General features: G+C 35.2%; 104 protein-coding genes and 2 pseudogenes (1 of these 106 running past the window's edge). 44 read left to right on the forward strand and 62 right to left on the reverse strand.

All coding sequences use genetic code 11. From position 1 onward, the window contains the following. Positions 1–213 (forward strand): hypothetical protein (locus NBX25_RS18775; protein ID WP_250254917.1); only part of this gene is annotated, 213 nt, incomplete at its 5' end. Positions 214–224: 11 nt separating this feature from the next. Here NBX25_RS18775 and NBX25_RS18780 read toward each other — a convergent pair. From NBX25_RS18780 to NBX25_RS18790, 3 genes are all read right to left on the reverse strand, one after another. Continuing rightward, positions 225–1151: a malate dehydrogenase gene (locus tag NBX25_RS18780; RefSeq protein ID WP_045500033.1), complete on the reverse strand. Its 927-nt coding sequence runs from the start codon at positions 1149–1151 to the stop codon at positions 225–227. A 119-nt stretch (positions 1152–1270) separates the two neighbouring features. Continuing rightward, complete coding sequence (locus NBX25_RS18785) at positions 1271–1822, reverse strand: biliverdin-producing heme oxygenase (protein ID WP_250254919.1); 552 nt, start codon at positions 1820–1822, stop codon at positions 1271–1273. Positions 1823–1842: 20 nt separating this feature from the next. Further along, positions 1843–4065 carry an ATP-binding protein gene (locus NBX25_RS18790; RefSeq protein WP_250254920.1) on the reverse strand — a complete coding sequence of 741 codons (2223 nt, stop codon included), beginning with the start codon at positions 4063–4065 and terminating at the stop codon, positions 1843–1845. Between the two features lie 348 nt (positions 4066–4413). Between NBX25_RS18790 and NBX25_RS18795 the strand changes: the two genes are divergently transcribed. From NBX25_RS18795 to NBX25_RS18820, 6 genes are all read left to right on the forward strand, one after another. Then, on the forward strand, positions 4414–5463 hold the full coding sequence (locus NBX25_RS18795; protein ID WP_250254921.1) for a linear amide C-N hydrolase: 1050 nt from the start codon (positions 4414–4416) through the stop codon (positions 5461–5463). 339 nt (positions 5464–5802) lie between these two features. Then, positions 5803–6921 carry a porin gene (locus NBX25_RS18800; RefSeq protein WP_502799786.1) on the forward strand — a complete coding sequence of 373 codons (1119 nt, stop codon included), beginning with the start codon at positions 5803–5805 and terminating at the stop codon, positions 6919–6921. Between the two features lie 20 nt (positions 6922–6941). Further along, a complete protein-coding gene (locus NBX25_RS18805) occupies positions 6942–8372 on the forward strand; it encodes an anion permease (protein WP_250254925.1) in 1431 nt (476 codons plus the stop codon). A gap of 16 nt (positions 8373–8388) precedes the next feature. Beyond that, the gene (locus NBX25_RS18810; protein ID WP_250254927.1) at positions 8389–9045 is read left to right on the forward strand and encodes a succinate dehydrogenase cytochrome b subunit; all 657 of its coding nucleotides are present in this window, start codon (positions 8389–8391) and stop codon (positions 9043–9045) included. Positions 9046–9057: 12 nt separating this feature from the next. After that, positions 9058–10974, forward strand: coding sequence for a fumarate reductase/succinate dehydrogenase flavoprotein subunit (locus NBX25_RS18815; RefSeq protein WP_250254929.1), 1917 nt, complete (start codon positions 9058–9060; stop codon positions 10972–10974). 12 nt (positions 10975–10986) lie between these two features. After that, on the forward strand, positions 10987–11739 hold the full coding sequence (locus NBX25_RS18820; RefSeq protein ID WP_250254937.1) for a succinate dehydrogenase/fumarate reductase iron-sulfur subunit: 753 nt from the start codon (positions 10987–10989) through the stop codon (positions 11737–11739). Positions 11740–12253: 514 nt separating this feature from the next. On the opposite strand, the gene NBX25_RS18825 is transcribed toward NBX25_RS18820, so the two are convergent. Both NBX25_RS18825 and NBX25_RS18830 read right to left on the reverse strand, forming a co-directional pair. Next, positions 12254–13216, reverse strand: a complete 963-nt coding sequence (locus NBX25_RS18825; protein WP_250254939.1) for a hypothetical protein — start codon at positions 13214–13216, stop codon at positions 12254–12256. A gap of 58 nt (positions 13217–13274) precedes the next feature. Further along, entirely contained in the window at positions 13275–14288 is a 1014-nt protein-coding gene (locus NBX25_RS18830) for a nucleoid-associated protein (RefSeq protein WP_123910557.1), read from the reverse strand. A 642-nt stretch (positions 14289–14930) separates the two neighbouring features. Here NBX25_RS18830 and NBX25_RS18835 point away from each other — a divergent pair. The 4 genes from NBX25_RS18835 (at position 14931) to NBX25_RS18845 (ending at position 16124) form a co-directional block, all read left to right on the forward strand. Further along, positions 14931–15095 (forward strand): hypothetical protein, encoded by a 165-nt coding sequence (locus NBX25_RS18835; RefSeq protein WP_164464455.1) that lies wholly within the window; start codon positions 14931–14933, stop codon positions 15093–15095. An 11-nt stretch (positions 15096–15106) separates the two neighbouring features. Continuing rightward, positions 15107–15463: a DUF7674 family protein gene (locus NBX25_RS18840; protein ID WP_250254941.1), complete on the forward strand. Its 357-nt coding sequence runs from the start codon at positions 15107–15109 to the stop codon at positions 15461–15463. A gap of 82 nt (positions 15464–15545) precedes the next feature. Then, entirely contained in the window at positions 15546–15677 is a 132-nt protein-coding gene (locus tag NBX25_RS24735; RefSeq protein ID WP_262484600.1) for a hypothetical protein, read from the forward strand. Positions 15678–15728: 51 nt separating this feature from the next. Next, on the forward strand, positions 15729–16124 hold the full coding sequence (locus NBX25_RS18845) for a DUF7674 family protein (protein ID WP_123857288.1): 396 nt from the start codon (positions 15729–15731) through the stop codon (positions 16122–16124). 158 nt (positions 16125–16282) lie between these two features. Here the strand turns inward: NBX25_RS18845 and NBX25_RS18850 are convergent, their stop codons facing one another. The 4 genes from NBX25_RS18850 to NBX25_RS18865 all read right to left on the reverse strand — a co-directional run bounded on the left by NBX25_RS18850 (position 16283) and on the right by NBX25_RS18865 (position 24892). Further along, positions 16283–16795, reverse strand: coding sequence for a thioredoxin family protein (locus NBX25_RS18850; protein ID WP_250254943.1), 513 nt, complete (start codon positions 16793–16795; stop codon positions 16283–16285). Between the two features lie 464 nt (positions 16796–17259). Beyond that, a complete protein-coding gene (locus tag NBX25_RS18855) occupies positions 17260–17787 on the reverse strand; it encodes a hypothetical protein (protein ID WP_250254945.1) in 528 nt (175 codons plus the stop codon). A 2-nt stretch (positions 17788–17789) separates the two neighbouring features. Beyond that, positions 17790–24401 carry an RHS repeat-associated core domain-containing protein gene (locus NBX25_RS18860; protein ID WP_250254947.1) on the reverse strand — a complete coding sequence of 2204 codons (6612 nt, stop codon included), beginning with the start codon at positions 24399–24401 and terminating at the stop codon, positions 17790–17792. Positions 24402–24421: 20 nt separating this feature from the next. Further along, entirely contained in the window at positions 24422–24892 is a 471-nt protein-coding gene (locus NBX25_RS18865; protein ID WP_250254949.1) for a T9SS type A sorting domain-containing protein, read from the reverse strand. 303 nt (positions 24893–25195) lie between these two features. Here NBX25_RS18865 and NBX25_RS18870 point away from each other — a divergent pair, with 303 nt between their 5' ends. Beyond that, complete coding sequence (locus NBX25_RS18870; RefSeq protein WP_250254951.1) at positions 25196–26224, forward strand: hypothetical protein; 1029 nt, start codon at positions 25196–25198, stop codon at positions 26222–26224. 101 nt (positions 26225–26325) lie between these two features. Here the strand turns inward: NBX25_RS18870 and NBX25_RS18875 are convergent, their stop codons facing one another. After that, positions 26326–26934, reverse strand: a complete 609-nt coding sequence (locus NBX25_RS18875; RefSeq protein ID WP_250254952.1) for a hypothetical protein — start codon at positions 26932–26934, stop codon at positions 26326–26328. Positions 26935–26959: 25 nt separating this feature from the next. Continuing rightward, positions 26960–27445 (reverse strand): hypothetical protein, encoded by a 486-nt coding sequence (locus NBX25_RS18880; RefSeq protein ID WP_250254954.1) that lies wholly within the window; start codon positions 27443–27445, stop codon positions 26960–26962. Positions 27446–27763: 318 nt separating this feature from the next. Between NBX25_RS18880 and NBX25_RS18885 the strand changes: the two genes are divergently transcribed. Continuing rightward, positions 27764–28258, forward strand: a complete 495-nt coding sequence (locus NBX25_RS18885) for an SRPBCC family protein (RefSeq protein WP_198418053.1) — start codon at positions 27764–27766, stop codon at positions 28256–28258. A gap of 141 nt (positions 28259–28399) precedes the next feature. On the opposite strand, the gene NBX25_RS18890 is transcribed toward NBX25_RS18885, so the two are convergent. Both NBX25_RS18890 and NBX25_RS18895 read right to left on the reverse strand, forming a co-directional pair. Beyond that, positions 28400–28906: a hypothetical protein gene (locus NBX25_RS18890; RefSeq protein ID WP_250254956.1), complete on the reverse strand. Its 507-nt coding sequence runs from the start codon at positions 28904–28906 to the stop codon at positions 28400–28402. Positions 28907–28979: 73 nt separating this feature from the next. After that, complete coding sequence (locus NBX25_RS18895) at positions 28980–29435, reverse strand: DUF3291 domain-containing protein (RefSeq protein WP_250254958.1); 456 nt, start codon at positions 29433–29435, stop codon at positions 28980–28982. Between the two features lie 93 nt (positions 29436–29528). Between NBX25_RS18895 and NBX25_RS18900 the strand changes: the two genes are divergently transcribed. Beyond that, complete coding sequence (locus NBX25_RS18900; RefSeq protein WP_123857308.1) at positions 29529–29891, forward strand: winged helix-turn-helix transcriptional regulator; 363 nt, start codon at positions 29529–29531, stop codon at positions 29889–29891. A gap of 39 nt (positions 29892–29930) precedes the next feature. Here the strand turns inward: NBX25_RS18900 and NBX25_RS18905 are convergent, their stop codons facing one another. From NBX25_RS18905 to NBX25_RS18950, 10 genes are all read right to left on the reverse strand, one after another. Next, positions 29931–30539 (reverse strand): membrane lipoprotein lipid attachment site-containing protein, encoded by a 609-nt coding sequence (locus tag NBX25_RS18905; RefSeq protein WP_250254959.1) that lies wholly within the window; start codon positions 30537–30539, stop codon positions 29931–29933. A gap of 8 nt (positions 30540–30547) precedes the next feature. Then, on the reverse strand, positions 30548–32269 hold the full coding sequence (locus NBX25_RS18910; RefSeq protein WP_250254961.1) for an RDD family protein: 1722 nt from the start codon (positions 32267–32269) through the stop codon (positions 30548–30550). A gap of 98 nt (positions 32270–32367) precedes the next feature. After that, positions 32368–32598, reverse strand: coding sequence for a hypothetical protein (locus NBX25_RS18915; protein ID WP_123910543.1), 231 nt, complete (start codon positions 32596–32598; stop codon positions 32368–32370). Between the two features lie 67 nt (positions 32599–32665). Then, positions 32666–33118: a DUF1569 domain-containing protein gene (locus NBX25_RS18920; RefSeq protein WP_250254962.1), complete on the reverse strand. Its 453-nt coding sequence runs from the start codon at positions 33116–33118 to the stop codon at positions 32666–32668. A 163-nt stretch (positions 33119–33281) separates the two neighbouring features. After that, the gene (locus NBX25_RS18925; protein WP_250254964.1) at positions 33282–33623 is read right to left on the reverse strand and encodes a hypothetical protein; all 342 of its coding nucleotides are present in this window, start codon (positions 33621–33623) and stop codon (positions 33282–33284) included. Positions 33624–33659: 36 nt separating this feature from the next. Next, on the reverse strand, positions 33660–34895 hold the full coding sequence (locus tag NBX25_RS18930; protein ID WP_250254965.1) for an erythromycin esterase family protein: 1236 nt from the start codon (positions 34893–34895) through the stop codon (positions 33660–33662). Positions 34896–35116: 221 nt separating this feature from the next. Further along, positions 35117–37012: a molecular chaperone DnaK gene (dnaK, locus tag NBX25_RS18935; RefSeq protein ID WP_123857315.1), complete on the reverse strand. Its 1896-nt coding sequence runs from the start codon at positions 37010–37012 to the stop codon at positions 35117–35119. Between the two features lie 225 nt (positions 37013–37237). Further along, the gene (locus tag NBX25_RS18940) at positions 37238–38248 is read right to left on the reverse strand and encodes a DUF2931 family protein (protein ID WP_250254967.1); all 1011 of its coding nucleotides are present in this window, start codon (positions 38246–38248) and stop codon (positions 37238–37240) included. Between the two features lie 79 nt (positions 38249–38327). Further along, positions 38328–39947: a phospholipase effector Tle1 domain-containing protein gene (locus tag NBX25_RS18945; RefSeq protein ID WP_250254969.1), complete on the reverse strand. Its 1620-nt coding sequence runs from the start codon at positions 39945–39947 to the stop codon at positions 38328–38330. Positions 39948–40025: 78 nt separating this feature from the next. Then, complete coding sequence (locus tag NBX25_RS18950) at positions 40026–41993, reverse strand: type VI secretion system Vgr family protein (protein ID WP_250254971.1); 1968 nt, start codon at positions 41991–41993, stop codon at positions 40026–40028. A gap of 376 nt (positions 41994–42369) precedes the next feature. Here NBX25_RS18950 and ppk1 point away from each other — a divergent pair, with 376 nt between their 5' ends. The 12 genes from ppk1 to NBX25_RS19010 all read left to right on the forward strand — a co-directional run bounded on the left by ppk1 (position 42370) and on the right by NBX25_RS19010 (position 57508). Further along, complete coding sequence (gene ppk1, locus NBX25_RS18955) at positions 42370–44442, forward strand: polyphosphate kinase 1 (protein ID WP_123910501.1); 2073 nt, start codon at positions 42370–42372, stop codon at positions 44440–44442. Positions 44443–44603: 161 nt separating this feature from the next. Continuing rightward, positions 44604–44771, forward strand: coding sequence for a hypothetical protein (locus NBX25_RS18960; RefSeq protein ID WP_164464454.1), 168 nt, complete (start codon positions 44604–44606; stop codon positions 44769–44771). Positions 44772–44775: 4 nt separating this feature from the next. Continuing rightward, on the forward strand, positions 44776–45660 hold the full coding sequence (locus NBX25_RS18965; protein WP_250254973.1) for a Ppx/GppA phosphatase family protein: 885 nt from the start codon (positions 44776–44778) through the stop codon (positions 45658–45660). Positions 45661–46131: 471 nt separating this feature from the next. Continuing rightward, entirely contained in the window at positions 46132–46785 is a 654-nt protein-coding gene (locus NBX25_RS18970) for an NAD-dependent epimerase/dehydratase family protein (RefSeq protein WP_250254975.1), read from the forward strand. Next, entirely contained in the window at positions 46782–46931 is a 150-nt protein-coding gene (locus tag NBX25_RS18975) for a hypothetical protein (protein ID WP_164466557.1), read from the forward strand. The genes NBX25_RS18970 and NBX25_RS18975 overlap by 4 nt, the downstream gene beginning before the upstream one ends. A 129-nt stretch (positions 46932–47060) precedes the next feature. Beyond that, a complete protein-coding gene (locus NBX25_RS18980) occupies positions 47061–50099 on the forward strand; it encodes a choice-of-anchor I family protein (RefSeq protein ID WP_250254977.1) in 3039 nt (1012 codons plus the stop codon). 316 nt (positions 50100–50415) lie between these two features. Continuing rightward, positions 50416–50805, forward strand: a complete 390-nt coding sequence (locus NBX25_RS18985; RefSeq protein ID WP_250254978.1) for a DUF3060 domain-containing protein — start codon at positions 50416–50418, stop codon at positions 50803–50805. 141 nt (positions 50806–50946) lie between these two features. Beyond that, positions 50947–51354, forward strand: a complete 408-nt coding sequence (locus NBX25_RS18990; RefSeq protein WP_250254979.1) for an HYC_CC_PP family protein — start codon at positions 50947–50949, stop codon at positions 51352–51354. 69 nt (positions 51355–51423) lie between these two features. After that, entirely contained in the window at positions 51424–52809 is a 1386-nt protein-coding gene (locus tag NBX25_RS18995) for a TolC family protein (RefSeq protein ID WP_250254986.1), read from the forward strand. Between the two features lie 15 nt (positions 52810–52824). Continuing rightward, positions 52825–55977 carry an efflux RND transporter permease subunit gene (locus NBX25_RS19000; protein WP_250254988.1) on the forward strand — a complete coding sequence of 1051 codons (3153 nt, stop codon included), beginning with the start codon at positions 52825–52827 and terminating at the stop codon, positions 55975–55977. 12 nt (positions 55978–55989) lie between these two features. Beyond that, complete coding sequence (locus tag NBX25_RS19005; RefSeq protein WP_250254990.1) at positions 55990–57072, forward strand: efflux RND transporter periplasmic adaptor subunit; 1083 nt, start codon at positions 55990–55992, stop codon at positions 57070–57072. 7 nt (positions 57073–57079) lie between these two features. Next, positions 57080–57508 (forward strand): hypothetical protein, encoded by a 429-nt coding sequence (locus NBX25_RS19010; RefSeq protein ID WP_123910481.1) that lies wholly within the window; start codon positions 57080–57082, stop codon positions 57506–57508. A 305-nt stretch (positions 57509–57813) separates the two neighbouring features. On the opposite strand, the gene NBX25_RS19015 is transcribed toward NBX25_RS19010, so the two are convergent. Together NBX25_RS19015 and NBX25_RS19020 are read right to left on the reverse strand one after the other, a co-directional pair. Then, positions 57814–58062: a NifU family protein gene (locus NBX25_RS19015; protein ID WP_045500144.1), complete on the reverse strand. Its 249-nt coding sequence runs from the start codon at positions 58060–58062 to the stop codon at positions 57814–57816. Positions 58063–58109: 47 nt separating this feature from the next. Beyond that, on the reverse strand, positions 58110–59216 hold the full coding sequence (locus NBX25_RS19020; protein ID WP_123910479.1) for an Mrp/NBP35 family ATP-binding protein: 1107 nt from the start codon (positions 59214–59216) through the stop codon (positions 58110–58112). A gap of 150 nt (positions 59217–59366) precedes the next feature. Here NBX25_RS19020 and NBX25_RS19025 point away from each other — a divergent pair, with 150 nt between their 5' ends. Further along, positions 59367–59822 carry a hypothetical protein gene (locus NBX25_RS19025; RefSeq protein ID WP_250254991.1) on the forward strand — a complete coding sequence of 152 codons (456 nt, stop codon included), beginning with the start codon at positions 59367–59369 and terminating at the stop codon, positions 59820–59822. 99 nt (positions 59823–59921) lie between these two features. On the opposite strand, the gene NBX25_RS19030 is transcribed toward NBX25_RS19025, so the two are convergent. Both NBX25_RS19030 and NBX25_RS19035 read right to left on the reverse strand, forming a co-directional pair. Beyond that, positions 59922–60098 (reverse strand): hypothetical protein, encoded by a 177-nt coding sequence (locus NBX25_RS19030; RefSeq protein ID WP_164466558.1) that lies wholly within the window; start codon positions 60096–60098, stop codon positions 59922–59924. 68 nt (positions 60099–60166) lie between these two features. Continuing rightward, positions 60167–62509, reverse strand: coding sequence for a TonB-dependent receptor domain-containing protein (locus NBX25_RS19035; RefSeq protein ID WP_250254993.1), 2343 nt, complete (start codon positions 62507–62509; stop codon positions 60167–60169). 297 nt (positions 62510–62806) lie between these two features. Here NBX25_RS19035 and NBX25_RS19040 point away from each other — a divergent pair, with 297 nt between their 5' ends. Continuing rightward, entirely contained in the window at positions 62807–63622 is an 816-nt protein-coding gene (locus tag NBX25_RS19040) for a discoidin/SUN/FTP domain-containing protein (RefSeq protein WP_250254995.1), read from the forward strand. Between the two features lie 100 nt (positions 63623–63722). On the opposite strand, the pseudogene NBX25_RS24930 reads toward NBX25_RS19040, so the two are convergent. Together NBX25_RS24930 and NBX25_RS19050 are read right to left on the reverse strand one after the other, a co-directional pair. After that, positions 63723–64445 (reverse strand): annotated as a pseudogene (locus tag NBX25_RS24930) (phytanoyl-CoA dioxygenase family protein). Between the two features lie 3 nt (positions 64446–64448). Beyond that, on the reverse strand, positions 64449–65699 hold the full coding sequence (locus tag NBX25_RS19050; RefSeq protein WP_123857330.1) for a dicarboxylate/amino acid:cation symporter: 1251 nt from the start codon (positions 65697–65699) through the stop codon (positions 64449–64451). Between the two features lie 220 nt (positions 65700–65919). Between NBX25_RS19050 and NBX25_RS19055 the strand changes: the two genes are divergently transcribed. The 4 genes from NBX25_RS19055 (at position 65920) to NBX25_RS19070 (ending at position 71867) form a co-directional block, all read left to right on the forward strand. Beyond that, on the forward strand, positions 65920–66402 hold the full coding sequence (locus NBX25_RS19055) for a BON domain-containing protein (protein WP_123910473.1): 483 nt from the start codon (positions 65920–65922) through the stop codon (positions 66400–66402). A gap of 10 nt (positions 66403–66412) precedes the next feature. Beyond that, entirely contained in the window at positions 66413–66832 is a 420-nt protein-coding gene (locus tag NBX25_RS19060; protein WP_123857332.1) for an SH3 domain-containing protein, read from the forward strand. Positions 66833–66909: 77 nt separating this feature from the next. Then, positions 66910–69615 (forward strand): TonB-dependent receptor, encoded by a 2706-nt coding sequence (locus NBX25_RS19065; protein ID WP_250255002.1) that lies wholly within the window; start codon positions 66910–66912, stop codon positions 69613–69615. A 392-nt stretch (positions 69616–70007) separates the two neighbouring features. Beyond that, the gene (locus tag NBX25_RS19070; protein WP_250255004.1) at positions 70008–71867 is read left to right on the forward strand and encodes a CocE/NonD family hydrolase; all 1860 of its coding nucleotides are present in this window, start codon (positions 70008–70010) and stop codon (positions 71865–71867) included. Positions 71868–72067: 200 nt separating this feature from the next. Here the strand turns inward: NBX25_RS19070 and NBX25_RS19075 are convergent, their stop codons facing one another. The 3 genes from NBX25_RS19075 to speB form a co-directional block, all read right to left on the reverse strand. Then, on the reverse strand, positions 72068–72679 hold the full coding sequence (locus NBX25_RS19075; RefSeq protein ID WP_123910467.1) for an alpha-ketoglutarate-dependent dioxygenase AlkB family protein: 612 nt from the start codon (positions 72677–72679) through the stop codon (positions 72068–72070). 230 nt (positions 72680–72909) lie between these two features. Next, complete coding sequence (locus tag NBX25_RS19080; RefSeq protein WP_250255006.1) at positions 72910–73752, reverse strand: bifunctional helix-turn-helix domain-containing protein/methylated-DNA--[protein]-cysteine S-methyltransferase; 843 nt, start codon at positions 73750–73752, stop codon at positions 72910–72912. A 69-nt stretch (positions 73753–73821) separates the two neighbouring features. Next, positions 73822–74682 (reverse strand): agmatinase, encoded by an 861-nt coding sequence (gene speB / locus NBX25_RS19085; protein ID WP_123857337.1) that lies wholly within the window; start codon positions 74680–74682, stop codon positions 73822–73824. A 262-nt stretch (positions 74683–74944) separates the two neighbouring features. Here speB and NBX25_RS19090 point away from each other — a divergent pair, with 262 nt between their 5' ends. Then, entirely contained in the window at positions 74945–75604 is a 660-nt protein-coding gene (locus NBX25_RS19090) for an HAD family hydrolase (protein WP_250255007.1), read from the forward strand. A gap of 115 nt (positions 75605–75719) precedes the next feature. Here NBX25_RS19090 and NBX25_RS19095 read toward each other — a convergent pair whose 3' ends face one another. The 5 genes from NBX25_RS19095 to NBX25_RS19115 form a co-directional block, all read right to left on the reverse strand. Then, the gene (locus NBX25_RS19095; protein ID WP_123857339.1) at positions 75720–77114 is read right to left on the reverse strand and encodes a type III PLP-dependent enzyme domain-containing protein; all 1395 of its coding nucleotides are present in this window, start codon (positions 77112–77114) and stop codon (positions 75720–75722) included. A 122-nt stretch (positions 77115–77236) separates the two neighbouring features. After that, a complete protein-coding gene (locus NBX25_RS19100) occupies positions 77237–78112 on the reverse strand; it encodes a tyrosine-protein phosphatase (protein ID WP_250255009.1) in 876 nt (291 codons plus the stop codon). Between the two features lie 214 nt (positions 78113–78326). Then, positions 78327–78956: a thiamine diphosphokinase gene (locus tag NBX25_RS19105; RefSeq protein WP_250255017.1), complete on the reverse strand. Its 630-nt coding sequence runs from the start codon at positions 78954–78956 to the stop codon at positions 78327–78329. After that, complete coding sequence (locus NBX25_RS19110; protein WP_115969229.1) at positions 78946–79515, reverse strand: cob(I)yrinic acid a,c-diamide adenosyltransferase; 570 nt, start codon at positions 79513–79515, stop codon at positions 78946–78948. The genes NBX25_RS19105 and NBX25_RS19110 overlap by 11 nt, the downstream gene beginning before the upstream one ends. 327 nt (positions 79516–79842) lie before the next feature. Then, on the reverse strand, positions 79843–80427 hold the full coding sequence (locus tag NBX25_RS19115) for a hypothetical protein (RefSeq protein ID WP_250255019.1): 585 nt from the start codon (positions 80425–80427) through the stop codon (positions 79843–79845). A gap of 176 nt (positions 80428–80603) precedes the next feature. Between NBX25_RS19115 and NBX25_RS19120 the strand changes: the two genes are divergently transcribed. Continuing rightward, entirely contained in the window at positions 80604–81095 is a 492-nt protein-coding gene (locus NBX25_RS19120; protein WP_123857343.1) for a DinB family protein, read from the forward strand. Positions 81096–81173: 78 nt separating this feature from the next. On the opposite strand, the gene NBX25_RS19125 is transcribed toward NBX25_RS19120, so the two are convergent. From NBX25_RS19125 to lptB, 3 genes and pseudogenes are all read right to left on the reverse strand, one after another. Further along, on the reverse strand, positions 81174–82130 hold the full coding sequence (locus NBX25_RS19125; protein WP_250255021.1) for a helix-turn-helix transcriptional regulator: 957 nt from the start codon (positions 82128–82130) through the stop codon (positions 81174–81176). Between the two features lie 40 nt (positions 82131–82170). Continuing rightward, a complete protein-coding gene (locus NBX25_RS19130) occupies positions 82171–83898 on the reverse strand; it encodes an ABC transporter ATP-binding protein (RefSeq protein ID WP_123911839.1) in 1728 nt (575 codons plus the stop codon). Between the two features lie 550 nt (positions 83899–84448). After that, positions 84449–85174: pseudogene (gene lptB, locus NBX25_RS19135) on the reverse strand (LPS export ABC transporter ATP-binding protein); the annotation flags it as partial. Positions 85175–85314: 140 nt separating this feature from the next. Between lptB and NBX25_RS19140 the strand changes: the two are divergent. The 3 genes from NBX25_RS19140 to NBX25_RS19150 all read left to right on the forward strand — a co-directional run bounded on the left by NBX25_RS19140 (position 85315) and on the right by NBX25_RS19150 (position 86303). Then, positions 85315–85611: a TM2 domain-containing protein gene (locus NBX25_RS19140; protein WP_123910451.1), complete on the forward strand. Its 297-nt coding sequence runs from the start codon at positions 85315–85317 to the stop codon at positions 85609–85611. A gap of 68 nt (positions 85612–85679) precedes the next feature. Then, positions 85680–85853, forward strand: coding sequence for a hypothetical protein (locus tag NBX25_RS19145; protein WP_164464452.1), 174 nt, complete (start codon positions 85680–85682; stop codon positions 85851–85853). Between the two features lie 267 nt (positions 85854–86120). Next, positions 86121–86303, forward strand: coding sequence for a bacteriocin (locus tag NBX25_RS19150; protein ID WP_123910449.1), 183 nt, complete (start codon positions 86121–86123; stop codon positions 86301–86303). A gap of 63 nt (positions 86304–86366) precedes the next feature. On the opposite strand, the gene NBX25_RS19155 is transcribed toward NBX25_RS19150, so the two are convergent. Together NBX25_RS19155 and hemB are read right to left on the reverse strand one after the other, a co-directional pair. Further along, on the reverse strand, positions 86367–86510 hold the full coding sequence (locus NBX25_RS19155) for a bacteriocin-like protein (protein ID WP_164464451.1): 144 nt from the start codon (positions 86508–86510) through the stop codon (positions 86367–86369). A gap of 139 nt (positions 86511–86649) precedes the next feature. Next, entirely contained in the window at positions 86650–87639 is a 990-nt protein-coding gene (gene hemB / locus NBX25_RS19160; RefSeq protein ID WP_250255025.1) for a porphobilinogen synthase, read from the reverse strand. A gap of 118 nt (positions 87640–87757) precedes the next feature. Here hemB and NBX25_RS19165 point away from each other — a divergent pair, with 118 nt between their 5' ends. From NBX25_RS19165 to NBX25_RS19175, 3 genes are all read left to right on the forward strand, one after another. Next, on the forward strand, positions 87758–88108 hold the full coding sequence (locus tag NBX25_RS19165) for a T9SS type A sorting domain-containing protein (RefSeq protein ID WP_123857350.1): 351 nt from the start codon (positions 87758–87760) through the stop codon (positions 88106–88108). Positions 88109–88213: 105 nt separating this feature from the next. Then, the gene (locus NBX25_RS19170) at positions 88214–89125 is read left to right on the forward strand and encodes an ABC transporter ATP-binding protein (RefSeq protein ID WP_123910446.1); all 912 of its coding nucleotides are present in this window, start codon (positions 88214–88216) and stop codon (positions 89123–89125) included. 4 nt (positions 89126–89129) lie between these two features. Beyond that, positions 89130–90440 (forward strand): ABC transporter permease, encoded by a 1311-nt coding sequence (locus NBX25_RS19175; RefSeq protein ID WP_123910444.1) that lies wholly within the window; start codon positions 89130–89132, stop codon positions 90438–90440. Between the two features lie 220 nt (positions 90441–90660). Here NBX25_RS19175 and NBX25_RS19180 read toward each other — a convergent pair whose 3' ends face one another. From NBX25_RS19180 to NBX25_RS19215, 8 genes are all read right to left on the reverse strand, one after another. Then, positions 90661–91332 (reverse strand): porin family protein, encoded by a 672-nt coding sequence (locus NBX25_RS19180; RefSeq protein WP_250255027.1) that lies wholly within the window; start codon positions 91330–91332, stop codon positions 90661–90663. Positions 91333–91349: 17 nt separating this feature from the next. Beyond that, on the reverse strand, positions 91350–92222 hold the full coding sequence (gene sucD, locus NBX25_RS19185) for a succinate--CoA ligase subunit alpha (RefSeq protein ID WP_123910440.1): 873 nt from the start codon (positions 92220–92222) through the stop codon (positions 91350–91352). A gap of 90 nt (positions 92223–92312) precedes the next feature. After that, positions 92313–93215, reverse strand: a complete 903-nt coding sequence (locus NBX25_RS19190; RefSeq protein WP_123910438.1) for a UDP-3-O-(3-hydroxymyristoyl)glucosamine N-acyltransferase — start codon at positions 93213–93215, stop codon at positions 92313–92315. A 67-nt stretch (positions 93216–93282) separates the two neighbouring features. Continuing rightward, positions 93283–93849, reverse strand: coding sequence for an elongation factor P (gene efp / locus NBX25_RS19195; protein WP_123910436.1), 567 nt, complete (start codon positions 93847–93849; stop codon positions 93283–93285). Positions 93850–93888: 39 nt separating this feature from the next. Next, positions 93889–94683, reverse strand: coding sequence for an acyl-ACP--UDP-N-acetylglucosamine O-acyltransferase (gene lpxA / locus NBX25_RS19200; RefSeq protein WP_068944369.1), 795 nt, complete (start codon positions 94681–94683; stop codon positions 93889–93891). Then, positions 94684–96081, reverse strand: coding sequence for a bifunctional UDP-3-O-[3-hydroxymyristoyl] N-acetylglucosamine deacetylase/3-hydroxyacyl-ACP dehydratase (locus NBX25_RS19205; RefSeq protein ID WP_045500260.1), 1398 nt, complete (start codon positions 96079–96081; stop codon positions 94684–94686). Next, a complete protein-coding gene (lpxD, locus tag NBX25_RS19210; protein ID WP_123910434.1) occupies positions 96074–97105 on the reverse strand; it encodes a UDP-3-O-(3-hydroxymyristoyl)glucosamine N-acyltransferase in 1032 nt (343 codons plus the stop codon). The genes NBX25_RS19205 and lpxD overlap by 8 nt, the downstream gene beginning before the upstream one ends. 71 nt (positions 97106–97176) lie before the next feature. After that, positions 97177–98403 (reverse strand): HD domain-containing protein, encoded by a 1227-nt coding sequence (locus tag NBX25_RS19215; protein WP_123911838.1) that lies wholly within the window; start codon positions 98401–98403, stop codon positions 97177–97179. Positions 98404–98687: 284 nt separating this feature from the next. Between NBX25_RS19215 and NBX25_RS19220 the strand changes: the two genes are divergently transcribed. From NBX25_RS19220 to NBX25_RS19235, 4 genes are all read left to right on the forward strand, one after another. Next, a complete protein-coding gene (locus NBX25_RS19220) occupies positions 98688–100328 on the forward strand; it encodes a S41 family peptidase (RefSeq protein ID WP_250255029.1) in 1641 nt (546 codons plus the stop codon). A gap of 132 nt (positions 100329–100460) precedes the next feature. After that, a complete protein-coding gene (porX, locus tag NBX25_RS19225; RefSeq protein ID WP_123910430.1) occupies positions 100461–102005 on the forward strand; it encodes a T9SS response regulator signal transducer PorX in 1545 nt (514 codons plus the stop codon). Between the two features lie 112 nt (positions 102006–102117). Next, positions 102118–102408: a YciI family protein gene (locus tag NBX25_RS19230; RefSeq protein ID WP_250255032.1), complete on the forward strand. Its 291-nt coding sequence runs from the start codon at positions 102118–102120 to the stop codon at positions 102406–102408. Beyond that, positions 102408–103172: an exodeoxyribonuclease III gene (locus tag NBX25_RS19235; RefSeq protein ID WP_250255034.1), complete on the forward strand. Its 765-nt coding sequence runs from the start codon at positions 102408–102410 to the stop codon at positions 103170–103172. Before NBX25_RS19230 ends, NBX25_RS19235 begins: the two co-directional genes overlap by 1 nt. A 70-nt stretch (positions 103173–103242) precedes the next feature. Here the strand turns inward: NBX25_RS19235 and NBX25_RS19240 are convergent, their stop codons facing one another. From NBX25_RS19240 to wecB, 12 genes are all read right to left on the reverse strand, one after another. Further along, positions 103243–103614, reverse strand: coding sequence for a septal ring lytic transglycosylase RlpA family protein (locus NBX25_RS19240; RefSeq protein ID WP_103293848.1), 372 nt, complete (start codon positions 103612–103614; stop codon positions 103243–103245). Between the two features lie 1065 nt (positions 103615–104679). After that, entirely contained in the window at positions 104680–105432 is a 753-nt protein-coding gene (locus tag NBX25_RS19245; protein ID WP_123910424.1) for a hypothetical protein, read from the reverse strand. A 1077-nt stretch (positions 105433–106509) separates the two neighbouring features. Further along, positions 106510–107811, reverse strand: coding sequence for a 30S ribosomal protein S12 methylthiotransferase RimO (rimO, locus tag NBX25_RS19250; RefSeq protein ID WP_250255036.1), 1302 nt, complete (start codon positions 107809–107811; stop codon positions 106510–106512). A gap of 96 nt (positions 107812–107907) precedes the next feature. Continuing rightward, positions 107908–108453 carry a dTDP-4-dehydrorhamnose 3,5-epimerase gene (rfbC, locus tag NBX25_RS19255; RefSeq protein WP_250255038.1) on the reverse strand — a complete coding sequence of 182 codons (546 nt, stop codon included), beginning with the start codon at positions 108451–108453 and terminating at the stop codon, positions 107908–107910. A gap of 15 nt (positions 108454–108468) precedes the next feature. Next, entirely contained in the window at positions 108469–109038 is a 570-nt protein-coding gene (locus NBX25_RS19260) for a sugar transferase (protein WP_123910420.1), read from the reverse strand. A 13-nt stretch (positions 109039–109051) separates the two neighbouring features. Further along, positions 109052–110188: a DegT/DnrJ/EryC1/StrS family aminotransferase gene (locus NBX25_RS19265; protein WP_250255040.1), complete on the reverse strand. Its 1137-nt coding sequence runs from the start codon at positions 110186–110188 to the stop codon at positions 109052–109054. A gap of 6 nt (positions 110189–110194) precedes the next feature. Further along, positions 110195–111220: a GNAT family N-acetyltransferase gene (locus NBX25_RS19270; protein WP_250255042.1), complete on the reverse strand. Its 1026-nt coding sequence runs from the start codon at positions 111218–111220 to the stop codon at positions 110195–110197. Beyond that, positions 111213–112241 (reverse strand): aspartate aminotransferase family protein, encoded by a 1029-nt coding sequence (locus NBX25_RS19275; RefSeq protein ID WP_250255045.1) that lies wholly within the window; start codon positions 112239–112241, stop codon positions 111213–111215. The genes NBX25_RS19270 and NBX25_RS19275 overlap by 8 nt, the downstream gene beginning before the upstream one ends. A gap of 3 nt (positions 112242–112244) precedes the next feature. Next, positions 112245–112790 carry a GNAT family N-acetyltransferase gene (locus tag NBX25_RS19280; protein WP_123857369.1) on the reverse strand — a complete coding sequence of 182 codons (546 nt, stop codon included), beginning with the start codon at positions 112788–112790 and terminating at the stop codon, positions 112245–112247. A 4-nt stretch (positions 112791–112794) separates the two neighbouring features. After that, positions 112795–113433: a sugar transferase gene (locus tag NBX25_RS19285; RefSeq protein ID WP_250255047.1), complete on the reverse strand. Its 639-nt coding sequence runs from the start codon at positions 113431–113433 to the stop codon at positions 112795–112797. Beyond that, positions 113433–114395 carry a glycosyltransferase family 4 protein gene (locus NBX25_RS19290; protein WP_250255048.1) on the reverse strand — a complete coding sequence of 321 codons (963 nt, stop codon included), beginning with the start codon at positions 114393–114395 and terminating at the stop codon, positions 113433–113435. The genes NBX25_RS19285 and NBX25_RS19290 overlap by 1 nt, the downstream gene beginning before the upstream one ends. A gap of 240 nt (positions 114396–114635) precedes the next feature. Then, positions 114636–115343, reverse strand: the 3' portion of a protein-coding gene (gene wecB / locus NBX25_RS19295; RefSeq protein ID WP_123910409.1) for a non-hydrolyzing UDP-N-acetylglucosamine 2-epimerase. The gene runs 432 nt beyond the window's last position; 708 of the gene's 1140 nt are visible here — the last part of the coding sequence; the start codon falls outside the window, past its right edge — the gene reads right to left on this strand; it ends in the stop codon at positions 114636–114638.

The following is a 115343-nucleotide window of genomic DNA, read 5'->3' on the forward strand; positions in this document are numbered from 1 at the left end:
GCTATGATTAAGCCAATTCATTTTTTATATTGTTTCATATTAGCAAAAATAATTGGACAAAAACTTTTATTGATCCTTATGTTTATGATAAAAAAGGAAGAGAAAGTTTCTTCAACAAATTCGGTACTAAAAACTGATGAAAATATAAATAAAAATGTATATAAATTTTCAAAACAAAACCCCGCGCCCTTCGGGCTCGGGGTTTATTTATAAAATTCAGTATATTAGAATTTAAGATCTCCGTTCACTTCTCTTACTGCATTAGCAGCTTCAGCGAATTTCAATTGCTCTTCAGCAGTCAATGTTACATTTACGATTGATTCTACTCCGTTTGCTCCAATGATTGCCGGAACTCCTAAGCAGATATCGTTTTGACCGTACTCTCCTTCAAGCATTAATGAACAAGGGATCATTTTCTTTTGGTCACATGCAATAGCCTGAACCATTACAGAAACAGCTGCACCTGGTGCATACCAAGCAGAAGTTCCTAATAATTTAGTAAGAGTAGCACCTCCTACTTTCGTTTCTTCGATTACATATTTTTGTTGATCTTCACTTAAGAACTCAGTTACTGGAACTCCATTTCTTGTAGCTTTGCTCAATAATGGTAGCATTCCTGTATCACTGTGAGCAGCGATTACCATACCGTCAACATCAGAAATTGGAGCTTCTAATGCTTCAGCTAATCTGTATTTGAATCTTGCAGAGTCTAATGCACCACCCATTCCGATGATTTTGTGCTTAGGAAGACCTGAAGTTTTGTGTACTAAATAAGCCATAGTATCCATTGGGTTAGAAACCACAATAATGATTACTTCCGGAGAATGTTTTACTAAGTTTTCAGTAACTTCTTTCACGATACCAGCATTGATACCGATCAATTCTTCTCTTGTCATTCCAGGTTTTCTTGGAATCCCTGAAGTGATTACTGCTACATGAGAACCTGCAGTTTTACTGTAATCTCCTGTTGTTCCGGTAATTTTTGTATCGAATCCGTTAAGCGATGCTGTTTGCATCAAATCCATTGCCTTACCTTCAGCAAATCCTTCTTTAATGTCTACCAAAACTACTTCTGAACAGAAGTTCTTCATCGCGATGTATTCCGCACAGCTTGCTCCTACAGCGCCTGCACCTACTACAGTTACTTTCATATTGTTACTTTTTTAATTATTTATTTGTTGAGTTACTATTTAGATTTGAAACTTCCCAAATTTAATAAATCCTGAAAAAATGCGCAATTTTTCAGGAAATTTATTAGAATTAAAAGGAATTAGTTGACGTTCAGTAAAAATGAGTACAGCTTTTTCGCGCCAGATAGCACTTCTCCATACTTTTCCTCTGTCACTTCAGTATCCAAAACCTCCTTAAAGTTCTTCCACATGGGTCCCGTATTTTCCTGATAGCATCCGAAGAAGTTAAAAGTCACCGCATCAAAACCTTCCGTTTTAGAAAGCTGCTTGGCGATTACATTTCCACCCAATGTAGAACCTTCAATCACATACATTGCTCCCAGAGCTTCATGTTCATTCTCAAATTCAAGAGGGTGAGATGCAAACTGATTTTCCAAAGAAAGACTTTCAAGGTCTTTTTCAATAAGAGGAAGCTTTTTTCTATCGGCAAGCTGAAGCTTATCAGCATACTTTTCAGAAAGGCTGTTGAATATTTTATCTTCACTGTGAAGAAGCATCAGGTAATTGGTATGAATGATCTTTTTATAATCTTCTAAAGTAAAGGTTTTATTAAAAATCTTTTCAGAATTAAAAAGTTTTTCGGCTGCGTCGTGATAATCTGCTGTATTTTGTTTAAGATATTCTGATACCATAATTACGTTTTAAAAGTTTCTCAAATGTAAGGCTTTTTAAACGTTAAAATGAATGAAGTTCCTTCTTTATTACTCTCATAATCTATATTTCCACCTATCCTTTTCATAATACGGTGTACAATGGATAACCCTATCCCATTTCCTTTGAATTTCTTGGCATTATCCATTCGATTGAAGATTTTAAACATCTTATGTTTCTCCTCCTCAGGAATACCAATCCCATTGTCTGAAATTCTGTAAACAATAGTTTGTCCGTCTTCCGTTCCTTCAATTTCTACTTTCGGCTGCTCTTTATGAGATGAATATTTGACCGCATTATTGATAATATTCAGAAATACCTGATGAAGTAAGGTTTTATCACCCAAAACATCTGGGCAATCTTTAATAATAATTTCACTTCTCGGACTTCCGTAAGTGATCTTGGCATTATCAGAGATTTTTTGAATTGTATTACCGGTTTTCAAGCTTTCCAGTTGTATTTCACTATGCTTGGCCCGGCTGAGTTGCAAGACATCCTGCATCATTTCAGCCATGCTGTCGATCTCGTCAATGATTGTATTAATCTTGGTTTTGCTTTTTTCAGAACCATCGGAAAGATTTCCCAAAAGCATTTGGGCATTCAGTTTCATAACAGTCAAAGGAGTTCCCAAATCGTGAGAAATAGTGTAGGAAAAACTATCGAGTTCTTCATTCACTTTTTTAAGCTCATCATTGAGCCTTTTGATGGCATTATAATTCTTATGAGAAGTTTCTAGAATAAGATCTCTTACAGCCTGTACCGCACTTACATTTCTGGAATTCCATCTTTTGGAATGCCCTTTAATATTTTCAGTAAAAATGCGGAATGAGGTTCTTGGAGAAATCATCTGTCTGTCTTCTCCATTTTGAGAAAACACGCCTATTTTCTTTTCCGGATTTCCTGCCCAGTCAATATGTTCATTAAATTCTTTACGGAACCAGATCAGCATCTCATTTTTATCTCTTTCAATAAAATAAATGATAATTCCGGCTGCATTTTCTGATAATCCCAATTTCTCACCATAGTTTTTAAGAAAGCTGCGGTTAACGTAAATTCTGTCACTCGTATTTTCCAATGCCCAGTGCACAATCCTGCTGATAGAATCCATTGCCGGAATAATCCCTTCAGTGATTATATTTTCATCAGATACAATCGCAAGACCATCTGCTTCCGGTAGATTCATGATCTCTGCTTTATTCTCCCACAGAGAATCAAATAAATGATTATGTTTTAAAAATTCCGTTTTAAGATCAGAAATTCTTTCATTCAGTTCAAGACGATAATTCAGTTCATTTTTTGATTTAAAAGAAGAATAAGCATTAGATGCCAAGGCCGTAAAAATCCCAGCCTGAACCCGGTCTTCAAGATCAATATGTTTAGGTTTTACATTCTGACAGGTTACCAGCCCCCAAAGGTGATTATCAATAATAATCGATATACTGAAACTGGAAGAAACCCCTGAATTTTTAAGGTATTGCCCATGAATAGGAGACATTGCCCGTGATGCAGAAAAACTAAGATCAATATTTTTACTCGTTGTACTCAAAATCGGGACTGTATCAGCATACACATTACTGAATATTCTTTTTCTTTTTTTAAGATAAAGCTCCCGTGCCTGTTTAGGAATATCTGATTCAGGATAATGAAGTCCGAGAAAACTTTCCATTTCTTCATTTTTCTTCTCTGCAATGACTTTTCCGGAGCCATCCATCATAAACTTATACACCATTGTCCGGTCATAATTCACTACTTTAGAAAGTGTTTCCAAAAGGTGATTCCAAAGTTCCTGTTCATTATCAATAACATAAAAGTTATCATATTTATTGGAAATCCTTTTATCAGGATTAATCAGAACTTCTTCAAATTCCAGGAAGATATGCCCGCCACTTCTGAAAACAGAAAAATGGTATTCTTTTTTATCTATAAAGATCTTATCAAAATAGGTTTCATTTTCCCGTCTGGTAAAACGATTCAATGAAGTGTAAATATCTGACTCTATAATATTCTGAAAACTTTCTGGGAAATCCGTAAGCTTTTTATCAAATAGCTCATTCAAGCTTCCGATTTTAAAAATATCCGATAGATTCTGGCTTAAAAAAGTAATGGAGTGAGATTCTGCATCAATGCCAATCAGATAACCAAAACTTTGTATAGAGCCTGGAATATGGATAGGTTCTTCATGACATTCTATAAAATTCATATCTCTTTTCAGTCTATCTATCAAAGATAGAGCTTTTTTTTAACTGGTTTTGGTGATGTGGTATTTAATTTTCACTTTGATCATGTGGTATCATACAGCAGAAAAACCAGCATTAATCTTCATTAAAAAATTATTGATTTTAACCTGATTTTACTACGATATCTCTAAAATATACGAAAATTTTTCCAATAATAGTGTTTTTAACTATTAAACCATGATTCATAACATGAATTGCTGTTTATCAGCTAAATTAATTATGTTATTTAAACAATTTTAACTAAATTTATATCACCAAATAATGATTACAACCACGAAATAATTGAATTATTCACAATAAATTCAATATAAATTTTAAATTCAAATAATACTATTATGAAAAAGTTCCCATTAATTTTATTTTCTCTTGTCCTTTCAATAGGATTATGGAATCCATCAGAAGCGTGTACCCGCGTGGTGTACAAAGGTCCGGAAAATACAATTCTTACAGCTCGCTCTATGGACTGGCGTGATGAGATTCCCGCTAATCTCTGGGTTTTTCCAAAAGGAATAGACCGCAATGGTCAAACCGGTCCTAAATCTGTAAAATGGACCTCCAAATATGGAAGCATCATTAGTTCTAGTTGGGATATTGCTTCTGCAGACGGAATGAACGAAAAAGGATTGGTAGCCAACATGTTATGGTTAGGGGAATCTCAATATCCAAAATTCGATCCTAAAGGAGGAAAAAAGGGACTTGCCATCTCTTTATGGGCACAATATTATCTTGATAACTTCTCAACGGTAAAAGAAGCCGTAGAGTTTTCAAAAAAAGAACCCTTCGTTGTAGTAAGTGATTATATTCCGGGAACCGAAAGATTTACAACCATTCACCTTTCTCTTTCTGATGCTACAGGAGATAACGCCGTATTTGAATATATTAATGGAAAACTGGTTATTCACCATGATCCTTCTTACACGGTAATGACCAACTCTCCTATTTTTGAAGAGCAGCTTGCACTTAACAATTACTGGAAAGGAATTCCGGGAACAGTAATGCTTCCGGGAACCAATCGCGCTGCCGATCGTTTTGTAAGAGCATCTTATTACATTAACGCAATTCCAAAAACGACTGATCCCCGTACTGCTGTAGCCAGCGTATTCGGTGTCATCAGAAACTGTTCTGTACCGTATGGGATCACTTCACCTACAGAGCCTAATATTTCTTCTACAAGATGGCGTTCTGTTTCGGACCAAAAGAACCTGGTGTATTATTTTGAAACCGTTTTTACCCCTAACACATTCTGGGTAGATCTTAAAGATTTTGACCTAAGCGCAAAAGGAAAAGTGATGAAACTGGACCTGAGCAGCTATCAGACCTACAACGGTAAATCAAATACCAATTTCAAAGAAACTCCATCTTTCAAATTCTTAGGCTTAGAATAACAATTCAGGTTTAAAAATAAAGATTTAGTCTTAAGTGTTTCTTTGAGGAGCAGCTTTTTAGAAACACTTAGGATTCTGTAAATTGTGAATGATTACATTCAGGATGAGATATAAAATCATTTCCTTCCTCTGAAGAAGTATACATCGGAGATGTAACGGAAGGAGTTAAGCAACAAAAGTTTTTATCATTTATGCGCACGCTCAGTGCATGACCTCAACTTTTCAAGGATAGAGACAGGAACTTTCATGCTTACATAAAATTTCAAAAAAGCAAAAATTAAACAAATAGATATGGCCTTTTTTTCATTAAAAAAGAGAAGCTTGATCCTGTGCATACTCATGGGCTGGTTTTCAGCAAATGCACAGATACAGGATTCTCTACAGACCACACCAAAACCACAAGAAGAAGATCATGTAAAATATCCTCAACTTCAGATCAAAGGGCTTTTTCAGGCACGCTATCTGGTAGGAATGAGCAAGGATGTTGATGTTAACGGGCTTCATCATTCTGACGGATCAGGAACCAGCAATAATTTCATGCTGAAATACATGCGAGTTCAGGTACGGGCACAGATCAGTAAACGTACCGAAGTTGTGGCATTGGCTAACCTTGCCGATTTTAAAAATGATCCTAAAAGCAGAGTTCTTGAAAATGCTTACCTGAAGTACACCTTCAGTCCCAAGTTGGCATTCACTGTTGGACAGTTCAGACCCTGGTTCGGTATTGAGGAAACCTATCCTATTGATATCATCAAATCCCTGGACTGGTCTAATCAGTATTCTGAATTTGGGAAACTGGGCTGGACGAGCTTCCAGATCGGGCTTTCTGCCACAGGACAAGTACAATTAGGAGAAATTCCACTCCAATATGCTGTGTCTGTAGTGAATGGAAACGGGAAAAACCAAATCAATGATAATGACAATGGGAAACAATATTCTACCCGTTTACTTTTCGGATTATCCAAGAAATACAATTTCAATGTGGGCTTAAATGGAGGAATTGGCGAAGTTTTCAGCAAAAAAGTATATGCTGTAGGCGTCGACCTCAGCTCAATGATTCATTTTGATCCCAAATGGAGCCTTGATATGCAACTGGAAGCTAAACAAGCGACCAACCATGTTCTGTACAATTCTATTGCTCCTGAAGTCAGACCAGATAATCCAGATCAATACCTTGTTCGAGGGGTTTATTTCCTTCCGAATCTGAGATACGAGATCAACCATAAAAACCTGAGCGCTTTTGAATTATCTTGCCGATACGAATACCTGGACACCAATTTCAGAATGGCATCCAACCCCAGACAGACCATTACACCAATGGTAGGACTGGAATTTCTGAAAAACTATGGTGCAAGAATTCAACTAGGCGTACAGTTCGATCGCTATAAATATCAGGTAGAAAATACCAGCCAATACAACAACAATCTATTCATAGTGCAAGTACAAAGTAGATTTTAACGGATTAAATAGTAAGTATCATGAAAGAAATTAATATTAAAAACGTTGCGATCACATTTGTCGTTGCGTTAATCATCTGGTTCATTCCAGCTCCTGAAGGGGTTGCCCAAAATGCCTGGCACCTGTTTGCCATCTTTGCCGCAACTATTTTAGGAATTATTTTAAAAGCAGCTCCTATGGGAACCATGTGTATGATGGCCATTGGATTTACAGCCCTTACACAAGTAGTAGCTCCCGGAGATGCCGGAAAATCTATTACCAAAGCACTCTCCGGATTTGGAGATAAAGTAATCTGGCTGATCGGGATTTCATTCTTTATTGCCAGAGGATTTATCAAAACAGGACTTGGAAACCGTATTGCCTTTTTATTCATCAGGGTTTTTGGTAAAAGTTCATTAGGCCTGGCTTATGGATTAGGACTTGCAGATGTTTGTCTGGCTCCTGCTATTCCTAGTAATACGGCAAGAGGAGGAGGAATTATCTACCCGATCATGAAATCTATGGCCATAAGCTTTGATTCCGTTCCTGAAAAACCGGAAACCCATAGAAAACTGGGTTCATTTTTAACATTAAACAGTTACTATATGAACCTCATCGCTTCTTCTATGTTCTTAACCGGAACTGCAAGTAACCCTATGTGCCAGAAATTTGCCGCCAACCTTGGAATTGATATCACATGGATGTCTTGGGCAGCAGCTGGTTTTCTACCCGGTTTAGTGGCGTTTTTCGTTGTTCCTTTGGTATTGTATAAATTGTATCCGCCTGAATTGAAAAAAACAGGTGATGCCCCGAAAATGGCCGCTCAGAAATTAAAAGAAATGGGACCTATTTCCAGAAATGAATGGTTGATGCTATTGGCTTTCTTTATCCTTTTATTCCTTTGGATCTTTGGTGGTGCGCTTTCTATTGATGCAACCACTACTGCCTTTATCGGATTAACTTTATTACTATTAACCTCAGTATTAACCTGGGAAGATGTAAAAGGTGAAAAAGGAGCATGGGATACCATCGTTTGGTTTGCTGTTTTGGTCATGATGGCAAGTTCTTTGAATGAATTGGGCTTCATTGGCTGGTTCAGTAACCTTATCAAAGTTCAAATCGGAGGTTTAAGCTGGCAGGTAGCCTTCCCGGTTATTATTGTAGTCTATTTCTTCAGTCATTATATTTTCGCAAGTGCTACAGCTCACGTAGCGGCTATGTATGCAGCCCTGCTGGGTGTAGGGGTTTCTTTAGGAATTCCTCCTATGTTGTTGGCAATGATGCTAGGATTCATGGGATCAATTTATGGAGTACTTACTCATTATGGGCACGGACCTGCTCCGGTATTCTTTGGGAGCGGGTATGTTGATCTGAAAGCCTGGTGGCTTCGCGGCCTTGAAATAGGAATCGTGCTTTTAATCATCTACATGGTTGTAGGAGGTTTATGGATGAAAGTTTTAGGATATTATTAATTATTAAATCAAATATATGTTATCAACATTGTCAAGAAAAATGCTGATGTGCCTTACAGGACTCTTTTTGGGATTCTTCCTGTTGATTCATTTCCTCGGAAATCTTCAGCTTTTTCTCCCCCAGGAACAAGCTCATCTGCAATTCAATGCCTATTCTCATTTTTTATCAGGAAATATCATTATCAAAATAGTTTCTTATGTTTTGTATGCCAGTATTATCCTGCATGCTGTAGATGGACTGATGATTACTCTGAAAAACAAAAAATCCGGTGGCGATTATCAGAACGACAGACGTGGAAGGGCCAGCAAATGGGCATCCAGAAATATGGGGATCCTGGGAACATTAATCCTGATCTTTCTGGTCATTCATTTCCAAAATTTCTGGTATGTCTATAAATTCGGAAATCCCCCATTGGATGAGAATGGAAATAAGGACTTATATATTTTGGTCGTAACAGTGTTTAAAGAGTGGTGGTACGTGGTGATTTATGTCCTTTCTATGATTGCCTTATGTTATCATCTGATCCACGGATTATACAGCTCCGTAAGAACTCTTGGATTGTACCATCCTAAATTTGTGAAATGGGTTAAAATCATTGGAACAGCCTACTCTGTTATTATAAGTTTAGGTTTTGCCCTTATGCCTGTTTATGTATTCTTTACTTATCATTAAAAAGACCTCATCATGATTTTAGATTCAAAAATACCACAAGGCCCATTGGAACAAAAATGGGCATATTATAAAAAGAAAGCCAAGCTTGTCAATCCGGCCAACCGTAAAAAGCTTGATGTGATTGTTGTAGGAACAGGTCTTGCCGGAAGCTCTATCGCTGCCTCTTTAGGAGAGATGGGATATAATGTGAAAGCATTCTGTTTTCAGGACAGTCCGAGAAGAGCGCACTCTGTAGCTGCTCAAGGTGGAGTAAATGCTGCTAAAAATTATAAAAACGATGGTGACAGTGTGTACAGAATGTTCGTTGATACTTTGAAAGGTGGAGACTTCAGGGCGCGTGAAGCCAATGTGTACCGAATGGCAGAATGTTCTTTAAACCTCATCGATCAGGCTGTAGCACAAGGGGTTCCTTTTGGACGTGAATATGGTGGGTATCTTAATAACCGTTCCTTTGGAGGGGTTCAGGTAAGCCGAACTTTCTATGCCAGAGGACAGACCGGACAACAATTGCTTCTGGGAGCGTATCAGGCTTTGATGAGACAGGTTGGAAAAGGTTCTGTACAATTGTTTTCAAGACATGAAATGCTTGATTTGGTTACGATTGATGGGAAAGCAAGAGGAATTATCGTAAGAAATTTAGATACCGGAGAAATTGAAAGACATGCAGCCCATGCTGTAATATTAGCAACCGGAGGCTATGGAAAGATTTATTACCTGTCTACATTAGCTATGGGATGTAATGGATCAGCGATCTGGAGAGCACATAAAAAAGGAGCTTTAATGGCTTCCCCGAGCTGGATTCAGGTACACCCTACTTCCCTTCCGCAATCCGGAGATTATCAGTCTAAATTAACATTAATGTCTGAATCATTGCGTAATGACGGAAGAATCTGGGTTCCTTTAAAACAGGATGAAAACAGAGCACCCAATGATATTCCTGAAAATGAAAGGGATTACTACCTGGAAAGAAGATATCCGGCGTTTGGAAATTTAGCTCCCAGAGATATTTCGTCACGTGCCGCTAAAGAAAGAATTGATGCAGGTTTTGGAATTGGGCCTTTAAAGAATGCCGTATATCTTGATTTTTCAAAAGCCATTAAAGAACAAGGAAAAGAGAAAATCAAAGAGAAATACGGAAACCTATTTGACATGTATCTTAAAATTACAGGATATGATGCTTATAAAGAACCGATGATGATCTCTCCTTCTGCCCACTTCTCAATGGGTGGCCTTTGGGTAGATTACGAACTGATGACTACCGTTCCGGGACTATTCGCCTTGGGAGAAGCTAATTTTGCAGATCATGGAGCCAACAGATTGGGAGCAAACTCTCTCTTACAGGCTTCTGTAGACGGATATTTTATTGCTCCTTATACTATTGCAAATTATTTAGCAGATGAAATTCATACCGGGAAAATTTCACCGGATGCTCCAGAGTTTGAGCAGGCTGAAAATGCTGTTAAAAATCAGATTCAGGATTTAATGAATATCAAAGGAACCAAAACTGTTGACTACTTCCATAAAACATTAGGAAAGTTGCTGTACGATTATTGCGGACTGGCAAGAAACGAGGAAGGGCTTAAATATGCTATTCAGGAGATCAGAAAACTAAAACAGGAGTTCTATAAAGACGTAAGGGTTTCCGGACAAGGGGATAAGATGAATGCTGAACTGGAAAAAGCAGGTCGTGTTGCTGATTATTTTGAAATCGGAGAGCTGATGTGTTATGATGCTTTAACCCGTAATGAATCCTGTGGCGCTCACTTCCGTGAAGAATACCAAACTCCGGATGGGGAAGCCATGAGAAATGACGCAGAATACCAATTTATCTCAGCATGGGCATGGACAGGTGAAAATGGAAAACCTGAACTGGTTAAAGAACCATTAACCTTCGAAGAAATACAGCCAACGGTAAGAAGTTACAAATAAAAAACAAAAATTATGGATTTACACCTTAAGATATGGAGACAGAAAGACAGAAAAAGTGAGGGAAAACTGGTCAGCTATGACCTTAAAGGATTAAATTCTCACATGTCTTTCCTTGAAATGTTAGATACATTAAACGAAAAACTGATTACCGAAGGAGATGAACCAGTAGAATTTGACCACGACTGTCGTGAAGGAATCTGCGGACAATGTGGAATGATGATTAACGGTATTGCTCATGGCCCTTTAAAAAATACAACGACCTGCCAGCTTCACCTGCGTTCTTTTAAAGATGGGGAAACAATTCTGATAGAACCTTTTCGTGCAGAAGCTTTTCCTATCAAAAAAGATTTAAAAGTAGACCGTTCTGCTTTTGACAGAATTATTTCTTCCGGTGGTTTCGTATCAGTAAATACCGGCCAGGCTCCGGATGCGACTGCTATTCCGGTAACCCATCAGGTTGCTGAAGAGGCTTTTGATTCTGCTGCCTGCATCGGATGTGGTGCTTGTGTGGCAACCTGTAAAAACGGAAGTGCTGCTTTATTTACTTCTGCAAAAATAGCTCACATGGCATTATTGCCTCAGGGCAAAGAAGAAAGAAGCAAGCGTGTTTTGGATATGGTTTTCCAGATGGATACTGAATTATTTGGGCACTGTTCCAATACGGAAGCTTGTGAAGTAGAATGTCCGCAAGGAATCTCCGTTCTGAATATTGCCAGAATGAATTTTGAATACAACAGAGCCCTATTTTTCAATAAAAAAGGGTAAATAAACGAAGAACGCTAAAAATGATACTATGTGAGAGGGTGAATCTGCAAATGCAGGTTTGCTCTTTCTTTTTTTAAACAAATTTTTATGAATCAGTCTCAAAGCTGGGTGATCGTATTGCTGATATTTATGGAATTTAATTTAACGCAAAGTTTTTAGCACATTATCTCATATTTTCAAGGGAACAAAAGAATGGAATCAATATTCCGGATTTAGCTAGATTGCAAGATGAAAGCCATGAAGGTCATAAAACATAACCATTTATCTTTTTATTTAATGTAGAATTAATTGTCCCCATTGATCAATAATAACAATAATAACTTAAGGTTACTAATATAACTTAACACTACTGTCATTCTGACGAAGGAAGAATCTCAATACCTGTTACAATAAAGAGATTCTTCATTTCACGTTGTTTCATTCAGAATGACAGAGTCATAGTAATAAAATAACAGCACCAGTATAAAATTGTATATAATTACCAAACTGAAAATAACTTCCAGCTTCCTACCTTTTAAAATATCTTCGGAATCATAATCTTCTTTGGATCATTCTCATCATACATAATCTCGATGGTACCTGCTTTGGGTACAGAGGCAAGATTCAAAAGGCTTACAATTTTTTTGTAGACTGCAATATGCTCGTTTCCTCTGAAATCTTTAAAACTCACCTGAAACATAATTTGCGGCTGGTCATTAATACTAACCCCCGTTTCACTGACACTGAGAATATTCGCTTCCGCATTTCTTCCGGCAAACAGAATACGTTCTTCTTTATTATTCTTAAAAAACTTCCCTACGATCAGCTGAAAGACCAATACATAAATAAGAGCCATCACTCCACTGAAAATAATCGGATGCATAAAGGTGAGAAATCTCCATCCAAAATCAAAAGATTCCTGCGTATAGAAATAAGAATACAATCCAACCACATAAGCGATTAACAATACTATAAATACGATTCTTAGCACCATTCCTGACGCATTGAAGCCGACTTTCTGATCACTTAAAATAAAGTAAGGTTCCTGAGAGACATCAGGATTCAGCAGTACTTTTACATGGTTTCCCACATCGAATCTTTTTTCCTGTGGTTTGGAATCATGAAACATCATCTCATGCTCAATCACCGTATTTCTAAGATTCGGAAACGAAAGCACAATCTGAATGGCATTCATATTGGTTTTCGGAAAGTATTTGATGAGCTGATAACGAATGATTTTTGCCTCTCTTGGGATTCCGTTTCTCAGAATAGAATGAATGGCATTCTTCTGTTTAAAGGTTTTAATGAAAAGATTATTGATAAAGAAGACAAGAATATATCCCCATATCAATAATGAAAAACCGAGATACCCATAGCTCACAGCTAATGAATTTCTCGGTTCTGTTGCGGTCTCTTCACTCATCAAATAAATGAAAATCGGAAAAGGTACGCAGAAAAAGAAGAGGAAAACTCCCCAGAAAATGAGCATAAATTTCATAACTACTGTTTTGCAATCAGCAATAAAGTTATGATATTATTTAATGCCTTTCTTTATATTATACTTCTTTATCAAAATACAATCTGTAATACTTCCCTTTATCATCTTCTCCGGTTTCGATTTTCTGTCGGTCACCGTGAATATATATATGGAAGTTTTTATCAAGTTTAATAATACTTTTAAAGTGCCTTTGGGTTTTCTTAACCGCCGCTTCACTGATCGGGAATTCTTCAGCAATATTCACCTGCATGTCCTGTTCGTAATCAGTTTTAAAGTTAACAAAACTCTCGATCACATGCTCGTCTCCCAATACTTCACTGGCGAATTCATCCAGTTTAAACTCTTCTTTTTCTTTAAAGAAGTTGATCGATTTGTTCAGAAAGTCTGCCTGGTCTGCTTTAGAAACCTCAAATTCCTGTGGAAGCTGTTTGGTGATATAATCTTTGTAAACCATCAATGCTTCCTGAGTGTGGAAATACTCATCATCACGCTGCTTTACTTTTAGGAAATCCTCAAACCAGTAATACATATCTCCGTTTTTGTTGTTGTCAACCACGGAAAGTACATATCCTGTATCTTTATCGTTATTGTATATCAGAGCTGCTTTATCAATCTTAGATAACCCAATACCCTGATCTTTTTCAATATCAAATGTTTCTTCGGCAGGATTAATTTTAAGGAAAGATTCTCTCTTCTCGGTTTTAAAAATTCCAATCTTATCGACTCTGTCAGGACGGTCACTTTCATCTTCGAAAAGAACGATAAATAATTCTCCACTCTGAACTCTAGGATTTTCAGCCGCTTCGAAAAGGTGTTTGGCAATATTTTCAGATTCCCAGATAAATTTGGATTTATCCTCAAAAATTTCAGATACTGCACTGTAAACCGGGTTATTCACCAGATACGTATCACTATAAAAATGAAAAGTTTCTTCCGATTTGAATGATCCTAAAAAGTAATCCTCAAGCATCTCTGCCATTCCTTCCTCCAGCTTCAATTCCTCCTGGGAAAGCGTTAGAGAATCTCCGTTGATCTTATTTCCGACTCTGTGTACTATTATTTTTGAAAACATCTTCTGAATATTTGGACTGCAAAGATATTCATTCTATTCTTTTCCTGAAACTTAAAAACAGGTTTGATTGTACTGAACTTTTAAACCACAAACGACAGAAAAGTTTTTATTTTTTTAACACTTTAGTTCGCTTGAGAAATCTCCTTACGATTAAACTTTAATGATACTTTAATAGGTTAGTACTTGTCATTCTGAATATACACTGAAGGTTTGCAAACGTAGTTCAGAAGTGTAATGAAGAATCTCTTTGCTCTAGTTGTTATTGAGATTCTTCCTTCGTCAGAATGACAAGTACAAAAGCTCCAATTTAGTTTACATTGGAAAATTTAAGAGATAAATTCAAAAGATGAAAATCGTAGATGTTCAAAACTTATGTGTACTTTTTATACATCAAGCTTGTCATTTAAAAATAACTTAAGTGTTATAATTCTTTTGTGACTTTTGTGGTTGATCTCAAAAACAGTTAATACTGTTAAAAGATTCCTGTTTCTTCCAATTTGATAAAATCCTTATCATTTTGAAATGCTTTTCTCAATTAAAACCATCAGCACAAAATACACAAGTAATTACATATCAATACATTAAATAAAATTCATTTTCAAAGGTATACCATTGGCATCATGATTCTCAAAACATACAAAAATGGACTTGAAAACATTGAACAGAATAGACAAACTAAGAAGATTAAAAAGCAGAGGACCGCAAACGCCTAAATGGCTGAAGCCTTATCATCTTCTCTTTATTGCGTTTTTAATCATTTTCATGTTTGGAGCTTTCATCAAACTATTGGAACAAAACCATATTTAACACTATATACTATGAACTATTTACAAGCTGTACAGGAAATCAATGAGCTGTTTCCTGACTTTGAAACTGAATTAAATGAAACCAAAAGTCCCAATTCATACAGTGTGATCCGGACTTTCACGGAACGTATCAAAAATATGATCCGCCAGAATGACAGTAATCTGTTGTTCAAAAGTTTACAAAAGATTGACAAAATATACATGGATGGAGATATCCTCTTAAAAAATGCCATTGAGAACACTTTTATCTACTCTCTGGACAATTTTACAGCGTTTTGCAGCAAAGAATACAGACAAATGATCTTCAGTCACATTTCTTCGGACCTGAAAAGCAGCTATTCAAGACAAATTTACAGTCATGGTATATAAAGCTTTTATTACATTTTTAGACTGTTTCATTACAAAGTGTTTAAATTAAACAAAAATAAAAATAACTCACAATCAATAGATTATGAAAAATAAAATCAGAAGAATTTCCGATTGGAAAACATGGAAAACCACGACTAACAGACACAATTCAGAGATATTACTCACTCACATCGCTGTGATTGTAGGTGTATTTATTTTTGCTGCATGTCTTTAAATTTTGGTATACATTTCGCTGCAATAAAAAGTGTTTGAAAAATTCTTAATTATGATGAAAGTACAAATGCAAACTATTAATCAAAAAATAGCTGTTGAATACTTAAAATTTTTCTATCCGCGACTTCGCAATGAAATCATACAGTTGTCTGTACAGGATAACTTTGCAGGAATTATGCAAATGACGGTCAATTATCTGAAAGGTCTGCTGCAGGAATCAAAGATCAACATTATTGCCCATCACATCAAACTGATGGACGGACTTTACAGAAATGGAAATTCCTATGTAAGAACGATGATTGAAAATATCTTCGTAAGATCTTTTGAAAGCTTTAAAAAACACGCTAAGATTGCCCATTGGAAACTTCTTTATCAGTATATGCCGGTAAGCTTCCAGATTATTTATAATGAGCAGCAGAAGCAGGACCAGATTTATTTTGGAAAATAAAATATAAAGAAGAAATTGGCTTACAATGCAAAGAAAAAGAATAATGATTTTACTTTTAAGATCATTATAAAATAAGTTTTAATAGATAAAAAATCGCCTCAAATAACAGTATTTGAGGCGATTTTCATTTTGATCTGTGATCTGTGAATCAGAAATTTTTACTTCTTGGTAAATACCTTTTCAATGATCGAAATCTCTTCCTTCTTCAGTTTTGAAGTTTTCTCAAGCTTCGCGATAAAAGTGGCCACTTCTTCTGGAGTGGAAGGTGATCCCAAGTTCTCTCCTTTGGCATTAAATGAATCTGCCAGCACTTTTCCTTCCGGATTTAAAATCAGCCAAAACGGAAGTCCTGCATTTTCTCCTTTGTATTTATTCATCAATTCCTGCCCGCCAGGATTTTCAAGAGATTTTTTCTCTCCTCTTTCCTGAACATCTACATAAGCTGTGATAAATCTGCTACCGAAAATAGGTTGCGTTTCTGGAAGATTCATATTTTTTTCCATCATTTTACACCATTTGCACCACGAAGCATGAAATACTAATAAAACATTTTTCTTACCCGCTTTCGCTTCAGTAGATGCTTTCTTTAATACAACATCCGCTTTTTCCTGTGCTGCACCCAGCTGAAACAGCAATAGCGCAACGATGACAATAATCTTTGAATATTTCATTGAATTTTATTTTATGCCATACGAATGTAGGTATTTTTCTTTTGTTGATAGGCTGACTTCTACCTATGATTTTCTTCACTTCAAAAAATGGATTTTTGACTATCAAATTACATCATGAATAAAGATTTTCCCGGAATGTATCCGAAACAGCAACTCCTAATACCATGTTCTATGATTTTTCCAAATTCCATTTCCCTGAGTTGCATGATTTGTTATTTAAATATCCATCTATTAAGGTTCAAGAGGCCTGCAACATAGTAATTCTTCATCAGAGAACGTTTATAAATATCGGTTAAAGCAAAACTTTAAAAGCCAAAAGCTGGAATTCCACATTTTGGTGGATTATTTAATTGATTAATTTTAGTCAAACAACCACTTTTTCTTTGGATAGTATTTTTAAACTTTTTTACAAATCTTATTAATGTTATATGTTTACCTTTTAAAAGCTTTTTTCTAATAAGATATTAAGGTTGTAAAGGAATTTTAGCTACTATACTATCTTCTAGAACCTTATAACCTCTAGCCTCTAAGACTTTGACATAAGATTCACAACCTAAAATTGTGACATTATATCTGTTGTGAACGGATTTAATAATCTCCTCGTAGTTATTAGATTTCGTATATCTATAAACTGCTCGATTATTTTTATCGAAGATTATTGAATGATGTATTGTTTGAAACGGTTTTAAAATAATCAAATCTTCGTAGCATGATCTATCATTTCTAGAATAATATCCACTTTTAAAATATAAATAAGGATCTAATACTTTTCCATTTTCTAACACAAAAGATTTTCCATAAAAACCTAAAGGATCAATAATATAAGTATTATTAGTGTTATTTTTTATAATTTCCTTAGTAGCTTCTGTTGATTGGGTATCAATATGTTTTAACGGAAAAATAATATCAATATCTTTTCCTTTATTCAATTTAATTTGATTCGAGCAAAAAATAAATAAAAAACAAAAAGGTAATAAAATAATTTTTCTCATAATTAAAATTTAATTTCAGATAGTTTTAAAAAATATTCAATAACATTTTGTAAATGAACAAGTCCTTGTTTCTCCATAAACCCTGTCCACTTGGCAGCAGCTCTATAAGCGGACAACTCATTTAGTTCTTGGGCAATATAACTATTACCTTGATAAAGGCCTGCTTTAAAATTAGAGAAATGATCCTGTTCGTGTATAACGATCGAGGCTGCCCAAAAGTTATGCTCTATTTTATCTATTAAACGGGGTGCTAATATTATTTTACCATTTATAGGATTCGTTACTCCCCAAGCTATGCTTTCTAAATTACCATTTATAAATAATTCTAAAAGTTTTGTAGTAGAATTTACAGAATAATTTAAATATCCTGTAGAAAAATCAACAATAGTGCTTGTATCTCCAACTTTAACCCATTGCCCAGGTGATGAAAACAATGATATTATTTTATTCAAACTCGTAGCAGTAGCAGGATCATAAGGCATTATTCCGTTTTTCTCCAAAAATCTAGCCAATATGTTTTTACCTAGTATTGTAGCTGTTTCTGAATTAAATAATTGGTTTAATCTAGCATATTGTTTGTCATTCATATTTGCAGAAGTCATTCTATTATCAAATAAATTTCCTGTATAAGAAATACCGCTCATAGCACCTCCCAAGAAATTACCTCCGGTAAATGCAGAATTTAATCCTCCTGATACAATTCCCGGTAAGAAGCTTTTAATGGCTCCTGCATTGCTTGCTATATTCCCCAATGCTCCTGAAACAGCGGCTCCACCAATAGCACCTCCCAAAACTGCACTCCATGTTCTTTCCCAATCCCATTTTCCGGGGTTCCAGTTTCCACCATTAGCAGCTACGCCATTTAAATATCCACCTACTAAAGCTCCGGCTGCCCACCACAAAAATTCTCCATCAGGATCGTTATACATCAGCGGGTTATTCATCACATACCCATACTTATTGTAATTCTGGGTATTCATAGGATCCTGAATATTTTCATCAGCATTTAAAAACCTTCTGAGCAAAGGATCATATAACCTCCCGTTCATATGGATAATGCCCACTTCCATAAAATGTTCATGGCCGGTATACCCACGGTCAATAAGCCAATAATTTCCCTGAATACTTGCCTTATCTGTAATGACGGGTGCATTACCTAATTTTAGATGGGTAAAATTCCCCCACGCATCATAATGCCTTTGTTCCAGCTTGTTTCCGGCTTCATCACTAATGGCAAGGATACTTCCTATATAGTCTTTATGCAAAAACTTATAAGAACCGGAAGTCTCACCAAAGTTCTTCAAATATATGATATTAGATTCATACGGCCCTCCTTCAATATACAGAATATGCCTTTCCAGCCCCGTAAAGGGCTCTCTGACTACTTCAAAGCTTCCGTCTTCACTGTAAAATTTAGAGAGTATATGCTGCCATTGAGCTGCATTAGGGGCCAGGGCACCCTCTCCATTTGTATTTAATCCTATTGCACCGCCGTCATTTTTCAGTCTTTGAATATCGACACTCTGTCTCATACCATTCAGTCCATAGCCAAAGCTTATGCGCGACTTTTCACCATAGATAGACACGGGATCATTATTTTCATTGTAAAGAATAGTCTGGATCAGATCTCCATTGTAATTTTGGGTCCCCGCTGAATTTAAGGTCATTCCGGAAGGCTGGTAGATTTTCGCGGAGTTTTCAAACTTCATTTTTCCAACAGCGTCATTTTCGGTGATCCTGCCCCTTATATCATACTTATTTCTGTTGGCCGATGGTTTAATTCCCGTTACCGGGTCTGTCCAATTCACAAGACGGTTGTTATCATCATAATCAAAAGATTCTTCAAGATAAAGATCCCCCATGGTTTTTCTGAAGGTTAATTCATTTTTGACCGCATCAAAAGCATACTGGATATTCAGAATTGGCTGCTGGAGAGAAGCCCCTTGTTTAGTTTCCTGAAGAAAACCAGTTGGATCATATCTGTTGTAAATCTCAGATTCCCCCAGCTTCGCTTTTAAAACCTGCCCTTTCGCATTGGCTTCTTTCAGCTCCCAAAGAATCTTACCAGAATTCTTGTCTTTAATCTGATGGAGTTCTCCGTTCCAGCTGTTGTAGATGTTCTGGATGGCAACCTTAGTTGTGATCCCGCTCGACTGTAGCTGCTTTTCATACGAAGAAATCCTGTCATTGGAATCATAAATGATACCTTTTTGAATATACGTTCTTCCGTTACTGTTCTCTGTAGAGGAAATTAACCTTCCCTGTGGATCATAGGTTAAAACTGAACCGAATGCCTGGCCATTCGCTATACCTGATTTACCCGTGATCTGTCCTTTTCCATTATAAGTAAAAACAATCGTTTTATCGGTGGTCTGCCCATTGTCAATAGTAGAAAATTCTTTCTGGGAAACAAGCTGCCCTTTGGCGTTGTAAGTATATTCTTTGTAGCCTTTTGGGCTTATCGTTTTATTGGGCAGGCCAAAACCTGTGTACTCATATTTATAAATGCCATTTGAAGGATCATTAAATTCAGACTTTCTTCCCCAGGAGTCATATTCGGTAGTCACAACATTTTCTGCATATTTCGCTTGAGTCTGGTCCCCGGATGCATTATAGGAAAACTGTATCGTCCCTCCTTTATCAGTAGAAGATTTTACATTACCTAAAGCATCCTTGATTTTTGAAGTCACCCTTCCATATCCGCTTAATTCCGTAACAGTTGTTGTAAGACCCGAAACAACAGTCTCAGACCGCATACCGGTAAATGCTGTAACCTTTACTTTGGCAGGGAAAACAGAATCGTCATACTCCATCACATTCCATTGGCTCGCATTTTCTCCTTCAAAATAGGGTTCCGATTCTATGACTTTTCTTCCCAAGATATCATATTGGGTTTCCTTGGAAATAAACTGTCCCTGCATTGAAGCTTTAGCAGACACTTTGTACTGCTGCCCCAATCTGTTAGTGAAAGTTTTTGATACATCACCATCCGATTTGTTTTGAGTTACGATGGTATTGGTATGACTGTCTCTGTCATAGGCATACGTAGTCATTCCGGTTAAATTAGTTTTAGAGGTCAATAATTTCCCCCATGCATCATAGGTACTGGTTATAGTATTTCCCATCGGATCCATTTGCGTAAGTAGTTGGCCCCAATCATTATAAGTGAATTGCGTGTCGAGACCTAAATTATCTGTCTTCTTTATAACAAACCTTCCTTTTGCGTCAAATTCGGTTTTTGAAGTTTCTGTATGGGAATCCACACTATTAGCAGTCACTTTTTGAAGTACATTTCCAAATCCATCGTACTGAAAGGTATCCAGAAGATATCCTGTATTGTCAGTGTTCCATTTTTTTATCGTTTTCAGATTCATATTTTCATAAGTATATTCCTCCTTACCCGATTTGGTATCATTATATGCCTGAACAATGTCCGTTTTGGATTTCAAGCGCCCGATATAATAATTTTTACCTGCTCCTGTAGGGTTATTAATATACTCATAAGCAGAAGTCTTTAAAGAAAATCCTGCATTAATATTCGAAGTATTTTGCACCGGAAGATAATATTCTCCATAAATGATTGTACTTTCAGCGGTAATACCTGTTAAAAAGTCCTTTCCTTTATTGATTTTAGGAAGAATTACAGTAACCACCTTAGCTTTATCAGCATTAGAAACAGTGGTTATCAACTGTCCGTTCAGGAGTTTATCAATCTGATAGATGATAGACTTAAAGCTTAATAACTGGGTATTATTTTCAGAAATATCGGCCGGAAATATCTTAGTTTCATCATTGGTTCTAATTGACCACTCTTTGACAGGAATGCCTTCATTTGTAGGATCAATTTCAACGCCGGACCATACTTTAGTATTTTCAAATCCATCTGCGTACCATGAGCTGCGGGCTGTTTTTCTGAATCCAATCATTCCTCCTCCAAGGATGTTGGAGGTAAGTCCCCTGTACCTGAAATCCTGCTTCAGCTTTTTATCCGTCATGGTAGACTGGGTAATCCCTGAAACAACATACATTCCCACGGATTGGCTAACCTGAACATAGGGATAGTTTTCTGTTTGAGAAACATCATATAATCCCGGATTTATGCTTTTATCCAATTGCTTATAAGTAACATTGGTTGTAATACCTCCCTGTGAGATACTCTGGATACGGGCTTCTTTAGAAATATCATAATAAGAATGATAATCTATAAGCTGCTCCACACTGGGAACATACCCATTTCCAACAGCAGAAACCATTGAGACCAATACAAGCTTTCTAAGCATAGTGCCTGACCATAAATCAACCGCTAAACCTACTTTATCTCTTTCATTTACTGCCAGCTCTTGATTAATATTGTTGTTATTTAAATAGACAATACTATTATTGGGATATGGCTGCGAATCACTGTCATGAAGAATTCCGCCCCCGCCAAAAGTTGAGCAAACATTAACAGAAGATCCAAATGATCTTAAGTATTTTACTCCCTGGTTGCTGTCCTGAATCGACTGTTTATAATAACGTCTTCCAGATGAAAGACGTATAAGCTCTGATTTACCATCATTATTAATATCATAGGCAACAAAAACCTTAGGGTTTTTCACTATGATACTCTCATAACTATCTTCCGCCACTATCCTGTCTTTTTGAAGTTTTTCAAAATTGACAGTATCATATTTGAAACTATTCCCTGTAGAAGTATAGAGGTACCAAAGGTCCGAATCATTTGAACTGGGAACCATGATGTCACTAAGTCCATCCCCATTATAATCTCCGACCACACAATCTTCCCAAAGACCCATCAGGCTTTGATTATTTACTGCATTTATTGGATACGGAGCCATTTCAGAAATATACTTTCCCTGAGGGTTCTTCTGAAAAGTAATAAGGAATGGTTTCTTATTCTCATCTAATTTTAAGAAGTCAAATACACCATCACCATTGAAATCTCCAATCCTGTGTGTAGTAAATACATCTTTATCCCTCTTATCAAAATCAGGATAAAGATTTAAAAGGTAAAACCATTCGTTATTTGAGGTCGATTCATCAGCGTCAATAACGTGGTACCTCATATAGTCATTACACTCAAAAGGAAGTCTGTCAGAATTGTTTACAGGTATTGAGCTACATACCTTATCATTAAGCTTTAAAACCAATTCACTTAAACCATCACCATTGAAATCAACACCTGTTAACCCCCTAACTGCTGTTTTTGTTCCATTCTGGCTCGTTCCGGAAGTTTTATCCCAACTCGCAGAGGGAATAACCTTTTTATAATCCATACTCAATTGATTGCTCCCTGTAAGGCTATAAAAAGATAACTCCAGATCTTTTTTTGATGTACTGGGATTAGTCACATATTTACTGGTAACAAATCCCTGCCGGTTATGAATAAGGTTATCCTTTTTTAAATTAACGGCTGTGGCACCCTTAAAATCCTCTAGCGTAATGGTGTTTCCTAAATAAGTTGGAACTATTGCGTCATATTGAGCACCATACAGATTGCTATACAAATATAAACCGACATGTTGTATAGTTTGTGAAGTTGTAGAATGATACCTTAGTACATCGATATTACCATCAGCATCAAAATCACCTAGCAAGTCTTGATCATCCATTGCCTTCAATGATGAACTCTTTTCCCAGGTTCTTATATTAGGATTGGGGAGATCCATTGATTTTTCATAAGTAAAGGTCACAGGATTTGCTTCTTCATTTTTGCTGTTTAAAACTGTAATTTTATCCAGATACCTGTAACCTGTTTCCTGTAGATCCTTTTTATAAGTGACATTATACTTTTTGTACTGCTGGCTGTTTGTTGATATGGTAATAGATGCTAGCAGCTTTGACTGTGAAAAGAGCATTCCTGCAACATAGGCAGTCTCAGGTATCGGTCTTGTAGTATAAGTAAATTCAATCTTATTAAAATGTGGTGTATTCTGATCCTCATTTCCGCCCCATTCAACACTTTTGATAACAGCAACATTGTCCTCTAGCTGATAGTTGTATTTAACGGTATTACCATTTGCATCTTTTGACTTTACAATATTATAATCAATAAAGGTTCGTGCCATTGCTGATTCAGCAGACGTTTCTCCGAACCAGGCCTGGGAGCCGTCTTCAAAAGTTACCTCGAAATACGCCGGTCCATTCTGCTCCTGGTTCTGACCGATGGAGCGGATCTTGGTATTGGAATATTTTTCAGTCACATACTCTGTTCCATCTTTACCGTATTCACCTGATTTCAAAATTAAACGCTGTCCGTTAAAGCTGAAGTGGTCAGAATAATTGAGCTTTACAGCTTTTTTAACGCCATCTTTCTCCAGATTTTTTCCAACTCTTGAAATTGAAGTAATTCCCGAAATATTCCATCCATAACCTGCCAGTCCGTTTCCAGCCCCGCTCACATAAACAAGGCTCATATTGGGTGCTGTATTTTTTACTCCGGGAGGAAGATCAATAGGTAATGTATATTGAAGCTGTCCCGCCTGGGTTACTTCTATATTTCCTTTGGTGTCGTGAAATTTTTGAGGGGGTGAAGTCTGCGATAATCCTAAAATGGATATACAGGACAAGATAAAAGTAGAAAATAATTTTATTTTCTTGTTGTAATATTTCATGATTTCAAATTGTGTTTTTATTATCTTTTAGTAATGTTCTTACTGAAAATTCTTCCATCCGTTAAGGTAAAACGTAGTACATATACGCCCCAATCATAGCCGGTCATGTTGATTTTTAGCTGTTTATTCAGACTAGGTATGTTTTGTTGTTGGAACTTCCAGTGGACAGTACTGTGCTGGTAAAGAGATACAGACTCAATTAAGCCGTCTACTTTATCTGTCCAATCAATCGTTAATACATCATTAACCGGAATGGGATATAAACGGATCTGCTTCCAGAATTCTTTTTCATCTATAGCTGGGGATTGGGATGAAGAAATTGTTTGAGATTCTGTTTTTGATATAGTATCAGTTGTCTGTTTAGAACTAACTTCAGGCCCACGATATCGCTGATTACCGGCCTCATCGTATTTAAAATAGACCTCTGTTTGCTGAGCTGAAACTCCCAAAGTAGTACATAGAAACAATGCACTTAGATATTTTTTTTTCATGATTCATTTATATTTTTGTGAATATAAAAATTATTTTTAATTCTCAACACAGGGAAAACCCGGTTTTAGTATGTTTTTTTTACGGTAGACGGTTCTAATCTGATCAATAGGGCATTTCATGAAATATTGTTTTAAATAAGTATCACTATCTTTTCAGAATTAAAGTAAAATTATAGCATTTGATAATAGAATCAACTATTTTTAAATCTCTTATATAAATCAATACAAACAACATTTTATTTTCGAGATTCTTTATTTTATCGTATTTTGCCTTCCCTCATAAAAGACTAAAAAACCAACACGATGAAATTTAATTTTAAAAAAAAATCTGTTATACTCTGGAGCATTGCTGCCATTGCCATTATTATTTTGCCTGATTCGGAAATGTATTATCAACGGTATAAGCTCAGATCTGAAAAACTTCCGGAACAATATAAATCATATCCCACACTAGACAGCCTGAAAGATAATGACTATGAAATCATTAAACTGTCCCGTGGGATCCACGAACCTGTCATTCAGGAAAACGACAGTACTATTGTCATCATTACCAAAAGAGATCATAATTCGGAAAAAGAAGGGGCGGATAATACCTATACATGGTATAAAATAAATCTGAAAGGTCAGATAACAGATAGCCTTCAATACAAGTACAATACTGAAAATGGTATCCATAATTATCAAACCTTCAATGATTATATTGTGGATGTAGATCAGAACACCTACAGCAACTGGATGAAAGATGGTGACACTACACATTATCCTTATAAAAATTTAGATGATGCTAAAATATTTTCCGTGGCAGAAACGGAAGATATCATTGCCAACAGAGACTATATGTATGATGACATTATTCATTCCGAATCACCCGGAAATGAATATAAATATAAACTGACTGTATTTAAAGATAATGTCTGGAATTATTTTTACGCTGAAAAAGACTGGCACGGCTATCCGAAGAACACGCCTAATAAAAAATCAATTAACTACGGAAATTCCGGCTATGAGATAGATAAGCCTTCAGGACTTATTAAAAGAGAACATGTTCAAAAAGAAAAATGGAATGCACATACTTTCTGGAGCTTAAAAAACCTAAGCTGGGGAACCGGAAATAGTTCCGGCCATCAGGGATGGACAGGGACATCTTACTTTTCCATCAAGATGCCCAAAAAAGTACTGCATTACAAACAGAATGTTATCATAGAACGTCCTGATAATGCTGTAAAAGATCCTTTTTCTTATTTTGTATACCAGCCTAAAAACGGAGACTATATACTGTTAATTGATGAAGAAAACCAGCTTTACTATCTCATAAGACCTAAAATACATTAATGGGACGAATTAAAGCTAAAATCCAGATCCATTTACTCTTATGAACATCTTCAAACTATTCTAAAAAATGGGTGCAATATAATCCGGAAACAAAATAAAAGCTACTCCCCTGCTTTCACGGTATCATAATTATTAAACCCTTTATAGATTCTGGTTTCTTTAAGCTTTCCTTTTTTATAGATCTCCACTTTTTCTATATCTGAAGATTTCTTATTGAAATATTTTATTTCCGTCAACTGTCCATCATTATTGAAAAACTCGGTTTTAAGATTTCTTCCGTCTTCCTGATAGTGCCTCGTTCGCAGCTTCCCGCTCTTTTTATAAGAATAGCTCTTGAGATTATAAAAATTACCATCGTTGTAAGTGATTCCTTCATACATGTACTGAGCCGTATATTTTCCTTCTTCTATCAGTTGCTGTTTGTCATTATAAATGAAATAATACGCATTATTTTTAGGATTTATCAAATTATAACGCATTGTTAATTTGGGATAACTGTCAGGATGCTTTATCATTACCTCTTCCTGTCTGAAAACAGTAGAGTCATTCTGTGAAACCCATAGAGTATCTGTATCATTAGAGCCACTTTTGTGATATATTTTTGAAATGATACCATCGTCTTTTTTGGAAGCATCATTTTTTCCTTTGGCACAATTGCAGGCGGTCATGCAATAGACAACTATCCATAAAAATGATAATATTTTCAACATTTGAATCTGTGGTTCTATGTTACTGTTAAGGTATGGTTTCTACTCCAGAAAGCTTAAAGTTTCCTTTTTCCTCTTTTAGCCAGAAGACAAACTGAGCCCCTTCATGGCCGTCACCAAATTCATTTGGGCGATAAGTGGTGTATAATACTATATAATCTCTGTCTTTAAATCCGGGATCAGCTCCGTCATAGGAAAACTCTGTTTCATTACGATTCAGTCTTTCCAATAATTCTTTGTTGAAAATAGTATTGACATGTTTCTTGTAAAAAAGATCTTTTCCCATAAAATAACTTTTTTCCGGTGCTTCATCAAAGCATAGAGAACAATACACTTTTTTAGTTGTTAATTGATTCAAGGCGGTATAATCCTTCTCAGTAATCAGATGGATTATTTTTTGAGTAAACACTTCAGCCTTTATTTGCAACGGTTGATTTACCTGTTTTTTTTGTCCATAGTACGCCAGATGTAATCCGATCAGAAAGAATAAGGATAAGTATTTTGTCAACTTCATTGTTACTATTTTTAGTGGTTTAATTTTTATTACTTTTTGGTGTTCAACGGTGTCTTATAGCTCGTAATAGCAAAACAATAGATATCATTGTTCGGTTGTAGAAAAAACATTGGACTTTAATTCTTTTTTCTCATGGCAGCATAGTTTTATCATTACTAAAGTACAAAAAACGGTTTATTAGGCCACTATTACATTTGATATTTGTTCCTTTAATAATTTGAAATGAGGGTAGAAATAGTTTTAGTTTTTATGGTTTATTTTTATTTTGTATTTTTAGTATTAAATTAAAAACCAAACCATTATAACTCATCATTGAATATGTCGAACATTTATCATTCTTTACTGATTGGTGCATCAAGAGAAAAAGTTTATCATGCCATCACCAGTCAATCCGGGTTGTCTGCGTGGTGGACACCCCATACCAAAACCAGTACTGAAGTGGGTAGCATTGCCCGGTTCTCTTTTGGTCCGGATTATTTTAAAGAAATGAAAATTGTAAAGCTTGTTCCTTTTGAAGAAATTCAGTGGCATTGTATTACAGGCGCCCATGAATGGATAGGAACTGATATTTCATTTCATCTTTTATCAGGAGATAAAGAAACATTACGCAAAATGCATCCGGAAATGGCAGGCCAAATTGATCAGTTAGTATATGACAGCGGTACTTTATTAATTTTCTATCACAAAGGATGGGATATGTACTCGCCTATGTTCGCTGAATGTAATTACACCTGGGGACAGTTTTTGAGAAGCTTAAAATTACTTTGCGAAACAGGAAAAGGAAAGCCGTGGCCCCATCAGCATCGTTTATGATTTGTTTTTAAGGTGGGAAGCTGGATGAGGGAAAGAAGTTACTTTGAGTTTTAATAACCCACCAAAACCATCTTAAACTGAGCTATCATTGTTCCTTCTATGCTTTTTCTTCTAACAATTCTTTTTTAGGTTTAGATTAAATTATGGAATAATGTCAATTCCGGTTATTTTAAATTTTCCCGCTTTTTTCACCAGAGTAATCATTCCCTGAGTACCCTCCCTAGTTTTTGAAGGCGGAACCAGCGTATATAAAAAAGAAATTCCGTGTATATTCACTTCTTTATTAAAATAAGGATGAAAAAACTGTACATTAAATTTCCGATGTTTTTTAACTTCAGCTTTTAGCTCTTTTTCAAAAAAGATTTTATAATGTTTTTTATGATATAATTCCTTGGTTACCTTCACTGTGACAGGGTTACTGTTTTTATATTCTGTATAATTAAGACAAGGTCTGCAATAGAAAGGAAATTCACAGAGTGTTTTTATTTTTTCCTTATCATTTCTGGTCACAGCATCTGTAAAATCTCTCCAGAATTTTTGTAAAAGGATCTTATCCTGGGCAGAAATTTCATCATCAGACCTATTTTTATGCCCGTAGATGGAAACCGAAAACAGAAAACCAAGTAGTACAATCAGAATGCTTTTCATGGCAGATTATATATTATATTAAATTTTATATTTGGTAATGAACAGACAAGATACAAAATTTAGATTTTTAGCCTTAAAAATTTAATTCCGGCTTCTGAAATGCAGTTTGAAAACTGAAAGCAAATTCCGAAGGACCGTTCTTCTGGAGATATTCTAATCTTTCCAACGCTTCTTCTATACTTGGATATTGATGATCTTTAATCCACCACAGTACATAATACGCTTTCCCATATTTTTGAAACCATTCTTTTCTTCTTCGTAAAAAATCCACATGAAAAGTCTTATAAGTAAAGTATTCTAATGATTCTTTATCTTTCCATACAGAGAGATTGATGATCACCTGCTCATCATTAAACGGATTAAAACCTGTGGCATTATTATCTTCATCCTTTAATCTCCATACAAAACCATTGCTCTCTTCCGCCAGTTGATTCACTGAATCAAAATGCTCTACAAACTCTTTCATTACCGGGTCTTCAATATTCATCCCAATCATTCTGGCTACGTTAATCTGTGCTAATTGATACATTTTATTATTTCCTGTTTTATGTCTATTATTGTGTAAAAATAGATTCCTCAGCCTTAGAATAAAATAACTATCAATTTAGATACTATAAAAAAGATGGAAAAAGAATGTGAGACTTCCTATATCAATGTTGACCAAAAATCTTATCCCTGTGCGGTAAGCTTTGTCATGGACCTTATTGGCGGAAGATGGAAAGGGGTAATTCTTTGTCACTTAAAAAACGGAGACAAGCGGTTTGGGGAACTCAAAAAAGACCTTTCCTTTATCACTGAAACAACGCTAAGTCTTCAGTTGAGGCAGTTGGAAAGAGATGGGTTGATTACCAGAACTGTTTTCGGAATAAAACCTCCTGTAAAAACAGTGTATAGCTTGTCAGAGCTGGGCACTTCATTCATTCCATTGTTGGATAATATCAATGAATGGGGTAAAAATATTTTGGAAAATAGAAAAACCTCTTAAAAACTCGAATATTTCAGATTTTTAAGAGGTTAGCTTCATTTAATATACTTTACTTCCTTTGATGGTTAGGGCATGTTTAGTCCTTATTGAAGGACAGCATCTTCCATCTTCTTCGGTATATTCCAGTTTTTCTACAATAATTTTTCCATTTTTAATGGTATCAAAGGCAAACAGGTAATCCGGTTCATATCCGGCTATCACTTTAACGGAATGTCCATCATTTTTGTATAAGGATAATCCCTGTCCTATCAGTGCATTTCCGCCTTCAGGGGCAATATTCCAGTAAATAGCTACATCTTCTATCCCATCACCGGTAAAATCTCCAACATGAGGATCCTGCAGGTCAATGACTCCATCATCATAAGTTTTAAGAATCTTAGGTAAATAAGCTTCAAATTGTTTTACAGCCAATTTTACAGCTTCTTCTTTGGAAATCCTGTCTTTCGATTCTTTTGGATTTGATTCTTGTTCTTTGGATAAAGACTTCTCTTCTTTTGATTCATCTTTTTGCTGCCCTTTATGCTCAGATTGGTTACAACTTGCCAACACTGCCAGCAGCCCTATGATACAGATGATCTTCTTCATATATTTTGTATTTCCGATGATAAAATTGAAACGATAAAGATACAGCAATATAATAGAATCCATAGGGAACATTATTTTACCCTAAAAATTTTTAAAACCCCTTCATTAATTTCCAAAATATAATTTTGTTGATTATTTAGAGAATCTTTTACTATAATTTCAGAGGTACTATTTTTCGTTTTAGTTGAATAATTGGTTTTTAATACAATTTTTTCTTCAGTATTCCCTTTTGCAGCACCAAAGTTTACCGGAAAATGATCTTTCCAGACAATGTCACCTTTTATATTTTTAACAGAAATAACTCTTCCACTTTTCCCTCTGTTTCCGATGATCAATTTACCGCTATTACTTTGAGTTTCCTGCTGGGTATCATAAAAGGTATTTCCCAGATCGAAATAGGGAACATTTACTTCATATACATTGTTAAAATTATATCTTACTCCGTTATTGAACAGATCCTGAGCATTGACTCCCTTATGTTTTTCCATATTATTTTGTGGAAATAAACTTTCCAGTTTCATACGGGATATGGTATAAACCTGAGCAGTATCAACCTGACGGTCATAATCCATTTTCACTCCCCAAAAATCATTGCTAAAACCATCCATCAGCTTTATTTTTTTTACCTCTACATCATCTCCTTTGATTTTTTCTATCTTTAAACCTAAGACGTTATTATCAGGAGCATAATCCATAGCCTGAACTACATAGAACTGATTGGTATTGATATTCTTTCTGCTGTGATTATACCACTGCTCATCATATCCTTCTTCTTTTTCTGAAAACTGAGCGTATTTATAATCGCTTATTGCTTCTTTAATAAAATAATGATACATAATGACCGGAACAGCAAAAGCCAGAATCCACAAAAACTGCTTGGGATGTATTCCTTCTCTTTTTTCTTTGATAACATAGGTTTCGGAAAGTGAATCATGCCATCCATTTTTGCTAAAGAAAGAGAGAGAATCAAAAGGAATACTTCTATAAAGACTTCGTATAAAAATAGTCTTAAATCCAGGTTGATTATTATTTTGATCCACCACTCTTGATTCTGTTAAGAATTTCGCTGGCGTTGATCCAAAATAAAATTCAAAGACGGGATAAAAAACCAGCCTGATCAAAACAATGATGACTGCCAAACCCCAATAATTATTAAAGTAGCTTTGGAAAATATCATTGTTCTTTAAAGTGAAAGAAAATCCCAAAACAAAATTTGTAAACACAGCTATCATTACCAAGCTGTCAATCAGCAAATGGAACCCTCTCTGCCATTGAACAGCATATTTAAGGGCCTCAGCAGAAGCTGTCCTTTCTTTTTTATTTTCCAGTTTGATCTTTCTAAGAACCATGAAGCTCAAGATAATATAACCTATCTGAATCAGAAGTTGTATTATTGGAACTATTGCTGTGGATTGCCCTTCCAAAGAAATTCCTGACGGAGGGTTAAAAGAAAAATATAAACCATTAAAAATTCCGAAAAGCGCTAACATGATATTGTTTATCAGTACCACAGAAAAAACAAACCCGAGTAATTTTTTTTCTTTTCCTTTTGTTTTCAGGTAAAAAATAATCCCAAGAAACAGAATAAAATAAATAATGGTTTCCCACAGATTAAAAGGAGTTTCTAAAGGCGCTTTAAACAGGTATAAAGGCTTAAACAGATAAAAATAAGAGATCCAGCCGTTTATTGTTTCACCTTTATAAAAATTATAAAAAATAATACTGGTAAGTATTCCTAATAAAAGGGTCAGTAAAGAAGAATAAGTAATGAGTTTCCCTTTAGTATAATTCATGATATGCAAAATAGTTTTCGCAAATAAACAATAAAAAAAGAAATTATATTACTCTCCTTCTTCAAATCTACATACTCCTTATGAAAAAACCGTCAATTCTAAAGACTCAAAAAGTACAACAGAAGAATAAAAACAGGAATAAAGCTCACGGCTCCTCCAATTAAAAAGATATTTCTATAATAAGATTTACTTTTAGGCAATGTTTTCGGAATCATTATATAGGCAATCAATGCAGTAATACCACCTCCAATGATATAGCTCAATACTCCAAATAAAGCAGCCCCCATTACGATATCTGAAGTTTGTATAAATACCTGTAAGAAGTTCATTTTTTATTACAATATACAGTAAAAATTAAGAATAGCAAAGGATAAAAATAGTCACTGAAATAGAAAATCAGACTCCGAATTGTCTCAAATGATGATCCATGTGCTTGTATGCTGCTATGCCCCATTCGTGGGTTGAAATATTTCCAAAAGCAGGGTGAGAAAGGGTTAAAGAGCGAGTATTGCCAGGGAATTTATTAATTAAATTAACAAACTCATTTCTATACTTTTCAAAATCAAGATCATTTGTTTTGCCTTTGGCATTATGTTCCGGTTCACCTTGGATATTCTTTTTAAAATCGGGAGCGATATAAAGAGCTAGAACTCTCAACAGGTACTGTTTTATTTGAGTCTTTTTATTGCCTCTGCTTTCTTCCAAGATTTGCCGGTTGCAGGAATTGCAATGATGAAGCATTTCACTGGCTGTCATGGTTCCCCATTGAGGTTGGTGAATTGCTGATAAATTCTTAACTCTTGCAATAATAAGATCAGCAGCTTCCTTTTTTAAAAGATTTTTTTTCATGGTAATGATGGCTATATACAATTAAAATTGATGTGTATCCATTAAAAGGAGGGCTTCTTTTTCCACATTCTTTCCTCTTTTTAAACGATGTAATATTAATATAAATAATTGCAATTTTATTTTTCTAATATAACACACATACGATAAATCAACAAGTTATATTTCATAATAAAGATATATTACAAATAACATCAATAACTATATACCTGAAAATATCAATGATAAAAATTACTATTTCGGACTGCTTTTCTTTTTCAATTTTTACATCAATATTAATTGCCGGACTTCCTGCACTTATTTTCTCCCAATTGCTGTAAAAAGTTCTTTCAAAAACAGTTCTAAATAATGCTGCACTAAAACCAAAATCACCTGTAAATCCACTCATAACCTGTACGGAAACGTAAAAATCTTCTTTATCAATCCAAATAGAATAATCATTTAAATCAAAAGTAAATGTCGCGTCTATGATTTTATCTGCAGTTATTTCTGTGGTAAGGTTTTCCAAAAGAATGGACTCTCCTGGTTGTTTATTTTTGATGTTTTATTTTGAGTTACCAATTAATAGTTTTGAATTGGTTGACTTATTGATGAATATCAAATAATCAAAAGAATTAGCAACATTTGTTTTTTTAAATTCATTTTTATCTGTCCCTGATCCCGTTTTGCGAAATAGAATATCTTTCAATACCCAATGGCCTAGTTTGTTGTCATCCTTTCTGATTGCTTTTAAATCCAAAATAAAAATTGGAATATCGAGTGAATTAAGCTTATATTCTAATGTTCCCGGCCTTGCTTTTTCTGAGTTATAAGTACCTAGTTTGCCATCAATACTTGCAGAATAAGTACCTTCATAAAAGGCAAATCCAAAATTCACAAAATCTTTATGGTACATTTCATTTATCCAATACCCCATTCTATCTGATTTTAACTTGGCAATATGATAATTATGAGCCGAGACAATTACTTTAGAATTCTGATAGTTTTCTTTCATCCATTTAACATTCTCCGCCATAAATTGGTCCCTCTTAATAAAACTGAGTTCGATATATTGCCTGATAATATCTACATTTTGCAGGAAGCGCGATTTCTCTTCTGGATTTTTTATTGAGATAGATTTTTGTTTTATTAAAAACAGATACTCAGATATAGTGTTTTGACCTTTTTTAGAATAAGTTCTAAAGCCTCTATTGTTATCTTTTAAAGCTGTTTCAAGGTCATTAATCTCTTGTTCAGACCAGTGATTTTCCTGATATATTTTTCTTATTTGATCTATCGCTCCTTTTGCATACTGCATATCAAAACCATCAAAAAATACTTTTGAATCATGATTTTCATTATATTTTTTTAACCATTCAACAAAATTTAAAGTTTCTTCAGTTTGCCACAGCCAAAAATACATACCTTTTAGAATATCTTTAGGGTTTCCCTTTCCCTCCTGAATATATTGATTCATTAAAAAGCTTTCAGGCATATTGGCTTCGAGCGAAAAGACATTAAAATTTTTATGAGCTATCAGATATTTGCTTATCCTATATTTCATTTGATACACTTCACTCGAACCGTGAGTAGATTCTCCTAATCCTACTATTGTAGAATTTCCAATTAATTTGTTTAAGATCAGCAAATCATTATTGTCGCTTTCTTCCGGATTAAAAGTGTTTATTGGATATATAAACTTTGAAATATATTCTTTTTCTTCAGAATTTAAATCATTTTTTGATTGTGCTCTGATCGCTATAAAAAATATAATCAAAATAAAAGATAATTTCAATTTCATTTGCAACTATAATTAATATGATTTATTGTTTGGAATACAAATGTATATAACTTTTTGACGATATCAATTTGTATACGTTCTTAAGTTTACCATTATGCTGATACAAATAACTCATCAAAAACACAAAAAAATAAAATCAGCAAATATCAAAAAACAAAACCGTCTTAGATAGTTATCTAAGACGGTTTTTCTATATTTTATTAACTGTTATTAATCAGTAATTATTTCACTTCTTCGAAGTCTGCATCCTGTACATCTTCACCTCCAGCGTTGTTTCCACCAGGGTTTTGAGCACCTGCATCAGCACCTGGCTGTTGACCAGCTGCATATAATTCTTCAGAAGCTGCCATCCATGCTGCATCTAACGCTTCAGTTTTAGCTTTTACGTCATCAGAATTTTTAGCTTCGAAAGCCGTTTTTAATTCTCCGTGAGCTGCTTCAATTGCTGCTTTTTTATCAGCAGAAAGTTTTTCACCGAATTCTTTCAATTGCTTTTCAGTTTGGAAGATCAATCCATCAGCTTTGTTGAAGATTTCAACTTCTTCTTTTCTCTTAGCATCTGCTGCAGAGTTTTCCTGAGCTTCTTTCTTCATTCTTTCGATTTCTTCGTCAGAAAGACCTGAAGAAGCCTGAATTTTAATAGACTGCTCTTTACCAGTTCCTTTATCTTTAGCAGATACACTTAGGATACCATTCGCATCAATATCGAAAGTTACTTCAATTTGAGGAACTCCTCTTGGTGATGGTGGAATATCTGTAAGGTCGAATCTACCGATTTCTTTGTTATCGTTGAACATAGATCTTTCCCCTTGTCCTACTCTGATGCTTACCGCTGGCTGGTTATCAGAAGCTGTAGAGAATACTTCAGATTTTTTAGTTGGGATGGTAGTGTTCGCTTCAATTAATTTAGTGAATACAGAACCCATCGTTTCAATACCTAAAGAAAGTGGAGTAACGTCAAGAAGTAATACGTCTTTTACGTCTCCTGTTAATACACCTCCCTGGATCGCTGCACCAATTGCTACAACCTCATCCGGGTTTACTCCTTTAGATGGTTTTTTACCGAAGAATTTTTCTACTTCTTCCTGGATAATTGGGATTCTTGTAGAACCTCCTACCAAGATTACCTCATCGATATCAGAAGTTGATAAACCTGCATCTTTTAATGCTTTAGCAACCGGCTCCATAGATCTTCTTACAAGATCAGCAGATAATTGCTCGAATTTAGCTTTAGTTAAAGTCTTCACTAAGTGTTTAGGACCTGTAGCTGTAGCTGTGATATAAGGTAAGTTGATTTCAGTCTGTGCAGAAGAAGATAATTCGATTTTTGCTTTTTCAGCTGCTTCTTTTAATCTTTGAAGAGCAATAGCATCTGATTTCAAATCTACCCCTTCTTCAGCTTTGAACTCGTCAGCCATCCAGTTGATGATCACGTCATCGAAGTCATCACCTCCCAGGTGAGTATCACCGTTTGTAGCCAATACTTCAAATACACCATCTCCTAAATCAAGGATAGAGATATCGAAAGTACCTCCTCCAAGGTCATATACTGCGATTTTCTGATCTTTATGGCTTTTATCAAGACCGTAAGCTAATGCTGCCGCTGTAGGTTCGTTGATAATTCTTTCTACTTTAAGACCTGCAATTTCACCAGCTTCTTTAGTCGCTTGTCTTTGGGCATCGTTGAAGTAGGCAGGAACAGTAATTACCGCTCTTGTTACTTCCTGACCAAGGTAATCTTCAGCTGTTTTCTTCATTTTCTGAAGTGTCATTGCAGAAATTTCCTGTGGTGTATATTCTCTGTCGTCGATTTTTACTTTTACGGTATCGTTTGGTCCAGCAACAACCTTATAAGGTACTCTTGAGATTTCGGCAGCATCTTCTTTGAAGTGTGTACCAATAAATCTTTTGATAGAGTAAACGGTCTTTGTTGGATTCGTTACAGCCTGTCTTTTTGCAGGATCACCCACTTTTCTTTCTCCATCTTCTGTAAATGCTACAATAGAAGGAGTCGTTCTTTTACCTTCTGCGTTAGGAATAACAACAGGGTCTTTACCCTCCATTACAGCAACACAAGAGTTGGTTGTTCCTAAGTCAATTCCAATTATTTTACTCATAATATTTTATTTTTTTCTAATTTTTATATTTAATTTACACTCACTATTTCACAACATTTGTACCATATCCCTTTTTGTGACAAAATGACACAATCAAGACAAAAACCCTGAAATAATCAAGGTTTCATCTTATTTAATGTGGAAATTTTTTCTCTTATGTTCCGAAAAAGGGTTAAAAAGGGAGTGTTATGACAGATGCTTTAAAAGAAAAACTGATCGAAAGACTTACCTATAGCTTTCTTTATAGTCCCCAGACCATTGATAAATACGGATACTATCCGTTGCTAAAGGCTTACCATTGAGTAAAATTTCTATAGAATCATTATCCGGAGCAATCTTCACCTGCATATCGATCTTATTTCCTGCTTGTTTGAAGGCTTCATTGGTCTTTTCCCAGTTGAAAAAAGCACGTGCGTTTCGCTGTTCCTGCTTTTCTTTTCCGGTTTCCCAGAAAAATACCATTTCCTGAGGAATTGCTCTTTCTTTGTAAGGTATATTTAAAACCCAGGGTCTCAATGCCCCTTCTTTCTCGCCATTATAAGTATAATTGAGTATTTCAAACAACCTGAATTTAGGATTTGTAGAGGTTACTATCGGACGCCAAGGGTAGCGCTGTCTGTAAGCATCCCATTCTTTAGGACTTGCATCAGGAATAAAATACTCTTTTTGTGATTCATCATAGCGTTCAGGGCTTATACGATACATCTTAAGATATTTTTCTTTAGCCTTAGCAATTTCAACAGCATCTGTAACAGGTTGAGCCTGATACCTTCCCAATTCAATACGGGTATTTCCAAAGTTGAGCCATACCACGACCATACCCTTGGGAGCAAAACCAAAAACTAATGTAGAAAAACTGTCATAAGCATTAACACCATTAGAAGCACTATATCCTCTACCTAATTTCTTATATTCCTTGGTTTCACCTTGTAAGTCATCCCATCTGGAATAAGCTCGCTCCATATAATCCTTTATAGTATCTACGGGAAAATCTACATTCAATCGATAATACTTATTTTCATAATCAGCATAATAAGTAACATCTGCACCAATTGGAGTTCCATATTGTTCCGTCCATGATTTACCTGAGTCACCCCAATTCCCGGAAGAACTTCCATAAGGTAATCCTGCACGGTTTCCTTCTAATGTTTTTATTTTATCAAATACAGGGGTAACCTGATATCTATTATCAGGCTGTGAAATTTCCACATGAAATGCCATCTTTTTATCATCCATCTTCTGACATTGTATTAAATGAATACAGAGTATGAAACATACAAAATATTGTATGATATATCTTATTGTATAGGGAGCTTTATCCATATTGTATATTTCTGATTCGTTCTTTTCCACTTACAACTTTTCCTACTCTTGGACCATACCCTATTTTAGTGGCACTGGCAGACCAGTGAAGGTATTTATTTCTCAACGTTTTAAGTTGATCCAAATCTACAAAATCTTCATAATGTAAAGTTTTTATTTTTGAAAGATAATCTCCCGATGAATTACTTTTGTTAAACTCTGCTACATAGGTGTTTCGTAATGTACTACAAGCATTCATATAATTTCTCAACTGACTATATATATCGATAAGAAAAACATCTGTTATTTTGTGATTATCAATTCCTTTCTGTGAATATTTTACCCCAAACTGATCCTGACCTGAGTAATAAAACATGGTATTAAGCGAAACCTTATCGTACGTATTAAAGGGTCTTCGTGTTCCTACCAATATGTATTTGGTATTGACTCCATATTTATGGACTGAGATTATTTTTTTCACCACAATTTCTTCCGGGGTATACCAGCCTTCCTCTATCAGTATTTTCCTGAATTGCTCACATTTTCTGCCTTCATTTTCTCTTTCGGTATACAGATCTACTTTTTCTTCATTCTGGTTGACATAGCAGCCTCCGATATCAGAATGCACACCAGGTAATATAAATTGTAATCCTTTTACTCCTGTACTGTCAATATCAGTTAAATCAAAATTATCACGATATTCATTATCTGCTGCAATCTGTAAAGTAAAATAGGTTTTTTTAACAGCATCTAGTCCAAGCTGCTTTGTATCTCCATGAATTATAGGAACTCCTGCTATCGACTTTGGACGGTGGTCCATCCCATAAGAAGCTACTGTATCATATAACCCGGCAAAGTTGAATGCTATTTTTTTAGGAATTACCTTATTATCAATCAAACAAGCTCCAAAATAACCATAGTTTAATATCAGATCATCATCCAATCTTACTTTAATTCGTTTACCTTCCGCTTCATGAGGAGGAATCGCCATTCCATCTTTACTAGATCCTTTAAGAATTCTAGCTCGATTCGTAGCAATATGTAGAAAATGCCTTGCAGCAGTCGCTCCACGGCTAAAACCAAATACATTTACTTTCAGATGAATGTCTTTTCCACTATATTTTGCCAGCTTTTTTCCTGCTTCCACACAGCCCTTTGTCACTTTTGCCCTCACTCCACGTCCATCTGTTCCAAATAAAATCCCAGTATTAGGAACATTCCCAAAAAAATGCATTTCACTCTCTCCATCTTTGGTTCCAATACCTTCTATATATACAGCATATTGATGTTGAGCCGCAGGATCTATAGCATCATAGCCCCTGGCTACATTAGAATAATCATTGGTATAACTGTCATCATCATGGTTAGATTTCTCATAATCTTTCCCAAGATCAGTATTGGTTTTATTGTTTTGAGTACCGTCAAAAAAAAGATTGAGGCTTACTTCCAATACATTAACAGGACTATCATTAGGATGTATCGTTTTGGCTTTATTATAGCTAACTCCGGATTCTTTCCCGGATTGTTCCAGAGAGTTTTCGCTATTGTGGGTGATATTTTCCTTAGAAAATACCAGATAATCTCCTTTTACCTGAGTTTTTATCTTCCCTTCTACTATATATTCTATACTCATGCCCGTGGTATTAAAAATTTTTCTTTACTAAAACCTTCCATTTTCTACCTTATTTTTGTTCGCTGAAAGAAGAATTGATTAGTGATTTTTAGATTTTTCATTACTGTTGTTGTTGATTTCCTTTTCAGCATGATGCTCTATTTTGTTTCCACTGCTTACTTCCATCCCTTTTAAGGAAATGGTTTTATGTCCTTTTTCACCATAGGTTTCCATATCTCCTTTTACGTAATGCGTAAGTTTTCCAATGACATTGGTGACAAAATCTTTTCCTACCGTAAGCATATTCATCATTCCTACACTGGAAGATTTATTAATTCCTATAGATTCATTTGAGCTCATTTGAACTGTAGTATTCATATTCTGTCCAACATTCATTGATAAATTTCCACCTGCATTGAAGGTAATATCATTAGGTGCTGTAATAATAATATTTCCCTGTCCGTCCATCAGGTAATTATTTCCGCTAGGATCTATAATATTCACGCTCTTTTCATCATCATTCATCAGAATTTTTATTCCGGATTTGGTCTGTATGGATCTCATGTGATTATTAGCACCGCCTCCAAGACCTGTTCCGCCATGAAACATTCCTCCCATCACAAAAGGTCTGTCAGGATGTCCATGTTGGAAGTTAACCATTACCTGATCTCCTACTTCAGGGATCGCTACATATCCTCGATTTTGTGTAATCTGGTCTGTTCCTCCTGCATCAGGGCTCATCATCCTGATAAAATCAGTGGTTTCATTAAGCTGCCAGTCAAATCTTACGCTGATTCTCCCTTGTCCTGAAGGATCAGTATTGGAAACTACCGTTGCAATCTGTGGCTCTGGTCTTGGAATATAAAATTCCGGTTTTGGCATATAGCCTGTTCCTTCAGATATAGCTTCGAAGCTTCCGGTATAATATCCTCGGGCATTTACCTCATGAACCGTTTCAGTAATCATAAGGGTCGTAAGGTGGTTCGTTTTGTTGGAGTCCTGCTCTCGTATTTTTATATCTGCCACACATCCCGGATGAAGGAAAGGAATGGAAGTTGAGCCTGAAACATTCATGACCTCTACGGCTTTACTTCCAGAAGCACTTTTTTGGGAATATTCTACATCAAGATGCGTAACGGCCCTTATGGGAGCTACTCTTAAAGAAGGAGTCTTATAAATTCTTTTATTATTTTTATAAGCTGTCTGGGCTAAATCTCCCAAATGTTTTACAGATATTTCTCCTGAAGTCAGCTTTTCATTTTCACTACTGTTATAACCATAAAATTGTGGTTTGATAGGAACTGCCCTGAGTTCTATCCTTACATCATTCACATTGCTACCTTCAATTAACTGGATGTGTTGATTACCGGATTTTGGAAGCTTTCCAAAATGCAGAACATACCCATCATAAAAGAACTGTTCTCCATACGCTTCAGCCATTCTTGCCAGATAATTATAGTGTGTTTCATCATACTGACTGCTATAAAGAATCTGAGAGGTATCATTGGTATCAATATTAAAATCAAAATCAGAGCTGTCAAGTCCCTGTTTAAGAATTTCATTAGCAATAATTCCCATATTTACGGGTTGGTTTCCGCCAAAGCTTTGGGTATGGGAAGCTCCATCCAGCAAAATCGTTGGGCTTTGCCCTTTAAGGACAATATCTCCAAGACTGGTCTTTTCCCGGCTGAACCCAACCCGAGTAATTACTCCTACAAATGACATGTTGGGTGTATCTTCTACATCTTTGTAAGAGAAAGTAGCGGTTAATCTTTTCCCCAATAGCTTATGGGCATCTTCCAGGTTTTGAGTCTGTTTGTTTTCCAGACTGTCATGGGCAAGGATAATTTCAAATTCATGATGCCTTACGGCACTTTGTATTAGTTTGAAGTGTTTGAAATGCGTGACAGGTTTGCCATTCGCATGAACTTCAAGTTTTACCACTCGATTAATTCCTGCTATCTGATTTTCCGAAATAGCTTTAGCATTGCTCACGTGGGTAAAGGCTCTTTTTCTTAATTTTGAATACTCCTCATTCGAGGGAACTTCATTGGTGTTGTTTTTCATTTGTGTGTTTTTTAAATAGTGAACCAATCTCCCAAAAGGAAACTTTTATTCTTAATATTCGTTAAATATTTGATGGGCAATTGTCCTTCTCAAAGAATTAGGGACGATCTCATGTAGATGAGATTAGGGAGTATATCATTTGTGTTGTTTTTAGTGTTTATATTCAAATATAATAAAATCCCCAAATAAATCACACATCATAGAAAACATATAGACAAATAATACTATTCAGTAAATAATATCATTAAGATACGATCATAAAAAGTTGACAGTGCCTCTCTATTTTTCATCTATTAAAATTAATCAAAGTTTAACCTAAAAAATAGAGCCAGAAACTGGACGAATTATTACTTTTGATAAAATATACACTTTTAGAATGTCATTACACTTTAATCCACGAGATATTACATGGTTAGCCTTTAATGAAAGGGTTTTACAGGAAGCCATGGATGAAAAAGTTCCTTTACATTTAAGAATACGTTTTCTTGGAATCTTTTCTAACAATCTGGATGAGTTCTTCCGGGTACGTGTTGCCGGATTAAAGCGTGCCATGGACTTTAAGGAAAAGGTAATTGCCGAGTCCTTTTATCAGCCTCCCTCTAAAATTCTTCAGCGAATCAATGAAATTGTGATGAAGCAACAGCTGAATTTCGATAAAACCTGGAAAACTATCCAGACTGAAATGGCAGATCATAAAGTCTTTATCAAAAATTCTAAAAACCTGACAGCATTGCAAAAAGATTTTGTCAGAAACTACTTTGACGAAGTGGTGGAATCTAATGTAATCCCTATTCTTCTTCATGAAAATACCCCAATGCCTTACCTCAGAGATAAAAGTCTCTATCTTGGAGTGGCCATGAGGAAAAAAGACTGGCAATATTCCAGCAACTACGCCATTATTGAAATTCCTTCCCGATTTGTAGGAAGATTTGTATTGCTTCCAACTGAAAATCCTGAAGAAAAAAATGTAATGCTTCTGGAAGATGTAATTACCTTCAACTTGCCCCACATTTTCTCTTATTTCGGATATGATGAATTTGCAGCTAATGCTTTTAAAGTAACCAAAGATGCTGAACTGGATCTGGATAATGACATCCGTACCAATTTCGCAGAAAAAATAGAAAAGGGACTTAAAAACCGTAGAAAAGGAAAACCTACCCGTTTCGTTTTTGATAAAGATATGGATAAGGCACTGCTGGAACTTTTGATCAGAAAACTAAACCTGACCAAAAAAGACAGCATTATTCCCGGAGGAAAAATCCATAATTTCAAACACTTTATGGACTTTCCTGATGTTTTTGAAACCTATACAAGACCTATTGAAAGAACTTCTTTCACCCATCAGGCCTTTGAACATGGCGAAAGAGTGACAGACGTCATCATGAAGGAAGATGTACTGCTTACTTTCCCCTATCATAAATACAATCCGGTGATTGATCTTCTGCGTGAAGCAGCCATGGATCCGGATGTAAAATCCATACAGATCACCGCGTACAGGCTGGCCAGTAATTCAAAAATAAGCAATGCATTAATCTATGCAGCCAGAAATGGTAAAGAAGTAACAGTAATGCTTGAGTTGCAGGCAAGATTTGATGAAGAATCCAATCTGGAGTGGAAAGAGATGCTGGAACCGGAAGGAATTACCGTTCTGATAGGGCTTCCAAACAAAAAGGTTCATGCAAAACTTTGTGTTATCAAAAAGAGAGCCCACAACAAAACCATCCAATATGGATTTGTAAGTACCGGAAACTTCAACGAGAAGACAGCAAGGATCTATGGAGACCATTTGCTTCTGACTTCTGATCGTGGGATAATGGCAGACATCAACAAAGTATTCAATGTACTGAAAAAGCCAAAAGATGATTATCTTCCGATTTTGAAAACCTGTAAAAATTTATTGGTTTGCCCTCAATTTATGCGTGAAAAGATTGTTCAACATATTGATAGGGAAATTGAGGAAGCTAAAGCAGGAAAAAAAGCTGAAATCATCGTTAAGGCCAATTCTTTAAGTGACCGATTATTAATTGAAAAATTATATGATGCAGCCACGGTAGGTGTAACCATAAGACTGATTGTAAGAGGAATTTATTGTGCCGTGAATCAAAGGGAATTTAAAGAAAAAATTAAGGCCATCAGTATTGTAGACGAATATCTGGAACATGCCAGAGTTATGTATTTCTACAATAAAGGAGCTGAAGATATGTATATTTCTTCTGCCGACTGGATGACCAGAAACCTTGATTACAGAATTGAAGCTGCAGCCAAAATAACCGATAAAAACCTTAAAAAAGAATTAAAAGACATTCTGGATATTCAGCTTAGAGATAATGTAAAAGCAAGGATTTTAGATAAAAAGCTGAGCAATGAATACATAAGGAATGATAAAAAGGAATGTAGATCACAAATAGAAACCTATAACTATCTAAAGGCTAAAACGAATAAAAAATGACAAATTTTTAAATGATAAAACTTCTTTTTTTCTGATGCCTGTTGTTTTCGCCAGTGCTCAACAAAAGGCAATTTATCCTTTTTCTATTGAGGTCTATAAAGAATGAAGAATAAGCATAGGTTATACATTTGTAAATAAAGAGAGGAAAACTCTTTATAACTATGAAGAAGACCCCACAACAGCAGAATTTTCAGAAGGAAAAATTATTTTTATTATATGATACGATCAGTACCAGAAATAATGCTACTGATTTCTATTTTTTTGATAATTTTGGAAACTTTTTAGGTAAAGATTTACCTTTATATAAACAACCTCTAAAAGAGTATTAAAAATATGAAGATAGCAGCGATAGACATAGGGAGTAATGCAGCCCGCCTTCTCATCAATGAAGTAAAGATAAATAATAAAAAGCCGGAATTCATTAAACTCAATCTTCTTAGAATCCCTCTGAGATTGGGTATGGACGTATTTACCATAGGAAAAATAGGACCCGAAAGAGAAAAAATGGTCATTGATTCTATGAAGATCTTTAGTGATTTAATGAAGATCTACAAAGTAGACCATTACAGAGCCTGTGCAACAAGTGCTATGCGTGATGCTGCCAATGGTGATGAAATTATCAGACAAGTGCAGGAAGCTTCAGGGATCAATATTGAAATTATTTCCGGAGATGAAGAAGCTACCTTAATTTATGAAAACCATGTAGCAGAAGGTCTTGACAAAGAGTTTGCCTATTTATATATTGATGTAGGTGGAGGTTCCACAGAGCTTACCTTCTATGAAAACGGTAAAATGGTCTATGAAAGATCTTTCAATATTGGAACAATCCGCCTTCTTAACAATCTTGTTACCATGGATAACTGGAGAGAGATGAAGGAAGAAATTAAAAAGAATATTGTCAGCAAAAAACCAATTGTAGCCATCGGATCAGGAGGAAACATCAATAAGGTATTCTCCATGAGCAAAACTAAAGACGGCAAACCAATGTCTTTAGCCCATCTGAAAAAGGTTTACAAAGAGTTCAATGAGCTTTCTGTAGAAGAAAGAATGACAAAACATAGCCTTAGGGAAGACAGAGCCGATGTATTGGTTCATGCTTTAAGTATTTTCAACAACGTAATGGCCTGGTCGGATATCAACAAAATTTTTGTTCCGAAAATTTCCGTAGCAGATGGATTAATCCAGAATATTTTCAGTCAGTTACAACACAAGAAATAGTTTTTAAAACATACTTTCATCAAAACCGGACAATTGTTGTTCGGTTTTTTTTAGGAGCTATTCCTGCTTTCCACTATATCTTTTTCGCCCTCACCTTTCAAAGCCAGACAGAAAAAGGATCCGTTTCAATCAGGGCTAAAATATTATCGTTCATTACCTACTTCTGCCGTTCATTACTAATGTAGCAAAGCAATCTCAACATCATCACAAACAGAAAATTACATCCAAAATCATCACGTTATTTAGGTTTTGGCTAAAGCCTATGGATTTTTTTATTTTTTTAGATGGGCTAAAGCCCATCACTATTGATATTGATTTCCGTATGGAGAATAGATATTTAATGGTAATACTTTTTACTTTTTACTTTTTACTTTTTACTTTTTACTTTTTACTTTTTACTTTTTACTTTATCTAAAAAAAATAAAGTAATTTCTTACCCTTAATCGTCATACAACTATCAATAGCAAAACTATGAACTCAATCAAAATAATTCTTACAGGAGCTACCGGAATGGTAGGCGAAGGCGTTTTAATGGAATGCCTTGAAAATCCCAATGTGTCTGAGATCCTGAGTGTCAGTCGAAAACCATCAGGAAAAAAGCACCCTAAACTGAAAGAATATCTCGTTCCGGACTTTTTATCCATCGATATCCATGATGAAAATCTCAAAGGTTATGATGCCTGCTTCTTTTGTGCAGGAATAAGCAGCGTGGGGATGAATGAAGAAGATTATACCAAAATCACTTACGAAACCACGATACATTTTGCAGAAGCTGTTTTACATCAAAATCCCGAAATAGTATTCAATTACGTATCCGGAGCCAGTACCGACAGCACTGAAAGCGGAAAATTGATGTGGGCACGAGTGAAAGGCAGAACAGAAAATACCTTAAAAAGAATGAGTTTTAAAGGAGCTTATAATTTCAGACCTGGATTTATGAAACCTGTTGAGGGCCAAATTAATGTGAAATGGTTTTTCAAACCTTTTATTTGGTTTTTTCCTATTTTTTTACCATCAAAATCACTAACTTTACATGAAGTTGGAAAAGCAATGATCAATACGGTAAAAAAAGGCTATCCTTCTTCAACTTTAGAAATTCGAGATATTAAAAATTTAGCGATATGAGAGACATGTTAAAAAGAATTGTTCTGGTTATTTTTGTACTCTTGGTTCTGACTGCAGTTTCAGGGTTTCTGTATATGCAGAAACATCCTCTGGAAGGAGCTAAATCAGGAACAATGTTAAACTTTTCAGGTAAAACTGCAAAATAACTGAATCTCAATACCGTAATTCTATTTATTATCAGAAAAAGACCTATTTTTTAAACATTTCTTAAAATTCTATTAAAATAGTTATCAAACATAAAGTTCATTTTTGTAAATATCTAATTGAAGTCAAAAATGATCAACAACTACCTATTAAAAGGGTCTGTTGTAGCCGCATTCTTTTTTCAGAGCGGACTATTCGGACAGGCGCTTATCCATTACTGGAATTTTAACAATAATTCATCTGAAGCTGCCATCACTGCACCTTCATCTACATTGGCCAACGGCTCCCTTATCTCTATAGCAGGCGGTACAAGTGTAATAGATTTTGCAGGTGGTACCGGACAAAATTTTAATATTGATAATCTCAATGCCAGAAACGGAGATCTATCCGGAACCCATTTAAGATTCAACAATCCTATTGGGGGTGCCTTACAGTTTAATCTGCCAACAACAGGTTACAATAATGTCATCGTAAAGTTTACGACCAGAAGATCAGGACAGGGAGCCGGAACGCAGACATGGTCTTATACAACGGATGGAACTACCTTTGTACCCTATCAGGTCATAGCCCCTCAGGATGCCAATCCACAATTGATTAGTTTTGATTTTTCTGCAGTGGCAGGTGTTTCAAATAATCCCAACTTTAAATTAAAGGTTGAATTCTCTGCAACGGGAGGCGGAACAGGTGGTAACAACCGTTTTGACAACTTTACAGTAGATGCAAGTCCGGCCGGAGGTGTTGATACAACTCCACCAACCACCGCGTATCTTCCAACTAACAATACCAATAACGCTTCAAGTACTATTAATCCTACAATTTCCTTTAATGAAAATGTAAGATTGACCGATAATTCTGCGATCACCGATTCTAATGCACAAAATCTTGTAGATTTCCGTCTAGGAAACGCTACAGGTACCCAAGTTCCCTTCACAACAACTTTTAGCAACAACACCATCACGATCATTCCAACTTCCGGCTTAGTGCCGGGCCAAACGTATTATCTGGCGCTTAAGCCCAATACGGTTGAAGATTTCAGTGACAATGCAGTAACAGCCATAACATCCTCTACATTTACCACTGCCGGGACCTCTATTTCTCTTGAGAAAAACTTCATCAAAGTGGAAGAAAATGCAGGGACATTGGCTTTCAAAATTAACGTAGCAAATCCTTCTACAGCAACAGTGAATCTTGTTGTAAAACCTGCTCCTTTCAGTACAGCAGACAGCAATGATTTCACACTAGCAAACCAAACCATCAATATCAATCCGTCCAACACGAGCTATACAGTTAATATTCCTATTATTGATGATACACTGGAAGAACAAAAAGCAGAATATTTTGTAGTAAGTCTTGAAAACCCAACAGGCGCAACCATTTCAGGAGATAGTTCTGCAACCATTTATATTGTAGATAATGATAAGCCAGCACCTGTTCCTTCTCATGAGATTAAACTGAATTATATTGGAAGCTTTGATCCTTCCGGAAACAATAACAGTTCTACAGAAATTGTTGTCCATGATCCGGCAACTCAAAGGCTTTTCACCATCAGCTCTCTTACAGATGTCTTTGATATTATTGATTTCAGTAGTCCTACTACTCCATCGGTAATTAAGACCGTCAATATGGCTTCCTACGGCGGTATCACCAGTATTGCTGTAAAAAATGGAATTATTGCAGCAGCCTCTCCAAATACCAACCCACAACAAAATGGCTCTGTCGTTTTCTTTGATATTAACGGAAATTTCCTGAAACAAGTAACCGTAGGAGCTCTACCGGATATGGTAACCTTTACTCCAGATGGAACAAAAGTGATTACAGCTAATGAAGGAGAACCTAATGATGCTTATACGGTAGATCCTGAAGGAACCATCAGTATTATTGATATTTCAGGAGGTATTGCTAACCTTACCCAAAGTAACGTCACTACTCTGAATTTTAATAATTTTGATTCTCAAGTAGCTGCTTTAACCGCTACAGGTTTAAGAAAAGTAAGAACCAACAATACGCTTTCACAAGATCTGGAACCTGAATATGTTACAGTAAGTACTGACAGCCAAAAAGCCTGGGTAACGCTTCAGGAAAATAACGCCATTGCTGAAGTAGATCTTACCACTAAAAATATTACGGGAATCTGGGGCCTAGGTAAAAAGGATATGAGTCTTCCGGGGAATGGTTTTGATGCATCAGATAATAATGGAGAGATTCTTATTGCCAACTGGCCTGTAAAAGCGTATTACCTTCCTGATGCTGTACAAAATTATAAGGTAGGAAATACCAACTATATTGTAACCGCCAATGAAGGAGATGAAAAAGATCTTCCCGGATACAGCGAAAGAACAACTGTAGGAGCTAACAATTATACTTTAGATCCTGCAATTTTCCCTAATGCCGATATATTAAAGGCTTCTTACAACCTGGGAAGGTTCAGAGTTTCGTCGGCTACCGGAAATACTGATGGTGATGCCGATTTTGAAGAAATTGCAGCATTGGGAGCCCGTTCGTTCTCTATTTTTAATGCGGATACGAAACAACAGGTGTATGACAGCGGAGATCAGTTTGAAAGATATATTGCTGCTAATCATCCATTAATTTTCAATGCAGATAATGAGTCTAATACCATTAAAAGCAGAAGCCGGGCAAAAGGTCCTGAGCCGGAAGGAGTTGCTCTTGGAAAAATTAACGGGCAGACCTATGCTTTCATTACCCTGGAAAGAACAGGCGGCGTAATGGTTTACAATATCACCAATCCAAACAATCCTACTTTTACAGATTATAAACACTCCCGTTCTACCTCAGCGTACGGTGGAGATAACGGCCCTGAAGGAATCATTTATATTGCTCCGGAAAATACCACGACTCAGAAAGGGTATGTTATTATTGCCAATGAGATCAGTGGAACTTTATCTATGTATGAAGTGGCCCAGTCACCTACTTTAGCAACCGGCGAAGTAAAATCTGAAAAAGAGACCTTCAATCTATTCCCAAATCCGGTGAATAAAGGAAATACTTTATATTTCAACAGAAAACAGGACTATGAACTCTATGATATGTCCGGAAAGCTGATTGGAAAGGAAAAAAATGCTTTGCTAATAAATACCTCAACCCTTTCTACAGGAGTTTACCTTGTAAAAACCTCAGAAGGACACCTTAAAAGAGTTATTGTTAAATAATCTACATTTTACGATTTGATTAAAGCCTCTATTTTAGAGGCTTTTTTTATGATGATGCCAACTCGAAGTTAGAAACGGCTAATATCCTTGTTAAGGTTTTAAACCTTGACAAGGATGATTCCTGAAAGCTTTCTCTTTACCATAAAAAGTTCACTGAGTAAATCGTTGGATTTAAATTAAGAGTACAAACAGTGTTCTATCTACACTTTTGAAATAGCTTAGTTTCTTCCTCAAAAAAGCAATCATTTAACTTTTGATTAACTATGAGAAAATTATTTTGTACTTATATTTACCCACAACAAAAACCAAATTCAATATGAAAAGTATTAAAACAGCAGGTATTCTAGCGATTCTGTTACTCGGAACAGGCACTGCATTTTCTCAATCCAGAAAAACGGAATCTACAAAAGGTGTAGAACAGTCTAATGGTAAAACAATACAGGTAGACGGTGTAGGCCATACTCTTAATTATACCCTAAACGGGGGGAATGTTGAGGTTTCAGGAGGCGATAATACGGTAACCGTTAAAGGAAGTGCAAGAAAAGTTTCGGTCTCAGGAACCGGTAACAAAATATACATTGATAAAGTAGATAACGTTACTATAGAAGGTGGTAATAATACAGTTTACTATAGAAGTTCAGGAACAAAATCAGGAAAACCTAATACTTCTCTTACAGGAGTAGAAAATAAGGTGGTAAAACAATAGAAAAAAGATCAGGCTTGGAAATAAATCCAGGCCTTTTTTAATATAAGTGACACTCTAAGCTCGTTTTTCCTTTAAAATATAAACTTCTTCCATAATTCTATAACACGATGGCTCGGATTCATTTTAATTTTATCCCACGAAATGAAAAGAGTCTTTCACATACTGTTTATCCTCCTATACATTGTAGTTTCTTCAGGGTTTACTACCAGTAAGCATGTATGTAAAGGGAATGCAAGTGAGGTACATGTAGGCCTGAAAAAGCTCTCAGATTTAGACTGTCCGAAATGCAGTACCAATAAAGAAAAAAATCATAGTAAATGTTGTAAACTGGAAGTAAAAAAGATCTGCAAAGAAGATAATCTTCCTCATTCTTACAAAAACTCGCCGGTTAAGTTTTTATCAGCATGTATTCCCTATTATAATCTGGGAGCTGTATTTGATCTTTCATTAGCTATTGATCCGGAAAACCATACTTTTTATTTTGATCCTTCAAAATACCATCTCAATTACCCTTCCCTTTTCATTCTTCACTGCGTTTATAGAATTTAGAATAGATTGAATCATATCATGATCCCGATCGGGACAATTATTTTTCAATTTTAATTCTAAAAATATTCTATGAATTTATCATTCAGAGCACTCATCTTATGGCTGGGCTGCCCTGCGTTATCCTTTGCTCAGTTGACGAGTCTGGAAGACGTACTTCTCAGGGCCAAAAAAAATTACCAGTCTATTCAAAAGAAAGAGATCAGCATACAGGCTTCAAACGAAAGGCTTAAACTTCAAAAAACATACTACCTTCCAGAGGTAACCTTAATGGCTCAGCAGAGTTTTGGGACTATTAATGCTCAAAATGGACCTATGTACAATATGGGTGGATCCGGTTTTGCTTCCATTTCTATGCCCTTGGCAGAGCAAAACTGGAACTCAGGTTTCGGAAGCTTATATTTAACCAATATCAATTGGAATGTTTACACATTTGGAAAGCTTAAAACCAAAGAAAATGTAGAAACCGCTGATACTGAAATTCAAAAAGCTGATCTGAAACAGGAAATTTTTCAGCATCAGATAAAAGCAGCTGCCGCCTACTTCAATCTCCTGGTCAGCCAGCGACTTGAGAGTGTACAACTTGAAAACCACAAGCGTTCAGAAGTTATTTATTCTATTGCCCAGGCAAGAGCTAACAGTGGCTTGATCCCTGAAGTAGATGCATCCTTAGCAAAAGCAGAAATGTCAAATGCCCAGACTGCTATCATCAATGCTAACGATCATGTCCTGGAATACAATAAAAAATTATCGGACCTGTTGGCAGAAAATTTCACTGATTATCAACTGGATCATTATTTCAGCAAAAATACGCCATCTTTAATTCAGGAAACCTCATCTATTGACAGTCATCCAACCACTCTTTTTATTGCTCAGAAAATTAATAAAAGTAAACAGCAGGAAGCCTATTTACATACTTCCGGACTGCCTTCTCTTTCGTTTTTCGGGGCCTTTCAGGGACGAGGATCAGGCTTTGGTTGGAATTACGTTCAGGACAATTCCACCTATTCTCAATCGTATCTAAAAGGAGTTGGAATAGACCGAATGAATTATATTGTCGGGCTGAACCTCAGCTGGAATCTTACGAATTTTTACAGAAACAGTTCCAGAGTTAATGAACAGAAATTAATCACCAAAACGCTGGATCTTGATTACCAGCAATTGCAGCAGGAACTTTATAATCAGCAAAACCTTTCGGAACTGAAATATAAAAATGCTTTGTCAAAAATAACTGAGTCCAAAATACAATTACAGGCTGCCACAGATGCTTTCAATCAACAAAAAGCTTTGTATGAAAATGGATTAACCACGATTGTTGACTTCACCCAGGCATTATACCTGCTGAACCGTGCTGAAATCAATTATGAAATTGCTCAGAACAATTCCTGGCAGGCTGTTGTATTAATCGCTGCTTCTACGGGAGACATATCAATGATTACAAAAGCAATTACCCATTAACTTAAAAATTTAAACATGAATCTTATAAAGTTTGCATTACGCAGACCAATATCTGTAATGGTATTGGTATTGGGGCTGTTGTTTTTCGGAATCAAAGCTGCCAAAGAAGTAAAAGTAGATATTCTCCCTGAAATGAATCTTCCTGTAGTGTATGTTGCCCATTCCTTTAATGGCTATACTCCACAGCAGATGGAAGGATATTTTACCAAAATGTATGTCAATATGCTTTTATTTACCAATGGTATTAAAAGTATTGAATCTAAAAATACCCAGGGACTCACCCTCATGAAAGTTAATTTCTATGAAGGCACCAATATGGGAGAAGCTATCGCACAGATCAATGCGCTTTCTACCCGTTCACAGGTATTTTTGCCACCCGGTGCTCCACCACCTTTTATTATCCGTTTTGATTCTTCATCACAACCGGTAGGACAACTTGTGTTCAGGAGTAATACAAAAACCAATAATGAACTACAAGATATTGCCAATTTCAATGCCCGCCCTTTTCTTATTGCCATTCCCGGGCTTACCACTGCTCCGCCGTTTGGAGGAAGTCCGCGTACGATTGAGGTAAATGTAGATCCCATCAAACTGCGTGCACATCAATTATCTCCGGAGCAGATAGTAGAAGCCATCAGCAGAAATAATATTACTTCACCATCAGGGAATGTTTATATCGGCGAAACCAATTATCTGACGCCTACCAACAATACCGTAAAAAAAGTTGAAGAACTTGGAGATATTCCTCTGTTCAAAGGCACGGCAGACAATGTTTACGTCAAAGATGTGGCTACTGTTAAAGATGGAGCAGATATTGCCACCGGATATGCTTTGATCGACGGAAAACGTTCCGTATACATCAATATTGCGAAAGCCAGCAATGCATCTACATTGGAGGTTGTAAATAAACTGAAAGAATCCCTACCTAAAATCCAGCGGAATATGCCGGATGATGTAGAAATTTCCTATGAATTCGATCAGTCTGTATATATTTCAAATGCCTTGAAAAGTTTAGCGGTTGAAGGGATTTTAGGAGCTTTGCTTACCGGATTGATGGTAATGCTTTTCCTTAATGATCGCAGAGCGGCATTGATCGTTATTATGACCATTCCCATTTCGATTATTTCCGGAGTACTATTCCTGAAATTATTCGGACAATCCATTAATATTATGTCTTTATCCGGGCTCGCTCTCGCGATAGGAATATTGGTGGATGAAAGTACCGTCACTATCGAAAATATCCACCAGCATTTTGCTATGGGAAAAAACCGCGCACAGGCTATTTGGGATGCCTGTAAAGAAATTGCATTTCCAAAATTGCTCATCATGCTTTGTATTCTTGCCGTGTTTGCTCCGGCGTTTATGATGAGTGGCATCCCAGGATCTTTATTTATGCCTTTAGCTATGGCAATAGGATTTTCAATGATTGTATCTTTTATCTTATCACAAACCTTTGTCCCGGTGATGGCCAATTGGATGATGAAGCATGATCCTAAGACGTGTGAACATCATAAATCTGATTGGTTTACCCGCTTCCGTGATCGTTTCACTGTATTTTTATCCTCTCTGATGAAACGCAGAAAGATCATTGTAAGTGTAAGTCTTGTCGCTGTTTTAGGAATAGGTATCGGCCTTTACCAGATAACAGGAAAAGACGTTCTACCTTCTGTTAATTCCAGACAGTTTCAGGTTCGTATAAAAGCAGCAGAAGGAACCAGAATAGAAGTTACTGAAATTAAGGTTAAAAAGTTTTTGGAACATCTTAAACATAAAGTAGGGAAAGACAATATTGCCATTTCTTCCGTATTTATCGGACAGCATCCTTCTACTTTTGCGGTAAGCCCGATATATCTTTATAATGCGGGTCCACATGAAGCTTTAATGCAGGTTGCCTTGAAAGAATTTAAAGGAAATTCTGATGAACTCAAAGATGAATTACGAAAGTATTACAAAGAAAAAATGCCTGATATTCAAATTTCCTTTGAACCTATTGAGCTTACTGAAAAAATTCTAAGTCAGGGAACGAATAATCCTGTAGAAATAAGAATCTCAGGAATGATGAAAAAGATGAACCGGATGTATGCAGAAAAACTTTTAACCAAAATAAAAGAAATTGAATACATGCGAGACCAGCAAATCCCACAATCTATGAACTATCCTGCTTTACAGATCAATATCGACAGGGTAAAAGCGGCTCAGTTAGGATTGGATGCACAGGATATTGCCAAATCACTGGTAACCGCAACAGCATCTACTCGCTATACCAACAAAAATTTCTGGGTAGGAGGAATGATGGGAATTGCGTATGATGTACAGGTGCAGACTCCTCAGAATATTCTTAACAGCAAAGAGGAACTTGCCAATATTCCATTGTCCAAAAACTCTGACAGACCAGTTTTAGGGGATGTGGCTTCCATAACTTCTGCAAAAGAATTGGGAGAAAGCTACAACTTGGGGACTATGGGGTATACCACTGTTACGGCCAATATCCACAAAAAAGATCTTGAACAAGCTTCCCAAGATGTACAGAAAACCATCGAATCTCTTGGTGAGCTTCCAAAGGGAATTAATATTGAAGTTTCCGGAATGGCTCCTGTGTTGAATGAAACTATGAACAGTCTTTCTTCCGGGCTTCTTATTGCTGCTGCAGTCATTTTTCTGATGCTTGCGGCTACTTTTCAGTCGTTCCGTGTTTCATTAGTTATTTTAACAACGGTTCCTTTTGTCATTGTAGGATCACTGACATTACTGAAAATTACAGGCTCTACGCTAAATCTTCAGTCTTATATGGGATTAATTATGTCTGTCGGAGTCTCTATTGCTAATGCTGTGCTATTGATAAGCAATGCTGAAACCATCCGAAAATCGACAGGAAATGCATTGGATGCCGGCATTGAAGCTGCAAAACTTCGTATCCGTCCCATTATTATGACAACTCTGGCTATGGCCGCGGGAATGCTTCCTATGGCAATCGGTTTTGGAGAAGGCGGTGATCAGGTATCTCCACTAGGTCGTGCCGTGATCGGAGGACTTATTTTTTCAACCTTCTCTGTTTTGATTATTCTTCCTCTTGTTTTTGGATGGATTCAAAAAAATGACAGCATTATTTCTCCTTCCTTAGATCCTGAGGATGAAGAAAGTATTCATTATTATAATTCCAACCTTTAATTTTTATCCTCAATGAAAAATATATTATATACCGCTGCCCTCTTAAGTCTTATGATTATTCCAGCTTCCTGCAGCAAAGAAAAAGCAGCACCTCAACAAGAAGCTAAGCCCATGATGATGGCTAGCATGGAAACAGTAGCTATTAAAAAAAGTAATCCCAAAGTAGATCTTAAACTGCCCGGAGAACTCATTCCGGATCAGGAAACGGCATTATTTGCCAAAGTACAGAGCTATGTCAAAAAGATCAATGTTGATATTGGCTCTTATGTAAGTGCAGGACAGGTTCTCATGGTTTTGGAAGCTCCGGAAATACAATCCCAGGCGGCTAATGCAAAAGCAAAATGGCAGTCACAGGAAGCCATCTATGCTTCCACAAAATCGAGCTATGACAGAATGTATAAAGCCAATGAAACCAAAGGAGCTATTGCAAGAGATGCTCTGGATCAGATCACTGCCCGTAAACTTTCAGATCAGGCACAGGTAAATGCGGCAAGGTCAGCGTATCGTGAACTTCAGGATATTAATCAATACCTGGTGATCCGTGCTCCTTTTAGTGGGATCATTACGGAAAGAAATGTAGACTTGGGAGCTTATGTAGGACCTATGGGAGGAACTCCACTCATGGTTATTCAGAATACTTCAAAGCTTCGCCTTAGCTTATCGGTCTCTGAAGCCAATGTTCCTTATCTCAATGTGGGTGATACCATCTCATTCCGTGTCAATGCTATTCCTGAGAAAAATTTTAAGGCTATCATATCCAGGAAATCAGGATCATTAGATCTTAAGCTTCGTTCGGAGAAGATAGAAGCCGATTTTATCAATCATTCCAGAACGCTTACACCTTTCATGATTGCAGAGTCTATGATTCCTTTACAGAATAAAGAAGCTACATTTTTTATTCCAAGATCTGCAGTAGTAGAAAGTAATATGGGAGTTTATATCATCAAAAAAGACCATGGAAAAGCCAAATTCATTCCGGTAAAAAAAGGAAGAGTCCTGAATGATACTATAGAAGTTTTTGGAGATCTATCAGAAGGAGATCAAATCATTAAAAAAGCAAACGAAGAAATTACAGAAGGAAGTTTAATTAAATAATATTATCATGAAATTAATAGTTAGAAACACATTTTTAATTCTTTTCAGTGCTATAGCTTTATATGCCTGTAATAAAGAGAAAACAAAAAGTCCGGAAACTACAACGGTACAGCAACAACAACCTCAGCCTGCATCTTCCGGAAAATATGTAAAAGGCAGTCATGTTCCCAGTGAAACCGTCTGCATGGTCAATAATGCCTATATGGGCAAAAAACAAATTGAAGTTCCCCACAACGGAAAAATGTACTATGGATGTTGTGAAATGTGTGTAAAACGTATTCCATCTGATAAAACAGCCAGAGAAGCTATTGATCCATACACTGGAAAAACAGTGGATAAAGCTGATGCTTATATTGTCATGATCAGTGATGAAGGTGAAGTAGCTTATTTTGAAAATGAGGAGAATTATAAGAAATTTCTCACTCAGAATTCATAATGATATTTGGTAATTATATACAATTTTACACTCATCGTGATATCTTAGTTATTATGAGTTTGTCATTCTGAATACAACGAAGTAAAATGAAGAATCTAAGCCATATATGAGATTCTTCCTTCGTCAGAAATCGAAGATTCGACGTAGTCAATGACAACAGAGTAAAATTGTATAGAGTCACCTTATATTTTTAGATTATTTGTTTAAGGCTTGATAACCATTCTTTATCAAGCCTTTTTGAAACAGAAAACAAAAAAGACAGGCCTTATACAAAAGCCTGTCTTTTTAATATCTCAGATAGAGTTTTATTCTACGTTTACTACTTTTTCAATTTCCGGAGCATGTTGTTTGATTGTATTTTCCACCCCTAATTTTAAGGTTGAAAAATTCAACGAGCATCCGGAACAGTTACCCAGAAGTTTTACAAAAACCTGATTATCCTTCACGTCAATAAGCTCAATATCACCTCCGTCTTTATTCAAAAACGGTCTGATGCTTTCCAGAGCTTCCATTACTCTTGTTACTGTATCTTCGTGCGTTATGTTTGTTTCCATATTTTTTCAGTTCAATTCGGTTTTTTCAATTTGATTGAAAGTTATTATTATTTTGCTTTTGGAGAGCAACCTGCCATTGTGGAAATCTTCACAGCTTCAGTTGGAGGAAGGTTTTTATTTCTCTCTACAAGGCTTTCTACCATTTTTCTTGCCGTTTCAGTGTAGATGTCTGCAATTTTAGACCCTTCCTGAAGGGCTGCCGGTCTTCCCACATCTCCCGCTTCTCTGATACTTTGAATCAATGGAATTTCTCCTAATACCGGAATTCCAAGATCTTCAGCCAAATATTGTGCTCCCTGGTTTCCAAAGATATAATATTTATTGTCAGGAAGTTCTTCCGGTGTAAAGTACGCCATATTTTCGATTAATCCAAGAACCGGAATATTGATGCTTTCCATTTGGAACATCGCAATCCCTTTTCTTACGTCTGCCAAAGCAACGTGCTGAGGTGTACTTACAATCACTGCTCCCGTTACAGGAACTTCCTGGATGATAGATAAGTGAATGTCACCTGTTCCCGGAGGAAGGTCAATCAATAAGAAATCCAATTCTCCCCATGCAGCATCTCTGATCATCTGGTTTAATGCCTTTGAAGCCATAGGACCTCTCCATACTACTGCCTGGTTTGCCCCTGAGAAATATCCTATGGAAAGCATTTTTACCCCATAATTTTCAACAGGTTTCATCAGGTTTTTTCCATTCACTTCCACAGAAATTGGTTTTTCTCCTTCTGTATCAAACATGGTAGGAACTGATGGTCCGTAGATATCAGCATCCAATAAACCTACTTTAAAGCCCATTTTAGCTAAAGTAACTGCCATATTTGCAGAAACAGTAGACTTCCCTACTCCTCCTTTTCCGGAAGCAATAGCGATAATATTTTGAATTCCTGGAATTTGTTTTCCTTTGATCTGACTTTGCTGAATTTCACTAGGTTCCGGAGAAACGATTTTAAGTTTTAAATGAACCTCTTCTCCAAACTCACTCGCAAAAGCCTGCTTCATGGCAGCTTCCAGCTTTTTCTTTTCATGCATTGCAGGTGAATGAGCCGTCATGTCAATATAAACATCATTACCCATAATCTGAAGATTATTCACCAAGTCTTCTACTTCTATTTCTTTAAGGAATTCCTGAACCTTTTCTTTCGTCAACATATAAATATAAATTGTTTACAAATTTACGTTTTTTTTCGGTAATTTAGAATCAATAAAATCTATAATATCAGGTGATAAATCAGATCGTTAAAAATTTTGTTTATCTTCTTTTTTCATCATGAAGGATCACCCGACACCAAAACAAAATCTATGGAAACTATTGCTTATCCATCTAAATATGCATTACCGAAGGAAATCTTCAGGATAGGAAAAACAAGATTTAAATGGTATGATTTAGCCAATAATCCCTCAGAAATTTCTTCAGATGATATTCAAAATGCAAAAATATGCATTGAAAATGCCAATGAGAACTTTCAAAATATCGAAGATCTTGGATTTGTGATTATGCATCGATGTGGCGAAAATTACCTTCTTTTGGTATGTACATGGCGAAGTGAAAATGAATTATGGGAAAGCGTCTACTATGACGGAAGTGGAAAATTTGATACATGGGACAGAAATAAAACCCACCTCCCGACTTACTGTGTCTGGGAAATGGGCATTGTTTACCATGAGTCCCAGGCATGGAAAAAATACCTGGGAACTACAAGGTATGAAAGTCATAAGTTGGAATATCTTAATAACTTGTTTGAAGGCGAGGTGTAAAAGAAAGGAAGCTGGGAGAGGGAGGCTGGAAGTTATAGTAGTGTATCAACCACTGAAATTTTATTTAATTGAAATATAAACCTTTACATAAAAGGTCAATTAATTGTTGTAAAATGAAAAGTACCTCCAACATCCCTCTTTTAGCTTCCAGCCTATTTCTTTTCCAAAATCTGTCAATAAATTGTAATCAAAAAACTGTAATTTATCAATAACCTGACAGTACCTCCTGCATCCCTCTTCCAGCTTCCAGCCTATTTCTTTTCCAAAATCTGTCAATAAATTGCAATCAAAAAACTACAATTTATCAATAACCTGACAGTACCTCCTTCTTCCAGCTTCCAGCCTTAATTCGCTCTATCTTTCTCGTCAAAATTCACATTACGGCGTACTCCTTTTACCTTTTTATTTCCGAAAGTATAGGTTACTGATACAGTGAGCCTTCTGGCATCATAGTAATTATTAAAATAATGTGTTCCAGTTGTAAAATAGATTTCTCCTCTACTTCTTGCCTGCTTGAAAATATCGGAAACAATGACACTCATCTGCAGATTTTTATCCATAAGGTTCATCTTGAATCCTGCTACAAAATTTCCTACAAAAGCAGAATATTTATTTCCAAAATTGGAAGGAAGACGGAGCCAATAGTTGGCAATAAGCTGAATATTTTTTTTCTTATCCAGTGATATATTATTCTGAAAATCGAACACATAGCTATATCCTTTCTTTGTTAAGGCATCTGTAGCAAACACCTCCATACTGCTGTAAGCAATATCTGCAGAATAATTGGTTTCCCAACGTTTAAAGAATGTATTGGAATAATTTATTGTAGCACCTATACTGTTTTGGTTATAGTAATTGAAAAAAGTACTCGTTCTGCTTTCCCCGGACAGGCTGGCCAGCTGTCCAAATCCATCCAATGTTCTCTGAAAATAAAGGGTGGTGGATAATTTCCCTTTGTAGACATGGGAAAATTCAAAATTATGATTGATAGATGGCTGTAAGAAAGGATTCCCGGTAAAATAAGAATTTATATTGGTGTACCAGCGATACGGATTGATGGCACGAAACCCAGGTCTATCAATCCTTTTGGAATAATTAAGACTGAATGTATTATTCTCATCACTCTTATAACTCACATAAGTGGTAGGGAAAAAATTCCCATAGGAACTTTCCGATTGTTGTCCGGAAGTGAGAGAATTTCCGTTCACTACAGAATATTCATAACGAAGCCCTGCTTTTACAGACCATTTCTCATTGAAGGATTTTTCAAGACTGAAGTAAGCAGCATAATTTTTCTCATTGTACTTAAATTCATTACTCTTCGAAACATCCGTTACATAGCTTCCATTCTCAAGGTTTTGGTAAAAGATACTTGAATTATTATCGAAATTGGTAAATTTTATTCCAGCTTCTGTTTTAGCAAATTCATAAGGTAAAGTAAGATCCGCTTGTCCAGAATAGATTTTATAATCTACCACTGATGGTGACTTTACAATAAACTGATCTCCGGAATTTTCTGTTGTAGTAAAATCAATAGTAGTCTTGGGTAGATTAGAAAAATAATTTCCCGTAATACTTAGTTTATTGTCCCGTTTTCCAAATTTGACATCATAATAGGCACTTATTGTCTGCTGTGTGGATTTTCCTCTATGTTCTGCATAAGTAGACAATGTATTGGTATAATTGTCGTTCTGAAAATAATCTGAAGTATTCTGAATGTCCATATTAGAATGCCCAACTCCATAATCATAGATAAACCCGATATTTGATTTCTTTCCCAGCTGATAATCAACACTTAGATTAGCGCCTAATCCATCCCCAAAGTCTATTCTGTCATCATGACTTTTAAGCCCCTCTGCTCCTGTTATCCTATAATTTTCAAAAGAATGTTTTTGATATTTGCTTTGTCTTAATTTCAAAGAGGAACGTAATTTTTCATTCTGATAATTGATCGTTGTGCTGTTTGAAAAGCCTGAATAAGTCTGTTGTTGAAAACCTGTAGTAAAACTTCCGTTCCATCCCAGATTCTGATTCTTCTTCAGAACGATATTAATAAGCCCACTATTTCCCTGAGCTTCATATTTAGCAGGAGGAGCAGTAATCACTTCAATTTTTTCTATATTTTCTGATCTCAGGCTTTTAAGATACGTCACAAGTTCCGCTGAAGACAAGTTCAGAATTCGTTCATTAATCATAATGGCAACACCACTTTTCCCGGCAATAGAAACTCCTGCATTCTCATCAACTTTCACTAATGGCGTTGTAGCTAGCGCATCTGCTCCATCCATTCCCTGAGAGGCAACAGAATTGGCAACATTGAAAACCAATCGATCAGCTTTTCTTTCAATCAGTTTTTTTCTGGCTGTAAGAGTGACTCCTTCAATTTGTTTTTCTTTTTTTTCTTCAATGAAAAAGTCCTGTTTTACGTCTCCATTCACAGCAACATCTGTATTGGAAACTTCCATTCCATCATGAATCAGTTTTATAGTATAATTCCCATTTTCAGAAAGACGTAGCGAGTAATTTCCTTTTTCATCAGAAATGGCAGTCTGCTTTTTCTGATCTTTTACAGCAATCACTTCCACATAGGAAATGGCTTTTCCGGTTTGTGTAATTTTCCCTGTAATAGTTTGAGAAAAAAGAGCTGCTGGTAACAAAATAATGGCTGAAAGTAATATCTTCTTCATGTAATTTGATAATCATAGTTTTATATAGGACAACTTAAAATTGGGTTTTATTACATTTGAAGAAAAGAAGCAAGGAAGAGGGAGGTTATTGAAATCTGCTTACAAATGATATTTCTTTAATAAGATTTTCAAAACTTATCAATTAATTATAATCAACAGACCGCAAATTATCTATACCTCTTACAAAACCTTCGGCTTCTCTCTCCCGGCTTCCAGCCCATTCTATCTCAATTTTTTCATCCTTCTCCTCATATTTGGTACTGTACTTGATTTATTCACCCATTATAATATCAAAACATGAAAAAAGGACTGCTTGTATTGTCTTTATTGATGACCCAGATTATTGATGCACAAAATCATTCTCAACCTAAGGATCATACTACTACTCTTCAGGAGGTCATTGCTTCTCCTCACATTAAAGCAGACAGAATCTTTGATTTTTCTACAAAAGTTGAGATCATTCCACAAAGTCCAGGCGATAAAATTTATTATATGACGATGGATGCTAATGATGTCAATAAAAAAAAGAAATTCATAGTTTACAAAAAGCCATTCACTATCAGCAGGACCACACGGATTCAAGCCTATACAGAAAGAAAAAGGGAAAAAAGCTCAATTGCAATTGCAAATTTCAACAGAAGACCTAATTACTGGGAAGTAACCACCCTTTCAAAAGTTGATCCTCAATATGAAGCCACCGGAAAATTAGCATTAATCGATGGGATCAGAGGGGATATAGACTGGAAAAAAGGAGACTGGCAGGGATATCTGGGACACAATTTTGAAGCGGTAATCGATTTTCAGTCCCCTCTGCAGATCACCCAGATTTCCTCTACTTATCTTCAGGACAATAAGGCACATATTCTAATGCCTAAAAAAGTAGAATACTATGCCTCCATGAACGCTAAAGATTTTATTTTACTGAATACTATAGACAATGATATTGATCCCAAAGATGAAAAAATTCAGACCAAAGATTTTACCACAGAAATTCTTCCTACCGAAGCAAGATACCTTAAAGTAAAAGCTTATTATTTTGGAAAACTTCCCGGATGGCATCAGAAAACCGGTGGTGAAACGTATATCTTCGTTGATGAAATTTCTGTACAATAGTAAAAATGATGGAAAATGGAGGTTCATCTAAAATAGTTGACTTCAGCTTTTCAACCCAAAGATAAAGCCCTTCGAAAAGTTCGAAAGGCTTTACCTTTTATTAATTCATCCTTTCTGCCCATTGCAACACTTCCGGAAGCTCCATATCAGAAAATTCAATGTGAATGACTCTTCTTTTTTTACCATTGGTTGTTCGGTTTGAGCCATGCAGCGTAAGAGGTTTCATAAGCATCACACCACCTCTCTCAACCTTACAAATCTCTTCAGTTTCTACATTCCAGTCTATTGTTTCCGGTCTGTAAATTCCTTTTGCATGAGAGTGAGGAACTACTTTTAAAGCTCCGTTATGTTCATCCGTATCATCCAGATGAATTCTGATCGTATAGATGTTTTCTAAAATACTTAATGGTGGTTGTACAGCAAACTGATTCTGTTTTGTAGTCCAAGGGCCAAAATTAGGTAGCTCCAATTTTTTATCAACTGAAATGGTCAGATCCTAATGATAAGCCACATACCAATTGGAAGTTTCCGGTTTATCAAAATAGATACTTTTTACCACAAAATATCGATTACCAAATATTTCCTTGATGAGGTTTTTAATATTGTCATTAAAGATGAGGTTTTTAATTTCCGGAACTTCTTTTAAAAACTGTCTGATAGCAAACAGCTCTTCAGATTTCCTAAAGTTCTCTTTTGAAGTGTCTATATTATCGAGAACGTTAATGATTTGAGCAACTTCGGTCTCTGTGAATACTTCATTAATAACTGAAAAGCCATATTTTTCAATATGGCTTTTAGAATGTGATAAGTTTGTTAAACTCATTATTTAAATTTTGTCTAAAGGTTCGGTTAATTGTCCTTCCCACTTCGATACTGCTGATGTAGCCAGTGTATTTCCTAATACGTTAGTCATACTTCTTCCCATATCACAGAAGTGGTCAATCGGTAAGATTAAAGCAATTCCTTCTGGTGGAATTCCGAACATTGAACAGGTTGCTACGATAATTACCAAAGAAGCTCTCGGAACTCCGGCAATTCCTTTTGAAGTTAGCATCAATACTAAAAGCATGGTGATCTGTTGTCCGATCGTCATTTCAATTCCATAGATCTGAGCAATAAAAATAGAAGCAAATGTCATATACATCATACTTCCATCCAGGTTAAAAGAATATCCTAAAGGTAAAATAAAAGATACGACTCTACTGTTACAACCGAATTTTTCAAGCTCTTCTACCAATTTTGGAAATACCGCTTCTGAACTGGTTGTAGAGAAAGCAATCAACAAGGGTTCTTTAATTCTTTTTAATAGATCAAATAGTCTGTTTCCTAAGATAAAATATCCTACCAATAAAAGAACCAGCCAAAGTACCCCCAATGCGAAGAAGAAATCTCTCAGATAGATGGCGTACACTTTAAAGATTTCAAAACCGTTGGTAGCCACCACAGCTGCAATTGCTCCCAATACTCCTAAAGGGGCAAACCACATGATATATCCTACCATTTTAAGAATACCATGAGCAATGATATCAAAAAGCTTCACCACTGGTTTAGAGTATTCTTCTCCTAAATTAGCTAAAGCAACTCCGAACATAATCGCAAACACTACAATCTGCAATACTTCATTGGTTGCAAAGGCTTCAAATAAACTTTTAGGAATCATATGCTTTACAAAGTCTTCTAATGAAAAACTTTTACTGCTTTTCAAAAGATCTTCTGCTGAGGCAACGTCCTGAACCGGTAATTTAGTTACATGCCCTGGCTCCAGCCAGTTTACAAGTATCAATCCGATAAAAAGAGAAATCAAAGAAGCGGAAATAAACCAAAGCATTGCTTTTGTTCCTACTCTTCCGATCATTTTGATGTCACTCATTTTAGCAATTCCTACCACAAGTGTAGTAAATACTAAAGGTGCAATAATCATCTGTACCAACCTGATGAAAACCGTTCCCAACAGTTTTATGTTCTTAGAAAAAGGTACTGCACTTTCCGGATACTGCACGTGTACAATTCCTCCAATTCCTACTCCCAGGATAAGCGCGATGATAATTGCTATAAAAAGTTTATTCTGTCCTTTCATATATATAGTTCAATTTGCGCAAATATAATGGTTTTTGAATTGACAGAATATTTTATTCTCATCATGTGAAAGCCGTATTAAGTTTTTGAAACATAAAAATTAAATCGCTGGTTCAGAAAATATTGTAAAAAATTTAAGAAAGATTTATTGAATTTTTATTCTTTTGGTACAAATTTTATTATTACATTTGATTGTATAACAACATTAATAAATATACAATATGAAAAAAACTATCGCAATGGCTGCATTAGCTGTAGCTGTATCTTTCGGGGCAGTTTCTTGTAAGAAAAAAGTTTCTGATGCCGAACTTCAGACTCAGGCTACCACTGTAGTAACTTCTAATCCCAATGCTTCTGTTGAAGTAAAAGAAGGTGTGGCTCACTTAAGCGGAACTTTCGCGGATCAACAATCTAAAGATGCAATGATTGCACAATTAAAAGCAATTAAGGGAGTAAAAGAGGTAATGGATATGTCTAAAGTTGAAGTAGCTCCAGCACCTGTTGAAACTAAATCTGCTGTAGATCCAGCTGTTCAGAAAAAAGTTCAGGATGCAGTAAAAGATTTCCCTACAGTAAAAGTAGAAGTTATCAATGACGAGCTTACTCTTACAGGAAATGTTTCTAAAGAACAGGCTAAGAAAATTAAGCAGTCTGTAGATGCGTTAAAAGTTGGTAAAGTAAAATTTAACTACACAGTAAAATAATTAATTTAAAATGAGCACATTACAAGATAAATATTCAGGCGTAGTTTCAGCGGCTCAGTCTGCTGGAATTTCAAATTTACAGGTTCAGGAACAAGACGGAATTTTATATGTTTCCGGAGATGCTTCCAATACAGCAGCGAAAGATGCTGTTTGGAATGCTTTAGGAGCTATTGATTCTACCTATTCTGCTTCAGATATCAATATTGATGTACAGGTTGCAGGTCTTGCTTCAGGAGCTTCTCTTACGGTAGCTACAGATGAATCTAATCTGAACATCAGACAAGAGCCTTCTACTGAAGCCGCTGTAGTAGGAAAAGCTGCAAAAGGTTCTGCTGTAACGCTAATTGAACAGACTTCTGATGACTGGTGGAAAGTAAAAACTGCTGACGGTCAGGAAGGATATGCTTACTCAAGATATTTAAGAGCATAAAAAATATTTTTTGAAATATTCTTAAGAGACATCCCTATATTGGGATGTTTTTTTATTTTTACGTTTTGGAAAGCTCAATGAAGAAAATCTTATTATTCGTGTTTTTGGTATGCAATTTCCTGATTGCCCATGCCCAAAGACTCCATATTGATGGAAAAATATTTGATCCGGAAAAAAAAACGGTAGAAAATGCCACCATATATCTGCTAAAGGCTAAAGATTCCTCCATCATCAACTATACAACAACCAATAAAGAAGGTAAATTCTCATTGCAAACTGATGAGATAAGAGAACCTTCATTTTTAAAAATTGATACCGAAAAATTATCTTATTCAAAGGCTCTCGAAAAAATTGAGCAGTCATTATCCCTGGGCGACATAGAACTTGAAAAAAAGAAAGTGATTAATATCGATGAGGTAAAAATTACTGTATCTCCTGTGAAAATTAAAAATGACACCATAGAATTTAATGCTTCTGCCCTTAAAGTACGACCGGACAGTCAAATAGATGAACTTTTGAAACAGATTCCGGGAGTAGAGATAGGCAATGATGGAAAAATTACAGTTAATGGAAAAGCCGTAGACCAGATTATGGTCAATGGAAAACCATTTTTTGATAAAGACGGAAAAACAGCATTACAAAATCTTCCCGCAGATATCATTAAAAACATCCAATTTACCACCACTAAAACTAAAGAAGAGGAACTGACCAAAAGAGCTCCGAAGTCTCAAAACACCACCATTAATTTTAATATTGATGAGAAAAAGAACAAGGGCCTTATGTCAAAAATATTGGCGGGATATGGTTCTGATAAGCGGTATGAAGGAAATGTATTCTTAAATTATTTTAAAGGAGATACCAAAATCAGTGCTTTAGCATCCGCTAATAACATTAATTCAAAGAGCAGCTCGGGAGATCAGATCTTTGACACCATGGGACGTGGCAGCGGTCAGCAGGGAGGTGGAATTCAAAAATTCAGCAGCTTTGGACTGAATTATAATGACAAGCTTGGAAAAGATGCTAATCTTGACAACCTCAGCTTACAATATACAGATTCTGAAACAGAAACCCGTTCCAAAGCTTCAAAAACGACCCTTCTTCCCGACTCTACTCTTAAAACGGATTCTGAGAGCAGTAATGAAAATGAATCAAGGCAATATAATTTCAACAGCTCAGTAGGAATAAAACTGGATTCACTGACCAACGTTTATATAGCTCCTTCCTTTTCAAAATCAGAAACATTCAGCGCAGGACGATCCATATCTTCAACTTTAAAAGATAATCAACTTTTGAATGAAAGTAAAAATATCACTCAAACTAAAGGAGAAACCAATACTTTCAGCCCCAATATTAATTTTTTCAGAAACTTCCGGAAAAAGAACAGGTCACTGATGGCCATGATCAATACTTCTATTACGGAGTCTAACAATAATAACATCAATCAGTCACTGAATACTTTTTATAAAGATTCCGGGATGACTACCGACAACCGTGATCAGTTGCAGAAAACCCGTTCCCAGGATAATAATTATAGTTTTATGGCTAAGTATACGGAACCTGTCTCAGATTCTGCAACAATAGGTTTTAGTTTACAATACAACTCAAAATTAACCAGAGATCTAAAGGATTTCAATGATTTTGATCCTGCCACAGGACAGTATTCTCAATATAATACTCGTCTTTCCAACAGTATGGATCAAAGAATCAATCAATTTACCCCTGAGTTATCTTATTATCTTTATAAAAAGAAATTCGGCTTATGGGCTATGGTAAATGCTGATATCTCAGATATGAATGTAAATTCAGTCTTTAATGGGCAATTGTACAACCTTCAGAAAAACTTTGTCCTTCCCAGGTATTCAACCAATATCCGATATTCTTTTAAGGATCGCCAATCGTTGATTTTATCCAACTCTTCCAGTTTCACGATTCCTGATCCCGGAAAAATGATTCCTTTTAAGGATGAATCTAATCCTTTAATTACCAATACTGGAAATCCCGATCTTAAAAATACCTGGAGCAACGAAACAAACCTATCTTTCAACAGTTATAACATCATCAAGAATCTAAACTATTATATCATGGCTGGATTCACCTATAGAAATAATGATGTTATCAATTATTCCAAATATGATAATTCAGGAAGACAGATTATTACCTACAGCAATATCAGCGGAAATAAAAGCTTTAGCTTCAGCACGGGCCTAACCAAAACGTTTAAATGGAATGACCATAAGCTAAGAATAGCTCCAAGATTCAGTATGAATTACAATTACAATAATGGATTCATCAATGGTGAAGCATATAAAAGCAGGGCCTATAGCTTCAACCCAGGGCTTAATCTGAATTATGAAATCAAAGATATTTTTACCATAAAACCCTCCTATAGTCTTGGATATAGCTTTTCAAACTATACAAACTATAATGTGAACACAGTGAACACAACCAACCAGTCTTTAAAGGTTGAAGTCACCAATTATTTGTTTCAAAAAGCTTTTTTCATCGGGAATGATTTTTCTTATAATACCAATTCAAATATTGCTCCGGGATTTAAAAAAGATTTCTACTTCTGGAATGCCAGTGTAGGATATTCATTCTACAATAAACAGCTGACTGCAAAAATAAAAGTGTATGATGTACTGAATCAAAATCAAAGTGTAAAAAGAACGATTACGGATTCTTATTTTGAAGACCGTGAAGATCTGATCCTGAAACGATACATCATGTTTTCCCTTAGTATGAAACTCAATAAGTTTGCCGGTAAAAAACCTAAAAAGAACTAAACACCATACTTTTATATATTTTTATAAATTGCCGGAAATTTTCCGGCTTTTTTAGTTTTAACCGAAAAAGTCACAAAAGTTCTAAACACTTAAGTTATTTTTAATTGACTACTAACTGTTTGAGAAGTATATTTAAGCTTCCGAAAACCTAAGATTTCATTAATATCTCAGTTGAAGACGTAAATATTCGCCTCCATTGGAGAAGTGACAAAATCTATGATTTTGTCGGGGTGGTTCTATCCGCCCACGACCATCCCTTCACTCCCAAAATTCTATTACAAATTCCACAATCAACAGTAAAAAATCAAAACAAATCCACTTTTAAAGGAAGATTCATCTGAGAAAATGCTGGGAAAGTATTTTTATTTCTAAATTAGCCACAAATTTTACTTATGAAGACCCATATTTCAGTTGTATTCATTCTTCTTTTCATTCTTGGAAAGGCTCAGAATACGGAACAAAAAGACAATTTCGTTAAAGATAACTTTACCAAGAAGGAATTTTATATCCCCATGCGTGATGGCGTGAAACTTTTCACTGCTGTTTATATTCCTAAAGATATTTCAACCAAGAACAAATATCCGTTTCTAATGCAGAGAACGTGCTATAGCATTGCTCCTTATGGTGAAAATGAATACAAAACCAAAGTGGGCCCTAACACCTATCTGATGAAAGACAAATACATTTTTGTGTATCAGGATGTACGTGGAAGATATATGAGCGAAGGAACTTTCACCAATATGACTCCACAGGTAGAACGTAAAACTAAAAAAGATGTTGACGAAAGTACAGATACCTATGATACTATAGACTGGCTTTTAAAAAACGTTAAAGATAACAATGGTAAGGTAGGACAATTCGGAACTTCTTATCCCGGGTTTTATACAGCTGTAGGAACATTAGCACAGCACCCGGCCTTGGTTGCTTCTTCACCGCAAGCTCCTATTTCCGACTTCTGGAATGATGATTTTCTTCACAACGGAAGATTTATGCTGGGATATTTCAGAACATTCCCTGTTTTTGGAGTTCAGAAAACAAAACCAGAGCAAAAGGCTTGGTATATGGACTCCTTCATTAAACAAACTTCTGAAGATGGTCTAAAATTCTACAGAGACATGGGAACCCTGAAAGATGGCTATGAAAAGTACTATAAAAATAATTTCTTCATGACGGAAATTATGAATCATACCAATTATGATGAATTCTGGCAAAAAAGAGGACTGCTTCCACATCTTAAGAATATCAACCACGCAGTAATGACTGTTGGAGGCTGGTTTGATGCGGAAGATCTTTCCGGACCTTTAAATATCTACAAAACGATTGAGAAAACAAGTCCAAAGGCTAAAAATACGATTGTAATGGGCCCGTTCTCTCATGGTGGATGGTCTCAGGAACAAGGTAAGCATTTTCACAGTGAGACTTATTTTGGAGACAGTATTGCAACGTATTACCAGAAAAATGTAGAAACAAAATTCTTCAATCATTATCTGAAAGGAAATACTAAAGAAGATGCCGGGCTTCCTGAAGCTTTGATGTATGATACCGGAGCAAAACAATGGAAAGAGTTTACTTCTTATCCTCCTAAAAATGCTCAGAAAGTAAATTTCTATCTTTCTGATAAAACATTAAAAAATACTTCAGGACAAGGATATTCAGAATATTATAGTGATCCTAATAATCCGGTTTTAAGTTCTGACCATTTAAAGGATTTCAATGGTTTTACGCCTAAAAATTATATGTCGGAAGATCAGAGATTTGCTGTAGGAAGGCCTGATGTATTAACGTTTACAACCGATGTATTGACAGAAGATATGACTTTTGCAGGAGAAATTATGGCAAAATTGAATATTTCGTCATCTTCTACAGATGCAGACTTTGCGGTAAAACTAATTGATGTTTATCCCGAAGATTTCAAACCAGCTGAAAAAAAAGACGGTGTGATTTATGGAAACTATCATCAAATGGTAAGAAGTGAGATTATGCCTGCAAGATTCAGAAATACCAAAGAGAAAGGAGAAGCATTAGTTCCTGATCAGAAAACAGCGGTAAACTTCAGGCTTCAGGATGTGGTTCATACCTTCAAAAAAGGACATAAAATCCAGATTCAGATCAGCAGTACTTGGTTTCCATTATTTGCTTTAAATCCTCAGAAATTCATGGATAATCCAAATTTTGCTTCTAAGGAAGATTATACCAAGGCATTTATTAAAATATACGGTGACAGTTCTATTGAGGCTGAAATCTTAAAATAAATTGAAAAAGCTGTTCGGATGAACAGCTTTTTTATTTTTGGGTTCCAACAGATCTCACAGGTTTACACAGATGATGACGTTATAAATCTACGTGATTTGCTTAATCTGCGAGAGCTTTTAATTCTTCAATAAAGATGATTATTTCCCACTGATTACACAGATTTTCACAGATGATTGCGTTATCAATCTGCGAGAGCTTTTTATTCTTCAATCGTTCTGAAAGTGAGGTTTACTCTTGGGGTTTTCACTTTTGTTGTAGGTGGAAGTCTGTGAAGCCAATTGTCCTGAGTGGTTCCTTTCATAATAAGCAGGCTTCCGTTTTCAAGAAATATTTCTACCTTTTCTTTAGTTGTTTTATGCTTAAATAAAAACTTTCTCTCAGCTCCGAAAGTCAGGGAAGCGATGGCTCCATGTTTTTTCAAATCGGTTTCACCATCACTGTGATAAGCCATTCCTTCACTGCCGTCATGGTATAAATTAAGTAAACAGGAATTGTAAGTTTCACCTGAAACTTCCTCACATTTCTGTTTTAGTTTCAACAGCTCTGGCGTCCAGGGTTTTGCATATTTTGTTCTATTGGAATAGGTATATTCAAATGCTTTTTCTCCGAACCAAGCTACTTTCCGTTTAGTAAGAATTAATTTTCCGAAAACGACAGCCTCATCATTTTGCCATGGGATCTGATTAAATAAATAATCATAATACACATCAGATTCATCTTTTGAAAACACTTTTCCATAGTACAGAACGGTGCCATCATAGGATAAGAGGCTTAGAGGATAATCCGGTGTTTCGTCGAATAGGCTGAGCATTATTTTTTGTTTTTAAGAATACAAATTACGTAATGTTTTGGAAATAATTAGGGTAGTGAACCATCCCGTCAAAAATTCAAAGAATTTGTGACACCCTCCGCAGGAAGAGAATATTTTTCTCTTTAACTGAGATATTGATAAAATCAGAGATTTTTTAAGAACCTAAGTGGACTTCTCAAGCAGTTAATTGTCACTTAAAAAACTTTTGTGACTTTGTGGTTAAAAATATTTTAGGAGTAAAGTTGTGAACTCTCCCACCCCACAATCATCTGCTTTCTATCACTTCCCCATCGGTAACCGCCGAGATGTCCCGTAGACTGAATGACACGGTGACAAGGGATGAGAAATGCCACAGGATTACTGCCTATCGCCGTCCCCACTGCTCTTGAAGCTTTAGGATTCCCTATTTTTTCTGCAAGACTGCCATAAGTAGATAGTTTTCCCATAGGAATGGTTAATAAACTTTCCCAAACCTTTAACTGAAAATCGGTACCTTTTAAATGAAGTTTGATCGTATTGAGTTTCGTCCAGTCTTTATTGAATATAGACAAGGCGTTTTTCTGAAGGGTATCTTGCTTTTCAAAAAAAGAAGCATTAGGAAATTTATGCTGTAAATTCCCTAATGCTGTTTCTTTATCGTTTTCAAAAGCCATATAGCAGATTCCTTTTTCTGTAGAAGCTACCAGGATATTCCCAAACGGACTTTCTGAAAAACTATAATTGATAACAAGGCTTTTTCCACCATTTTTATATTCTGCCGGAGACATTCCTTCTATTTTCACAAACAGATCATGCAATCTGCTTGTACTGGAAAGTCCCGTTTCATATGCGGTATCAAAAATACTTGCCTTTTCTTCCTTCAGTAAATTTTTAGCATGCTCAAGACTAATGAACTGTAAAAATTTTTTCGGACTTGTTCCTGCCCAATCTGTGAAAATCTTCTGAAAATGGGCCGGACTCAAGTGAATATTCTCTGCCACTTCCTCCAAACTTGGCTGAAGCCTGAAATTGCTCTGGATATACTCTATCGCTTTAGCAATTCTGTTGTAATCTATTTGACTTTGTGTGGACATTTTGTATTGTTTTTACCTCACAAATTTCCAAAGAATATACGGCAGAAAAAATCCGATTCTTGCGGAATATTAGTTATCGTTGTTATAAATATCGTTATAAGCAAGCATTTTATAGTATAACTTAGCCGCAAGGAAAGCTGTTGGCTTAGCCATTGGAGAATCCATTAATTCTACAATATCAAATGCCACTACGTTACATTTTTCAAATACTTTTCTTAATAATTCCAATGTTGGATACCATTGTAATCCACCCGGTTCAGGAGTTCCTGTAGATGGAGCAATAGAAGGATCGAAAGCATCAAGGTCAATTGTGATATATACGTTTCCTGAAACTTTTTCCAATACATCATTCACCCAGTTCTCGTTGTGAGCAATCTCATGAGCAAAGAATACTCTACCTTCTGGTAAATACTGAGCTTCTTCAGCATCCATAGAACGGATTCCCACCTGAACTAAGTTATGCTTCTGGTTTGCTTCAAACACAGCACAAGCGTGATTAGAAGTAGAACCATGGAACTCAGGACGTAAATCTGTGTGAGCATCTAACTGAAGAACTGTAAGGTTTTCAAATTTCTCACCTACTGCACGAATAGACCCAATAGAAACAGAGTGCTCACCACCAAATAAAGTGAATACTTTTCCTTCATTGTTCAATAACTCTTTTGTTTTTTGATAAACAGCTTCTGTCATTGCTTCAGGACTAGAATTTTCTGAAACTTCTCCAGCCAGATATACTCCCTGAAGGTAAGGCTCAGTTTGTGTTTCAATGTCATAAAGTTCCATATTTTCAGAAGCGTCTAGGAATAATTCCGGACCTTTATCAGCTCCTTTTCCCCATGTTGAAGTTCCATCATAAGGAACAGTTACCAACATTACTTTCGAATTCTCTAACGTTGCGTTTTCCTCGGGAATTCCTGCGTATGTTTTCATGCTTTATTTTAAAATTTTAATGTTGTAATTAATGACAAAGATACGAAGAGTTTGTGAGTTGGAGAGTAAGAGTTGAGAGAGTTTGTGAATGAAGGTTTCTGGGTAAAAATGAACTTTCCTTATAATAACGTCCAGCCTCCATCTTCTGGTCTTACTCTACTCCTTATCTCAAACCCAGTCAGTTAAGAAATGATATTTCCCTAATTCTGCATTAACTTTCACCTTTCAGCTCAATTTCCTACTTTTGTGAAAAACTTAGAATATGTCTTTAAAAGCTGTTCTTTTCGATATGGATGGGGTAATTGTAGATACAGAACCATTGCATAGAAAAGCCTATTTCAAAACGTTTGATGAATTGGAAATTGCAGTTTCCGAAGATTTATACACTTCTTTTACCGGTGCTTCAACAAAAAGGGTTTGTGAAACATTAATCAGTCAATTTGACTTGAGTCATACACACGAAGCGATTGCAGGGATCAAAAGATCACATTTTAAAGATTATTTTTATAATGATGATGAGTTTGACCTGATTCCAGGAGTAAAAAACCTGATTCAGCATTATCACGAAAATGGTATCAAGCTTATTTTAGCTTCTTCGGCAACGATGATAACCATTAATATGGTATTTGAGAAATTCGGACTGGAAAAATATTTCAGTGGAAAGATCAGCGGTGCGGATTTAAAGGAATCCAAACCTCATCCGGAAGTTTTTCTATTGGCAGCTGAAATGGCAGCTGAATCTGTTGAAAACTGTATGGTGATTGAAGATTCTACGAATGGCATTCTGGCAGCCCACAGAGCTAAAATATTCTGTGCTGCTTATAGAAGTCCACATTCAAAAAATCAGGATTACACATTAGCTGACACTGTGGTTTCTGATTATGAAGACCTTGAACTGGACAAAATTTCAAAATATTTTTAAATAACAAAAGCTCTCAGGTATCCTGAGAGCTTTTGTTATGTATAAGTTGTGGCTAAAGCCAATCGACTTATTATTTTTGTAAACAGGGTTTAGCCCGTTTCTATTGATTACAAAATTATTTATAACCTAAAAGTCTCAATATATCTTCCGGTTCCTGTTTTTCACGGAAAATTTCATACTGTAATTCACCGTTTTCATCTTTCTGAATAAGGACGTGTCTTGGCTGAGGCATCAGACAGTGGTGTACTCCACCATATCCTCCGATGGTTTCCTGATAAGCTCCTGTATGGAAGAATCCGATATACAACGGCTTCGTATCACTGAAAACAGGCAGATAAATGGCATTCGTATGTTGTTCAGAGTTATAATAATCATCTGAATCACACGTCAATCCCCCTAAAAATACTCTTTCATAGCTATCCTCCCAACGGTTTAACGGAAGCATAATAAAGTGTCTTGAAATGGCCCATGTATCAGGAAGTGTCGTCATGAAAGAAGAATCAATCATGTTCCACTTTTCTCTGTCATTCTGACGTTTCTGAGAAATGATCTTATAAAGGTTTGCCCCACTTTCTCCAACGGTAAAACTTCCAAATTCAGTATAGATGTTTGGTTCTTCTACTCCTTCTTCTTCACAGAATTTTTTGATCTGAGAAACAATTTCCTCTACCATATATTGGTAATCGTAATCAAAATTCAGAGAGGTTTTGATAGGAAAACCTCCACCAATATTCAATGAATCCACTTCAGGAGCGATTTTCTTCAAACGTGCATATACACGAAGACATTTGTACAATTCGTTCCAGTAGTAAGAAGTATCTTTGATTCCCGTATTAATGAAAAAGTGAAGCATTTTCAATCTTGCATTCGGGTGTTCAGCGATCTTCTGGCTGTAATAAGGAATGATATCTTTATATCCGATTCCTAGTCTTGAGGTATAAAATTCGAACTTAGGTTCTTCTTCTGAAGCGATTCTGATCCCGATATTGAACGTAGAATCTATACTTTCTGTAAGCTTATCCAGTTCACGGTAATTATCCAAAATCGGAGTAATGTTTCCAAAACCACTATTGATCATATCTGAAATATTGGTCAGATAGTCATCAGTCTTGAATCCATTACAGATTACCTCAATGTTTTTATCTACTTTCCCTTTCTCATAAAGAGATTTTACAATATCCATATCATAGGCAGAAGACGTTTCTATCGAAATATCGTTCTTCAGTGCCTCTTCCAATACGAAATTGAAATGACTGGATTTTGTACAGTAACAGTAGGTATAATTCTTTTTATATTCAATTTTTTCAAAAGCTTCTTTAAACCAGCTTTTGGCTTTTTGAATATTTTGAGAAATTCTCGGCAGATAGCTAATCTTTAGCGGAGTGCCAAATTGTTCAACTACGTCCATCAATGGAACGTCGTGAAACAACAAATTGTTCTCAGAAACATTAAATTCCTCCGTAGGAAAATATAATGTCTGATCAATAAGTTCCGAGTACTTTATTTTCATTTCTAAACAAGTGAATTAAGAAATGCAAAATTGCTAAAAAAGTTTGATTTTTAGGTGTTAAAATTATTATAATTTTAAATAAAACAACAATATTGTTGTTTAGAGAAATTTACCCCTGATAATCAGAGGGTAAACTTTTGAATATATCCCTCTCTTTTGACTTCAGAAATACCTAATACCTGCTGAATATAAGCATCTATAGAACCATATTTTTTATCAATCGCTCCAAAAGCTGCATCAAGGTATCTTTTTTCTACCCAACTTAACTTCTCCAAAACCTGTAAATCCATCTTCGGATACAGGAAATGAAGGTTATTTGCTAAGCGAAGTCTTTTCTCTACCAAAGGCTTTCGAAAATTGTTGGACAAAAGATATTCATTATAGATGGTTTCTTTATCAAATTTCAATATTGTAAGCAGTAAAGCGGTTACAATACCGGTTCTATCCTTACCTGCTGTACAATGATAAAGAACAGGTTTCTCAGATTCCAGAATCTCTGTAATGATGGTTTTTATGATTTCCGGATTTTCAGTAACATATTCACGATAAAAATCAATCATTCTTTTGTCTGCATCAGAAGCATTTACCTTTCCTTTCAGCACAAGTTTTCTTGCCTGTGACAACTGGTCTCCTTCATCTTCAAATGCTGAATATTTCTTATACGTAATTCCATTCGGCAAATGATCAGGGCTCTCAAAAATCTCTTTTGAATTCCTTAAATCTATAATTTCTGTAATGCCTAATTTTTCAAACTCATCAAAAGATTTCTCTTTAAGTTTATGAAGATGAGCACTTCTGTAGAACATTCCTTCTTTTAAAGATCGTCCTTCGGTATTTTTAATATTGCCAACTGCCCGGAAGTTATGAACCTTTTTAATCTTAATCACCTTTTCCGTTTGGTTTTTACCATATTCAGGGCGCTCAAAATGCTGTGTTTTGCATGAGAGAATACAGAATAATGAAATAGTGACAACCGATATTTTGATGAATGTATTCAATATTTTTTTGTTTAACCACAAAAGGCTCAAAAAAGTTCTCAGAACATATTTTGAGACTTCTGTGGTTTAAAATTTTACTTTATTATTAGGTTTTGGCTAAAGCCAATAGACTTTATTTTATACTAAAACCCATTTCTATTGATGTAATATCAGATTAATTTTATTATCTGAAAAAATGGATTAACACCATTTTTGTAATTCATGTTTTTTTAAATTACAAATAATTTTTGCCAATAAAAATCAACAAATCTCCTTTTTCATAGGTAATGGAAACCTCATCTTCCACTGCAAAATTCCGGGTTCCAATTCTTGAGGTAATGTTTAAACTTCCATTATCCAAGGGCCAATTCAATCCTTTTGTTGTAATTTTTTCAGCTGCAGGAAATGGATATAGGGAAACCATTTTATCTTTTATTCCTTTTATTATAAAATTTTTAGGAATGAAGTAATATTCTGAAAATTCATCATAAAACTTCACTTTCAATTTATCTTTAAATGCATAAGCAACCGTCAGATTTCCTAAAAAGTGATCCTGCTCACCCCCACTTCCGCCATAAACATCTACATTCTTCCCTCCTTTTTCAATGATAATATCCAGTGCTTTATAAAAATCAGTGTGATTCTGATCCGGCGTATGGATAAACTTTTCCTGGTAAATATTTTCATCAGATCCGGAATGGGAATCAAAATCACCGGAAATAAAATCCAGTTTATCTAAAGGAAATCCAATCCTTTTAAGATAATGAAAAGCACCATCTGTACAGGCAATCAAATCATAATGATCCGGATTTGGAAAAGTTTTGGGAGCTTCTCCGTTGATGAAAAGTAATACTTTATCTCTCATTCGGGTTCCAGTATTCTTCCGGTTCGTTGTTTAGTTTTGATATATACCTTGCCAATACGAAAAGGTAATCTGATAATCTGTTTAAATATTTTATTAATTCAGGACGTACCTCTTCAGCCTCATTTAAGAACACCAATGAACGTTCTGCTCTTCTACAGATGGTTCTTGCCGCATGTAAAAAGGTTGCAGGTTTTCCACCTCCAGGAAGAATAAAATATTGAAGAGGTTCCAGTTTTTCGTCAAAAATATCCATCCACTGCTCCAATTCCTCGATTTCTGTTTCTGAAATAATGATGGGAAGACGCGATTTTCCGTTTGCCAACATCAGTTTATCTACAGGTGTTGCCGCTTCTGAACCTACCGTGAATAAATCAAACTGGATTTTTTTCAATTGTCTCAAAACTTCTTCATCCTCAATATGACTTTTTGCAATTCCGATGAATGAATTGAGCTCATCTATATTTCCATAGCTGTCAACTCTTGCACTGGCTTTAGAAACTCTTGTTCCGCCATAAAGTGCCGTCTGACCTTTATCTCCTGTTTTTGTATAAATTTTCATAGTACTAAAATACCTTTTTTTGGACAATGTAAAAAGTAAAATGTATTCATGATAGGTATGTAACACTATTATTAGAATATATTTAACCACAAAAGGCGCAAAAGTTTTTAAACACTTAAGTTATTTTGGGTGACTACTAACTGCTTGAGAAGTACACTAAAGTTTTTTGAAAATCTCCGATTTCCAACCATATTTCAATTGAAAGACTGTACACATTCCCTCTTTATCAGAGAAATGGCAAAAATTCAAAGATTTTTTGTCGGAGTCGTCTTAAACACTCGCAATGACTCTCATAAAAAACGGCCGGCAAAAGCCGGCCAATCCAAATTATTTATTTACCTCTACGTATTGTATGATGGTCTGGTTTTTAGGGTTGTAGATAAGCGTACTACTGTTAGGGAATCTTTTCAGCTTATAATACTGAATACTTTTATCCGTTTTAATATCTTCTAAAAAGCTTGTATCAAAAGTATTATCCGGAAGAAATTTTGAAAGAAGACTTATTTTACTGACGATGCTTTGTCCATCAATTTTTCTTGCTGTTTTATCTGATTTTCCTTCATCAGAAGTCGGCTGCTTTTCTAAAAAAGGAAGCACTACAGCAATATCTGCTTTGTACTTAAAGATATACCCTTCGGTTCCTGTAGGAAGTTTTATTTTTTTTCCTTTTTCTTCTGAAATCATATCAGATCCGGCATTAGGAAAAACAGTATTGAACTTTACATCCTCAGAATTTGTTAGTGAATTAATAGATTCATTCACTGTTTTTTTAACAGTCTCTTCTACTGCTTCCTGAGCTTTCTGCTGTACCTTTTCTGTGGTTTCCTGAACCGTTTGATCTATCTTCTCTTCAATTTTATTACATGATACTAATAAAAAAGTGGCCATAACAGGCAAAATATACTTCTTCATAATTCTAAATAATCATTTTCTTTTTATTAATATACTTCTCTTAAACGGAAAAGTAGTCTTTAATATTTTAGCAAAGAAATAAAATATTTTTTCAGCATCAAAAATCCTACTGACAAACTGTTGTCATCACCCGCTCATACCTTTGTATCAACAATAACAAACAAAAACGATACATTATGACAACTACAGCAACAGCAACCCAGCAATTCATGACTACTGAGCAATTATTAAAGGATTGGCAAGGGCACAGAAACCTGACAAGAAGAGTAATTGAAGCTTTTCCAGAAAAAGAATTATTTGAATTTTCAATTGGTGGAATGAGACCATTCGCTAAAATGGCAACAGAACTACTCAATATTGGAGGAGTTGCTTTAAAAGGAATCATTGAAAATAATATGGAAGCTTACAACGAAGAAGGTTTTACTCCAAAAACCAAAGAAGAACTCCTTAAAAAATGGGATGAAGAAACTGAAGTTATCAATCATTACTTCAGACAAATCACTGAAACGCGCTTCCAGGAAACGTTTAATTTATTCGGACAATATGAGTTCCCGGTATATGAGAACATTCTTTATTTTGTAGATAACGAAATTCACCACCGTGCACAGGGATATGTTTATCTGAGAGCTTTAGGAATTGAACCGCCTTTCTTCTGGGAAAGATTCTAATAAAAGTATCCTTAATAAACCATTTCATCTATTTGCCAATAAAAGTCAATCTCCCTCAGCAGTTTTCTGCTGAGGTTTTTATTGATGTCTTTCCATCATTTTGACAAGCAATTCGCCCATTCTAACCCGAAGACTTTCCGGCTCAAGGATGGTGGCATAGTCTGCAAAAGTAATAACCCAGCGGGGAAATCCATCGTTGATCCATTCTGTTTCAAAAGTAAGTTCCATTCCCTGGTCGGTTTCTACTTCTTCAATCAGACCATAATATTTTTTAGAATTGACAAGGTGAGCCATTATCTTTTTATCTACCAGGAGTTTTGCCTTCACTTTATTCCCATGTGATTTTCTGTAATCATTAATCTGGCCATATTCTTGCAAAAAGGGAGTCTGTGTTTTGAAAATCTGCAAAATACGATCTACCCTGAATTGTCTGAAATCTTTCCTCAACGTACAGTATGCCATGATATACCAAAAATTAAATTCAAAGAAAATCCCAACAGCTTCAATCGTTCTGTTAGTTACTCTTGAATCCACCGTCTGGTATTCAATATTCAACTGTGTTTTCTCGGCAATACTTTCCAGAATAATGGGAATAACATTCTTCAGAGAATCTTCCTCCTTCTGTTGGGTATGAAAATTAAAAACATCAATCTGTTTTTCAATATTCTGAATCAAATTTTTATCTGAATACCTCAACACTGAACGTACCTTTTCCATAGCAGTCTGATAATGATTTCCCAAACTCTGGTGGGAAAACTTCTGCATAAGCTTTTCAGCAGTAATAAAACTCAAAACCTCTTCCTTGGTAAACATCACCGGTGGAAGTTTATAGCCTTCCATCAGAGAGTATCCGTTTCCTGCTTCTCCAATGATTGGTATTCCTGCATTCTCCAAAGTTTTTACGTCCCGGTAAATGGTTCTTACACTGACATCAAATTTTTCAGCCAGATCCTGTGCCCTTACTACAGGTTTAGACTGCAGCTGGGTAAGAATGGCTGTGACGCGGTCTAGTTTTTTTAGATAGTGATCGTTCATGTTCTGACAGTTGTTGGCTGAAGATAAGCCAACAAAATTATTAATTTTCTTTAAGAGTATTCACCAATTTATCGAGATTTAAACTTCTTGCTGAGGCATCAAAGATTTCACGATAGGTTCCTTCTTTATTGTACAGTTCATCATGAGTTCCATTCTCCACCACTCTTCCTTTTTTCATAACATAGATCATATCTGAATCCAGAATCTGAGATAATGAATGGGAAATTATGATTACAGTTCTTCCCTCTTTAATAGCATCTAAAGAATTTTTAATCTGTTCGGTAGCAATGGCATCCAGACTTGCTGTAGGTTCATCCAGAAATATAATCGGAGGATTCTTCAGAAACAGTCTTGCGATGGCAATTCTTTGTTGTTGTCCTCCGGAAAGTTGGGTAGCATCATGTTGATAACCGGTAGGAAGATCCATAATCTGATCATGAAGGTATGCTTTTTTAGCTGCGGCCTGAATTTCTTCAAAGCTGGCATTCATATCTCCGTAGCGGATATTGTCTTCAATACTTCCCTGAAAAATGTGATTCTTCTGAAGAACGAGTCCCAAATCACTTCTCAGAAATGTATTATCAAATTCATTTAAGTTCACATCATCCAGTAGAATTTCTCCTGAATCTGGCAGATAAAATTTACATAAAAGATTAATTACCGTTGATTTTCCAGCTCCGCTTAATCCCACCAATGCGGTTGTCTTTCCATTTTCAATTTTCATGGAAACATCGTGTAAGGCTTGTGTTCCGTTAGGATAAGTAAAGTTTACATTTTTCAGTTCAAAAGTTCCTTTAATTTTCTTTTCTACAAAACTTCCATTCGGTTCGGCTTCATTATCAGCATTAAGAATATCAAAATATCCTTCTGCATAGATCATTGCATCATTCATATCATCGTATATCCTATGTAGTTGACGAATTGGTGCTGATACATTGTTGAAAAGCATAATATGAAGCATAATGGCTCCGATAGTCATCTGTTGATCGAGTACCAGATAAACTGTTAGAAGGATAATTAAAACCACTCCAAACTGTTCTATGAAAGTTTTTAATCCATCATAAATAAAGTTGGTTCTTCTGGTGAACATCTGGCTTTCCATCAGCTGCATCTGCAGATCATATTGTTTTTTACCTTCAAATTTTTCACGAACAAAACTTTTAATGACCATAATAGAATTAACCAGATTCAATAGACCGGAGGTTTTCTTCTCCCTCTGATTTCTAAGTTGCCGGCGTACTCCACTTAGTTTTTTAGCTTGTAATGAACTGATGTAAAAATAGATTGGAACAATGATCGTAGAAACTGCTCCCACATATACATTCTGCATATACATAATGATAAGCGCAATAATCGCATTGGAAAAAAGCGGAAGAATATCAATGAAAAAATTCTGTACTAGTTTTGTTAAACTTTCAATACCGCGGTCAATTCTGATTTGTAACTTTCCAGATTCGTGGTTTTCATCATTAAAATAAGCCACACGATAGCCCAAAATTTTATCAATGGCAGATTGTGCCAGCACAGAACTGACATTAATTCTAATCTTTTCCCCATAAAACTTCTGCCCGAAGTTGATAAAAATATTCAATAGCTCCTTTCCCAGTAAAATAATAGAAATAATGATCAGGATATGAATTCCTTCTGTCATCGGATGAGGAAGATGAGTAAGCTTGGTTACCTCATCTACTGTATACTTCAATACAATTGGGTTTACTTGTGCGGCTAAAGCACCAAGGAATGTAAGAAACAAAGTTCCGTAAATCATCGGCCGATAAGGTCTGATGAATGGAACAAGTTGTTTATAAATCCCAAATAAAGTAACTGTTCTGTTGAATGGTTTTGCCATAGGAATTATTTAAACTGAAAAACGTACCGTTTCGAAAAGAAAAGGTACGTTTTATTATAATTTTTAGCAAGTATTTCTTGCTTATTCTAAGACTTATCAAATATTAAGATATATATGACCCGGGGCTTATTTTTTATCCCTCATACATATATGTCGTCAGATAATGAAGCTCTGGTCTGCTTACTTCTTTAGATTCAGCTTCTGCCTGCTCCAGAGAATATTGTGAATTGATTTCTTTTTTCTGGAAAACAAATGAGTTGTTTGCATTTTTATCCACTACGTCATTAAAGATATGTTCGATCTCAGAATTAGCCAGTGAAGCAAAGCTGATATCCTCAAAACCATACATGAGTCTCAAGTCATCAAATTGCTTAAAGTTTTCATCTACAAATCCTTGTAGTTGAGCTTTTGAGTCAAAATTACCTGCCCAGATATTGTAGGCATATTTTTTCTTTTTCGGTTTGTCTAAAATGCTTTGGTATACAAAGTTTTCTCCAAGATAAGCTTCTCTTACCTGTGGATCATTAGCCAAATCTTCCGGAAGTCCTTCTTTAAGAATCTTCCCTTCAAACATAATATACGTTTTGTTGGTAATAGCAAGCGTCTGCTGTACATTGTGGTCAGTGATTAGAATTCCGATATTTTTATCTACAAGACTTCTTACAATCTTTTGGATATCTTCCACTGCAATTGGGTCTACCCCAGCGAAAGGTTCATCCAGAAGAATAAAATTCGGGCTTGTAGCTAAACAACGGGCAATCTCCGTTCTACGTCTTTCTCCTCCGGAAAGAAGATCTCCTCTGTTTTTACGAACGTGCTGTAAAGAAAATTCCTCGATCAGTTCATCACATTTGATTTGCTGTTCGCGTTTTGAAAGTTTTGTCAACTGCAATACTCCCATAATATTTTCCTCTACAGACAATTTTCTGAAAACGGAAGCTTCCTGTGCCAGGTATCCGATTCCCTTTTGGGCTCTTCGGTACATCGCATCTGTAGTAATCTCCTGTTTATCCAGAAAAATTTTTCCTGAAGTAGGCTTAACCAACCCTACGATCATATAAAACGATGTAGTTTTTCCTGCCCCGTTCGGACCAAGCAAACCAACAATCTCTCCCTGCTGAACCTGTACAGAAACGCCTTTTACAACTTTTTTAGGACCGTATTCTTTGATTAAGTTTTCTCCGCGTAAAATCATAGGGCAAATATATCAAAAATATAAACTTCACTTATAGGTTAATGTAAACTTGTTGATCTTAAATGTAAACTTATTCACTTCCAAATCATTTCATTATTTTAAACTACTTATTGTAAAAAATCAATTACAAACATTAAGAAATGGAAAATTACGGTTACACCAAAACAGAAAATACAGGAAATCAGCAACAGACTAATATGCCTTACCGTTCAGAGAAAAAACTTCCTGCTGCTCTATTGGGTATTCTTGTAGGTTGGCTAGGCCTAAATAAATTTTATCTTGGATATACCAAAGAAGGCATTATTCAGTTAGTTCTGAATATTGTTACCTGCGGGATTGCCTCTATTATTCCTTTTATTGAAGGCATCATCTATCTTTGTATGGATGACAGACAGTTTGATGAGACCTATGTCTATGGAAGAAAACCATGGTTATAATTAAATATCAAAAACAATATGATATATTTTCATTATTTTAGAGTACCTAATTAATAAAAATATTCACCATGAAAAAATTAACAAAAAAAGATTTGAAAATAATCAACGGCGGATACATTGGATACCCAGATGACTATGGCAATTGTCTTCCAGGATGGTATCTTTGCCCTACCAATGTCTGTATTTTTGATGACGGCGGGAACAAACCTATAGATCCAAAAGATTCGTTTTGCTTTGGGTAAAAAAATGGCTGTTCAAATCTGAACAGCTTATTTTATATATTATTTCTATGATCATTATTCCCCTTGAATAATAAAATGGTTTGCCTTTTTGATCATCTTTTCTGTTTTATCACTTCAGCAGTAAAAGACTCTTATAACACCCATCTTTAAAAAGGATAAATTAATACCAATATATTGAGCATTCATTTTTTCGCAAAAGAAAAATATCTCAAAACAGTGTGATATTTTTTATTATCTTAGGCTCACAAACCAATAAAAATAATTATTATGAAAAAATTAAGTAAAAAAGATTTGAAAACAATCAATGGCGGAAGTATTCGTTTTCCTGATTCACAAGGCAGATGTCCTGCTGGTTGGTACCTATGCCCTACCAATGTTTGTGTGGATGATAAAGGCGGAGAAAGTCCTATTCGTGAAGGACATCGTGATTATAAAGCATGTTTTGGATAAAAAGCTACATTATACAAAAAAGAGATTGCTGATGAAGCAATCTCTTTTTTGTATGTATGTCAATTAATCAGGACAAGCTACATGATTGATTGTGCATGGGTGCCAAATACCTTTACATAATGTCCCGCAATTTGGGTCATCAATGATTACTTCTCCTCCTTTAATTCCTTTCAATTGGTTTCTTTCGATCTTCTTTAAATTTTTCATAATAATTATTTTAATTTTTAGAATTCTAATATAAGAATATTCTCTATATAAAGAATTATTTCGAAAATATTTTTTGAAAGCTTACAAAAAAATAGACTGCCTTACTGACAGTCTATTTTAAAAGATATTTGAATTTCTTTTATTTGTTTAAAATCATCGCTGCTTCCTTAGCAAAATAAGTAAAGATCATATCTGCACCTGCTCTTTTGAAACAAGTAAGACTTTCAATGATCGTTTTGTCGTTATCCAACCAACCGTTCTGAACCGCTGCTTTCACCATCGCATATTCACCGCTTACGTTATAAACAGCAATTGGAAGATCAATGGCTTCACGTACTTTAGAAACGATATCCAAATAAGGAAGACCTGGTTTAATCATGATAACATCTGCTCCTTCATCAATATCTTTAAATACTTCGTTCAAAGCTTCACGAGTATTGTGGAAATCCATCTGATAAGTCTTTTTATCTTTCGGAATTTCAACATTTTCTTTAGGAGCACTGTCTAAAGCGCTTCTGAAAGGTCCATAGAAAGAACTTGCATATTTTGCAGCGTAACTTACGATACCAACATCTGTGAATCCACTTTCTTCCAATGCTTCACGAATTACCTGAACTCTGCCATCCATCATATCACTTGGCGCCACAAGGTCTGCTCCTGCTTCTGCATGAGATACTGACATTCTTGCTAATGCCTCGTTGGTAGCATCATTTAAGATTTTTCCGTTTTCAATAATTCCGTCGTGTCCGTAGATTGAATAAGGATCTAAAGCAACATCAGGCATTACCACCATCCCTGGAACAGCATCTTTGATCGCTTTGATTGTATTCTGCATCAATCCGTTTTTGTTCCATGCTTCTTTTCCTGTATTATCTTTTAGATTTTCGGACACCTTCATGTACAAATTGACAGCTTTTACGCCCAAAGAAAATAATTCCTTACATTCTTTTACTGTTAAATCTATGCTTCGCCTGAAAATTCCCGGCATCGACGGGATCGGTTCCTGCATGTTTTCGCCCTCCATTACGAAGATCGGCATTACAAAATCATCAGTTGTAAGCACATTTTCTCTTACCAAACTTCTGATAGATTCATTAACTCTAAGTCTTCTATTTCTTGAATGTATCATTTTGGAATACTTTTTGAATAAGTTTTTACAAATTTACTATAAGTTATACAAAAAACTATTGTATGAAATTATAGAATTTGTTATATTTGTTATATATATTCGAGAAATTATAAATTTGATGAAAAAATTTTTACTTTTATTTTTATTTGTAGGCGCTTTTGTTGGATTTTCCAACAATTTACAAGCTCAGCTTAGAGAGCCGGGTTCCATCACTCAGAAGGCAGATGATGGTGTTTTGCTTGCCTATCCAAATCCTGCAAAGGATTTCCTTATCATTAAGGCAAAAGATTCTTCTTTGAGAATCAAAAGTGTGACTTTTTATTCTATTTTGGGTATGCAAGTTGCCAATTATACAGTCAATATGAACTCCGGAGAGATTAATATTGAAAAATTAAAACCCGGAAAATATCTGATTCGTTATATTTTGAGCGACAACACGCAGAAAGTTACTCAAATCGTGAAACAATAAATTAAGATCCTGATAATCATCAGGATTTTTTCTTTTATAGCAATCTCTTTTAATATTTACGTAACTTTAAGGACTTTTTTCTACTAATTGTAAAAAAACAACTTAATGCTAAGAGCTGAACATATTAAAAAGACCTATAATACCGGAAAAAAGGTCGCATTGGATGATTTCAGCATCCATGTTCCTAAAGGAAGTATTTACGGGCTTTTAGGACCCAACGGAGCCGGAAAAACTTCATTCATTCGTATCATTAACCAGATTACCCAGGCAGACTCCGGAGAGATCTTAATCAATGGAGAAAAACTGAATCCAAACCACATCAAAGATATCGGTTATATGCCTGAAGAAAGAGGTCTATACAAAAATATGAGTGTAGGTGATCAAATCCTGTACTTTGGAGAACTAAAGGGAATGAGCAAGAATGATGCTCTGAATGAAGCGAAAAAATGGTTTGAAAAACTGAACATCGACCAATGGTGGAAGAAAAAACTTTCCGAACTGTCTAAAGGAATGGCACAAAAGATTCAATTTGTGGTAACCGTACTTCACCGGCCTCATCTTTTAATCCTTGATGAACCTTTCTCAGGTTTCGATCCTGTAAATGCCAATCTCATCAAAGATCAGATCATTGATTTGAAAAATAACGGAACGACCATCATTCTTTCTACCCACAGAATGGAAAGTGTGGAGGAAATGTGTGATTATGTGGCACTGATTAACAACTCCAAGAAAATCATTGATGGAAGGGTTTTTGACGTTAGAGAGAAATTCAAGAAAAATATTTTTGGAATTACCCTTTCTGAAGTGAATAGTGAACAATTAGAGACCTTCAGGAACAAATATGAACTTTTCAACTTTTCCAATGAGAACAGTCTCGTTTCTTTTGATCTGAAAAATGAATCGGATCAAAATAATATCCTTCTTGACCTTGTGCAGGTAGGAAAAGTAAGATCATTTGACGAAAGAATTCCTAGTATGAATGAAGTGTTTATTAACGCTGTAAGTAACCATTCTTAATTTTATGAAAAATATTTTTTTAATTACAAAGAGGGAGTTTCTTACGCAGGTTAAGAAAAAATCCTTTATCATATTGACTTTATTGGCACCTGTTATGATTATTGCCTTTGGTGCAGTAATCGGATTAATGTTTAAGGCCAATGAATCGCACAGTATTATTGAGGTTGTTGACAAAAGTGGTTTATTCACGAATCAGTTGAAATCTAACGATAAACTGAACTATGTATTTGTTTCTGCAGCAGATGAAAAATCCAAGATCAATAATTTAAAAGGAAATGAATCTCTAGACGGGATCTTAATTTTACCTGAATTAAAAGGGCAAAATTATGAAGAGCTTGAATCAGGAGCAAGATTGGTTATCAACAGTAAAATGGGCTTTGACACCAAACAGAAAATTGTTTCTGATATAAGTAATGTTGTTAAAAAAGAAAAAATCAAGCAATTAGGAATCCAGGAAACTCAGCTGAATGATCTTGATAAGAGTTTCAGCCTGAAAACGATTAATGTTGCAGATAACAACAAGGAAGATTCTGACCTTACTTTTGGTGTTAAATCCGGACTTAGTATGGTTCTGATGTATGTTACCTTTATGTTCATTATTATCTACGGAGTAAGAGTAATGCGAAGTGTACTGGAAGAAAAGAACAACCGTGTTGTAGAGATCATTATTTCTTCTGTAAAACCTTTTGAACTGATGATGGGTAAAATCCTTGGAGTAACATTGGTTGCTCTTACCCAGTTTTTGATCTGGATTACCATGTCTGTGATCGGAGCTTTGGTTTTAAATACGGGATTCTCTCCACTTCAACAAAACGTTCCCGGTGCCAATGAACAAATGGCAAGTAAACTTGATATGACACAGCTTGCTACCCAAATTTCCCACAGCTTACTGGAGCTTAACTTCCCATTGATTATTTTTGTATTTATTGTTTTCTTCCTTTTAGGATATATATTTTACAGTTCCATTTATGCAGCCATTGGTTCTGCGGTAGATAATGAAACAGAAACACAACAATTCACTTTATTTGCAATTTTACCATTAACTCTGGGAATGTATGGAAGTTTTTCATTAATGAACAATCCTGACGGTCCAATGGGCTTCTGGTTATCTATTATTCCATTTACTTCACCGGTGGCGATGATTGCCAGAATACCGTTCGGAGTTCCGGCATGGCAAATTGCCTTATCTATTGTGCTATTATTGGCTACCACCGTCTTTATGATATTCCTTGCTGGAAAAATCTATCGTGTAGGAATTCTGATGTATGGAAATAAGGCTACTTTAAAAGAGCTTTGGAAATGGATTAAAGGTTAATTCCCAGGATAAAAACTTTGAAAATTTAAAGGGCAAATTTGCAACAAGCGAATTTGCTCTTTTTTATTTCTAAAATAAATAATCCTGGTTTTAGCTAAAACTTTCACATCATAGAATACAATGGTTTCATTTACTATCTGACTGGCCAGTTTACTAGTATATGGCATAAAAAATCCCGGAAAGTTATTTCCGGGATTTTTATATATTCTGAATAAATAGTTTATTTGAATATGTAGTTTAAGGTAAGAGCGATCACCTGTTCAGATTTTTTCTTGTCAGAACCACCTTTTTCTTTTCCAAGATTCGGGTAAGTATCTGAAAGACCTAAGTCATATTTTACAGCTACTTCAAGTTGTCTCTTATAGCTATATCCTACACCAAATCCTATCCCCCAGTTAAAGCTATTTGCTTTTCCATTTACACCAGGAGGTTGTGAAGGATCACTTCCATCCGGATAATAATAAGGTCTGGTTGCAGGAGCATCTTTAACATTTTGATTGAGCAAAAAGTTAAATCTAGGTCCTAAAAATCCAAAGAACTCAGATTCTGATTCTGAAAAGTACCCTTTGAAATAAAGAGGTACACTCAAATAGTTATTAGCATATACTGCGTTATAACCACTCGCATTCTTAGCGTCACTATCTTTCCCAGTTTCTCCTGCCCCGTAGTATAGAACTTCAGGTTGGATATAAAACTGGTTTGTTTTTCCTACGGGAATTAAAGCCAAAGCTCCACCTTGAAAGGCGTATCTTGGGCCTGAAGGATTATGGGCATTTGAAACTCTTGAATAGTTTAATCCCGCTGTAACCCCGAATCTTGTATTTTTCCATTGCACTTGTGCAAAGGATAAAGTGGAAAGGGTTAAAGCTGAGGCTAATAAAAGTTTTTTCATATTGTTTGGTTTTTATATTATCCTAGAATTTTCGCTACAGTAGCACCGATATCTGCAGGAGAATCAACAACGTTGATACCATTCTCTCTCATGATTTCCATCTTTGCCTGAGCTGTATCTTCTGCACCTCCTACGATAGCACCAGCGTGTCCCATTGTTCTTCCTTTTGGAGCTGTTTGTCCAGCGATAAATCCTACAACTGGCTTAGTAGATCCACTAGCTTTATACCATCTAGCAGCTTCTGCTTCAAGTCCTCCACCGATTTCACCAATCATTACAACAGCTTCAGTTTCAGGGTCGTTGATGAATAATTCAAGAGCTTCTTTTGTAGTTGTTCCGATAATTGGGTCACCACCAATACCGATTGCTGTAGAAATACCGTAACCTGCTCTTACTACCTGATCAGCAGCTTCGTAAGTAAGGGTTCCTGATTTTGAAACGATACCTACTTTCCCTTTTTTGAAAACGAAACCTGGCATAATACCAATTTTAGCTTCTTCAGAAGTAATGATTCCAGGGCAGTTTGGTCCGATTAATCTGCAGTCTCTGTCAGCGATGTAAGATTTTACTTTTACCATATCAGCTACAGGAATACCTTCAGTAATACATACAATTACTTTGATCCCTGCTTCAGCAGCTTCCATGATAGCGTCTGCTGCGAATGCCGGTGGTACGAAAATAATACTTACGTTTGCTCCTGCTTTTTCAACAGCGTCAGCTACTGTGTTGAATACCGGTTTTCCTAAGTGCTCGCTTCCTCCTTTTCCTGGAGTAACACCACCTACTACATTTGTTCCGTATTCAATCATCTGACCAGCGTGGAAAGTTCCTTCGTTCCCTGTAAATCCTTGTACAATTACTTTAGAATCTTTGTTTACTAAAATTGACATTTTATTGTTGTTTTAATTTATTTATTATTTTATTAATGCTCACAAATTTACTCAAATTTCTTTGATTTTGGACAAAACCTTTGGAATTGTTTATTTGAGATTTCTCAGCTTTACTTCTTTTTTCAGATAAGTTTTGAAATCTTCTGCAAACATGCCGATATAGGTTCCTTTTTCAAGGTCTCTGTTCACTCCGGTTTTCCCTAAAAGCACAGATCCGCTCTCGATTTTATTCCCGGAAGCAATTCCCACTTGTCCCCATAAAGTTACTTCATCTCCAATGATACAACAGCCGGCAATTCCAACCTGAGAGGCTATCAGACATTTTTTCCCGATTACAGTATCATGTCCTATCTGAATCTGATTATCCAACACTGAACCTTCACCAATGATAGTAGAATCTGTAACCCCTCTATCAATGGTACATCCATTACCTATTTCCACATTATTTTCAATCACTACATTTCCTACAGAAATTAAGCGGTCAAAATTCCCATTTAATTTTCTGTAATAGAAGGCATCACCTCCTAATACTGTATTAGACTGAATGATTACATTATCTCCGATAACAGTTCTGTCACCGATCACAACATTTGGGAAAATTAAGGTATTTTTTCCAATCTTCACATTGTTTCCAATGACTGCAGAGGAGTGAATTTTTGTTCCTTCCCCAATTTCCACATCATGAAGTTGTTCTGTAAAGTTGTAAATTCTTGTAAAGTGGGTATTGATCTTATTAAAGTCTCTGAAAGGATCTTCAGAAACAAGAAGTGCTTTACCTTCGGGACAATCTACTTCTTTATCAATTAAAATGATAGTTGCAGCAGAATTTAGTGCCTTGTCATAATATTTAGGATGATTCACAAAAACGATATCACCAGGTTTTACCATGTGAATTTCATTGGTTCCCAATACTTCAAAGTCTTCAGGGCCAATAAATTTTGAGCCTATTAAATCTGCAATCGTTTTAAGCTTTTGTGGAGAATGGAATCTCATAACAATAGATTTTCTTATAAAACAAAATTCGGAGTGCTAATGCAAACCGAATTTATGTAAATTTTATTTATTCTTTTACTCTTTCTAAGTAGCTGCCGTCTTCAGTGCTCACTTTAATTTTGTCTCCCGGTTCAATGAACAACGGCACCATTACTCTTGCTCCTGTTTCAACGATTGCGTTTTTAAGAGCATTGGTTGCAGTGTTTCCTTTTACACCCGGATCAGCTTCAATGACATCCAGATATACTGATTGTGGAAGTTCAGCAGAAAGCGGAGTTTCATCAGCTTCTTTCAAAATGATTGTTACTTCTTCACCTGCTTTCATCAAGTTTGAGTTTTCAATCATATCTTTATTTAAATATAACTGAGAAAAATCATCGTTATTCATGAAGTGGAATCCGTTCTCATCATCATAAAGATACTGGAACTTTCTTGTGATTACTTTTACTTCTTCAATTTTGTGACCTGCAGAGAATGTATTATCTAATACTTTTCCATTTGTCACAGATTTTAATTTTGTTCTTACAAATGCAGGACCTTTTCCTGGTTTTACGTGAAGGAACTCAATTACTTTAAAAATATCATTGCTGAATTCGATGCAAAGACCTTTTCTGATATCGTTACTTGTTGCCATTAATATATATTATCTTTTTTTACTTAATTTTTAGCACTTTTAGTTGCTGTCTTTTCCTGTACCGTATCCTTTCACAATACCTCTTGGTGAGTTCTGGATAAATTGAAGAATCTCATCTCTTTCTGCCGTTGGAAGCATTTCTTTTTCAATATAAGCTAATGCTTGGGAAACGTTCATCTTCATTTGGAAAATAGCTCTGTAAATCTTTTGAATTTCAAAAATTTTCTCATTGGAAAAACCTCTTCTTCTAAGCCCTACCGAGTTAATACCAGCATAGGAAATAGGATCTCTTGCTACTTTTACATAAGGTGGAACGTCTTTTCTGATCAAAGACCCTCCGGAAATCATCGTATGTTTTCCGATCTTACCAAACTGCTGAACAGCAGATAATCCTCCCATTACAGTAAAGTCTCCGATCTCAACATGTCCTGCAATACCGCAACCATTGGCAATAATTACATTATCTCCTATGATACAGTCATGCGCAACGTGGGAAGTAGCCATAATAAGACAGTTGCTTCCTACTTTGGTATACCCTAAAGCTTTTGTTCCTCTATTTATTGTTACACATTCCCTTAAAGTAGTATTATCTCCAATAATGGTTCGTGTATCTTCACCATCGAACTTTAAGTCCTGAGGAATAGCAGAAATTACAGTCCCGGGAAAAATTTTACAATCCTTCCCTATTCTTGCTCCATCCATGATGGTAACATTTGGACCAATCCATGTTCCTTCTCCAATTTCTACGTCCCCTGCAATTGTAGTAAATGGTTCTACGATTACATTTTTGCTGATTTTCGCACGTTTATCTACGGCTGCTAACTGATGAATCATTTAATCAACTTTATTTTTTGCAACTTGAGCCATAAGCTCTGCTTCTACTGCCACTGTATCTCCTACATATCCGTACCCCTGCATGTGCACAATACCTCTTCTGATAGGTTCTATTAATTCAATTTTAAATATAAGTGTATCTCCCGGAATTACTTTTCTCTTGAATTTCACTTTATCAATCTTGATAAAATAGGTAGAATAGTTTTCTGGATCAGGAACACTTGCTAAAACTAGAATACCACCTGTCTGAGCTAAAGCTTCAACCTGAAGAACTCCAGGCATTACTGGCTCTTTAGGGAAATGACCAACGAAGAAAGGTTCATTCATTGTTACATTTTTCAATCCTACTACATGAGAGTCTGAAAGTTCTAGAACTTTATCAATTAATAAGAACGGAGGTCTGTGAGGCATTAGCTTCATGATTCCGTTGATATCGAATACCGGTTCTTTTGTTAAGTCAAAATCCGGAACGTTTTTCTTTTTCTGCAATTTCCACTGACGGTTTAATTTTTTTGCAAATTGAGTATTTACAAAATGTCCAGGTTTGTTAGCAATAACCTTACCTTTAATTTTTACCCCTGCCAAAGCTAAATCACCAATTACATCCAGTAATTTGTGTCTTGCCGCTTCGTTAGGATAGTTTAGGTTAAGATTATCAAGAATACCGTTGGGTCTGATGGATACATTATCTTTACCAAAGGCTTTTTTCAATTTTTCTGTAGTTTCCGGAGTTAAATCCTTATCTACATAAACGATCGCATTGGAGATATCTCCTCCTTTGATCAATCCGTGGTCTAAAAGCATTTCCAATTCATGTAAGAAACTGAATGTTCTTGCAGAAGAGATTTCGTCTTTAAACTCGGAAATATTTTTAAGGGTAGCATTTTGAGTTCCTAACACTTTAGTCCCAAAATCTACCATGGTAGTTACTTCGTAAGTATCTGAAGGAATAATTGTGATTTCCGAACCTGTAGCCGGATCACTGTAAGTAAGCACTTCTTTTACAACCAAATATTCTCTGGCCACATTCTGATCTACAACTCCTACACTTTCGATAGCTTCTACAAAATACTTTGATGATCCATCTAAAATAGGAGGCTCAGATGCGTCCATTTCCAACACTGCATTGTCTATATCACAACCTACTAAAGCTGCCAAAAGGTGCTCACAGGTAGTAATTTTTACGCCAAGCTTTTCTAATGTTGTACCTCTTTCTGTTGCTACTACATAATTAACATCAGCTTCAACCTGAGGGTGTCCCTCTAAATCGGTTCTTACAAATACAAATCCCGTGTTTTCTTTTGCGGGTTTGATGGTAAGTTTTACTTCTTTACCAGTATGAAGGCCTATTCCAGAAAGGGTTACTTCTTCCTGAAGCGTTTTTTGCATATCACTCATTAGTATTATCTTTTGAGTTATTCTCAAGATTATTTATTCTGTTAACTATTTCAGGGAAATTTCTGAAATGAACATAGCTTCTTAAATAGTCATTATAGCTGATTGCCGGTGAACCATATAAAGTTTCTCTATCGTTAACACTTGAATTCACACCACTTTGGGCCTGAATTTTCACTTGGTTTCCGATTTTGATATGTCCGACAACTCCTACCTGACCTCCAATTTGATTCCAGTCTCCGATGGTAGTAGAACCTGCAATTCCAGCTTGTGCTGCAATGACATTATTCTGTCCTATTTTCACATTATGGGCAATCTGGATCAGATTATCAATTTTTGTCCCTTTTCCAATGATGGTAGAACCTATTGTTGCTCTGTCAATACTACAGTTTGAACCAATTTCTACATCATCTTCTATGATTACGTTTCCTAGCTGTGGAATTTTTTTGAAGCCTTCAGCAGTGGGCTGAAACCCAAAACCATCTCCTCCTACTACTGTATTGGAATGAATAACACAATTGTCCCCAATAATACAGTAATCGTAAATTCTGGCACCACTGTCTATTTTACAGTTTTTACCAATTTTTACTCCTTTACCAATATATACATGTGGATAAATTTGTGATCTATCCCCGATCTTAGCTTTCTCAGAAACATATGTAAACGCTCCTATATACACTTGATCACCTATCACAGCTGAATCATGGATGGATGAACCATCTTCAATACCTTCTTTTCTTCCTCTCATCTCCTGATATAAATTCATCAGAATCTGAAAAGATAGATAGGCATCTTTTACTACAATTAAGGTTGGGTTATAACTATTTTCGTTCAGAAGTTTTTCCGAAACGATGATTACGGAGCATTTTGAGGTATCTAAAAAATGAGAAAATCGATCTTGTGCTATAAAAGAAAGATGTCCTGATTCTCCATTTTCAATTGGAGAAACCCCTGTAATAAGTGCGTTCTCATCACCTATTATTTTTCCGTCAATAAAACTTGCAATTTGCGAAGCTGTGAATTCCATATTCTGCAAAGATAAGAAATTCTATAATTTGCAAACATTTTTTGATTTCAGATATTCAATTTTAATATTATTTAAGAATCCAAGCGAGAGATATCTCTTGGAAACATAAGGATATAGCGTGTTGTTTTATTTACCATCAACCCTGATAAAAGCTGATCTTCTGATTCGTGTAGTTTCATTCTTTTACCATTTTTCTGCAATAAATAAATCGGCTGCTTTTCAGTATCGTAAGGTAAAAGTTTCCTTTTGATCTCATAAACCAATTCTTTCCCGTTATCAATTCCAAAAAAATCATTGGTGATTTTTGTTTTTTCTTCAATAATCTTCTCATTAAAAGGGTGTGATGAAATAATAGTCTTCGGAAGGTTTCTCTGAATAACACTTTTACACCAATAGGATAAAACAAAATCATCAGAATTCTGCCATTCTTTCATAGCCTGAATCACATCATTATCATCTAATCTTGTAAATCTTTCTATATCTTCATCTGTTGCTGCACTCTTTCCACGGTACAAAAAATATTTCAGATTTTCTGTTGCTGGAAGTTCAATCCCCTGAGAAATCAGATATTTTGCTCTTTCAAGAATCTTTACCAACAGGAATTCAGCTAAGGCTGAGGTTTTATGATAATATACCTGCCAGTACATAAACATTCTGGCCGTTAAAAAGTTTTCTATAGAATAAATTCCTTTTGCATCAATAACCAGTTCTCCTTCTTCACACACATTCATCATGGAAATAATTCTCTGGGTATTAATATTCCCTTCAGATACGCCTGTAAAAAAGCTATCTCTTTTCAGATAATCTAATCTGTCCACGTCCAATTGAGATGAAATCAGCTGGTTAAAAAACTTCCTATGATATTGTCCCTGAAACATTTCAATAGCCATGGATAGCTGACCATTAAATTCTTCGTTCAGTTTATTCATCAGCAATAAAGAAAGTTTTTCATGATGCCAGTCATCCATCAGCATACTCTCCAAAGCATGGGAAAACGGTCCGTGTCCGATATCATGCATTAAAATAGCCAACATCGCTCCTTTTTCCTCTTCTTCAGAAATCTTAACCCCTTTCTGCTTTAAGGTTTCCAAAGCAGTAAACATCAAATGCATCGCACCCAATGCATGATGAAACCTTGTATGTGTAGCACCTGGAAAAATCAGATTTAAAAGACCGGTTTGCCCAATCCTTCTCAATCTTTGAAAATAGGGATGTTCAATAATATCAAATAAAATTTCGTGAGGAATCTTGATAAATCCATGAACAGGATCGTTGATAATTTTTAGCTTATTCTGCATTGGAACGTCTGTATGAATAAACAAAGTTAGGGATTTTTAATTTGAAGGATGATTAAATTAGTATTAAAAGGCTGGAAACAGGAAGAGGGAAGTTATTGTTCACAACAAGCCGTGAATGCCAATTCATTTTGAGAATAAATGATAGGTACAGACTTGTTATCATAACGAACCTCTATTAACTTCCCTCTTCTGGTTCACGCTTCCTTACCTTTTCCCATATTCATCAAAAAACCTTTGCGGTTCTTGCCTTAATCACTTATCTTTGAGAAAACTCAATTCTTTTGATGAGAAAACGTTTTCTTTTCATTTTTTTATTTTTAAGTCTTCATTTTTCCGCACAGGTTTTATCTGAAAATCAAAAACTGGAATCCCTTTGCAGAGTTTGGGGATTTCTAAAATATTATCACCCTCAAGTAGCAAAAGGAAATCTGAATTGGGATCTGCAACTTTTCAAAAAAATTAATGAACTTGAAAGAATCAATGACAAAGCAGCGTTGAACGATTTATATTCCCGTTGGATTGAAAGTCTTGGAAAGATCAATGAGTGTACAGAATGTCTACAAGAAACTGATAAAACATATTTCCTGAAAAACTTTGATCTGAGCTGGATCAAGAATTCAGATATATTCACTCAAGCCACGTCTCAGAAACTTCATTATATTGAAAACAACCGTAACATCGGTAACAATCATTATATAGGAAAAGGAGGGAGAAAAATATTTTTCAGAAATGAAAATTCTTATGGATCAAAATTCACTTCCAAACAGATCAGTTTATTAGAGCTGTTCAGATATTGGAATTACGTGGAGTATTTTTTTCCTTATAAATATGAAACGGATCAAAACTGGAATGATGTTCTTACCGAAATGATTCCAAAATTTCTTACGATTAATAATGACCAGGATTATCAATTGACTTTGGCTGAACTGGTGACAAAGACTGATGACTCCCATGCCTTTCTTTTTTCACCATTAATTAGTCTTCATCAATATGGAAACAGAAAACTTCCGGTAGAATATTCCTATGCAGAAGGGAAATTAGTTATTACAAAGATTAACGACAATCGATTTCATGAAAAAACGCCATTCAATATTGGTGATGTTATTTATGATGTAAATGGAAAAACAATTCCTCAAATGGTCAACAGCCTCGGAAAATACATTCCTGCCTCCAACTCCTGGGGAAAAGTAAATAAGGTAAAAAGTAAACTTCTTTTCAGTAGTAGCGATTCGCTTTCCGTTAAACTAGAAAGAAACGGACAGAATATGGAGGTAATTGCTAAAACTTATTTTATTAAAGATATTATTATCAAGAAAGTTCCGGCTCCTCAAAAATGGGAGTTCCTGGATGAGGAAAAAAAAACAGGCTACGTCCATATGGGAATCCTTGCTAAAGATGATGTGAGTGAAATGTACAGAAACCTAAAATCTGCGGAATCAATCATTTTTGATCTTAGAAATTATCCCAAGCTTACCATCATCCCTCTAAGTGAACTGCTACTCCCCCAATCCACCACTTATTATCAGTTCAACTTCCCGGAAACAAATTATCCTGGTAAATTTTATAGCAGAAAGAACAATATTGGCCGCAAGAATCCCGATTATTATAAAGGAAATGTAATCGTTTTGGTAGACGAAAATACCCAAAGTCAGGCGGAGACTACCACAATGATGTTCAAGAAGCATCCAAAGTCTAAAGTGATCGGCAGCAATACTTCCGGTGCTAATGGAGATATTATCAAGTTTAAAATTGCAGACCTGGATACTTGCTTTACCGGCCTTGGAGCCTACTATCCGGATGGCAGAGAAACCCAAAGGATAGGAATTATTCCGGATATCCTGGTAAAACCAACTGCAGAAGGGCTCAAAAACGGCAAAGATGAAGTTTTGGAAAGGGCTTTGCTATATATAAAAAATAAGAATTAACTCATACAGAAACAGGAAGTGTGATAGGCCATTTCCATTTAACTAATATTTAACTTTTAAACTTCCTATTTTGTGAGATTTTAAAAGGATTTGGTCAACATTTTGATACAATAACCATGTAAAAAATAAATTATGTCAGAAAAGATATTATGGATCGATGATGAAATAGATTTACTTAAACCTCATATCGTATTTTTAGAAAAGAAAGGTTATCAGGTAACCCCTGTTAACAATGTAAATGAGGCTTTGGAACTTATGGATTCAGAGAAATTTGCCCTAACGCTTATTGATGAAAATATGCCTGGTATTTCCGGGCTGGAAGCAATTCCTATGATTAAGGAAAAAGACAACTCCTTAAAAATAGTAATGGTAACCAAAAGTGAAGAGGAACACATCATGGAAGAGGCTATCGGTTCCCAAATTGCAGATTACATCCTAAAACCTGTCAATCCTAACCAGATCTTACTTTCATTAAAAAAGAACCTTCAGCAGGAAAATCTTGTAGAACAAAAAACTATTTTACAATACCAACAAGAATTCAGAAACCTTTCTATGGAACTTTCTTATTTAAGAACCTACCAGGACTGGGCTGAATATTATAAAAAGATACTAAGCTGGGAAATCAAGTTCGATAAAGTGGCAGATAATGAATTTGCGGATCTTCTACAATCTCAAAAGGAGGAAGCTAATATTCAGTTTGCCAAGTTTATTGAAAAAAATTATGCAGACTGGCTTACTGATTCTGATAAACCCCTGATGAGCCATACCCTTTTTAAGGAAAAAGTAAAGCCTGAGGTTGAAAAAGAAAAAGTTCTTTTATTAATGGTTGATAACCTTCGTTACGATCAATGGAAAGTGGTTGAGCCATTATTTACAAAATATTACAATAAAATTTCGGAAGATTATTATTACAGTATCCTTCCAACTGCTACACAATATGCAAGAAATTCCTTCTTTGCAGGTCTGATGCCATCGGAAATTGAAAAACGTTTCCCTGATAAATGGTTTAATGACAATGAAGAAGGAAACAAAAATGAGTTTGAACGTGACTTCCTGGAAGATCAGATGAAGAGAATAGGTCTTGGATCCAAGTCTATGAAATACCTTAAAGTATTGAACGCTGATTTTGAAAGAAAGATCTACGATGATTTCAATCAGCACAAGAACAATGATCTTTTGGTGATTGTTTACAACTTTATTGATATTCTTTCTCACGCTAAGACCGATAATCATATTGTAGACCAGCTTATCCGTGATGATAAAACTTTCCGTTCTTTAACGCTTAATTGGTTTGAAAATTCTTCTTTATTGAAGATTATTAAAACAGCAGCTGAAAACGGTTATAAGTTAGTGATTACCACTGACCACGGAACAGTTTATGTTAAAAAACCAAGCAAAGTAGTGGGTGACAGAGAAACCTCTACTAATATCCGATATAAAACAGGTAAAAGCTTAACGTATGATGACAGTGATGTTTGGGCGATTACCAATCCGGAAAAACTTTTCCTTCCAAAAGGAAATTTAAGTTCAAAATATATTTTTGCTAAAAACAATATATTCCTTGCTTATCCTAAGAACTACAATCATTTTGTAAATTACTATAAAGAAACCTACCAACACGGTGGAATCTCATTGGAAGAATGTATCATTCCTATCAGCATTTTAGAACCCAAGTAGTTTTTTTCATAGTTTATTTAATTTTGGGTTTAAAGCGGGAAAAATCAATTGATTTTTCCCGCTTCTTTTTTTATAGTCTGTAAGAGTTCCTATCTTCGTAAAAAAATAAAAAATGTTCATTATTTCACTTACGTATAAAGTACCTATTGAAAATGTGGAGCGCTATATTCCGGAACATAATTCCTTTCTTCAAAAACATTATGACTTAGGGTTTTTTATTGCTTCGGGAAGAAAAGAGCCAAGAACCGGGGGAATTATTATATGCAGAGCTGCTTCTAAAAATGAGGTTGAGCAGATTATCAAAGATGATCCTTTCCATATCCATCAAATAGCGGATTATGACATTACCGAATTTATTCCCTCGAAATACAACGAAAATTTTAAAATATTTATAGAAAACTAATGAAATTAATTACATACAATGTCAATGGAATCAGAGCCGCGTTTACCAAAGATTTCTTGGGTTGGCTTACAGCTGCAGATCCGGATATAATCTGTATTCAGGAAAGCAAAGCCGGAAACGACCAGATAGACATCGAAAGTCTTGAGAAATTAGGATACCACAGCTATTGGCATTCAGCAGTAAGAAAAGGCTACAGTGGTGTAGGAATTGCCTCCAAAGTAAAACCTAATCATGTGGAATATGGTTGCGGTATTGAAAGTTACGATAATGAAGGAAGAGTCATCCGTGCTGATTTTGATGGATTCTCTGCGATTTCAGTATACGTACCTTCTGCATCGAATATTGAAAGACTTGATTTCAAGATGCAGTTCTGCCATGATTTTCTTACTTATATCAAAAACCTAAAAAAGGAGATTCCCAATCTTATTATATCAGGAGATTTTAATATCTGCCACGAGGCGATTGATATTCACAATCCTGTTGGCTTAAAAAACGTTTCTGGATTTCTTCCTATGGAAAGAGAGTGGATGACCGATTTCATCAATGAATGTGAATTGATTGACAGTTTCAGATTTTTCAACAATGAGCCTGATAATTATACATGGTGGAGCTACAGACAAAATTCAAGGGAAAGAAATAAAGGCTGGAGACTGGATTATAATTTCACTTCTTACAGTTTAAAGAATAAACTTACCCGGGCTGCTATTCTAAAAGAGGCAGTACATTCAGATCATTGTCCCGCCTTATTGGAACTGGATGTATAATATACCTCCATATCTATCAACACAAAAGCCAGCTGAAATCAGCTGGCTTTTTTTAATTTAAATCATAAAATTAATCGACAATTTCATATTCGACCGGAATTGTACCATGGTTGATATCTCCGATCTCATCGAACGCTGCTTTAGACATGTCTAAAGATCTTGATGAATGGAAAGGTCCTCTATCATTAATCCTTACTATTACCTCTTTCCCATTTTTAAGGTTTGTTACCTTAACATTTGTTCCAAATGGAAGCGTTCTGTTTGCTGCAGTAAACTTTGAGTTATCAAAGATTTCTCCGCTAGCAGTTTTTCTACCGTTAAATTTATCGTGGTAGTACGATGCATAACTTGTTTTTTTCGCATCTAAGGCATTACTTGTAAATGAGTAAACACCTAAGGTTGAAATCATCATTATGATTACGAGAATGAATCTTTTCATCATTTTGAACTTTTATTGGTTTTGACAGGGCAAAAGTATCAGGAATCTCATTAACTCCCTATTTCAATTGTTAAAAACTGTTAATAAAATCTAAATTAAATGTTAACTAACCCTGCAACCTCCTATGAATAGAGATTTTAAAGACCATTGTTAAAAAGTGTTAAAAAAATGAGTTAAATGTTAATTTAATTAACTAATTTATGCATAATTCAAATAAAACCAAAACACAAATAATTAATAACCAATAACTTACAAAAACGTAAAATATTAATTAAATGTATAAAACTAATTTTTGAAAGACTAAAAATGTTAAGAGTCTCTACAGCATAAAATAGCTGATAGAATAGCTCTAACGTGACAAATTTTAATTCTAAGGAATTATTTTAACAGCAATATTAGGTTCAAAATTTAAGGTTAATTAATTATTACCTCAAATCATATCCTATTTTTATTCATTATTTATTTAAAAGATCAACTTCTCTTGGTAATTCTCTTTCAAAAATAAGGGTTAAGAATCAGATGAAAAAACTTTTTGCAAGAAAAGTAAACAAGTCTCTTATATGTATATACAATATGCTTCATCTATTTCATATGAAAATCTTATCCCTAAAAAGCATCAAATTATATTTAATACAGTATTTCTTTCCAATTCATTTTTAATTGGTTTTAAAAGGCCATTATCAAATCTTCTCCATTACGAAACCTATCTCTTGAAACGTAAACAATCTAAGTATCCTATATATCAGTAATTAATTCATAACATACTTAAATACCAAAAAATCAAATTAGAATCAATTTTTCTTATTCTTTTAATTTTAACCAGGATTTATTTTAAATGATATCTTGTTCTGATTCTTATCTAATTAACATGAGAGGTATTCTAAATAAAACGTTATCAAAGGATAAAAACCAACGAACTAGCTGCTGGTTTTAATTTGCAATAAAATACTTTTATGCTCTTTCAATTCGACACGGTCATAAAATATTCTGATAACATTTGGGCGGATTAAATAAAAAAACCGATGAAAATTAAATCATCGGCTTCTATAAGTTATAATTAATCAAAAATTAATTGTTTGTTTTTGTATACTCTACAGTATAGTTATATGTTCCTGCAGGATAAACTACAGACATACTTGGTGACCCTGTTACAAAAGAACCATCAGCGGCATATGAATATACACTGTTTGAGTATACATTATTTGTTCCTGACTGATAAATTGTTATTCTATAAAGGCTTCCCGGGCTTGCAATTGCAGCCTGGTTTGAATAGGCTGTAGGAGCTGTAGAAGTTCCACTCGTGGTGAAGGTTCCTCTCTTAGCATATATCTGATTTCCGTTGATTGCTGTATTTGTAGTTGTTTCAGCAGTAGCGATATTCACTCTTGGGCTTGATCCTATTGGCAACCATCTTCCTGTTGAAACAGCAGCACTCCCTGTAGCAGTACCTGCTACTATAGGGTTAGAGAAATAATAAAAACCTGGAGTTACAGCAGAAGCAACAGTTGGATTATTAGTCCCTGTTAACGTGTTCCCTGTTCCTGTATTGTAAACAATCATTCCATCAAAACCTGTAGGAAAATTGATTCCATCCACATTGTCTGTTTTAAATACCCATGTAGTAAGATTAGTTCTTGGATATACTAACCCTTTACCATTTGTATTAGATGAATTGGCACTTGGATCGAAATTTGAACTTGCGTCCAAGAATACATTCTCATCTGTAACTGTAGAAACAGGTTGCTGGTTAGTTGCAATCTGAGCATGGGATAAATTAGATGAAAGGAAACAAAATATGCTAAATAATACTATTTTTTTCATTGTATTGGATTTTTAAATATTAGTTATACGATATTGAAACCCATTTTGTACCATCAGACACAAATTGTTTTCCTCTAAATTGTAGAACAGTAGCAGTACCTGCAAGTGCAACACCATTTGCAGATATTACAGTAACCGTAGTTGCTGATGTATTCTGATTCGAGATTACCACTACTCTACCTGCATTTGTAGCATCAGCAGCAGGTAATGTTATTGTAACTCCTGCAGCAGCAGCTGTTACAATAAGGAAGTCACTATTAGCAACTGTATAAGCAGCACCGGTAACAGATGCAGTAGTCCCTACAATACCTTCGTATCTTTGAGTTCCACCACCACCTACAGGTTTCCAAACGTTATTCCCATTTGTACCATCATAATAATAAAATCCATTAGCTGTAACATTAACTGTTTTACCAGTTCCTGTACCTCCTAGTGCGTTAATAAATACAAGCGCTCCATTTTGAGCACTCGCCGCAGTAGCATTACCATTAGCATAAGCTGCAGTTTTGGCTTCAAGATCAGCTCTTGATAGACGAGGGACTAATAAGGCATCAGGTCTAGTAGCATCCGGTACTAGCTACTACATCTAAAGTCGCGGCAGGTGTGGTTGTGTTAATCCCCACTCGCCCCTGCTGAGCCTTTGAAAGAGCCGTAAAGGCAACGAGCATCGTCGCTGTTAATAAAAATTTTTTCATAAGTTTTTAAAGATTTTAATTACATTATTTTTCATCAATATTTCCAAAAGGAAAATGAATACCAACTTGCGATTATTATATTATACTAATACAATTTACAAAAACATTTTTTTGTAAATTTTAGCCAATTTTAACAAATAACTTATTGATAGCACATGATTTAAAAACATTGCTTATGGCGCAAATTTAAGACATAATTTTCTAATTTTCATACTTTATAAAAGAAAATTAAAAATTCTTAATACACAAATCAACAAAATATTGAAAATCAACTATATAAAAACATTAATATGAATTATTTTTTGTTAAATTTAATTAATATTTCATATTTTATTCTTCAAAATACAAAACTTTTCGTTCTGATTAATAATGGTTTATATTTTTATATTAATTCACCATATAGGTCAAATTCTTCAGCCGAAGTAATCTTCACATCTGCGAATTCTCCAATGGAAATATACGTATCCTCAGCTGACACCAAAACGGTATTATCTACATCCGGAGAATCATATTCTGTTCTTCCAATAAAGTAGTTTCCTTCCTTACGATCAAACATACATCTGAACACTTTCCCCACTTTTTCCTGGTTCTTTTCCCATGAAATCTGAGATTGCAGTTCCATGATCTCTTCTACCCTTGCTTCTTTTACTTCCTGTGGAATATCATCTTCCAATACATAAGCACCGGTATTTTCTTCATGAGAATAAGTGAAGCATCCCAATCTGTCAAATTTCTGTTCTCTTACCCAATCTTTAAGTTCCTGGAATCTTTCTTCAGTTTCTCCCGGATATCCTACAATCAGGGTTGTTCTGATTGCCATATCAGGAACTTTCTCTCTGAATTTTCCTAAAAGAGCATCAGTCTTTTCATGGGTAGTTCCTCTTTTCATAGATTTCAACAAATCAGAATTGATATGCTGAAGAGGAATATCTATATAATTACAAACTTTAGGTTCTTCACGGATGATATCCAAAACATCTTCAGGAAAACCGCTTGGGAAAGCATAATGAAGACGAATCCATTCTACTCCTTCTACTTTTACCAATTCTTTCAGTAAGTCTCCCAATGCTCTTTTTTTGTAAATATCCAACCCATAATAAGTAAGGTCCTGAGCAATAAGAATTAATTCTTTCGTTCCTTTTTTCGCAAGTTTTTGAGCTTCAGAAACTAACTTTTCAATTGGAGTGGAAACGTGCCCACCTCTCATCAAAGGAATTGCACAGAAAGAACATGGCCTGTCACATCCTTCTGAAATTTTTAGGTATGCATAATGTTTTGGTGTAGTCGTTAATCGCTCTCCTACTAATTCATGCTTATAGTCTGCTCCAAGATGCTTTAATAATAAAGGAAGATCTCTTGTACCAAAATACTGATCTACATCAGGAATTTCTTTTACCAAATCCGGTTTATATCTTTCGGAAAGACATCCTGTAACGAATACTTTTTCTACTTCACCTCTGTTTTTAGCCTCTACATAATCTAGAATGGTATTGATTGATTCTTCTTTAGCATTATCAATAAATCCGCAGGTATTAATAACCACAATATCTCCGCGATCTTCATGAACCACTTCCTTCCCATTGGCTTTCAACTGGCTCATTAATACTTCAGAGTCATATACATTTTTGGAACATCCAAGTGTAACTACATTGATTTTTTTCTTCCCTACAGATTTTGTACGCATCTTTTTGATTTTGAGTCTGCAAAGATACAAAATATTAAAGAGTTAGGCTTACAAAAATAAAAACCACTTTAAAAAAGTGGTTCTCAGTATTATACTTTAAAAGTTTTTTTCTTTAAAGCCAGGGGCATTCTGGTCCTTATCTGAAAGCAAAGCATCTTTTTCATCAATTTTCCAATCTATATCAAGATCAGCATCGTTATATTTCACACTTCCTTCAGACTCTTTATTATAAAAGTTATCACATTTATAAGAGAATACTGCATGGGTACTCAATACGGAAAAACCATGTCCAAAACCTCTTGGTACATAAAGCTGTAATTTGTTTTCCGCAGAAAGTTCAATTCCAAACCATTGGCCAAAAGTTGGAGAATCTTCTCTAAGATCAACTGCTACATCCCATACACTTCCTTCAAGGCATGATACTAATTTGGCCTGGGCATGTTCGCCTTTTTGAAGATGAAGCCCTCTTAGAACGCCATAAGAAGACTTGGAAATGTTGTCCTGAACAAAATGTCCGTTCATTCCTGTAAGTTCTTCAAACTTTTTCTCGTTGAACTTTTCAAAAAAATACCCTCTATCGTCTTCGAAAATAGTAGGTTCTATAATGTAACAATCTTTAAGTGGAGTTTCTTTAATTTTCATAATAGTCAGAAAATTTTATTTTAAAATAGTTATTAGGGTTCTCAATAGGATTTTGATATCATTGCTGAAAGATATATTTTCCAGATAATCCAGATTCATTCTTACTTTATGTGGAAATAATACTTCATCATTATATTGCAACGGATCTTTCTGCATCTTAAGAATATTTTCTTCATCCCTGTATACAATACTGGCTTCACATGTCAACCCAGGTTTTAATTCCAGTACCTTTCTATCTACGCCTTTAAGTTTATCATAATATCCTTCAATATCGGGTCTCGGCCCCACAAAACTCATATCTCCTTTTAAAATATTGAACAATTGGGGAAGTTCATCCAGTTTTAATTTTCTGAGAATTTGCCCTGTTTTTGAACAGGTCCTTTTTTTCCCATGAATGGTTTTAAACTTAAAAATCGTAAAAGTTTTTCCATACTGACCAACTCGTTTTTGAAAAAAAACACCATTGGAAGATGTATCTAAACTAGCAATAATGAATAAAATAATCAGCAGTGGTATCAGAAAAACAGTCAACATTATCGCAAGGATAAAATCAAAAACAGTTTTCCAATATGTATACTGATTCATTTATTTCTAAAAATTAAGATCCGAAGAATGTTTTTATGACATTTGATATTCTTACTCTATCTTCATCAGATAAATTAGAACCTGAAGGTAAACATAATCCGTTATCAAATAATTCTTCTGCTACTTTTCCCCCATAATAAGGTGCATTGGCAAAAACCGGCTGAAGGTGCATTGGCTTCCACAAAGGTCTGGATTCAATATTATCTTCAAGGAAAGCTAAACGAAGCTCTTCACGGGTTTTTCCTGTAACTTCAGGATCTACGACGATGGCGGAAAGCCAATGGTTAGAGTAATAATCAGCATCTGGTTCAGAAAAAACAGTTACTCCATCAATGGTAGCGAATAAATCTTTGTAAAATTCATGCATTGCTCTACGTGCATCAACACGACTTGACAGAACTTCCATTTGTCCTCTCCCAATACCTGCCGTTATATTCGACATTCTGTAATTGTAACCGATATGTGAGTGTTGATAATGAGGTGCATTATCTCGTGCCTGAGTTGATAAAAAAACCGCTTTATCTTTATCTTCCTGAGAACGGCAAACTAATGCTCCACCTCCGGAAGTGGTAATAATTTTATTTCCATTGAAGGATAATACTCCAAAACGTCCGAAAGTTCCGGCTGCTTTTCCTTTGTAAGTTGAACCTAATGCTTCAGCAGCATCTTCAATGACAGGAATATTATATTTTTCGGCAATAGCAGAAACTTCATCCACTTTATAAGGCATTCCATATAAATGAACCGCTAAAATAGCTTTAGGAGTTTTCCCTTTTGCAATTCTGTCTTGTATGGCTTCTTCCAATGCTTTTGGACAAAGGTTCCAGGTTTCAGTTTCTGAATCTACAAAAATGGGAATTGCCCCTTGATATGCAATAGGATTTGCTGTTGCAGAAAAGGTCATGGATTGACAAATAACTTCGTCTCCATACCCAACACCCAATTCAATTAAAGCCAAATGAATTGCAGCAGTTCCCGCAGATAATGCCGCTACTTTTACCTCTGCATTTAAAAAATTCTCTAAATCTTCTTCAAATCCATTAACATTAGGTCCAAGTGGAGCCACCCAGTTTGCATCAAATGCTTCGTGAATATATTTTAATTCTGTTCCTCCCATATGGGGTGAGGATAACCATATTTTTTCTGACATCTGTTTTTAATTTTTACTTCTATATAAAGGGAAAAACCCACTATTTTTATCTGTTACCGATTCGGAAAGCTTATTATATGTTTCTAAATCAATGATGTATTGCCAAACCTTAAACATACATTGTGTCTTTGAAAAGCTGGCTTTAAATAAGAAAAGAGAGTCTTCATCACTACCTCCTGCCCCTCCACCTAAATGTAAAGCAGCCATTTTATATTCATTCCCTAAAAGTCTGGCTTCATCTAACAGTAGCTTCATTGGTGTATTTCGAAGATATTCTCCCGTAGTACCTGATAAATGGTACTGCATAATATTATTGGTCATCGTGAAAATACCTCCAGCTACTATTTTGCCCTCATGCTTAGCCAAAAGTAATTTACTATCAAAATCATTATTATTTAGAAAAGCATGAAAATATTCTTTTGTAAAAAAATAACTTGGTAGTGCATTTACTCTGTGCATTGTTTCATAATAAATTTCAACAAAAGCATCAAAATCAGCACTGGTTTTAGCTTCTTCAACGGTGAAGCCATTTCTTCGCAATTGATTTATTTGTGACTTATTTGACTTTCCATATAATGCTCGTTGTTGATCAATTGGAAGTGTCAGATCTATTGAAATTGTCTTATTAACATTAAGTATTTTTCCAAAATTTTCAAAAAAATGATCTTGGTCAATTAAAGGATGTAATCTTGAAAATGCACAAACAATTGAATTTTCTATACAGTATCTATCAAATTCTTTTTTGAAAAATTCTTTAAGATCTGAACTGAAATTAAAATCTTTTATGTTAGAAATAGGACCCGCATAACCATACACTGAAGTACAATCATAAAAACCTGTTTCTTCAATAGGTCTTATTACTAATGGTAATGCTACAAATACATCATCTTCATATGCTACAAACAATTTGCTATCAAAACCATTATCTATTGTATGATAAAATGCAGTATGGTGAAAATCATAAGCAGAGGATGCTTTTACAATTTGATTCCATTCAGGTTGCAATTTATCTATAACTTCAAATCTATACATTTTCAAAAAAACTATTTACTTTATTTGCTATATATTCTATTTCCTGTTCGGAGTATCTAAAATCCATATGAATATTTAAAATTCTGGATTCAAGATCTATATCTTTACTATTAAGCTGATTAGGCCATAACACAGCAGGAAAAACTTTATTATCAATTAAGAACTGTCTGAGCTGATTCCTATTATTTGGATCTTTAAATATTAATAATAAACAGAAACGGCTCGGAATAACTTCAAATTTACTTGATTTTTTAATTAAGCCAGCTCCTAAGCTAATATTATCTCCCGTTTTTCTCAAAATTTCTTCAACCGGAAATGTTGAAAGTATTAATTCTGCCTGCGACGGCATGAGCGAATCAGTCAGAGGATCTTTAAAAGTATCTTCCGCTTCTAAATAGTATCTTCTATATAAATCATTATTTTCTAAATTGTTAAGTAGATACTCTTCTTTTAAAAACATAGCTGATAAAACTTTTATATATGTTTTTTCAGCTAAAGTGGTATAATCAGGATCTGTATCAATATTTTCACCATGTTTATACTTACACATTCCCCCTATTCCTAACGGCAACTGTTTACGGAGAGATGCAAAACAATAATCTGCAGTTGACTTATTGAAACCTGCTAAATCATGTGTCAGGTCATCAATGATGACTGTATTGCGTAAGTGTGTTAAATCAGCTTTAATTTGTCCAAAATACAAAACATTAACAATTACACTTTGGGAATCATCTTCCCAAATTACTTTGTTATTTGCCTCCGGGTTATAATCATAATACAAAATCTCGATATCCAGATTAGCAAAAAAACCGACTACTTCATGGCAATAATAACTGGGGAAACCTACTTTATTCCAGTTATACGTCTTTATTCCGAATTTAAGTAAGTTATATAGAGCTACCCTTCCGGAAAAATACAGATGGTAATTATCATTTTTCTCAAAAAAATTTTCACTTTTATTTTGAGAATGTATATAATGAAAACCGGAGCCAAATTCTTTATACATATCTATTTTTGCCAATAATTATTTATTTTTTATCAGATCAAAATAATCATCTCTGGTTATTCCCACTATCAGCTCATCCCACCACTGATTCTTTCTAAAGTATGCATTCTTTTTAGTTCCTTCAATAACCCATCCACATTTTTTTGTATAAACTCCTATGGAAGGTTCATTATTTGCAATAATAGTTGTATCAAGTCTCATTAAACCAAGTTCTTCAAAGGCGTATTTATTCATGGTCATCACAGTATCTACACCATATCCCTTACCTCTCATATCTTTATCACCCAATAACATTCCAGTAGAAGCACGTCTATCTTTCCAATTAATGTCGACAATATTGACCATACCTATTAATCCAAATTCTTCTGTATCAATAGCAAAACGTTGATTATTGGAATTAAGATTAAAGTTGTTAAACCACTTTTGTTGATCCTGCATACTAGAAGGAAAATGCCATCCGCCAAGCTTATAATTAATTTCGGGATCATTAGACCATTTGTGAAGTAATTCTAAATCTTTGTCTTCTATTGCTCTTAAAACAACCTTGTTACCTTTAATATTCATATTGCTATTTTTTGAAATTATTCTTACTAAGATTTTTACTTATTCCTAAATCATCAACTTCATCCACTGTTTGACCATGAACTATTGTTGAAGATTTAAAAAGCACAGACTTTATAGTCATTAATATTATTTCTAAGTCTAATTTTAATGATACGTGATCAACATAATAAACATCATTATTAAAACGCTCTGAGAATTTCATTTGATTACGACCTTTAACCTGTGCTAATCCTGTAATACCCGGACGGACTTCATGTCTTCTTTTATGATGATCGTTATATAATCCTAAATATTCAGGAAGCAACGGTCTTGGTCCTATTAATGCCATGTCTCCTTTTAGAACATTTATTAATTGTGGAATTTCGTCCAAAGACGTTTTCCGTACAAAAGCACCAATTCCTGTTAGCCGATCAGCATCTTGTAATAAATCACCATTGGCATCTTTTTTATCATTCATTGTTTTGAATTTTATGATCTTAAAGATGCGCTCATTCATTCCTGGGCGAAGTTGAAAAAAGAAAGGCTTACCGTCATTAGCAAAATACAACCCAATAGTAACGATTATAAAAATTGGAGAAAGCAGTATTAGTCCAATTAACGCAGTAAAAAAATCAATAAAACGTTTGAAAAAATTTTTATACATTATTTTAATTTGCTAAATATCAAAAAATAAGATTTATCAACAGTATATTTATTAAGAAGCAGTTTTTCAGCATTATTTCCTAAAACAGACAAATCTTCATTTAACAGTTTGTTTAAACAATTTTGCATAGATTCCTGGTCTCCCGATAATACTTTATATCCGCATTCATTCTCTTCTACAATATCTCCAATGTCTGTATTCGGATCAGTTGCGACCAGTACAGGCATCTTCATTTCTAAATAAGATAACAAGCGTGAAGGAAAATTAGGAATTAAAAATCTTTTATCCAAGAATATCAATCCAATATCACATGCTGCTAACATTCTATCATAATCTTCTTTAGGAAGGCTTTGTAAAAGTTTAGCATTTTTAGGTTGTTTTGCATCAAACCATTCTTTCATTCTTGCAAATTCTGTCCCACCACCAACAATCAGAAAAAAAGCTTCTTCATTTGTTGTTACTTCAATTGTTTCTAACAGAAAATCCAAGCCTTGAGGTTTGCCCAAGTTACCACCGTAAACAAATACTTTCCTGTCTGCAGGAATATTGTATTTTTCACGAATTGCTTTTTTCTCTTCATCTGAATAACTGAACTTTATAGGCTCAATGGTATTCGGATTCACCTCTACTTTTTTCGGGTTTACTTCCGGATTATGTGTTAATACAAAACTGACATTTGCAGGGGACATACATCCTATGGTATCAGAAATCTGGTAAAGTTTTTTTTCTTTTTTTAAAAATTGTTTATGAATAAAACCACCTTCTTTCAACATCGCCATATCTACTGCGTTTTGAGGAAAAATATCCTTTAATAACAGATAGCTATAAGCATGATCCCGCTTTTTTATAAATTCAATTACTTTTGCGAACGTAATAGGAGGTGTTGAATACAACACCAAGTCAAATTTTTTATGAGCCAGATACTTTTTTATGGCTGACAAAAACTGAAATTCAATTGCCAAAGTACCAATACCTTTTTCAACAATATTCGTTTTTTGGATATTGAATGTTTTAACCTGAAGTATTGAAACTCCTTCTTTCTGTTTAAAATTCGTAGAAATTTTCTGACGTCTTTCTACAGGGGTAACAATGGTAACGTCATGACCTTCATCTCTGAACTTCCGCAACAGGTCCTGATAGATACCCCGCTGTTCAACCGAATCTATACTGGCTAACGTGAGAAAAACAACATTCATATTATCTTAAATTTCTTCGGACCAAACCGTTCTTTTGATATAATCTGTGTAAGAAATAATAATTCTTACTACTTTTTCTGAAACATTTGGCATCGAGTAATCTGCTACGGGTCTGAAGTTTCTTTCTTCATCTACTTTTTGCTGCAATACCTGAACTAATCCCTGCATAATTCTTTCTGGAGACAAACCAACCATCATTACAGATGCTTCTTCCATCGCTTCCGGACGCTCATGTGCCTGGCGAATATTTAAAGCTCTGAAATTTAAGATTGATGACTCTTCAGAAATGGTTCCTGAGTCTGATAGACATGCATAAGCATTCATTTGCAATGCATTATAATCGTGGAAACCTAGAGGTTTTAAAAACTGAATTTCAGGACGCATTTCAATTTGCATCTTGTTAATCATATTTTGTGTTCTAGGGTGTGTAGAAACAATAATCGGGTATTGATATTTTTCTGCAATAGCGTTAAGAGATGTCATTAATCCACGGAAATTCTTTTCAGAATTGATATTCTCTTCACGATGGGATGATACTACAAAGAATTTACCTTTTTCAAGGTTTAATTTTTCTAAAACATTAGAAGCTTTAATTTCAGGTAAATAATGATTTAAAACTTCAAACATCGGCGAACCGGTTTTGATAATTCTATCTGCCGGAAGCCCCTCTCTTAACAGATATTCACGGGCAATATCAGAGTAAGTAAGATTGAT

Source organism: Chryseobacterium sp. Marseille-Q3244, assembly GCF_940807095.1.
Classification (GTDB): domain Bacteria; phylum Bacteroidota; class Bacteroidia; order Flavobacteriales; family Weeksellaceae; genus Chryseobacterium.

Bases quoted from the DNA above. Each gene is read 5' to 3' on its own strand.
- NBX25_RS19075 (WP_123910467.1), bottom strand. From the start codon at position 72,679: ATGCTCAGCCTATTCGACGAAACACCGGATTATCCTCTAAGCCTCTTA.
- NBX25_RS18990 (WP_250254979.1), top strand. From the start codon at position 50,947: ATGAAAAGAGTCTTTCACATACTGTTTATCCTCCTATACATTGTAGTT.
- NBX25_RS19060 (WP_123857332.1), top strand. From the start codon at position 66,413: ATGAGCACATTACAAGATAAATATTCAGGCGTAGTTTCAGCGGCTCAG.
- NBX25_RS19230 (WP_250255032.1), top strand. From the start codon at position 102,118: ATGTTCATTATTTCACTTACGTATAAAGTACCTATTGAAAATGTGGAG.
- NBX25_RS18780 (WP_045500033.1), bottom strand. From the start codon at position 1,151: ATGAAAGTAACTGTAGTAGGTGCAGGCGCTGTAGGAGCAAGCTGTGCG.
- NBX25_RS19145 (WP_164464452.1), top strand. From the start codon at position 85,680: ATGAAAAAATTAACAAAAAAAGATTTGAAAATAATCAACGGCGGATAC.
- NBX25_RS19130 (WP_123911839.1), bottom strand. From the start codon at position 83,898: ATGATTTACGGAACTTTGTTTCTTACATTCCTTGGTGCTTTAGCCGCA.
- rfbC (WP_250255038.1), bottom strand. From the start codon at position 108,453: ATGAAAATTAAAGAAACTCCACTTAAAGATTGTTACATTATAGAACCT.
- NBX25_RS19015 (WP_045500144.1), bottom strand. From the start codon at position 58,062: ATGGAAACAAACATAACGCACGAAGATACAGTAACAAGAGTAATGGAA.
- NBX25_RS19240 (WP_103293848.1), bottom strand. From the start codon at position 103,614: ATGATGAAAAGATTCATTCTCGTAATCATAATGATGATTTCAACCTTA.
- NBX25_RS18860 (WP_250254947.1), bottom strand. From the start codon at position 24,401: ATGAAATATTACAACAAGAAAATAAAATTATTTTCTACTTTTATCTTG.
- ppk1 (WP_123910501.1), top strand. From the start codon at position 42,370: ATGTCATTACACTTTAATCCACGAGATATTACATGGTTAGCCTTTAAT.
- NBX25_RS19035 (WP_250254993.1), bottom strand. From the start codon at position 62,509: ATGAAGAAGATATTACTTTCAGCCATTATTTTGTTACCAGCAGCTCTT.
- NBX25_RS19235 (WP_250255034.1), top strand. From the start codon at position 102,408: ATGAAATTAATTACATACAATGTCAATGGAATCAGAGCCGCGTTTACC.
- NBX25_RS19265 (WP_250255040.1), bottom strand. From the start codon at position 110,188: ATGTCAGAAAAAATATGGTTATCCTCACCCCATATGGGAGGAACAGAA.
- NBX25_RS18830 (WP_123910557.1), bottom strand. From the start codon at position 14,288: ATGTTTTCAAAAATAATAGTACACAGAGTCGGAAATAAGATCAACGGA.
- NBX25_RS24735 (WP_262484600.1), top strand. From the start codon at position 15,546: ATGAAAAATAAAATCAGAAGAATTTCCGATTGGAAAACATGGAAAACC.
- NBX25_RS19020 (WP_123910479.1), bottom strand. From the start codon at position 59,216: ATGTTGACGAAAGAAAAGGTTCAGGAATTCCTTAAAGAAATAGAAGTA.
- NBX25_RS19050 (WP_123857330.1), bottom strand. From the start codon at position 65,699: ATGAAAGGACAGAATAAACTTTTTATAGCAATTATCATCGCGCTTATC.
- NBX25_RS18975 (WP_164466557.1), top strand. From the start codon at position 46,782: ATGAGAGACATGTTAAAAAGAATTGTTCTGGTTATTTTTGTACTCTTG.
- NBX25_RS19095 (WP_123857339.1), bottom strand. From the start codon at position 77,114: ATGAAAATAAAGTACTCGGAACTTATTGATCAGACATTATATTTTCCT.
- NBX25_RS18910 (WP_250254961.1), bottom strand. From the start codon at position 32,269: ATGAATTATACTAAAGGGAAACTCATTACTTATTCTTCTTTACTGACC.
- NBX25_RS19270 (WP_250255042.1), bottom strand. From the start codon at position 111,220: ATGTATAGATTTGAAGTTATAGATAAATTGCAACCTGAATGGAATCAA.
- NBX25_RS18785 (WP_250254919.1), bottom strand. From the start codon at position 1,822: ATGGTATCAGAATATCTTAAACAAAATACAGCAGATTATCACGACGCA.
- sucD (WP_123910440.1), bottom strand. From the start codon at position 92,222: ATGTCAATTTTAGTAAACAAAGATTCTAAAGTAATTGTACAAGGATTT.
- NBX25_RS18930 (WP_250254965.1), bottom strand. From the start codon at position 34,895: ATGAAATTGAAATTATCTTTTATTTTGATTATATTTTTTATAGCGATC.
- NBX25_RS18795 (WP_250254921.1), top strand. From the start codon at position 4,414: ATGAAAAAGTTCCCATTAATTTTATTTTCTCTTGTCCTTTCAATAGGA.
- NBX25_RS18890 (WP_250254956.1), bottom strand. From the start codon at position 28,906: ATGAAAAGCATTCTGATTGTACTACTTGGTTTTCTGTTTTCGGTTTCC.
- lpxA (WP_068944369.1), bottom strand. From the start codon at position 94,683: ATGATTCATCAGTTAGCAGCCGTAGATAAACGTGCGAAAATCAGCAAA.
- NBX25_RS19120 (WP_123857343.1), top strand. From the start codon at position 80,604: ATGACAACTACAGCAACAGCAACCCAGCAATTCATGACTACTGAGCAA.
- NBX25_RS18945 (WP_250254969.1), bottom strand. From the start codon at position 39,947: ATGAGTATAGAATATATAGTAGAAGGGAAGATAAAAACTCAGGTAAAA.
- NBX25_RS18875 (WP_250254952.1), bottom strand. From the start codon at position 26,934: ATGTTGAAAATATTATCATTTTTATGGATAGTTGTCTATTGCATGACC.
- NBX25_RS18835 (WP_164464455.1), top strand. From the start codon at position 14,931: ATGGACTTGAAAACATTGAACAGAATAGACAAACTAAGAAGATTAAAA.
- NBX25_RS18970 (WP_250254975.1), top strand. From the start codon at position 46,132: ATGAACTCAATCAAAATAATTCTTACAGGAGCTACCGGAATGGTAGGC.
- NBX25_RS19000 (WP_250254988.1), top strand. From the start codon at position 52,825: ATGAATCTTATAAAGTTTGCATTACGCAGACCAATATCTGTAATGGTA.
- NBX25_RS18885 (WP_198418053.1), top strand. From the start codon at position 27,764: ATGTCGAACATTTATCATTCTTTACTGATTGGTGCATCAAGAGAAAAA.
- NBX25_RS18845 (WP_123857288.1), top strand. From the start codon at position 15,729: ATGATGAAAGTACAAATGCAAACTATTAATCAAAAAATAGCTGTTGAA.
- NBX25_RS18920 (WP_250254962.1), bottom strand. From the start codon at position 33,118: ATGAAAAAAAATCTTTTAAAAAAGGAAGCTGCTGATCTTATTATTGCA.
- NBX25_RS18865 (WP_250254949.1), bottom strand. From the start codon at position 24,892: ATGAAAAAAAAATATCTAAGTGCATTGTTTCTATGTACTACTTTGGGA.
- NBX25_RS19090 (WP_250255007.1), top strand. From the start codon at position 74,945: ATGTCTTTAAAAGCTGTTCTTTTCGATATGGATGGGGTAATTGTAGAT.
- NBX25_RS19025 (WP_250254991.1), top strand. From the start codon at position 59,367: ATGGAAACTATTGCTTATCCATCTAAATATGCATTACCGAAGGAAATC.
- NBX25_RS18805 (WP_250254925.1), top strand. From the start codon at position 6,942: ATGAAAGAAATTAATATTAAAAACGTTGCGATCACATTTGTCGTTGCG.
- NBX25_RS18985 (WP_250254978.1), top strand. From the start codon at position 50,416: ATGAAAAGTATTAAAACAGCAGGTATTCTAGCGATTCTGTTACTCGGA.
- NBX25_RS19115 (WP_250255019.1), bottom strand. From the start codon at position 80,427: ATGAAGAAGTATATTTTGCCTGTTATGGCCACTTTTTTATTAGTATCA.
- NBX25_RS19205 (WP_045500260.1), bottom strand. From the start codon at position 96,081: ATGAGTGATATGCAAAAAACGCTTCAGGAAGAAGTAACCCTTTCTGGA.
- NBX25_RS18820 (WP_250254937.1), top strand. From the start codon at position 10,987: ATGGATTTACACCTTAAGATATGGAGACAGAAAGACAGAAAAAGTGAG.
- NBX25_RS19140 (WP_123910451.1), top strand. From the start codon at position 85,315: ATGGAAAATTACGGTTACACCAAAACAGAAAATACAGGAAATCAGCAA.
- hemB (WP_250255025.1), bottom strand. From the start codon at position 87,639: ATGATACATTCAAGAAATAGAAGACTTAGAGTTAATGAATCTATCAGA.
- NBX25_RS19110 (WP_115969229.1), bottom strand. From the start codon at position 79,515: ATGAAAATTTATACAAAAACAGGAGATAAAGGTCAGACGGCACTTTAT.
- rimO (WP_250255036.1), bottom strand. From the start codon at position 107,811: ATGCGTACAAAATCTGTAGGGAAGAAAAAAATCAATGTAGTTACACTT.
- NBX25_RS19010 (WP_123910481.1), top strand. From the start codon at position 57,080: ATGAAATTAATAGTTAGAAACACATTTTTAATTCTTTTCAGTGCTATA.
- NBX25_RS19220 (WP_250255029.1), top strand. From the start codon at position 98,688: ATGAGAAAACGTTTTCTTTTCATTTTTTTATTTTTAAGTCTTCATTTT.
- NBX25_RS18810 (WP_250254927.1), top strand. From the start codon at position 8,389: ATGTTATCAACATTGTCAAGAAAAATGCTGATGTGCCTTACAGGACTC.
- NBX25_RS19175 (WP_123910444.1), top strand. From the start codon at position 89,130: ATGAAAAATATTTTTTTAATTACAAAGAGGGAGTTTCTTACGCAGGTT.
- NBX25_RS18800 (WP_502799786.1), top strand. From the start codon at position 5,803: ATGGGCTGGTTTTCAGCAAATGCACAGATACAGGATTCTCTACAGACC.
- NBX25_RS19190 (WP_123910438.1), bottom strand. From the start codon at position 93,215: ATGAGATTCCATTCTCCACAAAAGCTTAAAACGATTGCAGATTTAATA.
- NBX25_RS18850 (WP_250254943.1), bottom strand. From the start codon at position 16,795: ATGAAATATTCAAAGATTATTGTCATCGTTGCGCTATTGCTGTTTCAG.
- NBX25_RS19040 (WP_250254995.1), top strand. From the start codon at position 62,807: ATGAAAAAAGGACTGCTTGTATTGTCTTTATTGATGACCCAGATTATT.
- NBX25_RS19065 (WP_250255002.1), top strand. From the start codon at position 66,910: ATGAAGAAAATCTTATTATTCGTGTTTTTGGTATGCAATTTCCTGATT.
- NBX25_RS19070 (WP_250255004.1), top strand. From the start codon at position 70,008: ATGAAGACCCATATTTCAGTTGTATTCATTCTTCTTTTCATTCTTGGA.
- NBX25_RS19005 (WP_250254990.1), top strand. From the start codon at position 55,990: ATGAAAAATATATTATATACCGCTGCCCTCTTAAGTCTTATGATTATT.
- NBX25_RS18825 (WP_250254939.1), bottom strand. From the start codon at position 13,216: ATGAAATTTATGCTCATTTTCTGGGGAGTTTTCCTCTTCTTTTTCTGC.
- lpxD (WP_123910434.1), bottom strand. From the start codon at position 97,105: ATGGAATTCACAGCTTCGCAAATTGCAAGTTTTATTGACGGAAAAATA.
- NBX25_RS18950 (WP_250254971.1), bottom strand. From the start codon at position 41,993: ATGAAAAACAACACCAATGAAGTTCCCTCGAATGAGGAGTATTCAAAA.
- NBX25_RS18995 (WP_250254986.1), top strand. From the start codon at position 51,424: ATGAATTTATCATTCAGAGCACTCATCTTATGGCTGGGCTGCCCTGCG.
- NBX25_RS18815 (WP_250254929.1), top strand. From the start codon at position 9,058: ATGATTTTAGATTCAAAAATACCACAAGGCCCATTGGAACAAAAATGG.
- NBX25_RS18880 (WP_250254954.1), bottom strand. From the start codon at position 27,445: ATGAAGTTGACAAAATACTTATCCTTATTCTTTCTGATCGGATTACAT.
- NBX25_RS19150 (WP_123910449.1), top strand. From the start codon at position 86,121: ATGAAAAAATTAAGTAAAAAAGATTTGAAAACAATCAATGGCGGAAGT.
- NBX25_RS18870 (WP_250254951.1), top strand. From the start codon at position 25,196: ATGAAATTTAATTTTAAAAAAAAATCTGTTATACTCTGGAGCATTGCT.
- NBX25_RS18940 (WP_250254967.1), bottom strand. From the start codon at position 38,248: ATGGATGATAAAAAGATGGCATTTCATGTGGAAATTTCACAGCCTGAT.
- NBX25_RS18965 (WP_250254973.1), top strand. From the start codon at position 44,776: ATGAAGATAGCAGCGATAGACATAGGGAGTAATGCAGCCCGCCTTCTC.
- NBX25_RS19285 (WP_250255047.1), bottom strand. From the start codon at position 113,433: ATGTATAAAAATTTTTTCAAACGTTTTATTGATTTTTTTACTGCGTTA.
- NBX25_RS18895 (WP_250254958.1), bottom strand. From the start codon at position 29,435: ATGTATCAATTAGCACAGATTAACGTAGCCAGAATGATTGGGATGAAT.
- NBX25_RS19155 (WP_164464451.1), bottom strand. From the start codon at position 86,510: ATGAAAAATTTAAAGAAGATCGAAAGAAACCAATTGAAAGGAATTAAA.
- NBX25_RS18900 (WP_123857308.1), top strand. From the start codon at position 29,529: ATGGAAAAAGAATGTGAGACTTCCTATATCAATGTTGACCAAAAATCT.
- NBX25_RS19215 (WP_123911838.1), bottom strand. From the start codon at position 98,403: ATGCAGAATAAGCTAAAAATTATCAACGATCCTGTTCATGGATTTATC.
- NBX25_RS19245 (WP_123910424.1), bottom strand. From the start codon at position 105,432: ATGAAAAAAATAGTATTATTTAGCATATTTTGTTTCCTTTCATCTAAT.
- porX (WP_123910430.1), top strand. From the start codon at position 100,461: ATGTCAGAAAAGATATTATGGATCGATGATGAAATAGATTTACTTAAA.
- NBX25_RS18960 (WP_164464454.1), top strand. From the start codon at position 44,604: ATGAAGAAGACCCCACAACAGCAGAATTTTCAGAAGGAAAAATTATTT.
- NBX25_RS19125 (WP_250255021.1), bottom strand. From the start codon at position 82,130: ATGAACGATCACTATCTAAAAAAACTAGACCGCGTCACAGCCATTCTT.
- NBX25_RS19165 (WP_123857350.1), top strand. From the start codon at position 87,758: ATGAAAAAATTTTTACTTTTATTTTTATTTGTAGGCGCTTTTGTTGGA.
- NBX25_RS18840 (WP_250254941.1), top strand. From the start codon at position 15,107: ATGAACTATTTACAAGCTGTACAGGAAATCAATGAGCTGTTTCCTGAC.
- NBX25_RS19180 (WP_250255027.1), bottom strand. From the start codon at position 91,332: ATGAAAAAACTTTTATTAGCCTCAGCTTTAACCCTTTCCACTTTATCC.
- NBX25_RS18915 (WP_123910543.1), bottom strand. From the start codon at position 32,598: ATGAACTTCTTACAGGTATTTATACAAACTTCAGATATCGTAATGGGG.
- NBX25_RS19055 (WP_123910473.1), top strand. From the start codon at position 65,920: ATGAAAAAAACTATCGCAATGGCTGCATTAGCTGTAGCTGTATCTTTC.
- dnaK (WP_123857315.1), bottom strand. From the start codon at position 37,012: ATGAGTAAAATAATTGGAATTGACTTAGGAACAACCAACTCTTGTGTT.
- NBX25_RS18905 (WP_250254959.1), bottom strand. From the start codon at position 30,539: ATGGATTCTATTATATTGCTGTATCTTTATCGTTTCAATTTTATCATC.
- NBX25_RS19080 (WP_250255006.1), bottom strand. From the start codon at position 73,752: ATGTCCACACAAAGTCAAATAGATTACAACAGAATTGCTAAAGCGATA.
- NBX25_RS19260 (WP_123910420.1), bottom strand. From the start codon at position 109,038: ATGAATCAGTATACATATTGGAAAACTGTTTTTGATTTTATCCTTGCG.
- speB (WP_123857337.1), bottom strand. From the start codon at position 74,682: ATGAAAACATACGCAGGAATTCCCGAGGAAAACGCAACGTTAGAGAAT.
- NBX25_RS18980 (WP_250254977.1), top strand. From the start codon at position 47,061: ATGATCAACAACTACCTATTAAAAGGGTCTGTTGTAGCCGCATTCTTT.
- NBX25_RS18855 (WP_250254945.1), bottom strand. From the start codon at position 17,787: ATGAGAAAAATTATTTTATTACCTTTTTGTTTTTTATTTATTTTTTGC.
- NBX25_RS19280 (WP_123857369.1), bottom strand. From the start codon at position 112,790: ATGAATATTAAAGGTAACAAGGTTGTTTTAAGAGCAATAGAAGACAAA.
- NBX25_RS19170 (WP_123910446.1), top strand. From the start codon at position 88,214: ATGCTAAGAGCTGAACATATTAAAAAGACCTATAATACCGGAAAAAAG.
- NBX25_RS19105 (WP_250255017.1), bottom strand. From the start codon at position 78,956: ATGAGAGATAAAGTATTACTTTTCATCAACGGAGAAGCTCCCAAAACT.
- efp (WP_123910436.1), bottom strand. From the start codon at position 93,849: ATGGCAACAAGTAACGATATCAGAAAAGGTCTTTGCATCGAATTCAGC.